The 102026-nt window shown below is 64.2% G+C and carries 86 protein-coding genes (1 of these 86 only partly in view); 24 read left to right on the top strand and 62 right to left on the bottom strand.

Annotated elements, in window-relative coordinates; all coding sequences use genetic code 11:
• The 3 genes from KF759_RS04675 to KF759_RS04665 form a co-directional block, all read left to right on the top strand.
• A partial coding sequence (locus KF759_RS04675; RefSeq protein WP_291223243.1) for a hypothetical protein occupies positions 1–657 on the top strand: 657 nt, incomplete at its 5' end.
• 247 nt (positions 658–904) lie between these two features.
• Entirely contained in the window at positions 905–1288 is a 384-nt protein-coding gene (gene apaG / locus KF759_RS04670; RefSeq protein ID WP_291223242.1) for a Co2+/Mg2+ efflux protein ApaG, read from the top strand.
• Positions 1288–2136 (top strand): symmetrical bis(5'-nucleosyl)-tetraphosphatase, encoded by an 849-nt coding sequence (locus KF759_RS04665; protein ID WP_291223241.1) that lies wholly within the window; start codon positions 1288–1290, stop codon positions 2134–2136. The genes apaG and KF759_RS04665 overlap by 1 nt, the downstream gene beginning before the upstream one ends.
• Before the next feature lie 89 nt (positions 2137–2225).
• On the opposite strand, the gene KF759_RS04660 is transcribed toward KF759_RS04665, so the two are convergent.
• From KF759_RS04660 to KF759_RS04625, 8 genes are all read right to left on the bottom strand, one after another.
• Positions 2226–2717: a dihydrofolate reductase gene (locus KF759_RS04660; protein ID WP_291223248.1), complete on the bottom strand. Its 492-nt coding sequence runs from the start codon at positions 2715–2717 to the stop codon at positions 2226–2228.
• A 14-nt stretch (positions 2718–2731) separates the two neighbouring features.
• Positions 2732–3526 carry a thymidylate synthase gene (locus KF759_RS04655; RefSeq protein ID WP_291223240.1) on the bottom strand — a complete coding sequence of 265 codons (795 nt, stop codon included), beginning with the start codon at positions 3524–3526 and terminating at the stop codon, positions 2732–2734.
• Positions 3526–4407 (bottom strand): prolipoprotein diacylglyceryl transferase, encoded by an 882-nt coding sequence (gene lgt / locus KF759_RS04650; protein ID WP_291223239.1) that lies wholly within the window; start codon positions 4405–4407, stop codon positions 3526–3528. Before lgt ends, KF759_RS04655 begins: the two co-directional genes overlap by 1 nt.
• Before the next feature lie 7 nt (positions 4408–4414).
• Positions 4415–5608 (bottom strand): class I SAM-dependent rRNA methyltransferase, encoded by a 1194-nt coding sequence (locus tag KF759_RS04645; protein WP_345777419.1) that lies wholly within the window; start codon positions 5606–5608, stop codon positions 4415–4417.
• Between the two features lie 91 nt (positions 5609–5699).
• Positions 5700–6188, bottom strand: coding sequence for a TPM domain-containing protein (locus tag KF759_RS04640; protein ID WP_291223237.1), 489 nt, complete (start codon positions 6186–6188; stop codon positions 5700–5702).
• Positions 6188–7096, bottom strand: coding sequence for a TPM domain-containing protein (locus KF759_RS04635; RefSeq protein ID WP_291223236.1), 909 nt, complete (start codon positions 7094–7096; stop codon positions 6188–6190). Before KF759_RS04635 ends, KF759_RS04640 begins: the two co-directional genes overlap by 1 nt.
• Positions 7097–7285: 189 nt before the next feature.
• The gene (locus KF759_RS04630) at positions 7286–7894 is read right to left on the bottom strand and encodes a LemA family protein (RefSeq protein ID WP_291223235.1); all 609 of its coding nucleotides are present in this window, start codon (positions 7892–7894) and stop codon (positions 7286–7288) included.
• A 102-nt stretch (positions 7895–7996) separates the two neighbouring features.
• Positions 7997–8359: a diacylglycerol kinase gene (locus tag KF759_RS04625; protein WP_291223234.1), complete on the bottom strand. Its 363-nt coding sequence runs from the start codon at positions 8357–8359 to the stop codon at positions 7997–7999.
• Between the two features lie 294 nt (positions 8360–8653).
• Between KF759_RS04625 and KF759_RS04620 the strand changes: the two genes are divergently transcribed.
• From KF759_RS04620 to KF759_RS04605, 4 genes are all read left to right on the top strand, one after another.
• Positions 8654–9316, top strand: a complete 663-nt coding sequence (locus KF759_RS04620) for a phosphatase PAP2 family protein (RefSeq protein ID WP_291223233.1) — start codon at positions 8654–8656, stop codon at positions 9314–9316.
• A 48-nt stretch (positions 9317–9364) separates the two neighbouring features.
• Positions 9365–10870, top strand: coding sequence for an oligopeptide:H+ symporter (locus KF759_RS04615; RefSeq protein WP_291223232.1), 1506 nt, complete (start codon positions 9365–9367; stop codon positions 10868–10870).
• Between the two features lie 108 nt (positions 10871–10978).
• Positions 10979–11680 (top strand): response regulator transcription factor, encoded by a 702-nt coding sequence (locus KF759_RS04610; RefSeq protein WP_291223231.1) that lies wholly within the window; start codon positions 10979–10981, stop codon positions 11678–11680.
• A gap of 26 nt (positions 11681–11706) precedes the next feature.
• Positions 11707–13095 (top strand): ATP-binding protein, encoded by a 1389-nt coding sequence (locus KF759_RS04605; protein WP_291223230.1) that lies wholly within the window; start codon positions 11707–11709, stop codon positions 13093–13095.
• 26 nt (positions 13096–13121) lie between these two features.
• On the opposite strand, the gene KF759_RS04600 is transcribed toward KF759_RS04605, so the two are convergent.
• Positions 13122–13784: a phosphotransferase gene (locus tag KF759_RS04600; protein WP_291223229.1), complete on the bottom strand. Its 663-nt coding sequence runs from the start codon at positions 13782–13784 to the stop codon at positions 13122–13124.
• Positions 13785–13870: 86 nt separating this feature from the next.
• On the opposite strand from KF759_RS04600, the gene KF759_RS04595 reads away from it, so the two are divergent.
• Both KF759_RS04595 and KF759_RS04590 read left to right on the top strand, forming a co-directional pair.
• Positions 13871–14527, top strand: coding sequence for an energy transducer TonB (locus KF759_RS04595; protein ID WP_291223228.1), 657 nt, complete (start codon positions 13871–13873; stop codon positions 14525–14527).
• Positions 14528–14605: 78 nt separating this feature from the next.
• Positions 14606–15094 (top strand): DUF456 domain-containing protein, encoded by a 489-nt coding sequence (locus tag KF759_RS04590; RefSeq protein ID WP_291223227.1) that lies wholly within the window; start codon positions 14606–14608, stop codon positions 15092–15094.
• A 10-nt stretch (positions 15095–15104) separates the two neighbouring features.
• On the opposite strand, the gene KF759_RS04585 is transcribed toward KF759_RS04590, so the two are convergent.
• The 3 genes from KF759_RS04585 to KF759_RS04575 form a co-directional block, all read right to left on the bottom strand.
• Positions 15105–15767 (bottom strand): hemolysin III family protein, encoded by a 663-nt coding sequence (locus KF759_RS04585; protein ID WP_291223226.1) that lies wholly within the window; start codon positions 15765–15767, stop codon positions 15105–15107.
• A 101-nt stretch (positions 15768–15868) separates the two neighbouring features.
• Positions 15869–16711, bottom strand: a complete 843-nt coding sequence (locus tag KF759_RS04580; RefSeq protein WP_291223225.1) for a hypothetical protein — start codon at positions 16709–16711, stop codon at positions 15869–15871.
• A 128-nt stretch (positions 16712–16839) separates the two neighbouring features.
• The gene (locus KF759_RS04575; protein WP_291223224.1) at positions 16840–17775 is read right to left on the bottom strand and encodes a hypothetical protein; all 936 of its coding nucleotides are present in this window, start codon (positions 17773–17775) and stop codon (positions 16840–16842) included.
• A 145-nt stretch (positions 17776–17920) separates the two neighbouring features.
• On the opposite strand from KF759_RS04575, the gene KF759_RS04570 reads away from it, so the two are divergent.
• Complete coding sequence (locus tag KF759_RS04570) at positions 17921–18484, top strand: GNAT family N-acetyltransferase (RefSeq protein WP_291223223.1); 564 nt, start codon at positions 17921–17923, stop codon at positions 18482–18484.
• Positions 18485–18532: 48 nt separating this feature from the next.
• Here the strand turns inward: KF759_RS04570 and gap are convergent, their stop codons facing one another.
• From gap to KF759_RS04555, 3 genes are all read right to left on the bottom strand, one after another.
• Positions 18533–19546: a type I glyceraldehyde-3-phosphate dehydrogenase gene (gap, locus tag KF759_RS04565; RefSeq protein ID WP_291223222.1), complete on the bottom strand. Its 1014-nt coding sequence runs from the start codon at positions 19544–19546 to the stop codon at positions 18533–18535.
• Between the two features lie 99 nt (positions 19547–19645).
• A complete protein-coding gene (locus KF759_RS04560) occupies positions 19646–21433 on the bottom strand; it encodes a TonB family protein (protein WP_291223221.1) in 1788 nt (595 codons plus the stop codon).
• On the bottom strand, positions 21423–21791 hold the full coding sequence (locus KF759_RS04555) for a BlaI/MecI/CopY family transcriptional regulator (RefSeq protein ID WP_291223220.1): 369 nt from the start codon (positions 21789–21791) through the stop codon (positions 21423–21425). Before KF759_RS04555 ends, KF759_RS04560 begins: the two co-directional genes overlap by 11 nt.
• A gap of 300 nt (positions 21792–22091) precedes the next feature.
• Between KF759_RS04555 and KF759_RS04550 the strand changes: the two genes are divergently transcribed.
• Positions 22092–22679, top strand: coding sequence for a porin family protein (locus tag KF759_RS04550; RefSeq protein ID WP_291223219.1), 588 nt, complete (start codon positions 22092–22094; stop codon positions 22677–22679).
• Positions 22680–23057: 378 nt separating this feature from the next.
• Positions 23058–23327: a hypothetical protein gene (locus KF759_RS04545; RefSeq protein ID WP_291223218.1), complete on the top strand. Its 270-nt coding sequence runs from the start codon at positions 23058–23060 to the stop codon at positions 23325–23327.
• Between the two features lie 73 nt (positions 23328–23400).
• Here the strand turns inward: KF759_RS04545 and KF759_RS04540 are convergent, their stop codons facing one another.
• From KF759_RS04540 to KF759_RS04490, 11 genes are all read right to left on the bottom strand, one after another.
• Positions 23401–25422: a DUF2961 domain-containing protein gene (locus KF759_RS04540; RefSeq protein WP_291223217.1), complete on the bottom strand. Its 2022-nt coding sequence runs from the start codon at positions 25420–25422 to the stop codon at positions 23401–23403.
• 22 nt (positions 25423–25444) lie between these two features.
• A complete protein-coding gene (locus KF759_RS04535) occupies positions 25445–27169 on the bottom strand; it encodes a BatD family protein (protein WP_291223216.1) in 1725 nt (574 codons plus the stop codon).
• On the bottom strand, positions 27166–29073 hold the full coding sequence (locus tag KF759_RS04530) for a VWA domain-containing protein (RefSeq protein WP_291223215.1): 1908 nt from the start codon (positions 29071–29073) through the stop codon (positions 27166–27168). The genes KF759_RS04535 and KF759_RS04530 overlap by 4 nt, the downstream gene beginning before the upstream one ends.
• Complete coding sequence (locus tag KF759_RS04525) at positions 29070–30074, bottom strand: VWA domain-containing protein (RefSeq protein ID WP_291223214.1); 1005 nt, start codon at positions 30072–30074, stop codon at positions 29070–29072. The genes KF759_RS04530 and KF759_RS04525 overlap by 4 nt, the downstream gene beginning before the upstream one ends.
• A complete protein-coding gene (locus KF759_RS04520) occupies positions 30067–30594 on the bottom strand; it encodes a DUF4381 domain-containing protein (RefSeq protein WP_291223213.1) in 528 nt (175 codons plus the stop codon). The genes KF759_RS04525 and KF759_RS04520 overlap by 8 nt, the downstream gene beginning before the upstream one ends.
• Positions 30591–31535, bottom strand: coding sequence for a DUF58 domain-containing protein (locus tag KF759_RS04515; protein ID WP_291223212.1), 945 nt, complete (start codon positions 31533–31535; stop codon positions 30591–30593). Before KF759_RS04515 ends, KF759_RS04520 begins: the two co-directional genes overlap by 4 nt.
• 91 nt (positions 31536–31626) lie before the next feature.
• Positions 31627–32613 carry a MoxR family ATPase gene (locus KF759_RS04510; protein WP_291223211.1) on the bottom strand — a complete coding sequence of 329 codons (987 nt, stop codon included), beginning with the start codon at positions 32611–32613 and terminating at the stop codon, positions 31627–31629.
• 87 nt (positions 32614–32700) lie between these two features.
• Complete coding sequence (locus KF759_RS04505; RefSeq protein WP_291223210.1) at positions 32701–33858, bottom strand: EAL domain-containing protein; 1158 nt, start codon at positions 33856–33858, stop codon at positions 32701–32703.
• Positions 33859–33982: 124 nt separating this feature from the next.
• Complete coding sequence (locus KF759_RS04500) at positions 33983–34519, bottom strand: hypothetical protein (RefSeq protein WP_291223209.1); 537 nt, start codon at positions 34517–34519, stop codon at positions 33983–33985.
• Between the two features lie 4 nt (positions 34520–34523).
• A complete protein-coding gene (locus KF759_RS04495; RefSeq protein ID WP_291223208.1) occupies positions 34524–35078 on the bottom strand; it encodes a sigma-70 family RNA polymerase sigma factor in 555 nt (184 codons plus the stop codon).
• 480 nt (positions 35079–35558) lie between these two features.
• On the bottom strand, positions 35559–36146 hold the full coding sequence (locus tag KF759_RS04490; protein ID WP_291223207.1) for a LemA family protein: 588 nt from the start codon (positions 36144–36146) through the stop codon (positions 35559–35561).
• A gap of 97 nt (positions 36147–36243) precedes the next feature.
• Here KF759_RS04490 and KF759_RS04485 point away from each other — a divergent pair, with 97 nt between their 5' ends.
• Complete coding sequence (locus tag KF759_RS04485; protein ID WP_345777418.1) at positions 36244–37590, top strand: serine hydrolase; 1347 nt, start codon at positions 36244–36246, stop codon at positions 37588–37590.
• 145 nt (positions 37591–37735) lie between these two features.
• Here KF759_RS04485 and KF759_RS04480 read toward each other — a convergent pair whose 3' ends face one another.
• From KF759_RS04480 to KF759_RS04440, 9 genes are all read right to left on the bottom strand, one after another.
• Entirely contained in the window at positions 37736–38743 is a 1008-nt protein-coding gene (locus KF759_RS04480) for an energy transducer TonB (RefSeq protein ID WP_291223205.1), read from the bottom strand.
• A 1076-nt stretch (positions 38744–39819) separates the two neighbouring features.
• Positions 39820–40236, bottom strand: a complete 417-nt coding sequence (gene metJ, locus KF759_RS14240) for a met regulon transcriptional regulator MetJ (RefSeq protein WP_345777417.1) — start codon at positions 40234–40236, stop codon at positions 39820–39822.
• A gap of 811 nt (positions 40237–41047) precedes the next feature.
• Entirely contained in the window at positions 41048–44716 is a 3669-nt protein-coding gene (locus KF759_RS04470; protein ID WP_291223204.1) for a S8 family serine peptidase, read from the bottom strand.
• A 705-nt stretch (positions 44717–45421) separates the two neighbouring features.
• A complete protein-coding gene (locus tag KF759_RS04465; protein WP_291223203.1) occupies positions 45422–47647 on the bottom strand; it encodes a hypothetical protein in 2226 nt (741 codons plus the stop codon).
• A 70-nt stretch (positions 47648–47717) separates the two neighbouring features.
• Positions 47718–49979 (bottom strand): type IV pilus secretin PilQ, encoded by a 2262-nt coding sequence (gene pilQ / locus KF759_RS04460; protein WP_291223202.1) that lies wholly within the window; start codon positions 49977–49979, stop codon positions 47718–47720.
• A 23-nt stretch (positions 49980–50002) separates the two neighbouring features.
• Positions 50003–50533: a pilus assembly protein PilP gene (locus KF759_RS04455; protein ID WP_291223201.1), complete on the bottom strand. Its 531-nt coding sequence runs from the start codon at positions 50531–50533 to the stop codon at positions 50003–50005.
• A gap of 1 nt (position 50534) precedes the next feature.
• Positions 50535–51230 carry a type 4a pilus biogenesis protein PilO gene (gene pilO, locus KF759_RS04450; protein ID WP_291223200.1) on the bottom strand — a complete coding sequence of 232 codons (696 nt, stop codon included), beginning with the start codon at positions 51228–51230 and terminating at the stop codon, positions 50535–50537.
• Positions 51227–51874 (bottom strand): PilN domain-containing protein, encoded by a 648-nt coding sequence (locus KF759_RS04445; protein WP_291223199.1) that lies wholly within the window; start codon positions 51872–51874, stop codon positions 51227–51229. The genes pilO and KF759_RS04445 overlap by 4 nt, the downstream gene beginning before the upstream one ends.
• Positions 51874–52932, bottom strand: coding sequence for a pilus assembly protein PilM (locus tag KF759_RS04440; protein WP_291223198.1), 1059 nt, complete (start codon positions 52930–52932; stop codon positions 51874–51876). Before KF759_RS04440 ends, KF759_RS04445 begins: the two co-directional genes overlap by 1 nt.
• Positions 52933–53156: 224 nt before the next feature.
• Between KF759_RS04440 and KF759_RS04435 the strand changes: the two genes are divergently transcribed.
• Together KF759_RS04435 and KF759_RS04430 are read left to right on the top strand one after the other, a co-directional pair.
• Complete coding sequence (locus KF759_RS04435; protein ID WP_291223197.1) at positions 53157–55613, top strand: penicillin-binding protein 1A; 2457 nt, start codon at positions 53157–53159, stop codon at positions 55611–55613.
• Positions 55613–56239 carry a hypothetical protein gene (locus tag KF759_RS04430; protein ID WP_291223196.1) on the top strand — a complete coding sequence of 209 codons (627 nt, stop codon included), beginning with the start codon at positions 55613–55615 and terminating at the stop codon, positions 56237–56239. Before KF759_RS04435 ends, KF759_RS04430 begins: the two co-directional genes overlap by 1 nt.
• A 28-nt stretch (positions 56240–56267) precedes the next feature.
• On the opposite strand, the gene KF759_RS04425 is transcribed toward KF759_RS04430, so the two are convergent.
• From KF759_RS04425 to KF759_RS04405, 5 genes are all read right to left on the bottom strand, one after another.
• Positions 56268–57560 (bottom strand): citrate synthase, encoded by a 1293-nt coding sequence (locus KF759_RS04425; RefSeq protein WP_291223195.1) that lies wholly within the window; start codon positions 57558–57560, stop codon positions 56268–56270.
• Between the two features lie 264 nt (positions 57561–57824).
• On the bottom strand, positions 57825–58067 hold the full coding sequence (locus KF759_RS04420; RefSeq protein ID WP_291223194.1) for a type B 50S ribosomal protein L31: 243 nt from the start codon (positions 58065–58067) through the stop codon (positions 57825–57827).
• A gap of 113 nt (positions 58068–58180) precedes the next feature.
• On the bottom strand, positions 58181–59131 hold the full coding sequence (locus KF759_RS04415; protein WP_291223193.1) for a nucleoside hydrolase: 951 nt from the start codon (positions 59129–59131) through the stop codon (positions 58181–58183).
• 272 nt (positions 59132–59403) lie between these two features.
• Positions 59404–59814: a 4'-phosphopantetheinyl transferase superfamily protein gene (locus KF759_RS04410; RefSeq protein WP_291223192.1), complete on the bottom strand. Its 411-nt coding sequence runs from the start codon at positions 59812–59814 to the stop codon at positions 59404–59406.
• A gap of 314 nt (positions 59815–60128) precedes the next feature.
• Entirely contained in the window at positions 60129–62654 is a 2526-nt protein-coding gene (locus tag KF759_RS04405) for an alpha/beta fold hydrolase (RefSeq protein ID WP_291223247.1), read from the bottom strand.
• Positions 62655–62876: 222 nt separating this feature from the next.
• On the opposite strand from KF759_RS04405, the gene KF759_RS04400 reads away from it, so the two are divergent.
• Together KF759_RS04400 and KF759_RS04395 are read left to right on the top strand one after the other, a co-directional pair.
• Positions 62877–63557 (top strand): hypothetical protein, encoded by a 681-nt coding sequence (locus KF759_RS04400; protein ID WP_291223191.1) that lies wholly within the window; start codon positions 62877–62879, stop codon positions 63555–63557.
• A 9-nt stretch (positions 63558–63566) separates the two neighbouring features.
• A complete protein-coding gene (locus tag KF759_RS04395; RefSeq protein WP_291223190.1) occupies positions 63567–63752 on the top strand; it encodes a hypothetical protein in 186 nt (61 codons plus the stop codon).
• Positions 63753–64119: 367 nt separating this feature from the next.
• On the opposite strand, the gene KF759_RS04390 is transcribed toward KF759_RS04395, so the two are convergent.
• The 7 genes from KF759_RS04390 to KF759_RS04360 form a co-directional block, all read right to left on the bottom strand.
• Entirely contained in the window at positions 64120–65232 is a 1113-nt protein-coding gene (locus KF759_RS04390; RefSeq protein ID WP_291223189.1) for a zinc-binding dehydrogenase, read from the bottom strand.
• Complete coding sequence (locus tag KF759_RS04385) at positions 65229–70778, bottom strand: type I polyketide synthase (protein ID WP_291223188.1); 5550 nt, start codon at positions 70776–70778, stop codon at positions 65229–65231. Before KF759_RS04385 ends, KF759_RS04390 begins: the two co-directional genes overlap by 4 nt.
• A gap of 4 nt (positions 70779–70782) precedes the next feature.
• A complete protein-coding gene (locus tag KF759_RS04380) occupies positions 70783–75738 on the bottom strand; it encodes a non-ribosomal peptide synthetase (protein WP_291223246.1) in 4956 nt (1651 codons plus the stop codon).
• Positions 75739–75904: 166 nt separating this feature from the next.
• The gene (locus KF759_RS04375) at positions 75905–78163 is read right to left on the bottom strand and encodes an NHLP bacteriocin export ABC transporter permease/ATPase subunit (protein WP_291223187.1); all 2259 of its coding nucleotides are present in this window, start codon (positions 78161–78163) and stop codon (positions 75905–75907) included.
• A 1-nt stretch (position 78164) separates the two neighbouring features.
• Positions 78165–80297 carry an ATP-binding cassette domain-containing protein gene (locus KF759_RS04370; protein WP_291223245.1) on the bottom strand — a complete coding sequence of 711 codons (2133 nt, stop codon included), beginning with the start codon at positions 80295–80297 and terminating at the stop codon, positions 78165–78167.
• A 47-nt stretch (positions 80298–80344) separates the two neighbouring features.
• Positions 80345–81586, bottom strand: coding sequence for an NHLP bacteriocin system secretion protein (locus KF759_RS04365; protein ID WP_291223186.1), 1242 nt, complete (start codon positions 81584–81586; stop codon positions 80345–80347).
• 72 nt (positions 81587–81658) lie between these two features.
• Complete coding sequence (locus KF759_RS04360; RefSeq protein WP_291223185.1) at positions 81659–82054, bottom strand: hypothetical protein; 396 nt, start codon at positions 82052–82054, stop codon at positions 81659–81661.
• A 284-nt stretch (positions 82055–82338) separates the two neighbouring features.
• Between KF759_RS04360 and KF759_RS04355 the strand changes: the two genes are divergently transcribed.
• On the top strand, positions 82339–82968 hold the full coding sequence (locus KF759_RS04355; protein WP_291223184.1) for a VC0807 family protein: 630 nt from the start codon (positions 82339–82341) through the stop codon (positions 82966–82968).
• A 132-nt stretch (positions 82969–83100) separates the two neighbouring features.
• On the opposite strand, the gene KF759_RS04350 is transcribed toward KF759_RS04355, so the two are convergent.
• From KF759_RS04350 to rpoZ, 5 genes are all read right to left on the bottom strand, one after another.
• Positions 83101–83739: a class I SAM-dependent methyltransferase gene (locus KF759_RS04350; protein ID WP_291223183.1), complete on the bottom strand. Its 639-nt coding sequence runs from the start codon at positions 83737–83739 to the stop codon at positions 83101–83103.
• 109 nt (positions 83740–83848) lie between these two features.
• The gene (gene recG / locus KF759_RS04345) at positions 83849–85969 is read right to left on the bottom strand and encodes an ATP-dependent DNA helicase RecG (protein ID WP_291223182.1); all 2121 of its coding nucleotides are present in this window, start codon (positions 85967–85969) and stop codon (positions 83849–83851) included.
• A gap of 59 nt (positions 85970–86028) precedes the next feature.
• Complete coding sequence (locus KF759_RS04340; RefSeq protein ID WP_291223181.1) at positions 86029–86415, bottom strand: RidA family protein; 387 nt, start codon at positions 86413–86415, stop codon at positions 86029–86031.
• A 50-nt stretch (positions 86416–86465) separates the two neighbouring features.
• Positions 86466–88637, bottom strand: a complete 2172-nt coding sequence (locus KF759_RS04335) for a bifunctional (p)ppGpp synthetase/guanosine-3',5'-bis(diphosphate) 3'-pyrophosphohydrolase (RefSeq protein WP_291223180.1) — start codon at positions 88635–88637, stop codon at positions 86466–86468.
• Positions 88638–88699: 62 nt separating this feature from the next.
• Positions 88700–88993 carry a DNA-directed RNA polymerase subunit omega gene (gene rpoZ / locus KF759_RS04330; RefSeq protein WP_291223179.1) on the bottom strand — a complete coding sequence of 98 codons (294 nt, stop codon included), beginning with the start codon at positions 88991–88993 and terminating at the stop codon, positions 88700–88702.
• 186 nt (positions 88994–89179) lie between these two features.
• Between rpoZ and KF759_RS04325 the strand changes: the two genes are divergently transcribed.
• Positions 89180–90004 (top strand): VacJ family lipoprotein, encoded by an 825-nt coding sequence (locus KF759_RS04325; protein WP_291223178.1) that lies wholly within the window; start codon positions 89180–89182, stop codon positions 90002–90004.
• Positions 90005–90032: 28 nt separating this feature from the next.
• Here the strand turns inward: KF759_RS04325 and KF759_RS04320 are convergent, their stop codons facing one another.
• The 9 genes from KF759_RS04320 to KF759_RS04280 form a co-directional block, all read right to left on the bottom strand.
• Positions 90033–90332 (bottom strand): STAS domain-containing protein, encoded by a 300-nt coding sequence (locus KF759_RS04320; protein ID WP_291223177.1) that lies wholly within the window; start codon positions 90330–90332, stop codon positions 90033–90035.
• Positions 90332–90979, bottom strand: a complete 648-nt coding sequence (locus tag KF759_RS04315; protein WP_291223176.1) for an ABC transporter substrate-binding protein — start codon at positions 90977–90979, stop codon at positions 90332–90334. The genes KF759_RS04320 and KF759_RS04315 overlap by 1 nt, the downstream gene beginning before the upstream one ends.
• Positions 90980–90995: 16 nt before the next feature.
• On the bottom strand, positions 90996–91529 hold the full coding sequence (mlaD, locus tag KF759_RS04310) for an outer membrane lipid asymmetry maintenance protein MlaD (protein ID WP_291223175.1): 534 nt from the start codon (positions 91527–91529) through the stop codon (positions 90996–90998).
• 10 nt (positions 91530–91539) lie between these two features.
• Positions 91540–92310 (bottom strand): lipid asymmetry maintenance ABC transporter permease subunit MlaE, encoded by a 771-nt coding sequence (gene mlaE, locus KF759_RS04305; protein ID WP_291223174.1) that lies wholly within the window; start codon positions 92308–92310, stop codon positions 91540–91542.
• Entirely contained in the window at positions 92307–93146 is an 840-nt protein-coding gene (locus tag KF759_RS04300; RefSeq protein WP_291223173.1) for an ATP-binding cassette domain-containing protein, read from the bottom strand. Before KF759_RS04300 ends, mlaE begins: the two co-directional genes overlap by 4 nt.
• A gap of 88 nt (positions 93147–93234) precedes the next feature.
• The gene (gmk, locus tag KF759_RS04295; protein ID WP_291223172.1) at positions 93235–93852 is read right to left on the bottom strand and encodes a guanylate kinase; all 618 of its coding nucleotides are present in this window, start codon (positions 93850–93852) and stop codon (positions 93235–93237) included.
• 99 nt (positions 93853–93951) lie between these two features.
• Complete coding sequence (locus tag KF759_RS04290; protein ID WP_291223171.1) at positions 93952–94902, bottom strand: hypothetical protein; 951 nt, start codon at positions 94900–94902, stop codon at positions 93952–93954.
• 216 nt (positions 94903–95118) lie between these two features.
• On the bottom strand, positions 95119–95526 hold the full coding sequence (locus tag KF759_RS04285; protein ID WP_291223170.1) for a hypothetical protein: 408 nt from the start codon (positions 95524–95526) through the stop codon (positions 95119–95121).
• Between the two features lie 88 nt (positions 95527–95614).
• The gene (locus KF759_RS04280) at positions 95615–96478 is read right to left on the bottom strand and encodes a YicC/YloC family endoribonuclease (protein ID WP_291223169.1); all 864 of its coding nucleotides are present in this window, start codon (positions 96476–96478) and stop codon (positions 95615–95617) included.
• Between the two features lie 68 nt (positions 96479–96546).
• Between KF759_RS04280 and rph the strand changes: the two genes are divergently transcribed.
• The 4 genes from rph to hemW are packed head-to-tail and all read left to right on the top strand — an operon-like array spanning position 96547 to position 99473.
• Complete coding sequence (gene rph / locus KF759_RS04275) at positions 96547–97287, top strand: ribonuclease PH (protein ID WP_291223168.1); 741 nt, start codon at positions 96547–96549, stop codon at positions 97285–97287.
• Positions 97284–97676 carry a VOC family protein gene (locus KF759_RS04270; protein ID WP_291223167.1) on the top strand — a complete coding sequence of 131 codons (393 nt, stop codon included), beginning with the start codon at positions 97284–97286 and terminating at the stop codon, positions 97674–97676. The genes rph and KF759_RS04270 overlap by 4 nt, the downstream gene beginning before the upstream one ends.
• Positions 97673–98275 carry an RdgB/HAM1 family non-canonical purine NTP pyrophosphatase gene (gene rdgB, locus KF759_RS04265; RefSeq protein ID WP_291223166.1) on the top strand — a complete coding sequence of 201 codons (603 nt, stop codon included), beginning with the start codon at positions 97673–97675 and terminating at the stop codon, positions 98273–98275. The genes KF759_RS04270 and rdgB overlap by 4 nt, the downstream gene beginning before the upstream one ends.
• Before the next feature lie 28 nt (positions 98276–98303).
• On the top strand, positions 98304–99473 hold the full coding sequence (hemW, locus tag KF759_RS04260) for a radical SAM family heme chaperone HemW (protein ID WP_291223165.1): 1170 nt from the start codon (positions 98304–98306) through the stop codon (positions 99471–99473).
• 7 nt (positions 99474–99480) lie between these two features.
• On the opposite strand, the gene KF759_RS04255 is transcribed toward hemW, so the two are convergent.
• On the bottom strand, positions 99481–99924 hold the full coding sequence (locus KF759_RS04255) for a hypothetical protein (RefSeq protein WP_291223164.1): 444 nt from the start codon (positions 99922–99924) through the stop codon (positions 99481–99483).
• Between the two features lie 530 nt (positions 99925–100454).
• Between KF759_RS04255 and KF759_RS04250 the strand changes: the two genes are divergently transcribed.
• On the top strand, positions 100455–102026 hold the 5' portion of the coding sequence (locus KF759_RS04250; RefSeq protein WP_291223163.1) for a DUF1631 family protein. The gene runs 753 nt beyond the window's last position; the window shows 1572 of its 2325 coding nt (coding positions 1–1572); its start codon is at positions 100455–100457; its stop codon lies off the right edge, out of view.

Raw genomic sequence — 102026 nt, 5'->3', positions numbered from 1 at the left:
GAGCCCGACCCGGGCTTGGTCGAAATCTCGGCCGCAGACTATCCGAGTTACCAGCGCGCGCATGCCGATGCCTGCACCAAACCCATGGCTGCCCTGGGCTATGTGCATCTGGGCGATGTCGAGGCGCAGGGCTTGACCCAGTCCTTGGGACAGTCCGCGCTGGTGCGCCTGTTCGTCCATCCCGAGTTCGGCAGCGCCGCTGCCTTTGCGCTCAAGCCAAAGTGGCCGGGCCTGGTCGGCTTCGTGCTGGCGTTCGTGACCGGCAAGTGGAAGACCGCGCGCATGCTCGAATGCATGACGCGCTTCGAAGATGGGGTGTTCATGGGCAGTCGCGCGGCCGGCCCGGATCCGTTCGACAACAATGGCGATCCGCGCATCGCACTCGAAACCCTGCCGGCCAAGGCCACGCCCAAGCAGGTCACCCAACGTCACATCGAGCGCGTCAAGGCGCGCTTGGCCGAAGGCCATGCCGTGTCCGTGGTCGACTCGATTGCCACGGTCGACCAGCATTGGGCCGAAAACACGGCAATCAAACGCGAATATCGCCAAAGCATCGGCTACATTACCGATGCGGAAATGCGCACGATACTCGGTGCTCACCATGACCGCCTGGCCGGCAAGATTCGCGCGCGACTCAAAGCCTTGGCGAGCACCTGACGCCACTGCGTACCACAGCGCGCGATCCAACTCCCGGCGCGACCGCGTTCGCGCACGGTGCGCACGGGAAAGCTCCCCGCCAAGCGTGGCAGGCGCGGCGTTGCGCACTGGCTCGGGTTTCCAGCACCAGCGCTCGCCGCCACACACCCGCGGGATCTGCAGTCCATTCACGTGCCACCGCGTACCCGCCTGCCCGGCTTCACGCATGGCTTGCCGGCGGCGCGCCAGTCGCTGAAAATCCGTGACCATGAGCAGCAAGAAACCCTACGACATTTCGATTTCGGTCGACACGCGCTTTCTCGACGACCAGTCGGCTCCGCACGAGAACCGCTACGCCTTCGCCTACCGCATCACCATCGCCAATCACGGCACGGTCGGTGCGCGCCTGCTGTCGCGCCACTGGGTCATCACCGACGCCAACGGCAAGGTGCATGAAGTGCGCGGCGACGGTGTGGTCGGGGAACAGCCGTGGATGAAACCGGGCGAAGGCTATGAATACACCTCGGGCGCAGTGATCGAGACCGATCTGGGCACGATGCGCGGCAGCTATCAGATGGTTGCCGACGACGGCACCCAGTTCGACGCGATGATTCCAACTTTCGTGCTGACGACGCCGCGGACCTTGCACTGATGGCCACGTGGGCGATCGGCGACGTCCAGGGCTGCCACGACGAACTGCTCCGCCTGATCGACAAGCTCGCCTTCGATCCCGCGCGCGACACACTGTGGTTCTGCGGCGACCTCGTCAATCGCGGCGGCCAGTCTCTCGCTGTATTGCGCACGATCAAGTCGCTGGGCGAGCGAGCGATCGTCGCACTCGGCAACCACGACCTGTCGCTGCTGGCGATCGCGCAGCGCAAACGCGAGGATCAGGCACGCGTCAACCCCGAGCTGCGCGAAGTGCTATTCGCACCCGATCACGAGGAACTGCTCACCTGGCTGCGTACGCGCAAGCTCGTGCATGTCGATCGTGAGCTCGGTTTCCTGCTCGTGCATGCCGGATTGTTTCCGCGCTGGAGCACGCAACAGGCCGAGGCGATCGCGCGCGAGATCGAGGACAAGCTGCATGGCGAGGCGCACCGGCGCCTGCTCAAGCAGATGTTCGGCAACAAGCCCGACCTGTGGACTTCGCGCCTGCATGGCATCGATCGCTGGCGCGCCGGCATCAACGTGTTCACGCGCATGCGCTATGTCGACGTGCGTGGCCGCATCGCCTTCGGCGCCAAGGGCAAACCCGGCACGCAGAAGCCCGGTCTGTATCCCTGGTTTGCCGTGCCCGGCGTGGTTGAACGCGATCTGCGCATAGTCTGCGGCCACTGGTCGATGCTCGGTCGCTTCGCCGGACTTGGCGTGTACGCACTCGACACCGGCTGCGTCTGGGGCGGCGCGCTCACCGCCTTGCGCCTGGACGGCGAAGAAGCGCAGTACGTGACGATCCAGTCCGATCGAAAACCACCGCCGGGCAAGGAACAAGACTGAAGCGCTGATCGTTTCGGCTCAGGGGCCGCCGCTTGCTTGCACGCGCTCACGGGTGGGTCCGTGGCCGGCCATGCCTCGCGGCCGGGTGCTCACGCGCCGCTCTGCCGGCGTTCGTAATCGACGAAGTTCATCGCATGCGCATGGCGCGCATCTACAGCGTGGTGTTCGCGTGCGACTTCGTGCCACTCGCGCGGGTCGATGGCCGGGAACCAGGTGTCGGCTGCATCGACCTGTGCATCGACCCAGGTCAGGTGCAGATGCGTAGCCAGCGGCAGTGCGAGCGCATAGACCTCGCCGCCGCCGATCACCGCAAGTTCCTCGGCGCCAGCGCGATCGAGCGCGGCGGCGACCGAGGCCACGACCTGTTGCTGCGGGTACGGCGCCTGCGCGCCGCGCGTGAGCACGAGGTTGAGGCGCCCGGGCAACGCGCGGCCGATCGCGAGCGCGGTCTTGCGGCCCATGAGCACGGGCTTGCCGAGCGTGAGCGCCTTGAAGCGCTTGAGATCCTCGGGCAGGTGCCAGGGCATCGCGCCGTCGCGCCCGATCGCGCGATTGCGATCGAGCGCGGCAATCAGGCTGATGCGAGCGGGCCGGCTCACACCGCCACCGGTGCCTTGATCGCCAGATGCGGCGTGTAACCTTCGATCGTGATGTCCTCGAAGCGGAACGCGTCGAGCAAGCGCACTGCGGGATTGAGCGACAGTTGCGCCAACGGCCTCGGCTCGCGCGTGAGCTGTTCGCGCGCCTGTTCGAAATGATTGGAATACAGGTGCGCATCGCCGAGCGTGTGCACGAAGTCACCGGGCGCGAGATCGCAGACCTGCGCGACCATGTGGGTGAGCAGCGCGTAGCTGGCGATGTTGAACGGCACGCCGAGAAAGATGTCAGCCGAACGCTGGTAGAGCTGGCACGAGAGCCGACCACCAGCAACGTAGAACTGGAACATCGTGTGGCAGGGTTGCAGCGCCATCGCCGGCAGATCGGCGACGTTCCACGCGCTCACGATGAGGCGGCGCGAATCTGGATTGCGCCGGATCTCCTCGACGATGGTGGCGATCTGGTCGATGCTGCGGCCATCGGGCGCGGCCCATGCACGCCACTGCTTGCCGTAGACGGGCCCGAGCTCACCCTGTTCATCGGCCCACTCGTCCCAGATCGAGACGCCGTGTTCCTTGAGATAGGCGATATTGGTCTGCCCGCGCAGAAACCAGATCAACTCGTGGATGATCGAGCGCAGGTGCAGCCTCTTGGTCGTCACCAGCGGAAAACCCTGCGCGAGATCGAAGCGCATCTGCCAACCGAACACGCTGCGCGTGCCGGTGCCGGTGCGATCAGACTTTTCGGTGCCGTGTTCGAGCACATGGCGCAGCAGGTCGAGATACTGGCGCATCAATTGTCCCCGTCGGCAGCGGCGACCACCTGCGGCTGCAGGGTCGGCGCATGACGCGAGCGCCACAACAGGAACAGGCCGAGCAGGACAAGCGGCAAGGACAGTACCTGCCCCATCGTCAGCCAGCCGAAGGCGAGGTAGCCGAGCTGAACATCGGGTACACGCACGAATTCGACGAGGAAACGAAACACGCCGTAGAGCAGTGCAAACCAGCCCGATACCGCATAGCGCGGGCGCGGCTTGCGCGAGTACAGGACCAGCAGCGTGAACATCACCACGCCCTCGAGTGCGAATTCGTAGAGCTGGGTCGGATGACGCGCAAAGGCTTCAAGTTCACCGGCCTGGTATGCGGCGAGCAGCGCTGCGTGCGAGCGCTCGGCCAGCTCCGGTGCCGCCGGAAAGATCATGCCCCAGGGCCGTTGCGTGAAGTCGCCCCACAATTCCCCATTGATGAAATTGCCCAGACGACCGAGGCCAAGCCCGATCGGCACCAGCGGCGCGACGAAGTCGATGGTGTCGAAAAAATGCAGTTTCTGCGCGCGCGACCACAGCCAGCCGGCGAGCAGCACGCCGAGCAGGCCGCCATGAAACGACATGCCGCCGTCCCAGACCTTGAACACATCGAGCGGATGCGCGAGGTATTGGCCGAAGTTGTAGAACACTACGTAGCCGATGCGGCCACCGAGGATCACGCCGAGCATGACGTAAAAGGCGAGATCGGCAAACGCATCGCGCGTGACCGGCAGGCGGCCCGCGGCGAGTCGCCGCTGGCCCAGCCACCAGGCGCCGGCAAAGCCGCCCAGATACATGAGTCCGTACCAGTGCACCTGCACCGGGCCGAGGGCGATGGCGACGGGATTGAAATCGACGAGGTAATGCATCGGTGGATTATGCCGGCAGCACGCGGCAGATGAAGCCCTTGAGGTATTCGGTTTCGGCGATCGCCGGATGCACCGGATGATCGGGCGCCTGTTGCAACGCGATCAGCATCTGCACCTGGCGATCCAGATGGCGTGCGCCTTGTTGCACGCCGTCGAGCAGGGCCGCGCGCGGCAGGTGGTGCGAGCACGAGCAAGTGACGAGCAGGCCGTCACGCGCGAGCACCTGCATCCCCAATTCGTTGAGACGTCGATAGGCGAGCCGGCCTTCGGCGGCGTCCTTCTTGCGCTTGATGAAGGCGGGCGGATCGAGGATCACCACGTCGAAGCGCTCGCGCGCTTCGCGCAGCGCACGCAGGTGATCGAAGGCATCGGCGCGCAGTGCGCGCACGCGCTCGCCGACACCGTTGCGCTCGGCATTGGCCGCGATTGTTTCCACCGCGGCTGCCGAGGCATCCACGCAGACGACGTCGCTCGCGCCCTCGGCCGCGGCGCGGATGCCCCAGCCGCCGAGATAGGAAAACATGTCGAGTACGCGCTTGCCGGCGACCAGTCGGGCCAGCTGGTCGCGATTCTCGCGCTGGTCGTAGAACCAGCCGGTCTTCTGACCGCCGACCGGGTCGATGCGGAATTCGAGCCTGCCCTCGCGCGCGAACACCTCGCCACCTGGCTCGCCGTGGCCGAGTTCGACCACCTCGGCGAGATGTTCGAGTGCGCGGATCCCGGCATCGTTCTTCCACCACAGCTGGCGCGGCTTGATCACCTTGACCAAGGCATCGCGGATTTCGTCCTTGCGCCGATCCATGCCTGCGGTGGTCGCCTGCGCCACCAGCACATCGCCGAAGCGGTCGACGGTGAGGCCCGGCAGGCCATCGGCCTCGCCAAACACGAGACGATAGTATGGCTGCGCGTAAAGCCGCTCGCGCAGCGACAGCGCGACATTGAGCCGATGCACGATCAGCGAAGTATCGAGTGCGTGTTCGAGGCCACGCGCGACCAGGCGCGCGGCGATCAGCGAATTGGGATTGACGTAGCCGACACCGATCGCCTTGCCGCGATGATCGACGATCGCGCAGGCATCGCCCGGTGCAAAGCCGGTCAGCGGCGAGCGCTCGACATCGACCTCGTTGGAAAACACCCACAGGTGTCCCGCGCGCAGGCGCGCGTCCTCGCCGCGCTTGAGGAACAGCGCCGGATATTCAATCGTTTCGCTCATGGATCAATCCGTGCAGCAGAACGTGCACGCTAGCGCCTTGGCGCGCGCGCAACAAGTCCGTGAGGCGCGACGTCACGGTTCACAGCACCACCGGGCGATCGGGCAACTCGTCGCGATCGGTGCTGCCATCGGCAGGAAACGCCGAGACGAGAATCGCACTGATCGCCTCGATGCCGGCAATGGCGCCGCGCTCAAATTCACCGGCACCGAAATGCTGCTGCATCGTCACGCAGATCTCGTCCCAGCGCGCTTGCGCGACCTTCGCTGCGATGCCGCGGTCGGCGACGATCTCGATCGCGCGCTCGGCGAGCAGCACGTAGACCAGCACGCCGGTATTGTGCTCTGTGTTCCATACACGCAAATGACTGAACACTTCGCGCGCGCGATCGCGCGCACCGCCCCCGCGCCACAGATGGGCAAGGCTCAAGCTGCCTTCAACCGCGAACACGATCTCGCCGTGATGCTGCGTCTCGCTGGCATGGATCGCATGCTGGATCGCGTCGAGCGTCGACGCAGGAAAGCTGCGCCGCGCGGCGCCCAGATCGAACAGATGGCGCAGGTATCGCATCACCAGCCTCCCGAAGCGCCGCCGCCGGAAAAGCCACCGCTGGAGCCGCCGGAAAAGCCGCCACCGCTGGAGCCACCACCACCCCAACTGCCGCCACCGCCGCTCCAGCCGCCGCCACCACTGAATCCACCCCAGCCCCCGCCGCGACTGGCCATCCCGCCGCCTCCTGCACCCAGCAAGCCCACAAACAAACCCACCACGCCGAACAGGATGCCGATCTCGATCGCGCCGCTGATCAACCAACCAGCGCCCATGCTGACTGCAGCAACCAGCAGCACGCGCAGCAATACGGGAAACCCATTGAACACGACACGCGCCCACAACATGGCAAACAAGCCAAACATCATCGTGCTGCCGAACGGATCATCTGCTCCGCGTTCGTCGGCCAGCGGTGCCGGCAGGGGCTCGTCGTTGATGAGTTTCGTCAGCGCGCCCACTGCGTCCTCGATGCCGCCGGCATAGTCGCCGGCGCGGAACCGGGGCGTGATGTACTCGCGGATGATGCGTGCTGCCGCTGCATCGGGGATCGCACCTTCCATGTCCTGGCCCACCTCGATGCGCACGCGGCGATCATCCTTGGCCACGATCAGCAGCACGCCGTCGTGGGTCTTGCCATCGCTGCGCGAAAGCCGCCAGGCATCGGTGACGCGGATGCTGTACTGGGCGATGTCCTCGGGCTGCGTGGTCGACACCAGCAGCACCGCCACGCGTGAGCCCTTGGCCTTCTCCAGCGCTTCCAGCTCGCCCGCGAGCTTGGTCTTCTGCTGCGCGTCGAGCGTGCCGGTGAGGTCGGTCACGCGTTCCCCGAACGAAGGGATCGGCTGCAGGGCGCCGTCGGCAGCGATGGCGACGCCTGCCGCAAGCGCCAGTGCGACGAGAAAAACCAGGGTGCGCAACAGTCGTTTCACGCAAGTTGTCCACGTAATGGATAGGGGCCGGCTTCGCCAGGACGCTTGCTCGCGCATTCCGGCGCTCGTGCAGGAACGGCGTCACGCGGGAGCGCTAAATCACGCGGCCCGAGAATCCATGCGCAAGAGCGGCAACCGCCGCGATGCTTGCCTTTCGGAGCCATCGCCGATGAAGCCTTTCCTACAGGTTCATTGCGACGGTTGCGCGGGCTTGGAGAAATCGACCGTCGGCGCGGTCGAGATCTGCTTTTCGTTCTCGACCGAGAAGTTCGCCTTGGGCTTGTAGCCGAACATCTTCGCGGTGAGGTTGGTCGGGAACGAGCGGATGTAGGTGTTGTAGTCCTGAATCAGCCCGATGTAACGGTTGCGGGCCACGGTGACGCGATTCTCGGTGCCTTCGAGCTGGGCCTGCAGGTTCTGGAACAGGCCGTCAGCCTTGAGCTGCGGATAGTTCTCCGAAACCACCATCAGGCGCGAAAGCGCGCTGGACAGCTCGCCCTGTGCCTGCTGGAACGCCTTCATCTTGCTCTCGTCCGACAGATCATCGGCGGTGAGGTTGATTTGGCCGACCTTGGCGCGCGCCTCGGTCACCTGGGTGAACACGCTCTCCTCGTGCTGCGCATAGCCCTTGACGGTGTTGACGAGGTTGGGCACGAGGTCCGCACGGCGCTGGTACTGATTGAGCACCTCGGACCAGCCGGCCTTGACCGCCTCGTCCTTCGACTGGATCTGGTTGTAGCCGCAGCCGCCCAACATGAGCAGTGCGAGCAGCAGGGTGAGCAATCGGATCGCGCGCATGGTTCCTCCGCCATCAACGGCACGGGCAAGCCCCGGAGCGCGCACTGTGCGACCAGCGTGCACGCCGTGCAAGGGGCAACCGGGCTGGCGGGATCGCCCGGCTCAACGCCAGAGGATCAGACCCCAGCACAGCACGGCATTGATCATCAGCACGAATACCGCAGCCGAACCCATGTCCTTGGCGCGGCCGGCCAGTTCGTTGAACTCGGGACTGGTTCTGTCGACCACCGCCTCGATTGCCGAGTTGAGCAGTTCCGCCGAGAGCACGAACAGCAGACAGCCAACGAGGATCGCACGCTCGATGCCGTTGCGCCCGAGCCACAGCCCGAGCGGGCACAGCACCACGAACAGATAACCTTCGAGGCGAAATGAGGCTTCATGTCGCCATGCTGCGCGTATGCCCTGCATGGACCATATGAACGCCCGCGCCATCTGGCGCGGTCCCCTGGCTTCGGTGCTCGGCATGCCTGCCATTTCCCCTGATCGAAAATGCCGCGCGATGGCCTTGCTCGACCGCGAAGGCTTGAATGCCACCACGTGGATCGTCGAAGATCGACCCGGCCCGCCCGCGGCTGGAACGCGCCGGATGATGCCATAACCCCGACGACACGGTCGAAAGGGACAGCATTTTGGGGATTGGACGATGTTGCAAGTGACGATCATGCAGTGCGGCCCGGACCGCGCGAACAACGACTTGCTGCACGGACGCAGCCGCGGCAGCGCCAAGCGTGCGTGCAGGCGCACGGCCGGGCATGCCGGATGAACCGCCGCTTCCTGGCCTGGATTGCGGCCTGTTTCGCCGTTCTGCTTGCAGTCGGCCTGCTTGGCGCCGATCGCTCGCTCGCGCAATGGGTGCGTGCCGGCGGCTACGAGAACCTGCCTGCGCTGACCGCAACACTCAACACGCTCGACACGCTCAGCGGCTTGCATGTCTGGTATTGGCTGGCAGGCTGCATCACGCTCGCATTCGGGCTGATTGCGACGCAGGTGGCGCGCAACGCACGTTGGCCGCGCGTTCTGGTGATGGCAGCGCTGGTGCAGTTTGCAACGATCGGTTCGATGATCCTCGGCAAGGGTCTGTTCGGCCGCCTGCGCCCGGCTGAAGTGCTTGCCAGTGGTGACTGGTCGCAGATCTGGTTCACCGGCGGTGGCAGCTTTCCCTCGGGCCACTCCTCGTTCTACTTCGGCCTGCTGCTGCCGATTGCAGCCGCCTGCCCGCTTTGGTGGCAACGCCTGCTGCTGCTGACGATTCCGCTGTTCGCGATCATCGCCCGCATCGACATGGCCAAGCATTTCCTTTCGGACGTGTCGCTGTCGGCACTGCTGGCGGCCCTGTACGCGCTGCTGCTGGCGACCTTGCTGCGCCACTGGCTGCCGCACGCACCTGCGCAGCCGCGACCAAGCCAGTCCGCGCGCGCTTGACCGCGCCGCGAGCCCCGTCCATTCCTCGCCTTGCCGCGGAGATATCCGATGACCACAGCAGCCCCCCAGAGCCAGACGCGTTCATTTGCCACCGTGTTCCTGATCGAAATGTGGGAACGCTTTGGCTATTACGGCATGCAGGCGCTGATCGTCTACTACATGGTGCAGCGCCTGGGTTTCGACGATGACCGCGCCAATCTGGTGTGGGGCGCGGCAGCGGCATTGATCTACGTGGCGCCGGCGATCGGCGGCTGGATCGGCGACAAGATCCTCGGTACGCGTCGCACGATGCTGCTGGGCGCGGTGATCCTTTCCGCAGGCTACGCCTTGATGGTGGTGCCGACCGAAAGCACCTGGTTCCTGTTCTGCGCGCTCGGCGTGATCGTGGTCGGCAACGGCCTGTTCAAGCCCAATGCCGGCAATCTCGTGCGCAAGATCTACGAAGGTGACGATTCGCGCATCGACAGCGCCTTCACGATCTACTACATGGCGGTCAACCTCGGCGCGATGATTTCGCAGTTGCTCACGCCTTGGCTCAAGGACTACGTCAACCAGGCTTACGGCAACGAACTGGGCTGGCATGTGGCTTTCGCGGTGTGCTCGGTGGGGCTGATCGTGGGTCTGTTCAACTACCTCATCATGCGCGCATCGATGGGGCAGATCGGCTCGGCGCCGGATGCGCAGCCAGTCGACTGGAGCAAGCTCGGCGCCGTGCTCGCGTTGGGCATGGTTGCGGTATTTGCCTCGGCCTACATCCTCGAACACGAGACGGTCGCACGCGCCTTCGTCTATGTTGCCGGAATCGCGGTACTCGCGATCTTCGCCTACCTGATTTCGAGTGGACGCCGCGACGAGCGACCGGGCCTGATCGCCGCACTCGTGCTCACCGTGCAGACGGTGTTCTATTTCGTTTTCTACCAGCAGATGTCGACCTCGCTCAATCTGTTCGCACTGCGCAACGTCGACATGGCCTTCAACGTGTTCGGCGCGCATCTATGGGACTGGTCGCCGGCACAGATCCAGGCCTTCAACCCGATCTGGATCTTCATCCTCAGCCCGATCCTCGCCTGGCTTTACACCTGGGCCGGCAAGCGCAAGCGCGATCTGTCGATTGCCGCCAAGTTCGCCCTCGGATTCGTCATCATCGCCGGCGGCTTCTTCATCTACGGCGCCGCGCAGCATTTCGCCGGGGCCGATGGCAAGGTGTCGTCGTGGCTGATGGTGTGGGGTTATGGCGCGATCTCGTTGGGCGAACTGCTGGTCAGCGGCCTGGGCCTGGCGATGATCGCCCGCTACGTGCCGGCGCGAATGGGCGGCTTCATGATGGGCGCGTGGTTCGTTGCCTCGGGCATCTCCCAATACCTGGGCGGCGTGGTGGCAACCTATGCCAGCGTTCCCAGCGACATCAGCGAACCCCTGCAGACCCTGCCGATCTATACCGCGTTGTTCAACAAGCTCGGCATCGCCGCCTTGGTCTGTACCTTGATCGCGATTGCGGCGCTGCCCTTGATGAAGCGCCTTTCCGATTCGCACCATCGTCAAGGCAGCACCTGACCGGGTCGCTGAGCCAGACGCGCCGATGCATTCGTGCCGGCGCGTAAAGGCATGCAAAGCGGAGCGTGCCCGGAGGCGGCTCCGACAGGCGCCCAGTATGCTTCGCGCATGGCCAATCCCCGCATCCTGCTCGCCGATGACGACGTCGAACTGGCCCAGTTGCTGCGTGATTTCCTAACCCGCGATGGCTTCGACGTCATGCTCGCCCATGATGCCGATTCGGCGCTGGCGGCGGTGCGCACCGGAACCTTCGACGCGCTGGTGCTCGATGTGATGATGCCAGGCCGATCGGGACTGGATGCCCTGCGCGAGCTGCGTCGCGAATCACCCTTGCCGGTGCTCATGCTCACCGCGCTGGGCGAGGACGTCGATCGCATTCTCGGGCTCGAACTGGGTGCCGACGACTATCTGCCCAAGCCCTGCAACCCGCGCGAGCTGGCAGCGCGCCTGCGCGCGGTGTTGCGCCGGGCGCACGGCGAGGGCAGCGAGGTGCTGACCGATCTGCGCAATGGCCCGATCCTGCTGCGCGCAGCTTCGCGCAGTGTCAGCGTCTCCGGCGAGAGCGTCGCCCTGACCGGAACCGAGTTCGACCTGCTGGTGCTGCTGTTGCGCGAGACCGGCCGCGTGGTGAGCAAGGAACGCATTTCGCAAAGCGTGCTCGGTCGCCCGCTCGGTCCGTTCGACCGTTCGATCGACGTGCATGTCTCCAATTTGCGCCGCAAGCTCGGCGATGCGCCCGATGGCGCTTCGCCAATCACCACGATCCATCGCAGCGGCTATCTGCTGCGCCAACTCGGCAACGGCGAGTAAGCGCGGACTTCGGGGCGGCCAAATCGATGATGCAACGTCTGTTCTGGCGGATCTTCGGCGTGCTGTGGATCGCCACCGTGGTGCTGCTGGTCATGTTCGCCTGGGTTGGCACCAGCAACTTCGAAACCGAGAAGATCCCCGGCACCGAAATCACCCGCCTGCAGGCGGCGCTGGACGACCTGCTCGCGCGCACGACCCGCGAATTGCGCCATGACGGCGAGGAAGCCACGCGGCAATGGCTGCGTACAGCCGACGGTTTCGGGCCGGCCCAGGTGTATGTATTCACCGCCGACGGCAAGGAACTGCTCGGCCGCGAGGTTTCGCCGAATGTGCGCGCCGCGGCGGCGCAGGTGCTGGCGAACCTGCGTGCCGACGATCCGGGCAGCAGCGAGACCTACAGCGCCGAGCGTCTGCGCGCCCGCGCGACGCGCACGCGCGGGCATGACACCTATGCGATGGTGGCCGCACGCGAAGGCAGCTTCTTTGCCCGCCTGATGGCGCGACGCCCGACCTGGTTCTGGCAGAACATCCTGGTGGCGATGGCCGCCAGTGCCGCACTCAGCTTGCTGCTGGCCTGGTATGTGTCCTCGCCACTGCAACGCATCCGCGCCAGTACGCATCGGTTCGCGGAAGGCGATCTGGATGCGCGCGTTGGCCGCATCCGCTTCGGCCGCAGCGCCGAAGTGGTGGCATTGGCGACTGAATTCGACGCCATGGCCGAACGCATCAAGACCCTGGTCGAAAGCCATCGCCGGCTTGTCCGCGATGTCTCACACGAACTGCGCTCGCCGCTCGCGCGACAGCGCGTGGCGTTGGAGCTCGCCCGTGACGGTGATTCCGCCCAGGTGCAAGGCTCGCTCGACCGCATCGAACGCGAAGCCGACCGCCTCGAGGGAATGCTGGCGCAATCGCTCGAGCTTTCGCGGCTGGAAACCACCAGCGATGCGCTGGTCGACGACATTGCGCTCGATGCCCTGCTCGAGGACGTGATCCTCAACGCCGACTACGAAGGCGCGCTGCGCAGCCGCAAGGTCGTGCTGGCCGAACGCGCCCATCTGCAACTGATTGGTTCGCATGCGGCGCTCTACAGCGCGTTCGAGAATGTGATCCGCAATGCCCTGGCCTACACCGCCGACGGCAGCACCGTCGTCGTGCGCCTTCTGCGCGAGGGCGATGTTGCGCACATACTCGTGCGCGACCGTGGCCCAGGCGTCGCCGATCCGGAACTGGCGCGGATCTTCGAACCGTTCTACCGCACCGACAGCGCGCGCACGCGCGGCAGCGGCGGCACCGGCCTTGGCTTGGCGATCGCAGCGCGCGCGATCAAGCGCCATCGCGGTTCGATCCAGGCCCGCAATGCCGAGGGCGGCGGGCTCGAAGTCACGATCAAGCTGCCGCTGAAAACCACGCGCTGATCGCGATCCGGCAATCGCCACCCGATTCAGGGCTTGGGCCCCTGCCCTTCGTTGTCTTCCCAGCGCAGCAGCCGACGGGTGACGAAGCGATAGACCGGCTTGCCGGTCGCAAACCAGGCCGAACGCAGCCACGAGTGCCGCTTGAGAATGCGCCGCTCGGTCGGTGTCAGCGCGGCCGGGCAATAGGTGCGTTTGTGCTTGAGCAGGTGCCGCAGGTCTTCGCGTGCGAGCAGGCGCATCCAGCGCGCACGCGGCCTGCCACAGGTCGCCAACTGGAAATCGATCAGCGCGGGCAAGCCATCTTCGCGCACCAGCCAATTGGCTTCCTTGGCCAGATCGTTGTGGGCGATGCCGCGGCGATGCACCTGCTGCAGCAAGCGCCGCGCGGCGCGGAAATAGGCCACATCACCCAACGGCGGACGCTGGTACATGGCCGCGCCCGCCATGAAGCTGCGATCGAGCCAACGTCCGTCCCAACCGAGCAGGCGCGGGGTCGAGGGCAGGCCATCCAGCCGCGCGAGCGCGCGTGCCTCGCGACACGCGAGGAACCACGCGAAACCGCGCAGCCACCACGGCGTGGCGCCCAGATCCCGCCGCACGAAACGCTGCTCGCCGCTGCCGACCAGCAGGATGCGGCCGAAGCTGTCGGCCTTGAGGACTGCGCTCGATTCATCGGCACCGTGGTTCATCGGCGGCATTGTAGCGGCGCTGCCTCGCGAACCCCGCCGCGCACCTGTCGTCGTTCCCTTGTTCACCACCACGCGGAGGCAAGACCATGCACGCATTCGTGATCGATGAGCTGGACCGCCTCGACGCACGCCGCATCCTTGCCTGGGCCGCGACGATCGCCGCGCATGCCTTGGCCGTGGGCGCCTTTGCCTTGCCGGTGACGCCTCCGGCGCCACGTACGGCAGCGCCGAAGGTCGAAGTCGCATTGCGCATGGAACCCCCTGCGTTGCCTGCACCGCCAGCCGAACCCCTGCCGACGCCGAAGGCAAAACCGGTGCCTGCGCGCACCCCCGAACCGATCGTGCGCGAACCCGCACCGGAAGCCCCGCACGAGCCGATCCAGACCGAGGACCTGACGACGGTGATGCCGACCGCGCGATACGAATCGTCGGATCCACCAGCGGGCGATGACGTGGGCAATGGCGAAACGCGCCCGCTCGCCTATGCCGAGCCGATGCGCCTGCGCTATCCGGCAACCGCGATCCGTGCGCGCACGGAAGGCAAGGTGCTGCTCAAGGTGCGGGTTGATGTCGACGGCAAGGTCGAGCGCATCGAGATCGCACGCAGTTCCGGGCATGCCACGCTCGATGCGGCCGCGCGCGAAGCCGTGCGGCACGCACGCTTCAAACCGGTGCTGCGCGATGGCATTGCGGTGCCCGCCTGGGGTTTGGTGCCGATCGCGTTTCGCCTCGATCAGGCCTGAATGGCTGTTGGCGCAAGGCTGGGGATCCTCGCCGCCTTGCGCTATCGTGCGCGCACTCCTTGCGCACAGACGGATACGATGACCCTGCATTGGTTGTGGTATGTGCTCGCCGCCCTGCTCGTGATCGTCGGCATCGTCGGTTCGGTGTTGCCGGCACTGCCCGGCGTGCCGCTGGTTTTCATCGGTCTGTTGCTCGCAGCCTGGGCCGATGACTTCCAGCATGTCGGCGCCTGGACATTGATCCTGCTCGGCGCACTGGCCGTGCTCGCCATCGCGATCGACTTCATTGCCGGCGTGCTCGGCGCGAAGAAAGTCGGCGCCAGCCGTCAGGCCGTGATCGGCGCCGCGCTCGGTACCCTGGTCGGAATCTTCCTCGGCCTGCCCGGGATCGTGTTCGGCCCCTTCGTCGGCGCCCTGCTCGGCGAACTTCTCGCCGGCGGCACGTGGCGCAAGGCCGGCGGCGTCGGTGTCGGCGCCTGGCTCGGCTTTGTCGTCGGCTCGCTGGCCAAGCTCGGCCTGTGCGGCGTCATGCTCGGCATCTTCGCCTTCGCGTTTGCCTTGGGTTGAGCGCGCGCGATCACGCCTGCGGCAACACGTAGAGCAGCACGGCGAAAAACTGCAGCACGCTGCCGAGCAAGACGAAACCATGCCACACCGCGTGGCTGTAAGGCAGGCGCTTCCACAGATAGAACGGCACGCCGAACGTATAGGCTGCGCCGCCACCAAACAACAGCCACAGCCCCGGCGTCTCCAGATTCGCGCGCAGCGGTCCGATTGCCAGCAGACCGATCCAGCCGAGCGCAACGTAAAGCGTGGCCATCAACACGCGATTGCGCACACGGCGCAATTCCAGACTGATTCCGGCCAGCGCGAGCGCCCACACCACGACGAACAAGGCGACGCCCCACTTGCCCTGCAAGGTCAGCAGGGTGAACGGTGTGTAGGTGCCGGCGATCAAGAGGAAGATCGCGGCGTGATCGAGCAGGCGCAGCACCAGCTTGGCACGCGCAACCGGTATCCCGTGATAGAGCGTGGAGGCGGTGTAGAGCAGGATCAAGGTCGTGCCATACACGGCAACGCTGACGATCTCGCGCGCGCCACCGCTGCGCACCGCGAAACCGACGAGGGTCGCGAGCCCGGCGATGCTGAGCACGATGCCCAGGCCGTGGATCAGGCTGGACGCCAGTTCCTCGCGCAGGCTGTAGGGCAGCGCAGCGGAATGCGCAGTCGTAGCGACCATGTCGGCTCCTTGGCGGCGCGATGCGGCGCCGCAGCACGACGAACGTAGCGCAAATCCGCGCGCGCCGCCACGTCGCCACGACGCGATCAGCCCAAACGCCTTCAACGTCCAGCGCAGCAGTGCTGGTAGAGGCGCTCGCCTTCGGTTTGCGCGCGGGCGAGGCCTTGTGCGTCGAGGCGCTCGGCGCTCTCCGACATCAGCCATTCCATGTTCGCGCGCTCGTGCGGTGTGGCGCCACTGATCCGCGACACCACGAAGGCGTATGCATAAGCCTGCGCCGGGTCTTTCTCGTAGAGCGGGGAATTCGAAAGCCCGATTTGGGTGTCTGCGTAGATTTCCGCAAGCAAGACCAACGCCCGCTTGTCACCACGACGCGCGGCTTCTCCCAGATACACACGCGCCTTGTCCCGGCGCTCGATCACCTCGTCGATATTTGCCGCAATCGAAGTGAGGTCCTGAAAGTCGTCCAACGCGCCTTCCGCATAGGTGAGCATGGCCCCGACGTCGCCCGCCTGCGCCGCGCGATCGGCAGGGTCGAGCCAATGGTCGAGCAGATCCTTGGGCAGTTTCGCGCAAGCCGCGCGAATCTTCGCATTGCGATCGATGCGTGACTGCGCCACATCGCGCTTCGCTGCAAGATGTTCGTCGGCTCCTGGCTGGTTCCGGGCATCGCTTTCCATGCTTGCCCGATCCAGGTTGTCGAGGAATGCAGCGTGCTCCAAAGCATGCGGCGTGCACGCCTTCAGCCGGCCGGTCAGCTGGACTTGCGCATTCGCATCGCCCGCGTCGCTCCATTTTCGAAGCTCCGCCACGGCCTCTTCGAGCGGCGCGTCCCACTCCGGCAATGCGTGCTGGGGCAAATCAGGCACACGAACGTGTTCGGCAATCCGCGGCGGCGACGCCTTGCGCTCCGCTGCCTTGGGCGTCGACGCTTCGCGCGGCAAGGCTTGCGCGTGCGACGGCACGCCAGGCGCCATCCGCGGCGCGTCGCCCTGACGATGAAACGCAACCCACAGCAGTGCAGCTACCGCAAAACACGCGACAATCCATGCGGTTCGCCGTCCGCTCAGTCTCATCGCCTTGCTCCTCCACCAGCACCGCAACACGCAGCCAGCCGGCGCCCTTGCTCACGCGCGCGGTCGATCGCGCCGGCATCGAGTGTCCTGGACGCGTCGGAAAGCATGACAGCCAGCAATTCGGGCGGCAGATCGCCGGATCGTGGCGTCAATGAATATGCATAGAGATGCGCGTACGCAGCTTCCGGGTTCGGCGGGTAGATACCGTTACCCAGGTACGCTTGCGTCTGCAGCAAGGCCAGCGCGTCGCCCCGCGCCAACGATGACGCGACGTACTCTCGCGCCTGCCGCAAGCGATCGCGCAACGTCTCGGCACCCGCAATGGCGCTGCGCACGTCATAGGCATTGAGCACCGCCCCGCCGTACAAGGCTTGCGCATCGGCGTCGCCAAGCGCGGCTGCGCGCTCGACCCAGCGCAAAGCCTGCGCGGACGCATCTGCCTCGTCGAGGCCCTGGGCGTTTGCGCAGCGGGCCTGCACGAACCTCATCATCGCCTTCAGCAGTGAAGATTGGTCGGCAGGCGAAAGCGACACACCGAGTTCGCCGAGAATGTTGCCACCACGCGCACTGACCTCGACGATCGCATCGTCAATTTTGTCATCGGTCAGTATGGGCAGCTTGTTGCAATGAAGGAACGCCTGCCCGAGCCGGCTTGCCGCACGTGCGTCCCCCGCCTGTGCGCGACGTTCAAGCTCGGCACGCACTTCTGCCAACGGACGATCGTCGAGTGACTCCGAGCGCCCTGCGGCGCTCGTCTGCGGCGTCGTGACCATGGCCGCGCCGGCTTGCGGGCCGGAGGAGGACGTCTCATGCGCAGCTGCCTTCGGCACATCGGTTGGCGCGCCGCCGCGATCCCGTTTCCCGGCAAGCCATCCGCCCGCGATCATCAGGCAGGTCACAGCGATGACCAACGTTGTTCCCTTCTTCATCATGCCTCTGGAAATCCATGCCACAGATGGCGCCATGGCCGCAATACGCCACGCATGGCGCTGCCGCTTCCGCACACGACCAGCCTCTCGACATTATAGTGACAGGCCGCCAATCAATGGCCCGCAGGGACACGTTCGACGCGCCGACATGAATGCCGAATTTCCGGAACTTGCGAGTTCGCGCCTGCGTCTGCGCGCGCTGGCGCTGCACGATGTGGATGCGCTGTTCGCGCTGTACTCCGATCCACAGGTGATGCGCCATTGGAGCCATCTACCCTGGCACGAACCGCAGCAGGCGCTCGCCCACATCGAGCGCATGCAACGCGAGCGCGAGCAGATCGAGCTCTATCCGTGGGCGGCGACGCTTGCCGATGACGATCGCCTGATCGGCACCTGTTCGCTGTTCGCACTGTCACGCGCGCACGCGCGCGCTGAACTCGGTTTTGCGCTGCTGCCGCGCTACTGGGGCCGCGGACTCGCGCGTGAGATGGCGGCGCTCGCCATCGAACACGCCTTCACGAATCTCGGTCTGAGCCGCATCGAGGCCGATATCGATCCGCTCAACAGCGCATCATGTCGGCTGGTCGAACGCCTCGGCTTCCGGCGCGAGGGCCTCTTGCGTGAGCGCTGGCGCGTCGGCGACACCGTGCAGGACTCGGCGATCTACGGCCTGCTCGCACGCGACTGGCGGGGTTCCGGCGGACAGACGTGAAAAGGGCCGGATCAACCGGCCCTGTTTCATAGCCCGTGGCGGAAATTCTCACTTCGCGTTGGCGTAGGCCAGCGTCATGTCGAGCATGCGGTTGGAGAAACCCCACTCGTTGTCGTACCACGACAGCACCTTGACCAGGGTGCCCCCCATCACACGCGTCTGCGTCGAATCGTAGATCGACGACAGCGGGTTGTGATTGAAGTCGATCGATACCAGCGGCTGGGTATTCACGCCGAGGATGCCCTTGAGCCTGCCATTGGCGGCTTCGTTGACTGCGGCGTCGATTTCTTCCTTGCTGGTGGCGCGCGCGGCGACGAAGGACAGGTCGACCACCGAGACATTGATCGTCGGCACGCGCATCGCGAAGCCGTCGAGCTTGCCGTTGAGTTCGGGCAGCACCAGACCCACCGCAGCGGCGGCGCCGGTCTTGGTCGGAATCTGGCTCATCGTCGCACTGCGTGCACGACGCAGATCGGAGTGATAAACGTCGGTGAGCACCTGATCGTTGGTGTAGGCGTGAATCGTCGTCATCAGACCATGCACGATGCCGATCTTCTCGTGCAGCACCTTGGCCAGCGGCGCCAGGCAGTTGGTCGTGCACGAGGCATTGGAGATAACGGTGTGGCTGCCCTTGATCTGCTCGTGGTTGACGCCGTAGACGAAGGTGCCATCCACGTCCTTGTCGCCGGGCGCCGAGATGATGACCTTCTTCGCGCCGGCAGCCAGATGCGCGCCGGCCTTGGCCTTGCTGGTGAACAGGCCAGTGGATTCGAGCACGATGTCCACGCCCAGATCCTTCCACGGCAGCTTGGACGGATCGCGCTCGGCGCAGACCTTGATGCGATCGCCGTTGACAACGAGATCGCCGCCGTTGACGCCGACCTCGCCCGGGAACTTGCCGTGCGCGGTGTCGTATTGGGTCAGGTGGGCATTGGTTTCGGCATTGCCCAGATCGTTGATCGCGACGATCTGGATGTCGTGGGTGCGCTTGGCTTCATACAGTGCGCGCAGCATGTTGCGACCGATGCGGCCATAACCATTGATCGCGACCTTGATTGCCATGAAACAGCTCCTTTTCGAAGACGGGCGGGAGGAAGACGCCCAGTTTAGCGGCCCTGTGCGATTGCCGCACAGAGCCGCTTTGAAGGAGCCAATTTCGAATCAGTGCTTGAGGTCGCCCCGGATCGTGATCGCGTCGAGCGCGCCCTTTTCCGGTGCCGGCGATTCGGACTTCTCGTGCATGGCGAAATCGATTGGCACCAACACATCGCTGGCCACGGCCTTGCCGTGACTGCGCGCAGGCTCGAAGGTCCAGGTCTTGACGGCTGCAACTGCCGAATCGCCCAGAACACCGGCTGCGCTTTCCGGGAAGACATGGTCAACCTTGGCAGCGCTGACCTTGCCATCGACACCGACCGAGACGCGCACGTAGACCGTGCCTTCGGTGCGACTCTTGAGCGCAGCTTCGGGATAGGCCGGCGGCCTCATCGTGCGAAATTGCACACTCTGATCGCCTGATTGCGACCGACGATCCGGTGCGGGCGGTGGCGGCGGGGGCGCGGGCGGCGCGGGAGCAGCCAAGGACGGCGCCGTCGGGGTCGGGGGCGCGGGCGGCGCGGGAGCAGCCAAGGCCGGTGCCGCCGGAGGCGCGGGCGGCAAGGGTGCAGCCCGCGGCGGGGGCGGCGGCACGCCGGGTGGGGCCGGCGGCGGCGGGGGCGCCGCGTTCGTCAATGCCAACTGCCCTTCCACGCGGAAGGCGTCGTGACCCGTTCCATCGACAGCGATGGCAAACGGCTCCCCGGATCTGGCGACGATGCCTGGCGTTGAAACCACGCGTCCGTCTCGACGCAGCGTGGCATCCAGCGCGATATCGCCATCGACGGTCGCATTCGCGGTCATTGCCGCTCGCCAATTGCCATCGGCGACTTCGAATTCACTGCCGAGCGCATGCACGATCCGAATGGGCCTGCCCTGCCTGCCGTCGACATCCAGACGCAAGGTCGCATCGACGCTGCGCCCAGCCGCTGGCGCCGTGGGCGGGCGCGACGATTGGCTCGCCCATGCACCCCAGGCAAATCCGAGGGTCATTGTGACGACGAGACAAAGACCGAACCGGCGCGCAGCGCGCGAGGGTCGGGATTGCTTGAGCATGAGGATTCTCTCCTTCAGAAATTGGTCGGATGGCCAACGGCAACCGACCGGCAATTGCAGCTCCTGCCGCAACTGGCCGGCCAGTTGCACCTTCAACATCGCGTCGGCGTAATGCCGCCGCGCTTCCGGAAAGCGCGCAACCACCACTGCGTCGCAGGCCAGCTCCTGATCAATGCGGAACTTGACGCTTGCGTAATGCAGCAGCGGGTTGAACCAGTTGAGAGCACGCAGCGCGACCGCGAACGCGTTGGCCCAGGCGTCACCGCGGGCACGATGGATCTGTTCGTGGGCGAGTATCAACTCGCGTTCTCGCGCGTCATAGCGAAGATCGAAGTCGACCGGCAACACAATGCGTGGGCGCCAGGCACCGATCAAGGCGGGCCCGGCAAATTCCGAATCCGACTGCACGATGTACGTGCTGTCGCGTGCATGCAAGAGACCCAGGCTGCGCAGATATCGCCGCTGTTGCCGGACAAACAACGCAGCCGCAAGCATGACGCCGGCGAGCCACAAGAACAGCAACACCAAGCGGAAATCAATGGCGTGGGTGGAGGCTTGAGCGGGCGCGGCAATCGCTGCCGGTGCAACGCGCACGATCTCGAGCAGCCTCGAGACCGGCTGCTGTGGTGCCGGCAATGCCATCGCGAAGATGCTGGCAGGCACCAGCAGCCAAGCCGCGTAGGCAAGCTGTGCACCGAAGTGGCGGCGCAGGAACCGCCGCGTGAGCAGTACGAGCAGCACCGCAGCGGAACCGATCAAGGTCATGCGCACCAGCACATCGAAGGCTTCAAGGTTCACGATCGATCTCCTCGATCAGCGCACGAAGTTCATCGATCTCCCGCCTCGACAGTTTTTCACCGCGCGAAAAATGCGCCACCAAGGCCGAGACCTGCCCGCCGTAGAGGCGGTCGAGCAGGCTCTTGCTTTCCTCGTGGACATAATCGGCACGCTTGAGCAAGGGACGATAGAGATACCGACGCCCATCGCGCTCCGCGGCAAGCGCCCCCTTGTTGAGCAAGCGGTTGAGCAGGGTTTTGACCGTCGCTTCCTGCCAGCCATTGGCTGAGCCGATCGCGGCAAAGATCTCCTCGGACGTACGCGGCGCCTGGGTCCAAAGACACTGCATGACGATGCTTTCGGCTTCACTGATGCGCATAGATTTACATCCGTAATCCAAGCGGAAGTTTACGCGCGTAATCGGTCATGTCAATACACCTGCCATGCGCCCCACGGCAGCCGCGCAACGCCAGTACGACCGCCCGCCAAGCGCCACTTCGGCGGCACCCGGATCGACATGAACATTTTATAAACTGCGCGGTATTGTATTTGATCCGATGAACCCCATCCAAGTCGTGCCGGCGGCCCCAAGAACCGCTTGGCGCGACTGAGCATCCAAGCTCCGGATCGGCATTGAGACCTATGCGCCGATCCGATTACCCATTCCCTGGAGTGACCCATGAAGAACATGTTGTTGGCAACTGCCCTTGCATCCGCCCTGTTTGCAATCCCCGCCGCCCATGCGGCCAATGACTCGGGCTTCTTCCTCAATGCCCAGGTCGGACAAGCGGCGCTCGACCGAAACGGTTATGACGGCGACGACACCGGCTACGCCCTCAATGGCGGCTATCGCTGGGCGCTTGCCCCGAACTTCCTGCTTGGCGTGGAAGGCGGCTACACCCATCTGGGTTCGTTCGACCCGAAGGGCGCAATTCCCGCGATCGGCAGCGCCGAGCTCAAGGGCTGGACCGTGGGCGCGAACGCGCATTTCAACATGACCGACAATTGGTACCTGAGCGGCCGCGCAGGCTACTTCCGCTCGGATCTCAAGGGCGGCTACGTGACGAGTTTCGATCCCGCGACCAATGTCTACGGCGTCAGCCATATCGACGACACCAGCAGCAAGTGGTATGCCGGCGTCGGTTTTGGTTACGACTTCAACAACAATTTCAGCATCGGCCTCAATTACGACTACTACAAGGCCGACAAGAACGGGCTTGATCTCAACCCGCGCTTGGTGTCGGTAAGCGGCGAGTACCGCTTCTGATCTGCGCAAGTCGACCCGTTTCCACGCGGATCGCCGAGGCCGGCCTGCACTCGCAGACCGGCCTCGTTGCGTCTTTCAGGTCCGCCGGGCGCCGTTGCGGGCGGGGATGCATGATCGTTGGCAAGGTTCATGCAGTACTACCAGTCAGGCAAGACCTGAAACCCGCAATCCCGCTGGCAGGCGCCCCATTCCAAACCCACTGCTGTCGGAAAGCGCTCCTGATTGTCAGCATCGCCCACGCTCTGCATGCGCAGGACCGGGGCAGCCGCAAGCAGGTTCCGGTTCAGGGCTTTGCCAGGAATGCACCCCAAACCACCGGGTCGAATGTACGCACACCGTGGATACCCTCGTTCGCTTGTCTTGCACTGGAACCTTCCGATGCACGCCGCACATCCCGATCAAATGCAGGCTTTCACGCACAGCACCCAAATCATCCCGCTGCGGATCACTGCCGGCCGGATCGATGATGAACGCACTTGGCGACGCATCGGTCTGCTGATGCGTTCCGCCTTGCTGGTGGCGCTCGTCGCCGGCAGCTCGGCCTGGCTGCTCTCGATCAGCCAACCGAGCGCGCCCGGGGCGGTGCTGCAGCGCCCTGCTCCGGCGCCCACCACCTTTGACAGCAGTCTCAGTCCGCGCGCGCCTTGACAGCGCGACCCTGGCGTTCGACCTGTGCGGCACCACGACGGAACATCAAGCACCGGACACGACACAGCCGCGCTCAGAATTCGAACGCGTCGCGAAAAATCACATCGCGCCATCCGCCACGCAATGCCCAGCGTGACTCGCTGAACCAGGGCGTCTGCCCGGAGTAATCCGGCACGACCTCGATCTCGAGCACCGTCGCCAGCTCGGGCACCGTGAGCAGGGCCTCCTGCTCTTGCCAGCGACGCGGCACATTGGCCGCGACCGGCGCAAACGCGCCGGCGAACGCGCCATTGACCAACACCCTTGCGCCAGCCGAACCCGCCGTAACGCCGGGCATGCCGCCGCCCACGTCGAAGCTGCGCCGCAGACGCAGCGGCCGCGGAACCCCGGTTGCGTCAAAGCGAAAATGGATGCTGCCGCTCGTGCTTGTGCAAGCCTGTGCCGCACGGGAGGGCACCGCGTAACCTTCGAAAATGCCCTGCACGCTCACACACTGTGCACCCGGCGCGCCGACATGGTCATGCGCAGTGGCAGCTGCCGTGTCACCGATCTCGAAGGTTTCGTAAGTGATCAACAACGGCTGCCGCTGACGATAGGCATGCACCACGTAGCGCGCGCACATCGGCACCGGCTGGCTTGGCGAATAACCCGCTTCCTGCACCAGGCGCAACCCGTCGGTGTAGGGCAAGGCGTCGCTGAGCAGGAGTCGATGGACCGCGCTTGCGCCATTGCCTTCGCTATCGGTCTCGGTTGCGCCGGTCAGCGCATTGGCGAAGCTGCCATGATCGAAATAGAAGCCGCCATCGAACAGGTCCTCGACGCCGGTCCCATGCCAGACCGGCGTCGACGCGCCATCGACCGTGGCCTGCTCGTCTCCTTCGAGATAGCCGCGACTGACAAGCCCGTCGGCACGATAGCGCGCACCAAGACCGACGATCTTGCCCGCCCCTTGCGCCTGATCCAGCACGAAGGCGCCATCGGCCCGGCACTGGTCGCCAAGGGTTGCCGAGAACTGGCCCGCCGCGGCAGGGACCGGACTTGAATCCAGACGCAGATCCGTATCGATGGAAATCGGCGCGGCAAGGCTCGCAGCACCATAGAGCTCGACCGCCAGCGAACTTCGATAGGGCATGGGCCACCACGCATACAGCCAGCCCGCCGCATCTTCACCCAGCAGCACGCTGCGTGCGGGCCGCTGCGCTTCGGGCCCGGTGGCGTAGAAATCGGACAGCGGCATATCGACCGCGACCATGCCATCGACGCGCACGCGCACACCGACATCGGCATAGGCTGCGCGCGGCAGGTGCAATCGGATTGCGCGCAGCCATCCACTGCCAACGCGGCTGAGCACGGGCAGGTCTGCGCCCGCAGTCAGCATGAGCGTAGCTGTTTCCGGCGCAAGCAGGCCATGCCAGGGATCATCACCCGCATGCGTGAGGAATTCGCGCCAAACCGGCTCGTCGTGGCCCGCCGTGAAACTCGTGACCACGGTGCCTGGCGGGAGCCGGTGATGTTCGATCTGATACCACAGCAAGCGCCTGCCATCGACCGTGCAGGGGTTGCCGCCGCCTTGTGCATTGCCCAGACCGATCCGCAGTGACTGCGCCCAGGCTATTGGTACATGACTGACATAACCGCCGCTGGATGCGTCTCGATCGGCCACCAACGGCGGCGTGAACGGCGGCGTCGAGCCATCGAACAAGGCCGCCAGCGGCAAGTCGATGGTCGGCACGCTCGCACCGTCAAGGTAAAAGCGGATGCGCGTAGCCGGATCGATGCAACTGGAACTCCCAAAACCGGTGGTGAGCCAGAACCGCGTGATCGCACCAGGTCCGGGTTCATCCAGCAGCACCACCTCGTCGCCATCGCTGTAGAGCCAGCGCAAAGGCCAGGGATTGTCGAGCGGACTCTCGCCGCCGGCATTGCTGCGATCAAAGCGGCAACCCGCGGGGCAGCGGCTCGAGGTCATCACCAGCGCATCATCCGCCTTGAGCATGGCGAGCGTCGCGGGTGATTGCCAGATTTCCCACGGCAAGGACTCGCCCTGCGCGGCGCACGCACCTGCGAGCAGCAACAAGCCAAACCATGCAGGCATGGGCCGGCTCATTGCGCGCCGCTCAATCGCGCTCGGGATAGAGCGCGGGCAAGGGCTCCGCGCTCGCACTCCGGCTGGCAGCAGCGGGCCATGCGATCCCTTGGCGGAAGGCAGCCTGCAACTGCTCGCCGAGCCCGTCGCCAGCGGCGCCGGCATAGCGCACGCGCTGCAGCCGTGCGAGCGCGTCGCGCTGGGGCGCATCGGCAAGCTGCCGCGCAAGTTCGCCGAGATTGCGCACCTGACTGCGCTCGCTGCGCGACCATGCGACCAGTGCGCGCTCCGCGGCAGCCAGCTCACCCAGCGAGCAGGCGCGCAGGAAGGCCGCACGATGCGTTCCCGCAGTCCCGTCGACCTGCACATGCCTGTCCGGCACGCGCTGGGCCGCACGCCGCCAATGCAACCACCAGCCGAACGCCGTTGCCAGCCACGCCGCCAGCAGCAGTGCCGCGGCAATGCGCCAAAAGCGCGCCTGTGAATCGGCAAGCAGAGGTGCATATGGATTGGTCGGCGCCATCGATGGCGCGGCGCCCTGCGTGGGCGTCGAAGGCGGCGAAACCGCGCTTGAGGGCGGCACGGGAGCCGCCACCCCACTGCCGGCAAGCGCGGGCAAGACTTCGATGCTGCGTTCCGGCAATTGCGTCGTTTCAAGCCGGGCCGTCTGCGTATTCCACCATGTGACGCGCACACCCGGCACGGTCAGGTTGCCGGCATGCCGCGGCACGATCGCGAACTTGCGCACGCGCTCGCCATAGAGCCAGTCGCCATCATCGCGCGTGCGTGTATCGCTCTTGTCCGGATAGACATCGGCCGCCGCAATCGCCGGCAGTTGCAGCTCGGGCAATTGCGCATAGCTCAGTCCTTGCGCCTGCAGGCGGATCGTGCGCGTGACCGCGTCGCCGACATGCACCTGGGTCGGCAATTCACTTTCGTCCTGCAGGATCAGCGACGCGGCGGGCAGCCAGGGCTGGTCGGTCGGCCAGATCGCTGGCTGTGGCTGCACCTCGAGCGTGATCGGCTGCGACCGCGCCGAAATCTGGCGACCTCGGCTGAAAAAGGAACTCGGATCGCGCAGGTCGAGTGTGGCGCCGCGAAACTGCAAGGCCGGCAATTCGATCGTGCCACTGCGTTCGGGCGTGAGTGCATAGTGCTGTTCGACGACCTGATAACGCTTGCCGCCGACATTGGCGACGTACTGCTTGTCCTGTCCCAGATGCTGCACGCTCAGGCCATCGGCCTTGGGAGGATCGATGTTGCCGCCGGTGAGATCGACTGCGTAGTAGAGCTTGACGGTGTAGCGCACCTGCTGCTGCACCCAGGGATTGCGTGGTTGCGCGTCGACCTCGAAGAACACCTCACCGCCGGCTTGAGCGGGCGGTGCCGCTGCACCCACTTCGAGCGTGAGCACGGCCGTACTCGCCGATCCAACAGCGATCGGCGCTATCGTGATGCGCCCCTCGTGGCGCGGCTGCAGCGCGACCGCCCACAGCATCTTCGCGCTGCGCGCTCCGTTGACGATGCTGACCTGTTGACTCGACTGCGTACCACCGACATCGAAGTCCTTGGTCAATGCGGAGAAATCGGGCGCGACGGCATTGGCATCGGTGGTTTCGACGTTGAGCGTGACGGTTTCACCCAGACGCATGCTGTCGCGATCGAGCCAGGCGCGCGCGGTGTCGGCCGCGAATGCGATCGACATCCAGCCAAACAGCGCCATGCAGACGAGCAGGCGCATCACCCTGGATTTCATGATCCATCTCCTCCGCCCTGCTGGCGGCGCTGGTATTCGAGCATGAACTTGCGCCGCAGCAGACCACCGGGATCGTCGGGTACGCGCTGCAACCATTGTTCGAGCGCCTGCTGCTTCTCGCGCGCGGCAGGATCCTGTTGCCGGGGAGCCTCCGCCGGTTGCGCAGACTGCGGCTGATCCTTGGCGGCGAGCGCCTGATCGACCGCATTTGCGAGCGCCTGGCGCTGTTGTTCGGACGCCTTTGCGTCCTGCTGATCACCCGCTTCGTGCTGTTGTGACTGCTGCTGCGATGGCTTGGCTTGCTGATCCCGCGGGTTCTGTTCGCCCTGTTGATCCTGCTGGCCCTGTTGATCCTGCTGGCCCTGTTGATCCTGCTGGCCCTGTTGATCCTGCTGGCCCTGTTGATCCTGCTGGCCCTGTTGATCCTGCTGGCCTTGCTGACCCTGTTGATCCTGCTGTCCCTGCTGGCTCTTCTTGCCCTGCTGCTGATTCTGATTTTGTTGCTGTTGTTGTTGTTGCTGTTGCTTTTGTTGCTGCTTCTTGAGCGCATCCTCGACGATCTTGCGATTGGCCACCGCATCGGGCATGCCCGGCTCGCGCGCAAGCGCCTGATCATAGGCTGCCAGGGCATCTTCGAGATGGCCGCTCTGCGCGAGTGCATTGCCACGGTTGTAGGCACCATCGGCGCTGTCGACCTTCGCATACTCGTCGGCCGCCCGCGCAAAGTCGCCTTCCCGATATGCAGCACCACCACGCCATGCCGCATCCGGCGCGAGCTGCGCCGCAGCCTTGGCATCGCCACGCGCGAGCGCCGCAGCGGTCTGCTGATCGCGGCGCTGCCACAGATCGGACAGACTCGCCGCCTGCGCGCTGGGCGGTGGCGCAAACAAGGCCAGTACCAGCAGCATCAACCAGCCGCGCCGAAAGCCGATCAAGGCCAGCGGCAGCAACAGCAGCAGCAACCACGGGCCGCGATCGCGCCAGCGCTCACCGATCGCCTTGCCAGCGCTTGTGGCGGTTTTGGCCACATCAACGCGGGCCTGGTCCGGCAACAAGGCATCGAGATCGCCGCGACCGGCGGCGAGGGTTGCGTAATGTCCGCCACCCACCGCCGCGAGTTCGCGCAAGGCCGCCTCGTCGAGTCGGGTGAGCACGACATTCCCGCCCGCATCCTTGAGGAAGTCACCTTGTGCCAGCGGAACCGGCGCGCCCGCTGCGGTGCCCACGCCGAGCACCGACACCGTGAAACCCTTGTCATGCGCGCGTTTTGCAGCGGCACGCGATGCACCATTGGCGGAGTCGGCGATCAGCACGATCTGACCATGATGCGCGCCGGCCTGTTCCATCAGGGAAACGGCCTTGTCGATCGCGCGATCGGTCGCATTGCCTGCCACCGGCATGGTCGAAGGATCGAGCGCGCCCACCAGGTGACGCACGGTCCCGACATCATCGGTCAGCGGTGCGGCAACGAAGGCTTCGCCGGCGTATCCGATCAGGGCGCTTTGGTAATCACGGCTGCGTTCGAGCAGGTCGTCGAGCTTGAAGCGGGCACGTTCGAGGCGACTGGGCTTGAGATCCTGTGCAAGCATGCTCGGCGCCAGTTCCAGCGCAAACACGCGCGCCGCTTCGTTGCGCAACAATGGCATCGGCTCGCGCTCCCAGGCCGGGCCGGCAAGCGCGATGCAAGCCAGCGTCCACGCCAGTGCCGCCAGCAAGCGCGCAGCGCGTGCGCCGTTGCCATCGCTGCGTTCAATCAGATGAGGCAACAGATGCGGGTCGACCGCGTTGCGCCAGCCGCCGGCATCGGCGCCGACGCGCCGCGCAAGCAGCCACAACAGGGGCAGCGCAGCCAATGCGAGCAGGGCCCAGGGTCGCAGGAAATGCAGGTTTGCCAAGGCATTCATCCGGCGCCCGCCCTGCCCTGAACCGGCATGCGCCAAAGCGGCGCCGCAAATGCACCAGCGGCGACCAGCAGGGCCGCCGCCAGCGCCATCCAGTACAACTCATCGACCGGGCGCAGGCTTTCCTTGCTGTCATCGATCGGCTCGAGTTTGTTGATCTGCCGATAGATGTCGGCGAGTTCTTCGCTGTTGCGCGCTCGAAAATACTTTCCGCCGGTGGTCTGTGCCATCTGCGTGAGCATCGCCTCGTCGAGATCGGCCGACGGATTGACCATACGGCTGCCGAACAGCGAGTCCACGCGCATCGCGTCGGCGCCGACACCGATGGTGTAGATGCGAACATGGTTCGCCTCAGCCAGTTCAATCGCCTTTTGCGGCGAGAGCTCGCCCGCGGTATTGACGCCATCGGTGAGCAGAATCAGCACGCGCTGCTGCTCGGGTCGGTCACGCATTCGCTTGACGGCCAGACCAACCGCATCACCGATCGCGGTTTCACGACCAGCCAGACCAATGGTCGATTCCATCAGCTGCTGGCCGACGGTCTTGAGGTCGAAGGTGAGCGGCACCAGCAGATAGGCGCGCGAACCGAACAGCACGAGACCGACGCGGTCACCCTCGCGGCGGTGGATGAAATCACTGGCGATCGCCTGGATTGCCGCGAAGCGCTGCGCTGGTGCGCCGCCCAATTGCATGTCCTCGATGCTCATGCTGCCCGAGGTATCGATTGCAAGCAGCAGGTCGCGTCCCGAACGAGCCACGTCCTCGGGCGGACCGAGCCACTGCGGCCGTGCCGCCGCACACACCAGCAGCACCCATGACAACAAGGCCAGCCAGCGCCGCAGTGGAGTCACCGGCGAAGCATCATGCTGCATCGGCAGGGCCATTCCCGCGTGCGGGAGATGCAGCATCGATCCGGCCCAATCACGTGCACGCGGCAACAACCAGGCCGACAGCAGGGGCAGTGGCAGGGCCGCGAACAGCCAAGGCCATGCAAATTCAAACATGACGCGGCCCCTTGCGCAGTGCGGTGTCGAGCCACTGCCGCGTCAAGGCGAGCAGTGCCTGCGCGCTGCAATCGTCGATCGCCTCGCGCCGATACGGCAGCTCGAGCAAGGCGCGTCCCGCCCCCTCGCGGAACGGTGCCGCGCCGACCGGTTCGGGGTCCAGGCGCGCATCGAGGAAATCGAGCCACGCCTCCCCCTTGAGGGCAGCGGCTGCCGGATCGAGCGACAGGCACGCTCGCCGCAGCAACTGCGAGACCTCGGCTGCGACGCGAACCGGATCGGGACGGCTTGCATGGCTGGCGGCAATGCGATCAAGCGCATCACGCACGCGTGCGTGCCAGCGGTGCAAGCGCCAGCGTCGCCAGAGCCAACGCATGGCCAGGCCGGCGACAACCCCGATGATCGTCGCGAGCAGCCACCAACCCGGAGCCGGCGGCCACCATCCGGGTGCGGCCGGCAGATGGATGTCATGCAGCGGCAAGGCCGCAGCGGGCGCCGCAGCAGCAGGGAGCGCGCTCATGCCACCACCTTCGATGACCGCGAACGCGCCAGCAGCGGCATCAGCGCCTGGCGCAAATCGGCATCGGTGTCGAGCTCGACCACGCGGATGCCGAGTCGGCGGCATTCATCGAGCAGGCGCGTGCGTGATTGTGAAAACCGCGCAACCCAGGCATCACGCACGCGCGGATCGGCGAAGTCGACGATGCGGCGTGTCGCGCCAAGATGCACGGCGTAACGCCCCGGCGGCGGCGCGTGCAGTTCGAGTGCGTCTCGCAGCAGGACCACGGCAATTTCGTGGCGCGCAGCCAATTGCGGCAGGGGCAAGACCGCGGGTGCATCCGCGCTGAATCCATCAGTGAGCAGCACCAGACGCATGCCCGGCCGCAGCACGTGCCGCATGCGCGCAAGCGCCTGCGACAAGTCATCGTTGCTGCCCTTGTCAGGCGCGTGATCCCAGTCGCGGATCGCGCGCAGCACGCGCAGAACGCCACGCCGGCCACCGGCAGGTTTGACCTCGCCGTTCACGCCCCCGCCGAAGCCGATCACGCCAACGCGATCACCGGCACGACTGGCCATCCAGGCAAGCAAGGCTGCCGCACGCGCGGCCTGCACGCTCTTGAAGCGTGCGCGTGTGCCGAACCGCATCGATGGATTGCAATCGAGCGCCAGCAACAGCGCCTGTTCGCGTTCTTCCTCGAACAATTTGGTATGTGGCTTGTTGGTGCGCGCGGTCACGCGCCAATCCATATGCCGGATTTCGTCCCCGGGCTGGTAGATGCGCGACTCACGAAAGTCGACGCCGCGGCCGCGCCAGCGCGACACGCTGGTGCCCGAGCGCAGGGCAGCGGTGCGGCGTTCGCGCGCAAGCGCCGCGCCATGCGCCATTGCCGACAGCGCGATCAGTTCGTCGAGCGCGACGTGCACGCCCCCGCCCGACCCGGGATGCTTGTCGCGAATCATCACCGCGCCTCCATGACACGCACGTCCGTGGCACGCATGACCATCGCCAGCACGCCTCCGCAAGAGCACGCGGATTGTCGCAGGCCCTGTCTCACGGCAGCGGCACGCGCTCGAGCAGTCGCGCGATCACCTGATCGGCATCGATGCCTTCGGCCTCGGCTTCGTAGCTGATCAGGACGCGATGACGCAGCACGTCGGCAGCGATCGCGTGAACATCTTCGGGCGTGACAAAGTCGCGCCCATGCAGCCAGGCATGCGCACGCGCGCAGCGATCGAGCGCGATGGTGCCGCGCGGGCTCGCGCCGAAGGCAACGTAGCGCGCCAGTTCCGGACCAAAACTCGCGGGATCACGCGTGGCAAGCACGAGCTCGACCAGGTACTGTTCGAGTTGCGGCGCAAGGTGCAGATCAAGCACCTGACTGCGCGCAGCGAACACCTGCGCCTGCGTCAGGCGCTGCACCGGTTTGGCCGTGTGGCTGAGCGCATGGCGGGCGCGCTCGCGCGCGAACTTGAGGATCGCCGCTTCGGCTGCTGCCTTGGGATAGTCCACACGCACATGCAGCAGGAAGCGATCGAGCTGCGCCTCGGGCAAGGGATAGGTACCTTCCTGCTCGATCGGATTCTGCGTCGCCATCACCAGAAACAAATCGGGCAAGGCGTAGGTATCGCGGCCGATCGTGACCTGCCGTTCACCCATCGCCTCGAGCAGGGCCGATTGCACCTTGGCGGGTGCGCGATTGACCTCGTCGGCGAGGATCACGTTGTGAAAGATCGGCCCGCGCTGGAATTCGAAGCTGCCGGTCTGCGGTCGATAGATCTCGGTGCCGGTGAGGTCGGCTGGCAGCAGGTCGGGCGTGAACTGCACACGGTGGAAATCCGCCTCGATGCGGGCGGCGAGTTCCTTGATCGCCGTGGTCTTGGCCAGGCCCGGCGCCCCTTCGACCAACAGGTGGCCGTCGGCGAGCAGGGCAATCAACAGGCGATCGATCAGGGCTTCCTGGCCGATGATGCATTGGCCGAGGTCTTCGCGCAGCGCGGCGAAGGCCGCTGCGGCGGTTGTGGTTTGTGGCATGTCCATCAACGGTTTCCGGGAAAGGGCGAATGATCGCACGAGCGTGCGGCGGCCCTTCCGACCACGGGCGAAGGCGAAGGTTTCTTGGCGCCTTCAGCCGTTCAGGATCTGATCGAGCAATTGCGGACGCCCCACCAGCCAGCCCTGCGCATAGCGGCAGCCGAGCCGGTGCAGGGTCTCGCGCTGCTCGCGCGTCTCCACGCCTTCGGCGACGAGGTCGCTGTCGAGCGCTCGTGCCATCGCCACCACGGTGCCGACCACGGCCACGCCACGCGGGCGATCCAACGCCCGCACAAAACTGGCATCGAGTTTGATCTGATCGAAATCGAGCGTCAGCAGTGGCCCGAGGTTGGAGAAGCCGGTACCGAAATCATCCAACGCCACCGGCATGCCGACCGCATGGCAGCGTTCAAGCAGCGGCGCGATGCGCGCCTGATCGAGGACGAGGCTTTCGGTGATTTCGATCTTGAGACGACTCGGGGGAAGGTTGCGCGCCCGCACCTTGCCGATGATGCGGTCCACCAGATCCGGATCGTCGAGTTGTCGTGCCGACACGTTGAGGGCAATGAAGGGCAGTGGCTTGCGCCCGCGATCGCGCAATTTGACCAGCACGTCGCAGACCTGCTCCAGCATGTAGTCGCCAATCGGCACGATCAGCGAGGTCTCTTCGGCAAGGCGGATGAATTCGGCAGGCGAGACATCGCCGCGCTGCGGATGGCGCCAGCGGATCAGCGCCTCATAGCCCGCAATCGTGCCGCTCTCGATTTCCTCGATCGGCTGCAGGCGCACCTCGAGTTCCTTGCGCTCCAAGGCCGCACGCAACTCGCTTTCGAGCCGGATCTTGTCGATCGCGCGCAAATCGCCATCGCCCGGCAAGCCCACTTCGGCGCCTGGATCACAGCCACCGGTGAGCTTGGCCAATGCCGAACGATAGCGGCTGAGCTGGCTCAACAGCAGGGCGCGCACCACCGGATCAGCAGTCGCCAGGCGTTCGGCGAACTGACCGGCGTCGATGCGCGTCAATTGACAATCGGTGAGCGCGCGGGCAGTCGCGGTGCGCGAGGAGTCATCGATCACCGCCATCTCGCCGAGCAGCATGCCAGGCCCGAGCTCACCCAACACGCGCCGCTCGCCAAATTGCACGGTGCTGATTTCGATGTGGCCCGACTCGATCAGGAAAGCGCCGGTCGGCGCATCACCTTCGGCGAAAATCAACTGGCCCGTCGTGAACTGCTCGCTGTAGGACGGCACGGCGCGGCTCCTCCCCCGGAAATCCCTGCGCAACGTGAATCAGGTCACGCCCATCCTACACAAAATCCGACAGCAAGACGTCCGCGGCGGGCGGGCGCTGGCAATTTCTCGACTGATTGCGGACTCAGCTGCCGCCTTCCGAAAAGTTGCTGCGAAACACCCGGTCGGACTGCGGATCGGCCGCACTCGCGGGACCGTCATAGCCCGACCTGAAAATCGAATCGCCCAACGCAACGCCAGGCGATACGTGCGTCGCCACCGGTGCGCTCGAACTCGATGAGCCTGCGGCAAGATCGCGCTCATGGATCGATACCGCGGCAACCGCCAGCACGACGCCCGCGGCGAGCGACGTAGCCCAACGCAAGCGCATCGAATGACCGTGGCGGCGCGGTGTGCCGACGCGCGCATGGACCAGCGCGCCGCGACGCACGACCTGCACCTGCTCGGCGAGCAGCGCGGAATCTCCCTGCAATGCCGTCAGCATGCGCGCGAGATCGGCATGCGCTGCCGATTCGGACAAGGCATCGATCGCCGCAGCGCGCTTCTCCGCTGCGACCGGCTGGCGCGCGAGCGTGGCGGTCAGCGCGGCGGCGTCGACCTCGACTGACTCGTTGCGCGCGGTCAGGCGACGATACAGGCTTGAAAGAGATGGCTTGTTCATGGCATCAATCTTCGAATTCACCCAGTCCCAGATCCCGCAAACGCTGCTTGAGCTCCTCAAGCCCGCGGGAGACCAATTTCCTCGCCGCTTCGGCCGAAGGAATATCGGCCAGATCGGCAATTTCCTGCAGCGAGAAACCCTGCAGGTGCAAGGCGATCGGCAACCTGCGGCGCTCCGGAATTCCATCCAGACAACGCTTGAGGCCCTGCATCCGCTCCAAATCGCCGGCCCGGCGATCAGGGGCGATCTGCGTCGTTTCCAGCCCGACCGCTTCATCGTCCTCGTCCGGAAGCGGCTCTGCCGCCCGAACCTGGGCCCGTCGCAGCGCATCGATCACGGTGCTCGCAACAACCCTCTGCACATAAGACGCATGAAAGGCCCCGGACCGGTCACGCTCGAGGGCATGCCAGAGCCGGATGCGGACCTCCTGCTCGACGTCAGCGGGGTCGATGCCGTGCTTGTCCAGCCCATAGCCCGACAGCAGCACCTTGACGCGCGTGCCAAAGGCGGCGAGCAGCTGTTCCAGACGGAGGTGGATGGGATCGGTGGGCGAAGCCATGCGCAAAGAAGGGCGAGCGGTCGTCTATGCTCGCCGAGCGGATCAGGGTCCGCAAGCCGCAGGCAGGTCGAGGGATCCACACACAGCTTCGCACATCGGCGCTGGCTCTGAACCGGCGGTGGCAGGAGACCCTGCGCGACTACGGGTCAGGGGATCGTCTTTCAGCTGCGGGGCCGGCATCAACGCACTTGCTGTCTCGGCCTGCTCCGCCGCGCGACGTGGAAATTCGATACAGCCAACCCGGGCCAATCGCGGCGGCGATACACAAGACCAGAACGAACAGGCCTCCAGTCTCGACGCCGGGTGAGTGACCAGGCAACAGATCGATCACGCCGTCAGAGCGCCACCACGGCGGCCAATGCGTGCTCAAACAGGAGCCACAGGCGCCGTGTCTGCCGACATGGCTGCTCTTGATGAACGAAGCAGTTCGCTCGCCGGCTCAAAGGGCGACACCGGAAAAAACAACCGCGGCGGCGCCGATCAGCTGAACGAGACTTTGGGTACTTCGCGCTTGACCTCGGATTCGATCGCCAGCTGCTGTGCAGCCTGGAATGCAAACATGTTGGCGATGATCGAGCCGGGAAACTGTTCGCGCTGGTTGTTGTAGGCCATTACCGCGTCGTTGAAAGCCTGGCGCGCGGAAGCGACCTTGTTTTCGGTGGCCGCCAGCTCTCCGCTGAGTTGCAGCATGTTCTGGTTGGCCTTGAGGTCGGGATAGGCTTCGGAAAGGGCGAACAGCCGCCCGAGCGTCTGCGTCAGTGCGTCGTCGGCCTTGGCCAGTTGCTGCATTGCCACCGCGTCGCCCGGAGTCGACTTGGCCGCGGACAAGCCGGTCACTGCCGAGTTGCGTGCCTGCACCACCGCTTCGAGCGTGTTGCGCTCATGCGCCATGTAGGCCTTGGCCGTCTCGACCAGGTTCGGTATGAGGTCGTAGCGTCGCGTGAGCTGAACATCGATCTGTGCAAACGCGTTCCGGTAACCGTTGCGCCCCGTGATGAGCCCGTTGTAAAGACCAATCGCGTACCCCGCGCAGCCAAGTACGACCAGTAGAAAAATGATCATGCCCATGTCTGTCATCCGATTGCCGGCGGAACTAGAATCAGCACGTTTCGGCCTTGTTGGGCCGAGATTAGCACGTGGCTGGTTGGCGGCCCCGGAAATGAGCATGAGACGTACCCGACTTGCCTTGCTGGTCGTCGCTGCAGTGGCCCTTTGCGCTTCCACGACTGATGGAATGACCGCAACTGCGGCGCACAAGCCCGGCGCCGGAAGCAAGGCTCCCCGCGCGGCGGCCAAGCCGTCGAAGGCCCGTCGCCCGGCAGCACGCAAACCCGTGCCGGCCGCGGTCGTGATTCCGCTTGCCGATGCTCATTCGGTCGCGCGTGACCCGGCACCGATTGTTGGCGAATTCAATCGATGGCTCGACGAGGTGGAAGGCAGCAATGCAGTGGCCGGACTCGCGGTCGCGATCGTCAAGGACGATCGCATCCTGCTTGAACGCGGGATCGGCGTCGCCGATGCGGATACGCGCGAGCCGATCACGGTCAAGACCGTATTCCGCCTGGCTTCGTTGTCGAAGTCGTTCGCAACGGCGATGGCCGGACTGCTGGTCGAGAATGGCCGGCTGAAATGGGATACGCGAATCGCCGGGCTGCTGCCCACATTCACCCTGAGCAGTGCGAGTGCGGGCGCAGAGTTGACCGTCGCGGACATCCTCAGCCACCGCGTAGGCCTGCCGCACAATACCTACGATCGCCTGCTCGAGCAGGATGAACCCTACGAACTGCTGGTGGATCGCCTGAAGGAAATTCCGCTCAAGTGTTCGGTGGGCGAATGCTACGGATACCAGAACATCGCCTTCAGCCTGATCGGCGATGTGATCTTCGCCACCACCGGCGATTTCTACTACCACCAGGTCGAGAAGCGCCTGTTCCATCCACTGGGCATGACCACCGCAACCTATGGCCGCGACGCGTTGGAAAGCAGCGCGAGCTGGGCGCGCCCTCATCATCGCGCCGCCGGCGGCTGGACCTCCTTCGAACCCGCCGAGGCCTACTACCGCGTCGCACCCGCAGCCGGCGTGAACGCCAGCATCCGCGACATGGAACAGTGGCTGATCGCGCAGATGGGAGGACGGCCAGACGTCCTATCCGAATCCTTGCTGGAAACCTTGCACAAGCCACTGGTGGAGACCGCGCGTGAAATGCGCATCACGCCTTGGCGGCGCGGGCGGCTTCGGGAAGCGCAATATGCCTTGGGATGGCGCATCTACGACTACGCCGGGGAAACACTGATCTTTCATGCGGGCGCCGTGCAAGGTTATCGCGCCCTGATCGCCTTCCTGCCCAGGCACCGTTTCGGCATCGTGATGCTGTGGAATTGCGAGAGCGCCACGCCGAGCGGGCTCATGCCGATGCTGATGGATCGTTACCTGGGATTGCCCGACGAGAATTGGGCCGGCATTGAAGACGAAAGTGGCGAAGACACGACGGATGTAGTGGGCAGCAACTGAATCGCGGCCTGCATCGAGCATGCAGGTCGGCCACGATCAGGTGACGCCGGCGGCAGCCCGGGATGTTGAAGATCCCCACCTTGAACGTGCCGCCGATCATCTTGTGCGAGGTACAGCGGCGCATGCCGCTGTACCTGCCTTGGACTCATTCGCCGAGGTTGAACTCGATTCGGCGACGCAGCGTCGATGCAACCGGCTGGCCATCGACCAGCTTGGGCTCGAACTTGGCACCTTCCACGGCACGCACGGCCTCGCGGTCGAACACGCGCGCCGGCTGCGATCCGGTCACGTGGGCATTCTGGACTTCACCATTCGCCGCGACGGTGAACTCGACCTCCACCCATCCGCTCTGCCGGTTGCGCGCAGCTGCCGGCGGATATTTCGGCCTTGGCGGCGACACGACACGCACCTCGCGGCTTTCGCCTTTCGGGGCCACCGGTGTAGGTGGCGGCGTGGTGGTGGCCACTTCCGGCGCATTGGTCGTTGCGGGCGCCCTTGTCGCCCCGCCAGCTGCTTGACTCGAACCCGTTGCCGCGGTCGTGCCAGCCCCGGCAGCGGGAGCGGCTTCGGTCACCTTCTTCGCCGCTTCGGCTGCCGCCGCGGCTGCTTCCTGTTGCGTCTTGAGCGCGAGCTCGCGTTCGTTCTGTTTGCGTTTTGCATCCATCTTGCTGCGCAGGATCGTCAGCGTGTAATTGCTCGGGTCGGCTTTGGCCAGCAGATCCATGATCCGCGTCGCCTCATCCATGTTGTTCTGGTTGATCTGGTCTTCCACGCCTGCGGTGGCGAAGGGGAACAATTCGCGCAGCGCATCCTTCGCGCTGCTGTCGTCAGGCCGCTTGTCGAGGATGCGCAGGTAGTACTCCAATGCATTGTTGCCCGGTGGCGAAACCATGCGGTTGTCAGCCATCGCCTTGCGCGCCTCGCCATAAATCTGATCAACCGTGAGATCGACCTGCGCGGCGGGTTCGGCACCTGCCGTGGCGGCTGCCGGCGTGGCGGCACCCGGCGTGGCCGTCGAAGCCTTGTTTGCGACTTGTCCGCCGCGCCCGAGGAACCACCACGCTGCCGCCACCGCAACGAGGACCACCACGATGATGATGGCGAGTTTCGCCGACACGGCGCCACGCATGCCGGCTCGGTCAATGCTTTGCATCGAGTCCTGCATCCGCAGTGCCTCCCGACGGCTGGTTTCACGCTTCCCACTCGGATTTGGCATTGTGCTACCCCCTGAAAATGTGCCCGCCGCAAAGCGGATGCCTAAAGTATCGCCATCCTTGGCCGGAATGCACGCAGGACTTGCAAAAATCGGACCCGGCGAACTCAGGCTGCCACACGGCCTTGTTGATCGCGTGAACGCACTTTCACGCGACAGGTGAACATTGCGCGGACGTTTGTGACAATCAGCGCCCCCTCGTGCTCTCGATCCCGTTCATTCGGCACCGATCAGGGTGCGCAGTCATGATGGTGCCTGGGATTCCGCCAGCCGCGTCTCGAGTCGGCTCGTCCGGCTGGCCAGCGCGGCGCAGCCAAAGCGCTTTTTTTCCGCAGCCGGCCGCAATCGAAATCCCGCTCCGTTGCGCCTGCATTTCAACGCGTGCCCGTCAAGCAGGCTGCATCGAAAGCCCGTCAGCAAGTTCGCCCGCAACTCCGCACCAACTGCGCGAACACAGGCACAGCCTGGAGCATGACTGAGTTGGCGCGTTGTCAGGATTGCCTTGGTCGACGACGGCGGTGGCATGCGAAGTGATTCCGCTGCTCGGATGAGGCGGGATAGTTTGATCAACGGCAAGGACGCTGCGCGCCAAGTTCCGGCAATATGAAGATCGCGCCGCATCGCCGGCCGTTCGCGGGGGACGCTCCGAACCTCGTGCAACTGCACGCCGCGACTCATGCCCCTGAGTGGCTTGGGGCGTCATCCGCCCGTTCGCAGACGGAAGCTCGCCCGCCTGCAGGAATTGGTCGTGTGGACGCACGGCAAACCGTCAGCCGAGTGGCCGCGTGCAGCGCAAGGGAATCGGGATGACGCAGGAGGGGGGAAATCCTCTCCCCGCGCTGGGCTTGTCCGCGGGGAGAGGGTAAACGCACTTTCCGAATGTTGCTTTTTGTGAATTGCCGCTCAGGCGGCTTCGCAACCAGCGGATGTTGCGGCTCAACTCCAGCCGCCGCACCGCCTTCGATCATTCAAACGTGGTCCGGCATGTATCCATGCCGAAAGCAGAAGAAAATGCCTTACTTCTTGGCAGCTTTCTTCGCGGTCTTCTTCACGGCCTTCTTCACGGCCTTCTTGGCAGCGCCCGTCTTGCGTGCGGTTGCCGTCTTTGCCTTCGCTGTCGTCTTCTTGGCGGCCTTTTTGGCGACCTTCTTGACAGCCTTCTTCGCGGGTTTCTTTGCAGCTGCTTTTTTCGTAGCCATATCGCGTCTTAGCTCCTCGTCAGTTGGCAGTGATTGCCCAGTAAAAGCATGAAGGAACGCTTCGCAAAGCAGATCGCTGTTGGTGGCGTGACGCAAGTTCGCGACCTGTCGGCGAGTACGTTCATCGGACAACAATCTCAAGACATGAAACGGAATGGAGACAGTGATCTTCTTCACCGCGCCGGCCTTGGTGCCATGGTCGACATAGGGGTCGATGAAGCGATTCGCAGTCATGATTCCTAGTTCAGTCGGTCACGCCGCTGCGGAAATTATTACTGTCTTGCGCACGTGTCAACAATTTTGTAAAGCGAAACAACAGCTTCCGAAGTCCGCAATCGGGCCCAACCATTCACCAACAGCCACCATCAGCAGCCCATCCAAGACACCCGCATAGCCGTCTGGACGTCCCTACGCAAAAACACCCATGCATTTTTCCATAGCACGAAACAGCTTGAAACAGGCACTTTCGTGCACAACGACACCGTGTATCGCGTGACTAACAGCAAGTCGTGCGCTAGGTGCGAAGTCGCTTCGCGCGAGGCGCAAAAACCACCGCGGCGGTCCGCAACAGGGGCTGAAACGGGAGATCATCTTTTTCCGCAACCTTGACCTGTGGGCGCCAGCTAAGGGGGCGCGATGACTGCATACGCGGGCAGCGCGACCTGCACGGGAGTGCTTGACTCGCAGGCCTGCGGTTGTCGTGCTCGTGTGTTGAAGCGCTGCACGATTGTCTTGCTCATCTCGAGCAATGAGCAGTTCAAGCGCTGCATCTTTCACTCAGCTTGTGCACACGGACGCATCGATTTGCCGCATGTACGCCAATCGTGTTTCGCTGATGCGAGACACGCGCCGCTCCGCACGGATGCTCAGCTTCGTGGATCGCGAGCAGCTGCGCATTCAACTCGACCTTTCTTGCCGGAAGGCGGGAAGGACATGCTTCCGCTGGTGTCGCACCGACTCGGCTGCGTGAAAAAAAAGCCCCGCATTGCGCGGGGCTGTCCTTGAAAACGGAGTGTGCAGCGCACGCCCCGTGATTGATCATGGATCAGTTCGTGGCGCAGCCGGCAACCTTCAGATCGTCAATCGCCCAACCCGGGTTCGCGTGTCCAACCGAAGAGTCGTTGGCCATGCGGAAGCGCAACTTGACGGTCTGCCCTGCCCAAGCTTGCAGGTTGACGACAGAACGCGTGTAGGGCGCCGGATCGCCGCACCAGGCGTTGAGGCCACCGAGAGGATTCGAGTACGACGACGAAATCGGCCCCTCATAGGGATCCGTCAGCATCGCCGCGCCGGGCACTTGGGCCCAAGTCGCGCCGGCATCGTTCGAGACTTCGAGTATCGCGCCGTCAAAGCAACCTCCGCTGCGATCCTCCAACGACTGCTGGTTCCAGAACGTCAGGTTCAATCCGCTCAATGCCGCCGGCAGGCTCACGCTCGGCGAGACCAGACGCTGGTCGGAGACCGTGCCGAAGTTGTTTGCCTGCCATGCCTTGGTACCGCCATGGGCGGTCGCGCCGATCCCCCAGGAATCCTGAGTACCGCTGTGCGCCCACGCGCTGACATCCCCTTCAAGGTCGTCCGTCCACAGTACCTGCTCGGTCGAACCAATCGAACAATCGCCGGGCAACGCCTGGGTGATGAAGGAAAACACCTGGGACAGTGGCGGCAACGGAACGCCATCGAAACCATCACCGAAGATGCGGTCGCCGTCGATGGAACTGCTGTTACCGCAGGCATTGATCGCACGTACACGCCAGTAGAACTGCGCGTTAGAGCTGAGTGCGGGCGTGACGGCCCAACTGGTTCCGCTGACGGTTGCCGAGGCAAGCACCGTGGTGAAGCCCGGGTCGCTGGCCACTTCGACGAAGTAGCTGCTTGCCTGCGGCGAAGCAATCCAGCTCAGCAGCGGGGACTGGGCGAGGTTGGTTGCGCCATCGGCAGGCGAGTCGAGGTTTGGCGCCGTCGGCACGATGGTTGCGTAGGTCAGGTCGAAATCAAGCGACTTGACGATGCTGCCGGAAGTGCCAGTCAGGGTCATCGTGTACGCACCTGCCACGACCGCTTGTGAGCCGGTAACAGCAACGGCTGCATTGCCCGGCGGTGTGACGGTGGCAGGGGTGACGGATCCACTCGTGCTAGCCGGGATTCCACTCAAAGCCAAGGTGACGGGATCAACGAAGCTCTGGATTGAACCAATCGTGATGGCGGAATTGAAATCCGCACCCGCACACATTTCCGCCTGTCGTGGCGCCGCGTTGATCGTGAACGTGGGTGCCTGCGAACAGTTGCTGCAGACCAGGGCAAAGTCCTGATCGGTGGCATCGCCGACACTGGGCACGCCATCACCGGCAATGTTGGTTGCCGTCACCGTGATGGTGAGATCTCCCGTGGTGCCGGCCGGCAGGAATACCGCCTCGTAGTTGTTTTTGCTGTCGGCCGTGCCACCCGTGCTGCTGAACGCCCCGGTGAACGCGTTGCCAAGGTAGGTCTGACCATTGACCACGACCGTGAGATCGAGATTGTTGACCTGCGGGCTGGTGCCAAGAGCACCGAAGGCATCGGTATAGGCCAGCGCGATTCGTACCGGCTTGCCTGCATCGACGATGCCCCAGGTGTAAGTGCGGGTTTCGCCCGTGTTGTCGAAGGTTTCGGTCTGATCAAGCACGACCTTGGGTGTTGCATCGAACATGTCATTCATCACCGGCATGCCGTAACCCTGCGCATTCGAGGGCAAGGTGTCGTTGGCGCTCACACCGGTGAGGTACTTCGGATGCGCCATCATCCAGGCCTTCATGCCGGCCGGGCTCGGCGCACGACTGCCGCCGATCATGTCGACGGTCCCTGACGCAGCTCCTGCGCCTCCTTGCTGGATCCACCAGTATGCAAGTGATGCCAAGCCTGCGATCGCCGGGGTTGAATGACTGGTGCCGGACGAAGCGGCAAATACAGTCTGCCCATTCGGGTAGTACTGATCGCAGACGCCAGAGCCGTCGTAACCGGAGTAGTTGCTGGCACCGGACTGTACATGGGTACCCGGCGCGATGATCTCGGGCTTGACGCGAGCACCGGGTGCGGGGCCTCGGCTCGAGAAGTCAATCACGTCATTGGCATTGTCGGCACCTGTCGCGCCTACGCCGCAACCGTCAGACCAGCCCGGGCGGGTATTTTCCGAAGCACCCACGGTGATGACGTTCTTGCCTGCCCCCGGTGAAGAAACGGTGGCCGCTCCCGGGCCATCGTTGGCCGCCGCGAAGACATAGATCATTTCCTGATTGCCGGCCGTATCGGGATCGGCGTCGCGCACACCGATGTCGTAGGCCTGGTCGGAGTCGTCGTACGTGCTCGGCGGCGTTGTGGCGCCCCAGGAATTGCTGCTGATACGCGCGCCGTTTTGCCAGTTGGACTTGATCACGCCGGCATCGGTACCGCCGCAGGCATCTATGTTGTAGCCAGGAACGAAGATGGCCGTGCTGCCGACGCGGCCAAACGGATTGACGCCCAGACCCAACTGATGATTGTCCGAATCCTGATAGGGGAAACCTGTGGTCTGGTCGTAGCCGATGACGATGCCGGCGTTGAGCGAGCCATGGCCATCGATCGCACCGACCGACGTGCTGGCCGTGGTCGAACAGTTCTGGAAGTAGGAAACACGTACCGCACCCGATGGACTGCCGCCGAGGCGAAGCTTGGGGTCAGCGGTGTTGAGTACCGTAACACCGGAGCCGCCTTCGTTGATCGTGCTGTCGGTCAGATCCACGATCGGATAGGCCATCGGATCCTGGCTGAAACCATGGTCGATGAGATATTGCAGGTAGTCGACCGATGCGGGACCGGGGGTGAAATCGCCGGTCATGATGATGTCCTGCTTTTCATCAAGCATCCGACGCGGCGAGAAGGCGCCGACGAAGGTGACATCGGGAAGGTCGGCAATCTTGACCAGATCGGAGAGATTCACCCGCAAGCGCAGGTTGTCATAGCGGCCAGCGACCGGCGCCCAGTCGAGGCTAGGCTTGCCCGGCCCCAGCGGTCCAAGTTGCACGGGTGGAACGATCGCGAGGCTTTCCACGAGCTTGCGCGTCTGCTGCGCATGTTCATGGCGATAAACCTGGACCACCACGTCGACCTTGTCATTCCCTGAGTCGGGCTTGAGCAACTGCGCAGTCAAGGTCGGATCGACCTTGAGGAAGCCATACAACGGCGCGGAGAACTGCAGCCACGAGCACGTCGAGCGCATCCGCGCGAGCTGCGCCTGTGCCTGCGTATCGGTCCAGACGACATAGCCATTGTTGGCGACATAGTGCACGGGCTTGATCCCGCTCGCAGCGAGTTCATCGAGCCATTTCTGCTTGACAGGTCCCACGAACTGCACGACCTGAAGCTTCGGCCCATCGGCCGCGCGCATGGAGAACGGCGCCGGGGCCTGCAGCGTGCCTAGCTGCGTGTCGAACGGATGCGCGCTGAACAGCAGCATGTCCGCCTCTGCGTCGGCGCGGACGTCGGCGGAAGTCGCCTTCATCTGATCGAGCGTGGCAGCATCCACGCCATAGAGCGCAAAGCGCCCGTAACCTTCGATGTAGGTCGCGCCGGCAGGCGCGGTAGCTGTTGGCGCGAGCACCTTGTAGGTGCGCGGCGAATTCGCTGCCTGCAACGAGAACGACAAACCACAGGTGCTGACAATGGCGGCCACGATGGCCGCCGAAATCGGTGTTTTCATGGAGTCCCCCAGTTGATGTTGATCAAAAAGTGCCGACATCCGTGTACAACAAACCAAGGATCCGGCATGCCCCCTGCTCGCGGGCAGTCCTTCACCCCGACGGGTTGCCTCGCGTCATGAATATATCACCTGAAAAGTTAAGCAACGATCAAATCGCCGACCATTGATCCAGCGCTTGTATCCGGTCCGACTGGTCGGCCGGTTTGGGCGTAAGCGTCCGCCCCCCACTCCTCGGCCTTCTGCAGCTCGGATTGCGCGCATTGCCCTCGCCTCATTGGACAGGCGGGTACCGCAGCGTGCTGTGGCGCCCGACCTTTGGATGCTCGTGGGGCATCGACTGCTATCGGGCAGTCGGTCGGAAGTTTGCTGCTCGCCTATCTCGACCAAGCGCTGTGGAAATTCGGGTACTCGCGAGCCACCCTGCACGTGCCTGCTCGATCTGCAACCGTGTTCATGGGGGAGTCTGGCAAGATGCTCAACCGCCTGTTTGCAGTGGACAGCTCGGAATCAGGCGTGTGTCTTGTTCCTCACGTCGCGCGCCACGCCCAAACTCAGTTCGAACGCCCCGCCACGTGCGGCGTCCCTTGTTCCGCGCCCCCGAGCAGGCAGCTGCCTCGTGGCCTGTGCACACTTTCCATGTGATTCCACCAAAAAAGAAGGGCCGCATCGCTGCGGCCCTTCGTCAGACTGTCTTCCTGCTGAATGTCACTGGCAGGGCGGACTGAACGAATCCGCCGGTGGCAGGCTGATGCTGCGCACCAAGGGAGCGACGCCCTGAGCGCTGAATGTGCACGATGCAGTGGTGTCTGCCGGACCGGTGATCGAGAACTCGGCAGTACCATTCGCATCGGTGGTGGCGCTGGCCGGAGTCACGGTACCGCCCGTGCAGGTTGCAGCGATGGCGACACCCGCAGCGGCGGAGCCATCGGTCGCAAACGCCCGGACCGCCACATCGACCGTTGGCACATTGCCAGCCGCGCAGCGGCGGTATTCACCACCCGCGGACAGGAATGACAACTGCACGACGATGTCGACTTCGGCTGTGGCCCCGCCCACGCTGAAGGTGATTTGACCCGAAGTGCCATCAGCGGCGGTCGCGGGGACACCACTGCTCTGGACCACGGCATCGACGCAGCCGTCGGCACCGGTCGTATTGTCGAGAAACCCTGACATGCCGTTGCCATCGACAGAACCCGTACCGCCGCCGAGTGTCATCAGGAAGCCGATGCTGACGCCCTGGATCGGCGAGTTGTTGGCATCCATGAAGCAAACGGTAACGGGCACGGTCTGGTTGCCGGGAATCGGTGAGGGGAAGGCCACCAGGGTCGCGGGAGCAACACCAGGATAGACAAGCTTGACGGCATCGGTCACGCGACGCGCGCCGCCGGTGACCCGATCAATGCCATCGCCCTGCGCCCACATCGCAACCCGGTGACCCAGGGTCGACACGGTATAGGTCAGAAGCGCGGACGCGACGCCCAGCTCATTCGTCGGTGCAGAAGCCGTGATGTTGCCATGCTGACTGCGACCGATGATGTAGGGCAGTACCGGGCCATAGTCGACCAGCGTTCCGGTCGTGTCGTTGCGATTGAACTTCGACGCAGCAACGAGACTGGTTGCGCCAGTGACACTTTGGACCGTTACCGAGCTCTCGAGGTCTTCATTGCCGTGAGGCGCGCCATGGTGGGTCTTGCCGAACACGATGAGCGCATCGCCCGGACCCGCTCCGCCACCCGCGGTGGTGAAGTGACCATTCGGGGCGGTGAAGCCCGTGCCGCCCTCCTGCGGATTGCCATCGCCCCCGGCGAGCAGGAACTCATTGGCGGTCGCGCCCGAATCGAAGGTGCCAACCGGTTCGTCGATCGAGCCGAAATGAATCAGCGTGCCCGGAAGGACCGGATTGCCCTGGCGGTCGGTGCCGAGCGCGCTCACGATCAGGCTGTAGGTTCCATTGAGCCCGGGATTCTCCTCGTCCGCACCAGCATCGACCCGATTCTCAAGAATCGCATCGACGTTGGGGGAGGTGATGGTGACGCTGTAGAGCTTGCCATCCGAGACAACCAGTCCGATCGTGCTGGTCACTGCATCCTGAATTCCGTTGGAGACATTGTTGTCGGCGCGGTCAACCGTTGCCCGCACCTGGATCGCACCTTGCGGCGTGCTTTCCGCCGCCTGGAACGAGGCTGTCGCGACACCGTGTACGGTATGCGAATTGACCTTCAAGCCGCTCGCTGCACCGCTGGTGGAATTGGTGCTCAGCAACGCCCCGCCGGGCACGCCGATGATTTCGAACTGGATGTTGTCGGCGTTGTTCGGATCGGGCACGAGCTGATCACCACCGTCGCGTACCGTTGCGCCAACCTGAACCGAATTGCGGCCACCCGAACTCGGCAGGTAGACCGCACTGGAATTCGTTGCAAGCGCGACTTGGGTGGGCATTTGGCCCACGCCGCTGGTGATCGTGAACTTCAGGGTATTGCTGATTGTTCGCTGCGTCGTCGGGTCGATCGTGGAAGCAGTCAGGTTAACCGTGCCCGCAACCAGGCGCGAATTGACCCATGCAGTGGTCACGCCATTGGTGCCCTTGATCGTGAACGCGCCCCAGAGATTGTCGAAGTTGTCGTTTCCATCCTGAACCAGAAAAGACAGCGCCGCCGTTTCGACCGGAGAGATGCTCACTTGGACATCACGGCCGACCATCAGAGTGCCGTCGGCATTGCGGATCGTGATGGTGACCTCGGCCTGATTGGGGCCGTGCTGACTGGGGAGATATCCACCGACGTTGGTTGGTAGTGTCGTCGTCGTGGCCACCAGCTCGATCTTGCCGCTGACCGGTGGGGTCGTTGATCCGCCATCGCCACCGCCACCACCGCAGCTGCTCAATGCAAGGGTGGCAACTACCAGCCCCAAAGCCTTGCCGAAAAATTTCATGTTTCGTCTCCGTTCCTGCAAATTCGGGCGCGCATCGCGCGATGTGGATTGATCGCCAACCAGGGCGCGCTCACTTCAAGTTGTCGCTGAGGATGCGGGGGGTGACAAAAATCAGCAGTTCCGCCCGCGTATCGGAACGTGAGGTGTTCTTGAACAGGTTGCCGATGAAGGGCACGTCGCCGAGCATTGGCACCTTGTTGACCTTGTCGGACTTGTTGACTTCATAGACACCGCCAAGCACGACGGTCTGGCCGTTGTCCACCAGCACTTCAGTGCTGATCTCGCGCTTGTCCAGGGTCGGCACGCTGCCACCCCCGGGAATGTCGATGAAGCCGGATACCGCATCCTTCTTGACATTGAGATTCAGCACGACGCGGTCGTCTGCGGTGATCGTCGGCGTGACCTTGAGCTCGAGATCCGCCTCCTTGAAGGCGACCGTCGGCACGGCGACGCCACCCGCCGCGGCGCCACCCGAGTACTGCAGGTAACCGACCTCGACACCCTGCTTGATGCTGGCTTCGCGCTGGTTTGCGGTGATCACCTTGGGTGAGGAGATGACCTCGCCACGGCCTTCGGTCTGTGCCGCCGAAAGTTCAAGATCGAGCAGGTAGTCTGCGCCGAGAATCGCCAGTCCGAAGCTGCCAGCTGGGTTTGCGGCAGGCAAATTCACATTGAGGCGGTTCGCCAAAGCGGGCACGAGGATGCCGGCACCGACCTGTCCCGGCGCCGTGTTGGGCATGCCGCGCCCAGGGCCGTTGAAGCGGTTGTTGAGGACGACGTTGCTCATCTGGTCGGTGCCGTTGAGGCTGCCGGCCGTGCTCATGACATTGCCGTTGTGATCCTGGTAACCGCCACTGATGCCGAATTTGGCGCCGAGCTCGCGCGCAAAGCTGTCGGTCGCGATCACGATGCGTGATTCGATCAGCACCTGCTGCACCGGCCTGTCAAGCACGGCAATGAGCTGACGGATGTCTTGGATCTTCGAAGGGATGTCGCTGACCAGAAGGGTGTTGGTGCGATCGTCATAGGAGACGCTGCCGCGCGAAGACAGGAATCCGCGGGTGTCGCCGGCTGACTGCTGGGTCTGGCCACCCGCTTGGTTGGTCTGGGTTTCCTTGGTCAGCAGGGCCGCTATGTCCTTGGCCTTGCCATAGCTGATCGGAATGTAGTCGGTGACGAGTTCTTCCTTGGTTTCCATCTTCAGCCGTGCATCGGCAATCGCTTCCTCGCGCTCGGCGATTTCCTTCTGCGGTGCGACCCAGATGACGTTGCCGCGCTGACGCTTGTCCAGACCCTTGGCTTGCAGCACGATGTCGAGCGCCTGATCCCAGGGCACATTGATCAAACGCAGGGTGACATTGCCCTGCACGCTGTCGGCGACGACGATGTTGAGGTCGGAGACGTCGGCGATCAGCTGCAGCACCGAGCGGGTCGGAATGTCCTGGAAATTGAAGGTGACGCGGCTGCCGCTGTACTCGGGCTGCGCGTTCTTGCCACGCGCCTTGACTTCATCCTTCTTGGGCGCGACCTCGACCACGTACTCATCACCACTCTGGTAGGCGAGCTCCTGATAGGGAGCCTTGGCGCCGATCTCGATACGTGCTCCGCTGCCGCGCACCTTGGTGTCGATCGACTGCACCGGGGTGGCGAAGTCGAGCACGTCGAGATGCCGCGCCTGACTTGCAGGCACGTGGACGTTCATGAGTTCAAGCGCGATGTTGCCGGCTTCACGCTTGAGGTTGACCGCGGCACCGGGACCATTGAAGCGGACGATCACCCGCCCCTCGCCGTTCTTGCCACGCCGGAAGTCGATGTTGGAAATTTCCAGTGCTGCGGCATGCGACACGACCTTGGTCGGGTCGGCCTTGGCCGCTGCCGCTGCGGCCGTCGAGCTGCCGATCACGCCACTGTTGATCGAGACGACGACATTGTTGCCGCTGATGCGGGTGTCATAGCCGGCCGCACGGAACAGGTCGACCACGACGCGGGTGCGGCCACCTGCCTCAAGCGCCGAAACCGACGAGGCCGCGCCGGTACCGATCTCTACCCGACGCTTGGCAAAGGCATTGCGCGTATCGGCGAAATCCAGTGCGATGCTCGGCGGCGTCTCCGTCGCGAACGCCTGCGGCGCGACGGCAGGGCCGTCGAACTTGAGCGTTACCTCGACCTTGCCTCCAGGCAAGGCTGAGTAGGAAATATCCCGCAGCACGTTCTCGGCATGCGCCTGGCTGGCGATGGCTGGACCGAGCAGGGACATCGCCGCGAGCACGGCAAGGCGTGCCCAGCGGAGGGTGGGGCGGCACCCCGGAAGTGCAACGGATGTCTTGGTCATTTTGTTCGTCCCCGATGATTCGATCATGGCTTGGAGTCGCCGAGTGCGATGGTGGCCTGTCGTTCCATCCAGCCACCGGCACCGTTGGGCACCAGTTCGACCAGATCGATGTGATCTTCCTCGATGGCCTTGACGTGGCCATAGTTCTGGCCGAGGTAATTGCCGACGCGGACACGATGCACGACACCATCGGGGTCGCGCACGAGGCCTTCCATGGTCTTGCCGATGCCGAGCGTTCCCGACATCTTCAGACCGTCGAGCGGGAACGACTCCAGCGGTTCGCGTGGACGGTTCTGATCCGGATGTGGACCCTGCGCATTGGCCTGCTCCTGTTCCTGGAGGCTCGGTCCGAATGGATCACGCAGATCCTGATCCTTGTAGATGTAGGCCTCGAAGGTCTTGATCACCGGCAAAGGTGCCAGCGGCGCGCCCTTCTTGGCCTTCTCGCGCGCAACCCATTGCTGCACGCTCTCACTGGGTGTGCAGCCCTGCAGCAGCAGTACCGCAACCGCAAGAGCCGCAGCCGAGGCGTGATGAACTTTGAGCTGGCTCATCTCACGCACCTCCCTTGGCCGGCTTAGCTGGTGGCGGTTTCTTGCCCTTTTGCGGGTTCTTGGTTGCCTGCACGGCCGCAGCTTCTTCGTCGTCAAGATAACGATAGGTCTTGACGGTGCCCTCGAGCATCAGCAACCCGGCCGCTCCACCCTTCTTGGCATCGGCAGCACTGGCTGGCTTCAGCGAGACATCGTGCATGGTCAGGATCACCACTCGCGGCAGCGATGCGACGTTGCTGATGAACGTGCCGAATTGATGGTAGGTGCCGAGCATTCGCAACTGAATCGGCTTTTCGGCGTAGAAATCCTTCATCAATTCGGCACCGGGCTGGAACAGTTCGGTTTCGATGCCGGCGCTGAGCGCAGCCTGGGTGATGTTGTTGAGCAATTCCGGCATTTCGGTCTTGCTCGGCAACTGGCGCAGCATCGTCTGCAGCATTTCCTGCATGTCTGCGAGCTGCTTGCGATAGGGCTCCAGGTTGACCACCTTGGCCTGATCCGTGGCGAATTCCCTTTTCAGCGTCAGTTCCTGGGAACGTGCCGTTTCGAGTTCTTCCTGTTGCGCCCGGATCTTGAACCACCATCCAAAGAACAGGATAACGACCACGATGAGGATCGCGAAAAAGGCCTTTACACCGGGCGACCAGCCACCGATGTTGTTGCGGTCAAGATTGCGCAGATCGTCGAGGAAGCTCATTTCTTCTCCCCCGTCGGCTTGGTGGCAGGAGTGCTGGTGGCCGGCGCGGCCGTGGCGGGTGCGCCACCCTCCTGCGCCTTTTGCTGCTCTTCCGGCTTGCGCAGTTTCACGTCCATCGAAAACTGGTATGGAAGCTTCTTGTCGCCATCCTTGGCACCGGATGTGTTTTCGGTCTTCTTCAAGTCCGAGTGGCCAAGCCAGGGCGACAGGTCGATGTTGTGCAGATAGCTCGCCACCCGCTGGTTCGACTCGGCATTGCCATCGAGCGTGATGGTGACGCCGACTTGCTTCATCGTGGTCAGGCGCACGCCATCGGGAATGGTCTTCACCAGCTCATCGAACAAGTGCACCATCTGCGAGCGGTTGGACTGCAACTGCTCGATGATGTCCTTGCGCGTAATCAGGTCGGCTCGCGTCTTGTCGAGCTCCTCGATCTCGTGGATCTTTTCCTTGAGCGAGGCGATTTCCTTCTTGAGGTAATCGTTGCGTGCCTGCTGGTCGTTGATGACGTATTGAACCCACATCATCGCCACGAAGAACACCAGCAAGGCGCCGACCGCAGCCGACACCAGCATCATGTAGAACTCGCGTTCGCGCTGTTTGCGCCGCTCGGCTCGCCACGGCAGGAGGTTGATGTTGGCCATCAGTCGAAACTCCTGAGAGCAAGCCCGCAGGCGATCATGAGTGCGGGCGCATCCTGCATCAGCGATTGCGCCTGCACGCGGCCGGACAGCGACATGTCGGCAAGCGGGTTGGCAATCACGCAGGGCACACCCATGTGTTCTTCGACCTTGTCGGCAGCACCCGGGATCGAAGCGCAACCGCCCGCGAGGACGATCTGGTCAACCCGGCTGTATTCGCTGCCCGCGAAGAAAAATTGCAGCAGACGGCTGATCTGCTGGGCCATCGCATCCTTGAACGGCTCCAGAGCCTCGCTTTCATAGGACTCGGGCAGGCCACCCTGGCGCTTGGCCAGCCCGGCCTCTTCGTAGCTGAGCCCGTAGCGCCGCATCACTTCGTCAGTGAGCTGCTTGCCGCCGAATACCTGTTCACGCGAGTAGATGGTTCGCTGGTTCTTGAGCACGATGAGGGTGGTCATCGTTGCACCGACGTCGACCATCGCGACCACCGCGTCCTTGGGCACCGACAACTGGTCGGCCACAAGGCGGAATGCGTTTTCCATCGCGAAGGCCTCGACGTCCATGACCTTGGCAGTCAGACCACCGAGGTCCAGCGCGGCCACGCGCAGATCGACGTTCTCGGTGCGCGAGGCAGCGAGCAGGACGTTGACCATTTCCGGATTGTCCTTGATCGGACCCAGCACTTCGAAATCGAGGCTGACTTCCTCGATCGGGTACGGAATGTACTGGTTGGCCTCGATCTGGATTTGCGCCTCCATGTCCTCGTCGGACAGGTCGCCAGGCATCGGGATCACCTTGGTGATCACCGCCGAGCCCGCCACCGCGGCGGCCGCGGTCTTGGTCTTGGCGCCGGAGCGGTTGTAGGCGCGACGGATCGCTTCACCCACGGCTTCGACTTCGACGATGTTCTTCTCGACCACCGCGTTCGGCGGCAGCGCTTCGACCGCGTAATGTTCGACGCGATAGCGCCCTCCGACCTGTACGAGCTGGAGGAGCTTGACGGCCGTGGAACTTATGTCGACGCCGATCAAAGGCGGCTTCTTTGGTGTGAACAGATCCACACTTTCTCCCCTTCCCACGCGCCCTTACGAGCGAAAGATGCGCGACTACATTAAATGCAAGGATTAACGAAAATTCAATGGCTGTCCAGTCTCCCCCCCAAAATTTCTCCCAACCGGGGTCCCAGACGGGGGGCGGGCGGCCCCGAACCGGCCGAAATCCCGCATAAGCTCTATACTCGGGGACTTACGACACATACCTTGACTGCCATCACAAGTTTCGTCGAATGAGACTCCTTCTGAGCTTGCTGCGCTATGCGGCATACCTTGCCGTGGCCGGCCTTCTGATCGGCGCGGCGGCCTTGGGCACCGCCTACTGGCTCATTTCTCCCCGCCTGCCGTCGGTGGAAGTCCTCAAGGACGTCCGCCTGCAGGTGCCGATGCGGGTCGAATCCGCCGACGGCAAACTGTTGGCGATGTTTGGCGAGACCAAGCGCACGCCGGTGCGCATCGAGGAAGTGCCGAATCAGCTGAAGAACGCCTTCCTGGCCGCCGAGGACGCGGACTTCTACAGCCATAGCGGCATTGATCTTGGCGGCATCCTGCGCGCGGTGTGGTTGACCGTGTCCACCGGCAGCAAACATGTCGCCGGCGGCAGCACGATCACTCAGCAGGTCGCGCGCATGTTCTTCCTCAGCCCGGAGGTCAGCTACACACGCAAGCTCGCCGAGATATTCCTCGCTTTCCGCATCGAAAATGCATTGAGCAAGGATGAAATTCTCGCCCTCTACCTCAACAAGAGCTTCTTCGGCCATCGTTCCTACGGCGTCGCCGCGGCCGCCGAGTTCTACTACGGCAAGACGCTCGATCAGCTGACGCTGGCGCAATGCGCGATGCTGGCCTCGATTCCGAAATTTCCGTCAACCGGAAATCCACTCAGCCGCCCCGAGCGTGCACTCGAACGCCGCGGTTACGTCCTCGGCCGCATGCTCGACAACAAGTTCATCGACAAGGCGGCCTACGAACAGTCGATGGCGGAAGCCGACACCGCGCAGCCGCATGAACCGCCGGTCGAGGTCGACGCTCCCTACTTCGCCGAGCTCGTCCGCCTCGAAGTCATGGACAGGTTGGGCAACAACGCCCTCACCGATGGCTACCGCGTGCGCACCACGCTCGATGCGGGCTTTCAGGAAACGGCCAACAGCGCGCTGCGGAACGGCCTCATGGTTTACGACCAGCGCCACGGTTTCCGCGGCGCCGAGGGGCATGTGGAAATCCCCGCAAATGCCGGCACGGCGCAATGGAACGACTTGCTCGCGCCCTGGCGGACCATTGCCGGCCTCGTGCCTGCCCTGGTGCTGTCCAGTGACGCGCAATCGGCCACCCTCTACCTCGCCGACGGCCAGAACGTTGCGCTCGACATCAAGGCCGTGGAATGGGCGCGCCGCTATCAGGACGAAGACCACCGTGGCCCCGCCCCGAAGGCGGTTGCGGACGTGCTCAAGCCTGGCGACGTCGTGCGCGTGGCCCGCGATGCCGAGGGCGCATGGAAGCTTTCGCAACTGCCAACCGTGGAAGCAGCACTGGTTGCCCTGCGCCCTGATGACGGCGCCGTGGTCAGCCTGGTCGGTGGTTTCAGTTTTTCCCGCAGCAAGTTCAATCGTGCCACCCAATCGGCACGGCAGCCGGGCTCGGGTTTCAAGCCGTTCATCTATTCAGCGGCCTTTGATCGCGGATTCACGCCGGCCTCGGTTGTCAACGACGCTCCGGTGTCGTTTCCCGATCCATCACGCCCTGATGGCGTATGGACGCCAAAGAACGATGACGACACCTTCCAGGGCCCGATCCGTTTGCGCGAAGCCCTCGCCAAATCCGTCAACCTCGTCTCGGTGCGCCTGCTCGACGCAATTGGCGTGCGCTATGCACACGAGTACGTGACACGCTTCGGCTTCACGCCCGAACAGATTCCGCAGAGCCTGTCGATGGCGCTGGGATCGGCAGCGGTGGCGCCGATGGCGATGGCGCGTGGCTACGCGGTGTTTGCCAATGGCGGTTATCTGGTCGATCCCTACCTCGTCACCGAGATCATCGATCGCGATGGCAAGACGGTCTATCGCGCCGAACCTGCGGTCGTCTGTCGCACCTGCCCGGATCATTCCGTTGCCCCGACCGCCACTGCTACGGCGTCGGCATCATCTGGCGCGGCCAGTCCGCTGGGCACCAACGCTGCACCGAGCGATGGCGCTGCGCATACCGCCGCGCGTGCCATCGATTCGCGCAATGCATATCTGGTGACCTCGCTGATGCGCGACGTGATCCGCCGCGGCACCGGCTCGGCTGCGATGGTGCTCAAGCGCAATGACCTTGCCGGCAAGACCGGCACCACCAACGATCACCGCGACGCCTGGTTCAGCGGCTTCAATTCCACACTGGCGGTGAGCTGCTGGGTCGGTTTCGATGACTTCAGCTCGCTCGGACGCGGCGAATTCGGCGCCAAGGCCGCGCTGCCGATCTGGATCGATTACATGCGCACCGCACTCAAGGACGTGCCTGAACAGCCGTTCGACATGCCCCCAGGCATCACCAAGGTGCGCATTGATCCCGCGACCGGACTCCTCGCCGGCGCCGACGATCCTGGAGCAATCCTCGAAGTCATGAAAAACGAAGACGCGCAGCGTCTGGCGACCCAACCGCCCCCCACCGACGAGGCCGCCAAGCAGCACGAAGCCTACGACGTGTTCTGATGCCGCCAGGATCGCGCACGTCGCATCAAGCCGCCACCGAAACGCGCTGGCGCGTGGCGGTCGAAGCGGCGCGTCTGATCAGCGAAAACGGCCTGCGCGATTACCGAATGGCCAAGGAGAAGGCCGCTGCCCTGTTGGGGCTGATCGATTCCAGAGGCTTGCCGAGCAACAGCGAAGTCGAACAGGCCTTGCGCGAACACCAGCGTCTGTTCGGTGGCGAAGGTCATGCGCGTCATTTGAATGAGCTGCGCAAGCAGGCATGTCAGGCGATGACCTTCCTTGCTGCATTCGAGCCACGCCTGGTCGGCGCCGTCCTCGACGGCACCGCCGACCGGCATTCGGCCATCTGTCTGCACCTGTACACCGACCAGCCGCAGGCCGTGATGGTCATGCTCGGTGAGCGCGGCATCGATCATGAAGACGGTACGCGGCGCCTGCGCCTGGATCACGTCACCAGTCGTGAATTTCCGGTGCTGCGCTTCGTCGCCGGCGGCACCGGCATCGATCTTACCGTGCTGCCCTATGATCTGCTGCGTCAGGCGCCGCTCGACCGGGTCACGGAGAAACCGATGCAGCGCGCCACGCTGACCGCGCTGAAGGTCTTGATGGAGCCCGCGTCCGACTGAATCCGTGAGCGCGAGGGCGACGCAGCGATCAGCGCTTGCCGATCGCCACGTAGTCGCGCGGAGTCGCGCCGGTGTAGATCTGGCGCGGGCGGCCGATCTTGGTTTCCGGATCGTTGTGCTGCTCGAGCCAATGCGCAACCCAGCCTGCGGTGCGCGCGATCGCGAACATCACCGTGAACAGCTCGGTCGGGATCTTGAGCGCTTTGTAGATGATGCCCGAGTAGAAATCGACGTTCGGGTAGAGCTTGCGTTCGACGAAGTACGAATCCTTGAGTGCTGCCTGCTCCAGTTCCATCGCCACGTCGAGCAGTGGATCGCTGACGTTGAGATCGGCGAGCACCTTGTGGCACATCTCGCGGATGATCGTCGCGCGCGGATCGAAGTTCTTGTAGACGCGGTGACCAAAGCCCATCAGGCGGAAGCCGGAGTTCTTGTCCTTGGCCTTCTCGACCGCCTTGCCGACGTTTTTCGCATCACCGATTTCGGCGAGCATCTTCAGCACGGCCTCGTTGGCGCCGCCATGCGCGGGGCCCCACAGCGCGGCGATGCCGGCGGCAACACAGGCATACGGGTTGGCGCCGGTCGAGCCAACCAGACGCACGGTCGATGTCGATGCGTTCTGCTCGTGATCGGCATGCAGGATGAAGAGCAGATCGAGTGCCTTGGCAGCCACCGGGCTCAAATTGAGCGGCTCGCTGGGCACCTCGAACATCATGTGCAGGAAGCGCGTGACGTATTCGAGATTGTTGCGCGGATAGCGGATCGGCCAGCCGATCGAATACCGGTAGGTTGCGGCGGCAATCGTCGGCATCTTCGCGATCAGGCGGATCGCGGCAAGGCGGCGTTGCTCGGGATCGTTCATGTCGAGCGTGTCGTGATAGAACGCCGACAGCGAGGCGATCGATGCACACAGCATCGCCATCGGATGCGCGTCGTAGTGAAAACCGTGCAGGAAGTTCTTGAGCGCCTCGTGCATCATCGTGTGATGCGTGATCTCGTGCTCGAAGGCGGAGAACTGCGTCGCATCGGGGAGCTCGCCGTTCATCAGCAGATAGGCCACCTCGAGGAAGCTCGACTGCTTGGCGAGCTGCTCGATCGGATAGCCGCGATAAAGCAGCACGCCCTTTTCGCCATCGATGAAGGTGACCGAACTGCGCGTTGCCGCCGTGGCCATGAACCCCGGATCGAAGGTGAAGTAGCCGGTTTCCTTGTTGAGCTTGCCGATATCGATGGCGGGGTCGCCCAGGCTGCCGGCGACCACCGGGAGGGCGGCGCTGAGCTGGGTGGCGGGATCGGTCAGGGTGACGGTTTTGTCGGACACGGTCGGATTCCTTCGATTGCTGCGGCGAATCGCCAGCGCAAGGCGCGGATCGGGATCGCCGGTGGATCAGGCAGAGCCGGCCAAGGCGCAGGCGCGCGGCCGAACGGGCATTATCGCACGGCGCAGGCGCACCGCACGCAGGCGCATGGTGATCTCACACCAGCCGCGACCGGACGGAAAACGCAAAACGCCGGCAGAGGCCGGCGTTCTGGAGGCGCCAAACGAAGGACTGCGGCGGCCGAGGCCGGACCGCAATCCACAGGATTACTTGGCGTAGCGGCGGCGGAACTTGTCGACGCGACCGGCGGTGTCGACGATCTTCTGCTTGCCGGTGAAGAATGGGTGCGAATGACTGGAGATTTCCACCTTGATCAGCGGATATTCCTTGCCGTCTTCCCACTTGATCGATTCCTTGCTCGTCATCGTCGAACGGGTGAGGAAGGAGAAATCGGTCGAAATGTCCTGAAACACGACCGGCTGATACTTCGGATGGATATCGGCTTTCATGGCTCGGCTCCGCGGAACGCCCGCGACAAAAGAGCGGCATTCTAGCCGTGTATGGGTCTGCCACGCAAGAATCCGGATGCTTCGGGTCGGGGGCACGGGCGAATCCAACGTCCTCAGCGGGCCGCCACGGCCCCGAGCGCCCCCGCCACCAGCGCCTCGAAGCGGGCCTGGTCGACATCGAGCACGATGTTCGCATTGGTCGGTCGACCGTGGCGCCGATCCCAGTCGACCACGGTCGCGCCACGCGTGAGGGCGCCGCCGAGTTCGACCGCGACATGGCGCTGCTCAGCGCGAGTCACGATCTGCGGTTGCAGCGCCACCGCCATCGCGAGGGCATCGGCCACGATCATCCCCGGCCGGCCATTGGCCTGATTGAACCTGCGCGCGGTGCCTGCAATCGATGCGTAGAACCGCGCCCGCGCGTCACCCGCCGCGAGCATCGCATCGAAGCGCTCGAAGGCCAGCGCATGGCGCACACAGGCCTCCCAGTCGACGAGATCGAACTGCGGCCAGGCCTCGAACACCACATGCGCGGCCTCGGGGTCGAAACCGATGTTGAACTCGGTCGGCACGCGCTCGAAGTTGCCGCGGCCGCTGACCGCGCCGCCCATCACCACCAGTCGCGCGATCCTGTCCGGCAATTCCGGATCGAGACGCAAGGCGAGCGCGAGATTGGTCAACGGCGCGAGCGCGACCAAGGTCAGCTCGCCGGGCCGCTCGCGCGCGAGCCGCACGATCGCATTGGCCGCGTGCTCGCCGCTGGCAGCTGCCTTGGCCGGCGGATAGCCGATATCGCCGAAGCCGTCGGCCCCATGCACGAAGGCAGCGCCAGCAGCCGGCAGCACCAACGGCGAGGCGCAGCCTGCATGAACCGGGATGGGCACAGCGAGCACTTCGACCAGCTTGAGCGCATTGCCCACCGTGTGAACGAGGCCGACGTTGCCGGCCGCAATCGTCAGGCCGACCACCTCGGCGTGGGCACTGGCCATGAGGATCGCCAACGCATCATCGACGCCCGGATCGGTGTCGATCAACAGCAGCAAAGGCTTGCCAGCAGCAGACATGTGGATTCCTTGTCATCTTGATCACTACGCGGAGCCAAGCAATGCATGCAATCCGCGGCACTTGGAACTCGACGCAATCCAGGCCCCGGCCGCGCACGCAGAGGACGATGCCGGAGGCCTGATCGCCAGACCCTAGGATACCGATGCCAAGGCAGTCCTGCGGCGGCAGGGCGAACTCGCAACGAAAGGACGTGGGTTGCACGGCGCGACCGCTCGATGAGCAAGCCCCTCGGCGCGAGGACACAACAAAGGCCTCAAACCGCTTGCACGGATCAGCGCGGGTACGGCCCCGAGATCCGCACATCGATTGCTGCACGAGGATCGCCGCGCACGACCAACCCGAGGCGATAACCCGGCATTGGCTCGACAAGCCAGCAGCGACAAGGCGCGATGCGATCTGCGCCGTCGACATGCTCGATGATCGATGGCGGCTGCGGGTCCAGCATGACACTGAACGCGCCAAGTTCGTGCGTCAGGCCGACACCGAGGGCCTTCACATAGGCTTCCTTCAAGGTCCACACCTCGAAAAAACGGGTGGCGCGATTTTCGTCTGCGCAGGCTTCCAGGGTGGCGCGTTCGCTGATGGAAAAATTGCGTGCAGCAAGGCGTAACGGATCGAGGTTTCGATCAATTGCCTCGACATCGACCCCGACTTCGGCTTCGCGGCACACCGCCAGCACCACCAGACCGCGGGTATGACTCAGGTTGAAGTGCGTCGGCGCGGAACCAGGCTCGCCGATGAGCGCCGGCTTGCCGTGTGGCCCGACTTCGAAGGCCAACGAAGACGGTGTCTGACCGGTGCATCGAGCGAGCACGGAGCGCACCAATCCGCGTGCAAGCAGAAACCGTCGCCGATCCTCCTCCCGAATGAAGCGCTTCCAGCGCGCCGCCTCATCGTCGCTGAGCCACGCCACACTCGCATCCACCAATGGCGCCGACACGCTGCCCTCCGGGCAGATCCACAGATCCACGCCGAACGAATTGCCAGATGCGGCGCTCAAGGCAGCGCTGCCAGCCAACACTCGATCTCCGATGCAAGCGACGCCGCGTTTGACGCCTGCAGCATCGTCATGTGGTTGCCCCGTGCCTGCGCAACATCCAGTGCAGTACAGAAGCTGCTCCAGCCGAAGTCCGTCTCCACCGGCGCCGTGCCCTGCAACGCCACTTGTTCCCGCGCGCGCAACAACAAGGCCGGCGAATGCAGGACACGCGGCGTGAACGCAGCAATGATTTCGTTATGGTGCACGAGCAACTCCAGGAAAGCCTTGAAGTGCGCCAGCTGCGTGTCCGGAGGAACCAGATCCAGACGCTGAAACTCCGGCAACAGCCAAGCCGCATCGCTGCGACGAACCGACGCGGGTGGTTGCCGCAGGGCCTGTCCCGCAAAGATTTCCACTTTGCGCAGGTACTGTTCGACCCGGGTGTCGAAGTCCAGCTTGGCCGCGTCGATATCCGGCACCGGTTGATCGAGCATGATCAACGCCGTGGGCTTGCCTTCTGCGGCTGCCTGAGCAGCCATTTCGTGGGCAATCAGGGCTCCCATCGACCAACCGGCGAGCACGACCTTCCGCGTGCCGCGATGGACTGCAAGCCGCTCGTGGTAGTCGCGCGCCAGTTCGGCAATCTGCATGCCGTTGCCTTGCGGCATACCCATGAAGGCAATCGAGGCGCGTCGCGGCGCAAGCTGACGGGCAATGGGCAGGTAGCACAGCGCGTTGCCACCCGCCGGATGAATCCAGACCATGAGTTCATCCTGCCCCGCGTCTTCAAGCACGACCAAGGGCGAATCCGACCGGCCGGCAGCGCCACCTCGCCGCACTGCCTCGGCCAGCGAACGCACCGAGCCTGACTGAAACAGCACCGCAACCGGCAATTCAAGCGCATACACCTCGTTGACGCGCGCGATCAGCGCGATGGCCTGCAACGAGGTTCCGCCAAGGTCGAAAAACGTCGGCTCGCAGGCGACCGCGGCCACGCCAAGTGCCTGCTGGAACAAGCGCTGCAGCTCAAGCTCCACGGCATCGCGCGGCAAGTCGATGCCGCCGCGCACACCACCGCCCTCGCACATCCGGCGCAGCGCCCGCGAATCCAGCTTGCCATTGGCATTGAGCGGCATCGATGGCAGCACGACCAGCGCCGGGCACTGCGCCGGACGGAAGTGCTGCAGCAGGTATGCACGCAGATGACGCAGCTCGACATCCTCACGCACCACCACGGCTCCCTGCAGCCGCAGGTTCCCGTCATCGCCCGCCTCGGCCCAGACCTGCGCCGCGACCACCGCGGGGTGTCGCATCAGGCAGCCGGCAATGGCCTCGGGTTGCACCATGACGCCACCGACCTTGGCCCGGTTGTCGCCTCGACCAAGGAAAACGAAACCCGCCCCGTCGATCAGGCTGGCACGATCACCGCTGAGGTATTGCCTGGTCCCGTCCCTTGCGCTGACGAAACGCGGCGCATCCGCTGCAACCTGCCCAAGATAGCCACGTGCGACACCAGCACCGCTGATCGCCAATTCACCCTGGCTGCCGCGCGGCGCCGCGCGACCGTGCCGATCGAGCACGCAAACGCGTGTATTGGCGATCGGCGTCCCCAGCGGCGGGGCCGTTTGCGCATCAATCGCCAGCTCGTGCATGAGCACCCCGATCGTGGTCTCGGCCGGACCGTAGTGGTTGAAGATGCGCAGATCCGGAGCGCAGGCACGAATGGCTGCGATCAGACTTTCATCGAGTGCCTCGCCGCCACTGATCAACACGCGCCGTGGCAGGATTTCGCGCAGCCGAGATCGCAGTACGCGCAAATGCGATGGCACCATCTTGGCCACGTCGACGCGGTGCTGCAGGTAGAACGCGCCAAGGCGCTGCGCGTCGAGCAGTGTCTGTGCATCCGGAAGCAGCAGCGCCGCACCGCTGGCGAGCGCCGGGAAAATCGCAGTGTTGCCAAGATCCGCATCCAGTGCGGAAAGGTGCGCGTAACTCGCCAGCTCCGGATCAGCAAGCCGTTCAAGCAAGGACAGGGTGTAGTTGACGAGCCCCGCGTGAGTCACAACTACGCCCTTCGGCGCTCCAGTCGATCCGGAAGTGAACACCACGTAGGCTGCGTCGTCATCGGCCACCTCCACCGGCGGCACACGCGTCAACGGCTTGCACGCCAGTGCGCTTTCGTACGAAAGCTGTGCCAGGGCTCCGATTCCCGGCGTCCCCAACACCAGACGCGCTCCCGCCTCGTGCTCAAGCATGCGTTCGATGGCATGCGGCGCATCCTGCGCTACCGGCACATAGGCTGCGCCCGTACGCAGACAAGCAAGCAGGCCAATCAAGAAGTGGCGATTGCGTGGTGCACGCAGCAGCACACGATCGCCGGGCTGAACACCCTGACCGCGCAGCGCTGCCGCAACGCGTTCGACCATCTCGTCAAGCGTGGCGTAATCGAGCGCTCCGGCTTCGTCGATACAGGCAGGACGATCCGCGTGGCGCTCGACTTGCCGCTCGAAGAGGCCAAACCAGTTTCCGCCGGGGCGCTGCATGCTCGGACCATCGAGCTGCGCCAAACTCGCGGCAGGCAGGAACTCGTTGGCGAGCAAGCTGCCTGGTTCGGGTTGCAGTCCATATTCGAGGACATGCATGAAATCCGCAGCAATGCGCTCGACATCGACTCGGGCGAAAGCGCGATGCCGGTAGGCCAATGAAAGCCGGTTCCCGGCCCCCGAGATTTCAACGTACCCGCCAAGATCGAACTTGCCCACACCATGATCGACCGACAGCAAACGAAAGTCCGCCGATGCCTTCTGATGGGGGAAATACTGAAAAGCGAATTGCACGTTGAACAGCGGATTTTCATCCAGGGTTCGCTGTACCTGGATGTGTTTCACAAGCTCGGCATATGGAAGCTCCTGGCGCGCAAGACACGCCTCGATCATGGCCGCGCCCTCAGCGAGAATCTGCCCAAAGGAGCGCGCTGGATCGATCCGGAAGCGCAATGCAAGCGTATTGATGAAAAGGCCGCAGGTTTGAAGAAATTCCGGTCTGCTCCGATTGGCGACCGGAGACCCGATCACGATGTCATCAACCATTGCATAGCGGCTGAGCAGCAACGCAAAGCAAGTGGCGTAGTACTGGAACTGGGTTCGGCCCAGCGCGCTGCAGCAAGAGGCGATCCGCGAGCACAGCGCCTGTGGGAGGTCGATGGTGAACAGACCGCCGGCATTCGCGGCCATGTCTGCAGCCGCAGCCGCGCGAAACACCGGAGGCGACGGCGCATCGCGCAATACATCCAGCCAGAAGTCGAGTTGGCGCCGGCACTCTTCACCCGCCAGCCAGGTGCGCTCATGTGCGACGAAGTCACGATACTGCCGCTGCGGTCGCGGGATCGACGCCCCTGGCGCCACAGTGAGACTTCGCGAGAGCAGCGAGTTGCTCCAGCCATCTGAAATCAAATGGTGAATGTTCAGCAGCAGGAGATGGCGGGAAGTCGAGAGGCGGACCAGCGCAACCGCCAGCAGGGGCAGCTGGTCCGTGGCGAAGCGGCGTTGCCCGTGCGCCTTCGCCAAACGCTCGATCAGACCCTCGCCTTCGGCAGCGTAGTCGACGCTGTGGTCTTCCAGCTCCACCTCGAGCTCAAGTGACGGATGCACGCGCTGCATGACGCCAGCCGATTGCTGATGAAATGTCGTGCGGAAGATCTCGTGGGCAGCGACAACGGCGTTCAAGTTGTGCTGCAAGACGCCAGCGTCGACGCCGTCACCATCGACAAGCACTGCCAATGGAATGTTGTAGTCGGGCGTATCCGGATAGAGCTTGCTGAGGAACCAGAAGCGCTCCTGTCCAAGCGAGGCTGGAAATTCCTGTCCGTACTCGGCCGGGCGCTCGGCTTGCATCGCCCCGCCATCGCGGCGCTTGGCCATCAAGCGCCTGATCTGCTCGGGCCCCAACGCCTTCAGCTTTGCCTGCAGTTCGTCTGCGCTCATCGTCGACGCCCAACGTCCTGCGCGTTCAATACTCGATCACCAACTTGCCGATATGCGTGCCGCGCGACAAGTCGGTGATTGCGCGCTTCACTTCCGCGGCTCGATAGCAACGGTGTTCGATCGGACGAATGCAGCCCCTCTCGAACAGATCGACCAGCGCGGTCATCGCGCCATCGAGTTGGCGCGGGTTGCGCAGCAGCAGCGAGATATCCAGGAAGTGGAACGCCAATCCCTGAACCAGACGCCCCATCGGCAGCGGCGTGTCCGCGGCAATATCCTTCTTGTCGATATGCACGAATCGTCCGAACGGACCGAGCAGGGCGAGCCCCTCGAACATGAGGTCACCCGCCAGCGTGTTGAGGATCACTTCCGGAATGCGGCCGGCTGCCCGCAGTTGCGCCGCAAACGTGGCACTGCGGGAATCACCGATGTCGGAGATGCCCAGCGATTTCAGGTAGTCGCGCTTGTCGGCGGTACCGGCGGTGGCAAGCACTTCGGCGCCCAGATGTCTCGCCAGTTCAATCGCGGCCAGCCCCACGCCACCGGTGGCAGTGTGAATCAGCACCCGCTCACCGCGTTCCAGGCGTGCGCAGTGCACCAGGGCGAGCCATGCAGTCAAGTACACCGTTGGAATCAATGAGGCCTCGACGAAGCCCAGCCCTCGCGGCTTGCGAAATACGCACATCTCGTAGATGTTCAGACAGCGGGCGAAATGCGAGTTGGAGCGGATCCGGCCTTGCTCGACATGCCCGATGTTCATGGCGATGACCTCATCGCCGGGCCGGAACCGGGTCACCCGGCTGCCGACCTTGGTGACCACACCCGCATAGTCCGAGCCCATGTTGCTCGGAACTTCCGGGGAGGCGGGATAGAGGCGCAGCGCTATCATCACGTCGCGGAAGTTGAGCGAAGCGGCGCGTGCCTGGATCTGCACGCAGTCCGGATCGGGATCGGCCACCGTGAGTGGTTCGGCCACCAGGTCGAACGGCGCGTCGGATCGAAATCGATACTCATGATTGGCATCGAAGTCGACGGTCGTCGTCCGCGCTGCAGGGGATCGCCCCATCTTCAATCGGGCAATCAGTTCCGCCTTCTTTTCCGGCGAAAGGTTGGCGATGGCAGAGGTCAAATCGCTCATGAGGTTTCCTGCTCCGCCAGCAATTCCTGCAGCAGTTCGGTTTCGTCCTGCCCTTCGACGATCTTGGCAAGGATGAGGTGCGCAAGGGAGCGCACCGTCACCGAGCCAATGAATTCACTCGCCTTGATCTCGACATTGAACTCCTCGCCGATTCCGGCAATCGCCTGAATTGCGAGCAGCGAATTTCCACCCAACTCGTTGAAGGCATCGTTGGCACCGATCCGGCGCACGCCGAGAATGGCCGACCAGATCGCGGCTATCCCCCGTTCGATGTCGTTTTCCGGTTCGACAAAGTCCGTGGCGATTTCCGGCCGATCGTCGACAGCGGAATCACTCGGACTTGCCGCCAGACCCTCGCGCAGCTTGCGGCGCACGTGGGAAAGTCGGGTCAGGTCGAATTCCAGCTGGAAATCCTGTGGATGGACGATGGCTTGCGCAAGGTCCTGCCCCAGGAGCTGCGCGAATGCGTGCTTTCCGTCTTCCGGGCTGATGGCGTCAATCTTGATGGCCGCGGGCGGTTTGCGGCCACGGGCCTGAGCGGGAGCCGCCGAACCGACACGAGCCAGCACGTAGTCATGCACCAGCATGACCGGTCGTGATTGGGCGTCAAACAGCACGAAGTCGAAGGCAACGCGGGAAGCATCCTCGGCTTGTCGGGTGCTCGGCCTGCCCCAAACATGCATTTGCGGCGTCAACGGTGCCAGCACGATGATTTCGCCATACGATGATGGCAAGTAGGTGTCACGATACCGCGGCAACGCAGCGAAGTGGCAGGAGGTTGCAACGTCGAGCATCGCCGGGTGCAGGTCAAAGTGGTCGAAATCCGCTGCGAACTGCCGCGGCAGCTCCAGGCGTGCCACCCACTCGTCTTCGCCGACGTGCAAGGCTTCCAGACAGTCCCAGCGCTGGCTGTAGTGAAGCAGCGTGTTGCCGTTCGGATCGGACATCGATGTGAAATGGCGTTGCATGAGCGTCTGCCCTGAGCAACGCGCCAGGCATTCGGCCAGCGATGGTGGATCGGCGACGACGTCGAACGAAACCTCGCCCTGCATGTGCTCCTTGCGTGCGTCGTCGGTGGTGATGCTGGCGAAAGAGAACGCCCAGCTGTCGCCACGTCCCTTGCTGCAAGTCAGTCGCAGCTCCGGCGCCACACCGCCCATGGCGATCAGCGGCGAGGAGAAGCTCGCCTCCCGTATCCGCATGCACGCCTGTCCGCGCCCGGCGCCCCAGCGCCGGAGGATATCGAGATACGAGGTTCCGACCATGGTGGGTTGGCCCGAGAGCAGGTGCTCGGCAAGGATCCAGTGTTTCGCGGCGTCGATGTCGACGCGGATTTCGCACGCGTCATCGCTGTCCGCGAGACGGTCGAGTGACGGCGCGAAGCCCGGCACCACACCCGTCAAGGCATCCATGCGCCGGGCGCGCACGCTGCTGCTCTTGCGGCGGAGCTTTTCCGCTTCCCAGGACGCCCCCATGCCGACCTCGGCCCACTCGCACCAGTTGACCGAGAGCGCACGGCGCGCCTTGCGCCAGAGGCCGGCACGGCAGATCGCGTCGAGAAACGCGTTCGCGCTGGTGTAATCGACACGCCCGGCTTCGCCGAACAGCGCCGTCACCGACGAACAGAACTGAATGAAATCGAGCGCATGGTCGCCGAACAACTCATGCAGAACCAGCGCGCCATGAACCTTCGGCCGCAATACGGCATCGAAATCGGCCTCTTCACGCAAGGCAATGACGCCGCCGCCTGCCACGCCTGCGGCGTGGACGATGCCATTGACGACGCCCAGTCGGGATTCGACATCATCGCGCAGCCGCCGCATGCCTTCGAGGTTGCTGCACTCGACCGCATGCACTTCGACACTCGAACCAAGCGCCTCGATCGAACGAATCGCCTGGAGGCGTTCGATCAATTCGTCATCTTCGCCGGCGGCGATCAGCTCATCCCATTGCTGCGCCGGCGGCATCGCCCTGCGCCCAGTCCAGATGAAATGCGCGCGCACGCGCTCGGCGATCAATCTCGAACAGGTACGCCCGATGCCACCCGCGCCTCCCGTGAGCAGATAAACACCGCCCTCGCGCAATGCCAGCGCAGCCGGATCAACACCGATCGCAGGCTCCAGCGGCCTCAGTTCCAGCGGTTCGAAGCATTCGGCCCAACGGGTCGTTCCGCAATAGCTGACGACGGCGTCATCGACGTCCATCGCCGATTCCATCAACAGCGCCTCGACCAGATTTGCTGCGCCACTTTCGCTGGCATGTCCGGACTGTATGTTGATGAATCGACTGCAGAACGCCGGGTGCTCCTTGAACAGCGTCCGCGCAGGGCCCAGGGCCAAGGCACGCTCGACGCGGATGGCAGTTCCACCATTGACGTCGAACGCATCATCGGCGAGAACCAGCAGCCGCACCTGCGCGCCGCTCGCATGTTCAATCAGGCTGCGCTCGAGCCTGACGATCGCATGGAAAGATGCTTCCAGCATCGCATCGGCTTGCCGTGGGCCCACCGCGCCTTTAGTTCCCGGCGTGTGCGTCCAGCCGTACAGGATGCGCAAGCAAGCGCCTGCGAGCGGCAAGCCACGCAACAGCCTGTCGAAATCGCCGCGCTGCCGCGGGTCAAGCACGACGTCGTCACCGACCTGTTGATATTCCGATCCCTGCCGAACCACGATGCAGCGCTGCTGTCGTTGGCGCAGCGTGCTTGCACATGCCTGCGCCAGCGGATCCGCGGCGAAGACCAGCCAGATCGGCGCAGACTCCGGCGCATCGGTTTCCAGCCGCGGCGCATGCATGGCTGATGGCGTGCGCCGCCAGCCGGGAACCGCATACCACGTTGCCGGATCCTCCTTGCGCGGATTGCGCTCGGCGCCATCAAGCGAGGCGTTCGCGGCAAAGTCGATGCAGTACCGGGTTCGTGCGAAGGGCAACAGCGGAAACGGCACCTTGCGGCAAGCCGCCGTGCCGAAATATGCCGCAAGATCAACCTTGTGGTCTTCCACCCACAGGCGCGCAAGCGCGCCATCGACCGCGGCGACCGCATCGACGCCTTCCTTCAGCGTACTGATGACCGCATGCGTGGATTGCGGCGCAAGTTGCCGGCGCACCGCCGATTCCAACGAATGGCCAGGCCCGCATTCAAGAAAGACCAGCGACTCCTTTCGCATGGTCTCGGCAGCCGCCGCACCGAACCGTACCGGATCAACCACATGCTGCACCCAGTACTCGTGATCCGTGGCCTGCGCCGCCGACAGTTGCTTGCCGGTTACCGTGCTCATGATCGGAATCTGCGGCGGTGCCAGCGTGATGCCGCGGAAGTGCTGGCGATACGCATCCAGGCTCGCGCGCATCATGCGTGAGTGAAACGCATGCGAAGTGGGCAGCTTCTTGCAGAATACTTTCTGCCCCGCCATTTGCTCCGCAAAGGCCGCGATCGCCTCGTCGGTTCCGGAAACGACCACCAGCTCCGGGCTGTTGATCACCGCGATGTCGAGATCATCCGGAAGGATCGACTGCAACTCGGATTCACTCTTGAGGACCGCAAGCATCGACCCACCGGGCAAGGAGTGGATCAAATGGCCGCGAAACGCGACCGCAAGCAAAGCCTGTTCCAGCGTCATCACGCCGGCGACGACCGCAGCGACATACTCTCCGACACTGTGCCCGATCAGGATGTCGGGTCGCAGGCCCGCTTGCTCGAACACGCGCGCGGTCGCGTAGCTGACCATGAAGATCGCCGGCTGCGTGATATGGGTTTGAGCGAGCAGTTCAGCGGCTTGATCGCGCCGGGACGGGTCGGGATACAGGACTTCGCGGATGTCCCGGCCCAGTTGCCCTGTGAGCAATCGCGCGCAATCGTCGATCGTTTCACGAAAGACCGGATTGGATTGATACAGCGAACGGCCCATGTCGGGAAACTGATTGCCTTGTCCGGGAAACATCCACACCATCGGCGCATCGGCTGCCGCCGTCCGCACAAGCGGTGCACGCGCTTCGTCCAGCTGCGCGCACAGGTCCGTGGCGTCGGCAAACGGAAAGATGGCCTTGAAGCGATGGACTCGTCGCTTGCAGCGCGAAGTGTGGGCGAATGCGCGCAGATCGAGCGAGGGATTGCCCCGCACATGGGCAGCGACATCTGCCCGCAGCCGTTCAAGCGCGGCCTTGTCATGTGCTGACAGCAGCAGCAAGTCCCGTTCGCGCGGCATCAATTCCCCGGCCGGCAAGGTCGGCGGCTGTTCAAGTACAAGGCAGGCGTTGGTGCCACCGACGCCGAAGGAATTGATGAGCGCCCGCCGCGGCGCACCTGCGGTTCCGGCATAGGCGCAAGTCCGTGTATTGACTTCGAACGGACTGGCTTCAAAGTCGATCTCCGGATTGGGCTGATTGAAGTTCAGTGATGCAGGCGCGATCCCATGCTGAAGACTGAGACAGACCTTGATCAGACTGGCGCCACCGGAAGCGACGTCCGTGTGTCCGATGTTGGTCTTGACCGATCCGATCCGGCAGAAATTCCTGGCTTGCGTGTATTGGCGAAAGGCCTGTGTCAGCGAAGCCACCTCGATCGGATCACCGCTGGGCGTGGAGGTGCCATGCGCCTCGACCAGGTTGATCGATTCGACAGGGACGCCTGCCAGTTCGATGGCCTCGGTGATGACCTCGGCCTGGCCCGACACGCTGGGCGCGGTGTAGCTGACCTTGCGGTTGCCGTCATTGTTGACGGCTCCGCCGAGGATGACCGCATACACATGATCTCCATCGGCCACCGCATCGGCGAAGCGCTTGAGCGCAACCACGGCGCATCCGCGGCTGAATACGGTACCGGCAGCGTCCTTGTCGAAAGTGCGGCAACGACCGTCTGGCGACTGCAGGCCACCCGTCTGATAGAGGTATCCCCGGTGCGGCGGAAGCTCCAGCGAAACGCCTCCGGCAAGCACGAGATCGCTCTGGTGATTGAGCAGGCAGTCAATGCCCAGCACCACCGACACCAGGGCGGTCGAGCAGGCAGTCTGCACATTCATGCTCGGCCCCTTGAGGTCGAGCTTGAAGGACACGCGCGTGGTCAGATAGTCGCGATCGTTGCTGGTCACGATCGATGTTCCGCTGGCGTATTTCCTCACCGCACGGTTGCCGAGCGCGTCAACGAGGTAGTACGGCGTCCCGGCTCCGCCGAACACGGCAATGCGAAGCGCCGTATCGGCCGGATCCACACCGGCGTCCTCCAGTGCGTGCCAAGCGCATTCGAGGAAAACCCGCTGCTGGGGATCCAGCAGCTCGGCATCACGCGGCGTCACATTGAAGAATGCCGCATCGAAACAATCCATGTCGTCGATGACGCCTCGCGTGCGGACATAGTGCGGGTTCTCGAACTCGCGGCGCTTCACCCCGGAAGCGAGCAGTTGCTCATCCGTGAAGGTGGTGAGGGTCTCCTTGGCTGCGACCAGGTTTTGCCAGAACTCGGCCACCGAATTCGCGCCGGGCAGGCGACAGTCCATGCCGACCACGGCAATACGTGTGTCGTTGCCGGTCGAAAGTTGATTCGATGCATTCATCGGTTCAGTCCCTGTCGATTCTCAAATGTGAAAGGCGCCGCGCCACGCGCTGACGAATCTGCGCAACGAGCGGAGCCACTTCCGCTGCGCCGGACTTCTCCCGGAGGGTGCGCGCTAGCTCCCTGATGTTTGGCGCCCCGTACAGCTCGGCGATGGTGAATTCAACTCCCAATCGCTCGCGCAACAGTTCACGCACGCGCAGAAACAGAATCGAATGGCCACCCGCCTCGAAGAAACTGGCGCGCTGGTCGAATCCAGCGTGTCCTAGAACCTCGCGCCAGATTTCGACCAGGGTCCGCTCGATTCCGTCGCTGATGGCGCCTGCGGTGCTCACGCGTGCCGGCGGTGTCTCGACCTCGGTCAGGGCACGCAAGCGATGATAGTCGGTCTTGCCATTGGCAAGTCGCGGAACGACTTCGACGCGGAGCATGGTGCTGGGCACCATCCAGGTGGGCAGCCGTTGCCGGAGCCATGCAGCCAACTCGCCGCTGTCGGGCGCGTTGTTCCCGCGCCCGATGAACACCGCATGCAACCGCAAGTCGTCCTGAGCCCATTGCCGCGTGAAAGCCACCGCTTCGCGCACCTGCGGGTGCGTCTGGAGATGATGCTCCACTTCCTGAAGTTCCACGCGATAACCCCGGATCTTCACCTGCTGATCGTTTCGCCCCAGATACTCGAAACTTCCGTCGGCGAGCAATCGGCCCTTGTCGCCGGTCCGATACAGTCGTCCTTCCGTCAGTTCCGGTGGCGCATCGAGGAAAGCTTCGCTGGTACGCCGCTCGTCGCCGTGATAGCCGTCGGCCAGTACATCGCCACCGATGTACAGATCGCCTGCGACGTTGGCCGGCAACAGGCGCATGCGCCCATCGAGCACGAACATCGTGCTGTTGGGAATCGGTCGTCCGATCGGAACGAAGGCGTAAGGTGAATCGCGCACGCAGTCATGCCATGACATGAAGATGCTCGCCTCGGTCGGGCCGTACAGATTGTGCAGCGTGCCACCGTAGCCACTGTCGAACACATCCTCGACCAAGGCGCGCGGTAGGGCCTCGCCGCCACAAAAAATCCGACGCACGCAAGGCACCCTGGCGAGCATGCCGGCCTCGACGAACATGCGCAGTGCCGAAGGCACAAACTGGAGGATGGTGCTGCCGCTGTCGGCAATCACGCGACCGAGCTGTTCGGGCGACTCGGTCGCCACCCGGTCGGCCAGCACGACGCAGCCGCCAGCGAGCAGGGGCAACAGAAGCTCCCATGTTGAGATGTCGAAACTGATCGAGGTGCGCGCGAGTACCCGCGAGTCGGTTCCAATGCCGAATTGCCGATGCATCCACTGCAGGTAGTTGGCGACCCCGCGTTGCGGCACCATCACGCCTTTCGGATTGCCCGTGGATCCGGAAGTGAAGATGACGTACAGCAGATCGGCAGGACTGAGACTCGCTGCCACCGGAAGTCGCGGCAGGTCATTGTCTTGCCGATTCAGCGCAACGGCACGCTCGACATCAAGTTGCGGTACGTTTCGCGGCAGGCTGTCCAACGGCGTACCGCTTGCCGCAAGGATCAGCCCGACGCCCGCCTGCTCGATGATTGCCGCAATTCGTCGCGCCGGAAACGCCGGGTCGAGCGGCACGTAAGGGATGCCTCGGCATGCGCACGCGAGAATTGCGACCAGCAGTGCCGGTTGGTGCGGCATGCAGATGGCGACCGGCGCCCGGATGGATTGCGCGCATTCGGCCAGGCCGCGAACCAGTGCCTGTGTGCGCACGGCGAGTTCCGCGTAGCTCAGTTCCCCACCTTCGAACCACATCGCAGCGCGGTGGGCATGCAACGCAAAGGCTGATTCGAGCAACGCGGGGATCGACTTCATCGACATCGATGGCTCACGCGGTCCGCTTGCCTGATGCAGGATGCGGGCGAGCGCAGCGCCGCTTGGCGGCGGCCATTCGCCCGACCGCCGCTCAAGCCAGGAACCCAGGTCGCCGATGACCTCGCAATAGGTGTCGAACCACTCTTTGGCAGCGAGCGGATCGATCGCTGCATTGCGACTGGTCAGCACCAGCTCGAACGCATTGCCATCATCGAAGCATTCAAGATGAAGGTCGCATTTGGAATCGCCACCAAAGCATTCGTGCGCAGCCATAGCCTTGCCGGAGCGCCATGCCGATACGTCGTGATAGCCGAACATGAGGCGAAACACCCCCGGTGGCAGCACGCCCAGGCGTTCGCGCAGCAAGGCCGCCAACTGCGGAAAAGGCAGGCGCTGGTGGTCGAGCAGTGCGATGGTGTCCTCGCGTATGCGCACCGCCAGTTGTCGCAGCGACATTTCGGGCGCCCAGCGCAGCCGGTAAAAGAGAACCGCGGTGAAATAGCCGACCACGGCTTGCTCATCGATCCGGCGTCGATTGGCAAACGGTGACGCAATCAGGAACTCGGCTCCGGCCTCATGGCGGTCGAGCACGGCCACGAATGCAGTCAACATCAGCACATGCAGGGAACAGTCTTCGCGGCGCGCAATCGAGATCAAACTGTCGCGCACCCCGGGATCGAGCACGACGCTGCGCCTGCTTCCGGCGAAAAAATGGTCGCCGGGCGCTTGATACTTCACCGGAAAAGCAGGCTGCGCGACAAGCCCTTCGAAGCGCCCACTCCAGAAGGAGCGGTCATCGTGCCAGCGCGTGGAACCAACATAGTCTGCTTCGCGGGCAACGAAATCGGCGTAACGACCAATGGGCTCGGGACGCTGCGCGCCAGCAATCAGATCGAAGAGGTCGCGCAGCAGCAACGAGGCCGACACGCCATCGAACACCAGATGATGAACGCAAATCGCCAGAACACTGGACTGCGGCGACAAGCGCAAGAGCAGCCAGGCGTGGAGCGGCTCACCATCGCGCGCCAAGTGCCGCCGGGCGAATGCTCGCAGCGAAGTCTTGACGAGGTCGGCTTGGCTTGCGCTGGGCTCATTCTGCAGGTCGATTTCCTCGAAGTTGACGGTCGCTTCGGGCACCGCCTGCAGGAACGGCTCTCCATTGCGCACGACGACGCAGCATCCCAGCAGCGGGTGTCGCCGGCGAAGCTTCGCCAAACCCTCATTCAACGCCGCGCTGTCGACGTGGATGCCAAGATCAAGTCGATAGCAGAGGTTGTAGGCCGTGCTCTCCGGATGCGCCTGCTGCATCAACCACAGGCCGCGCTGCGCCTGCGACATGCGCCCTTCGTGGGGAGATGCGGCCTGCCCTGCCTGCCGCGCACGCTCCCGCAGTGGCAGCAGGCGGGCGATCCCGGCCACGGTTGGATCGGCGTAGATCGCGCCGAATGTCAGCTCGACGCCCCAACGCTCTTCGATCCGGGCCAGCAGCGCGTGTGCCTTCAATGAATCTCCGCCCAAGGCGAAGAAGTCATCGCCACTGCCCGCCCCACGCGTGCCAAGCACGTGGTCGAAGATCGTCGCCAGCGCCAGTTCGGCCGCGCTGCTCTCCCCGCCCCTCGCTGGTTCCGCAGGTTTGACTGAATCGTCGAGTCGGGCCCGCAACGCCGCACGATCGATCTTGCCGTTGGCCAGGCGCGGCAATGGACCCGTCAGCCAGCGCTCCGGCAACATGCTCTCCGGCAATCGAATCTGCATGTGCCGGCGCAAATCCGCGATGTCGACGTTGCATCCTTGCCTGGCCTCGACGAATGCCACCAGACAAGGCCCGGGGGCATTGCCGAGCATCACGGCTGCCTGACCAACCTCTTCGTGCTGCAGCAGATTGCTCTCGACATCACCGGTTTCGATGCGCACGCCGCGCAGCTTGATCTGGCCATCCCTTCGGCCGCGGAGCTGGATTGCGCCGCCTTGTCTGCAAGCAAGGTCACCGGTGTCGTAGACGGCAAGCCGTTGGCCTGCCGCCGTCTCGAATTCAAAGAACGCACGGTGCCCGCGCATGTTTTCGCCAAGGTATCCAGGGCACACCCCGGGCCCCGAGATCAGTAGTCGGCCCTCGCCGCCATCGGCCACTTCGCGGCCAGACTCATCGACCACGAACAGATGCGACCCCGGCAGGGGCTCGCCGATGTCTATCGCCTGGCCAGGCCGCAGGCGCCCGGCACTGATGTTGGCGACGCACTCGGTGGGGCCGTACAGATTCCACACCACCAGGCTCGGCGCGAACGCGAAAGTGCGCTCCAGCAGTTCAGGCGGCAATGCCTCGCCGGAGAGGAACAGCACGGCGGGACAGGTCCCGCTTCCCTGTTCGAGATGATCAAGCAGCGTCCGCCACACGGTCGGCACGCAATGCAGGGCGAATCCCGGATGCGCCTCGTAGAAATCGAGCAGCCGCGTGGCACTTGCAAGAGCGCCCACGAGAATGTGCAGGGTCGCACCCGCGCACAGGCACGCAAAGATCTGCGACGTGGCGGCCGCATAGTGGGGTGCTGCCGTCAGCGGCACGCGGCTGCCGGCCGCCTCGGCAAAGAACCGCTGGCTCCAATCGGCATAGTAGGCAAGGTTGCCATGCAGGGTCCGCACGCCTTTGGGCTCGCCGGTGGAGCCGGAGGTGAAAAGTATGCATGCCGTCTGTGCGGATGTCGGAGCCGTGTGCGGGATCGGCCGGTCGGGCTTCGACCTGGACAAGCTCGCCAAATCCAGCATCGTCGATGGCGACGACAACGACATGCATGGTTCACGCCCGGAGTCATCCACGACTACGTGCGTGCAGCCGGAGAGATGAAGAATCCGGGAAATGCGCCGGGCCGGAATTGCGGGCGCCAGCGGGATGTAGGCGTGACCGGCGCGCAGGATTGCCAAGATGACAACGATGTAATCGATGCCCGTGTCCATGACGACGGCGATCGATGAACATGGCTCGATCCCGAGATCGGCCAGGCCCGCGGCAACGCGGTCTACAACGGCACCCAATTCACCATAGGTCATCGTCCGACCCGCGTGCTGCAAGGCCACGCCGGAAGGATCGCGCGCCATTGCCCGATCAAGCAGGACGAGTACCGAGTCGAAACCCGTGCCGGGCGGGGCACCATCAAAATCAGCGGTCATCATTGCCCCTCTGGCGCAAACCAGGACCCGTCATCCACGCGAGCGCCACAGGCCACGCGAACATCTATTGCAAGACGAAGATGAATTCGCCCATTCAAGCCACTTGCTTCTTCACCAGATCGTAGAACGACCCCTTCCGCTCCATCAGTTCATCATAGCCGCCCTGCTCGACCACGCTGCCGCCATCCAGCACGACGACGAGGTCGGCCGCCCGGATCGTGCTCAGGCGATGCGCTATGACCAGGCGCGTGATGTTCATGCGTGCGATGTTCTCGCTCACGACACCCTGGGTTTCATTGTCGAGCGCGCTGGTCGCCTCATCGAAGAGCAGCAATTTCGGCTTGCGCGCCAGCGCCCGGGCAATCAGCAGGCGCTGCTTCTGCCCGCCTGAAAGCATGCTTGCATTCGCGCTCAGCTGCGTATGCATGCCGTTTTCCAGCGCCCGGATATCCTCTTCGCAACCAGCCATTCGCGCGGCATCCCATGCGTCGTCTTCGCTGCGGGTCGAGTCACCGACGATGTTGAACAGGACCGTGCCATCGAGGATCCGTCCATCCTGCATCACCACGCCGATCTGGTCGCGCAGGGTGCGCAGATCCAGCGTCTGCATGTCGATGTCATCGAACAGGATGACACCGGACTCATACGCACCGAGGCCAAGCAACAGCCGCAGCATCGTGCTCTTTCCCGAGCCCGAGCTGCCGACCAGCGCAACGAACTGCCCCTGTCGCACCTTGAAGCTGACCTTGCGCAGGGTCAAATCGGCGGCTCCTTCATAACGAAAGTCCACTGCATTGATTTCGACATTGCCCTTCAGGACACCGACGTCCCGCTTGCCTTCGAAGTCTTCAGTCTCCGCGCGCAGGATCGGCTGCATCAACTCGAACGCCGGCTTGATGCTCATGACCGGCACCGTCACCATGAATGCGCTGATCAGCGCACCCTGGAAACTGAGATAGGCGGTGTTGAAGGCGACGAAATCCCCGAACTGGAAATCGGCACTCGCGTCGGTCATCAGCGTATGCACACGCAGATAGATGCAGAGCGAGGCGAAGATCGGAAACGCGTAGGTAAACACCTTCGCCACGATGAGCAGATTCTGCTTGTTGGCGTAGTGATGTTTCTGCTGCGCGAATTTGTCGGCCCAGATGTCCAGAACCTTGTCGCCTGAAGCCGTCATTCGAAGCTTCTGCACGCCACCGAGCATCTGCATCATGAAGCCGGAGATGATGGCCTCCATGCGCATGTACCCCGCGACATGCTTGTAGGCAAGCATGCTGATGGTCAGGGTGAATGCCGCGACGACAACGCCGAGGGCAAGCGCCAGCAGCGCCAGCTTGACGTCGTAGTACAGCATGAGCGCGAAATTGAACAGCGAGAACATCAGCGCGACGATCGCACTGGTCACATCCGCCGAGAGTATGGTGCGTATCTTTTCGACACTGAGCACGCGCTCGGCAAGGTTTCCGGCATCGTAATGGGCAAAAAACGGTGCCTTCAGAGTCAGCAAGCGGTCCATCACCGCCGCCTGCAGCTTGTAGCTGGCCTTGCCTTCGAAGCGAAGCACGGCCAGCGAGCGCGTGAACTCGATGAAGCCCAGCGCGAGAACCAGGATCAGCAGCACGAAGCCGATCTGGTACAGGTCATGCAGGCTGTTGCCGGGAATCAGCACATTGAAGATCCAGCCGGATGCGACCGGGACCACCAATGCCAGCAGAGCGCCCAGCAAGCCGAGCACGAAGAAAAATGCCAGGTCGCGCCGCGTGAAGGCGAGCACGAACTTCAGCAGTCCCAGCGCTCCGATGTCGCCTTTCGGAAACGGCGTGAAAAACACGCTGGCTTCGGATTGAAGTTCCGCCGCACTCCCCGCATTGACCACTCGCCTGCGTCCCAGTCGCAAGTCGAACTCGTGATATGCACCGCGCTCGAACAGCAGGGCCACCGGCGACCCGTCTGCCTTTCGCCGGGCAAGGAATGCACCATTGTCGCTTCGCCACCAGTCCGCGGGCAGCGCCACAGCCTGCGCACGCACCCCGGATGCACGCAGGATCCTGTCGAGCGGCGCAGCAGCTGTGCCGGCGTCGGCAAAGGGTGCCTTGAAGGCAATGCCTTCACGCGCGCCGATCAGGCGACAGGTTTCGAACAGGACGTCGTCTGCGGGCTTGCCCTCGAGCTTTGGCACCGCCGCAGCTGCGGGCCGACCCAGCCGGATTTCGGTCGCGAGCCGCGAGGATGCGCCGCTTCGCGCCAGACGGCGGAAGAAATATGACTTCTTGACGCGCACCAAAGCGGGCACGTCGGGTGTTCGCCCATCCATGTGCGCAGCGGCCGGGGACATCGGGTCGGTGGTCACGTCAGGCACTCACTGCAAGTTGATGGTAGTGCCCACCCACGTCCCGCATCAGCTCGTCATGGGTGCCGCGTTGCACGACCCGCCCGGCCTCGAGAACCAGGATCTGATCGTGGTCCCTGATCGTGCTCAGCCGATGCGCAACCGTCAGCATCGTGCAGCCATAGCTGCGCAGGTTTTCCATCACCTGCTGCTCGGTATGCGAATCAAGCGCCGAGGTCGCCTCATCCAGGAAGATCACCGCCGGCCGGGTCAGCAAGCCCCTTGCAATTTCGATGCGCTGGCACTGGCCACCGCTGAAATTCGCGCCGCCCTGCACGACCCGGGCCTGATAGCCACCCGGTTTTTCGCAGATCACGTCGTGGATCAAGGCGTCGCGTGCCGCGCGCACGATGTCCTCCTGATCAATCGAGCGATTCCACATCGTGATGTTGTCGGCCACGGTGCCGGTGAAGAGGAACAGGTTCTGGTCGATCATCGCCACGCTGGTGCGCAAGACGTCGCCATTGATGCTGCCGAGCGGCTTGCCGTCGTAGAGGATCTCGCCGCTGTCTGCCGGCAGCAGACCCGCGAGTACCTTCAGCAGGGTCGACTTGCCGCTGCCGGAGCGACCGACAAAGGCGATGCGCTGCCCCGGGGCGATGCTGAGCGAGAAGTCCTCGATCAGCGGGGCGACGAACTTGTTGTAACTGAAGCTCAGTCCACGCACCTCGATGGCGCCGCCGAGACGGGCGTTGAACGGCGTGATCGCATCGATTGGCTGCCGACCCTGGTCCGAACAGAGCGGATCGATCGGCAACTCGCGCACTTCGATCAGGTTGCCGACGTTGCCGGCGGTCTCCTGGAACGCCTTGACGCCATCCACGCAATTCCTGACCGGTTCCGAGAAGTTGGCGATGAAACTCTGCAGGGCAACGAATACGCCCACGGAAATGTCGCCCTTGATGATCAGGACGCCACCAAGCAACACGATCAACACGTTGTTGAGCTGTGTCAGCACATCAGGCAGAACCGTCAGCAATCGCGACGAGTAGTCGAGCCGCTGCCCCTCATTGATGGCACCGACAAGGTGAGTGGCCCAGGATGAAAACCCCGCGTTTTCCCAACCCTGGGTCTTTACGGTTTCGATGTTCCGGATCAGCTCGCCCGATGCACTGAAGGTGCGCTGCTGCTTGCGGAACAACGCCTGATTGCGGGAAATGCGTTGCGCGGAAAACCAGCGCAAGACCACGAAATTGATGAGGATCACGGACACTCCGACAACCGTCAGCGTGACGCTGTACCTGATCATCGTGAGCGCGTAGAAAATGATGCTCAGGGCAGCCAGCACGAAGGTGGTGAAACTGCGCGTGAGCAAGCTGGCCAGAGTGTCGTTGAGCGTGATGCGCTTGATCGTGTCACCTGGCGGGTTCACCCACAGGAAGGTGTAGGGAACCTTCAGCAGATGGCTGACAAACGTCGCTGAACGAGTGATTGCCATGCGCAGCTCGGACTGCAGCAGCGCGCGTTGCTGGACGATGATGAGGATCGAGCCAAGCAGCAGCACAACCGCCATGAACGAGAGCATCGGGTAGAGCCAGGTCTCCTGGTGGCGCACGATGATGTCGTCGAAAAACAGCTTGCCCAGGGTTGGGATGACGATCGCCGGAAGCAGCAGCACGATGCCCGCAATGATGACGTAGGCGAGTCCGCCACGTTCGCCGGCCATCCAATCGCGCAGCTCGTCGAAAAGTGTGGCACGGCGACGCACCGGAGCGAATCCGGCGGCGGGCCGCAGGCGCAACGCGACCCCGCCGAAATCAGCCCCGAGCTGCTGCCAGGTCCGGGTTACACGCCCGTTTTCAGGGTCGTGCAGAAGGCAACCGGAGGCGGTTGCCTTCACGAGCACCTGCCAGCGCCCCGATTGGCTGCGCAGCAGCAGGGGCAATTCTTCACGCAGGAGCTGGCCGACCGCGACAGTCTTCACCTGCGCATCCAGGCCGAAGCGTTGCGCAACGACGATGAGGTTGTCGGTCTCGAGCTCGTCGTTCTGGAACCCGCAGGCAAGCTTGACGTCGACCAGTCGTGGATACGAACCGAATCTTGCCAATAGCATCGCGATGCAGGTCGCAGCGGATTCTCCCGAACGAGCCTGCATGATCATCGGAATGGATCTGGATGGCTGCATGCAGATCGACGCCCCGCCTAGTCGAAATACTTCTTGAAGATCGGAATCAGATAATCGATCGGCGCCTTGTCCTGGACATGCACATAGGCATTGCCGAGGCTGCCTACGTGAATCGCGAACGGCGGCCCCTTGCCATCGGTCCAGGCAAAGCCGCTCTTGGTGGCATCATCCTTGCGCAGGCTGACCACGATGCGGAAAACCGGCCCATTGGTCGAAACCTTGCTGACCAGCGCATCGTTTTGCAGGTTGTCGTGCAACTCGGCCTGGGTCGCGACATAGTCGTTGATTTCCTTCACTTCGCCGATCAGCCAGCCATAGAGGTCGTGATCGACTGCCAGCAGTTCCACGTCGACGCGCATGCCCACCGCGATCGGGTCGTCGGCCGAATAGGGCACGTACAAGTCGAACTGGTAGCTGCGTGCAGCACCCTCGTCCTCCAGCACCAGGAGTGCTTCGCCACGCTGAACCAGCGCGCCACGCGCCGCATTGACTTCAACGACGCGGCCATCGCGATCGGCATGCACTTCGCTGTTTCGCTTCAACTGCAGGTGCAGGTTGTCCAGTTGCTTTTGCAGATTGATCAGCTGATTGGCCTTCACCTGCTCGTTCATGTCCTTCTGGATCAGCCATTGCTGGTTGTCGAGATTGAGCGACTTGATGCCTTCGCGCGTCTGGTCGCGCGTGACGCGCTGACGAGCGAGGGAATCCTGGGTTTCCGCCAGGGTGGCGCGAATGATCACGCCTTCCGCAAACAGCTTTTGCTGCTTGGAAAGCTGATCTTCGAGAAAACTGATCTGCGTCTGTGCCTCATCCAACTGCGCCTGCAGTCGCTTCAGTTCGAGGCCTTGCAGCTGCTTGCGCAGCTCCGCGCTGCTGCTGTCGCCCGAGCGCAGGATGTCGAGCTCGGCCTTCACGGTCTCCACTTGTATGGTGGTGGCCGCAACCTGATCCAGGAGATCCGGCTGCTCCAGACGCATCAGCAACTTGCCCTTGGTCACATGCTCGCCGTAGCGAACGTGCATGCTCCCGACCTGGCCTGTCGCGGGCGCGCTCAGGCTGTAGAGGCCTTCCTGCGTGACGACCTCGCCGAAACCTTCGATGCGGTTGGGTACCGATCCGAACAGACCCCAGACCAGCGCGATCAGCGCAAGCAGAACGAAGGTCCCCAGCGTGAGTCGATAGAACGGCCGGGCAACCATCAGGGTTTCGGCAACGCGTTCACCTCCGGCGTTGTCGGATGCAGGTTCTTTGTCAGCCATCGATCCACGACTCTGTCGGGTTGTACCCACGGCGGGCCTCGCAAGGCCCGCCCCTCAAGTTCCGGCAGCGTTTCAGTCGTCGAACGTCGCCATCAGTTGCCGGCGTCGCTCCTCGGAGATCGGGCAGCGAAAATTGCCATCGGCATCACGGTACTGGTCGATCGGAAATTCCCTCAGCATTCGGGAAATTTGCGCAACCGAGCCCGCGTCGGTCTGGATACGACCCGAAATCGCGGCCATGATTCCCTGCATCACCTTGTCCGGAAACAAGTGCGCACCGCCGGGGACTTCGCCTTCGCCATCTGGCCGTTTCATCGTCACGGTCGCCGATGTGCCGGATTCCGCCGGCGTACCGGGTGGACCCATCGATGGTGCCGAGGGTGCCGAGGGCGCATTCGGGGTGTCCGGTGGGACGGCAAAGCTTGGCCAGCGAGGAAACTCCGGGATGGCCCCAAGTGCCTTTTTCATCATTGTTCCCCTGATTGACCCACAGGAAGGCTTGCGCAGAGAACGCGAACCGCCACAGCGCGAATTCTTTTTTACTCCGAACACGCGCTCGGGTCCAGAGCATGCCGGGCTTGGGGCGATACGCTTGGTGACCGCGAGCGACCACCCTGCCGACACTCCGGATGTGCCGCGAAGTTCCTGCAGGGCCATGCGACGAGCCGTGTCGCCCTTCGCGGGATGACCCTGATCTGCACCGCTGCGATTATGATTGCGACCTGATCGCCCTCGGCCGAAGACATTTCGACATGAAAAAACGGATCGTGCTGGATCTGTTCTTCTATTTGGCGATGCCCCTCATCGCCTGGAACGTGCTGCGCGGTCACTTCAGCGATTACCTGCTGATCCTGATCGGCCTGGTGCCGGGCCTGATCTACACCTTGGGCAGTTTCATGAAGGAGCGGGAATGGAGCGTTTCCGGCCTGTTCTTTCTCGTCATCATCAGCGCCAATCTGACCCTGAACCTGTTGTCCTCGACGGCTGAGCAGGAACTGTGGAATCCGGTCTGGCTCAGCTACGCATCCATCGTGTTCTACGCCATGACGATGCTGGCGGGGCGACCACTTGGCATCTTCTTTTTCATCGACTACGCACACAGCCGCGGCATTCCAAGGGAGCGTTCGCGCGCGCTCTACCGGCGCAAATCGAACATCCACTATTTCTACAAGTTCACGGCGTTCCTCATGCTGCGCGAAGTCGCATCCATCGCCGTCAAGACCTACCTGATCGAACGCCTGGGCGTGGCCGGCTTCAACGAGATCCAACTCGCCAGCTCCGCCATCAACTACGCATTCACCGGTCTGATGGTGATGGTGATCATCTATATCCTGCGGCACATTGATCATTCCGCGCCTACCGAACAGGAACAACCGGCCTGAAATCCCCTCGGCCCGGCCCTCTGCACATCGGCGAGTGGCCGGGCGAAGACGTCGCCAAGGCCGGCGCAAGCGTTGCCAGTGCATCGTCGACGGCCGGGACGGCGGTGAGTGGCAGCGGCCCGCTCGCAGCCTTCATGTACTTGCCTTGCAGGCGATGATCACCTCGCGCAAAGCCAGCCAGGCAGGCGCGATCTGCGGCGCGCAGAACTCGACATGTTCGAAGCCCGCGGCACGCACGCGCTCGAGGATGTCGCGCCCGTAGTCGCGGAAGGCGAGAATCCCGGCGCCGTCACGCAAGGGATCCCCGTGAAAGACCGGCGTCAGCAAGTGCTCGATCCTGCCGTCGCGCAGGCAGGCACGCTCGATCGTGACATCGCCACCATGCATGGGCACGCTGAACATCAGGATGCCGCCCGCGCGCAGCACGCGATGCAATTCGGCCAGTGCGCGGCGATCATCCGGCACGTGCTCAAGTACTTCGGTGTGGGTAATCAGATCGAACGAGGCGTCGGCAAAACTAAGCTGCTGCATGTCTTCGCAGCGGATGCCGCCCAGCTCGCTGCCGAGCGCGACGTCGGGCAGGAATTCGGATACCTGCAGGCTGTGCGTCGCGCGGCGCAGGAAAGCGACCAAGGGCCCGCGTGCGGACAATTCGTAGGCATCGAGTCGGGCCAGATCGGGAACGCGGGCGCGCAGGCTTGCCCCCATTGCAAGGTGGATCGAACTGCCCGCGCAGCGCAGGCAGCGCACGCCATGATCGGAACGATTCAAGCGTAGCGCGAGGCTGGGCCCGCACAAGGGACACGCAAGAGTCCCCAGGGCGAGGGCGCCCACTTCGACCTGCCCCCAAGCCTTGCGCAGGCGCCTGAGCACACTCACCTCATGCGCCCGCGTAGTGGACCGCGCCACCCACCCAGCGCGCGACGATGTGGCGCGCGGCCTCGGCATCCTGAGTGCTCAAGTGCTCACCGATGCGATGCACGAGTGGCAACAGCGCGGCATCGCGAACCAGATCGGCGACACGGAACTCGACCGCCCCCGTCTGGCGCGTGCCCAGCACCTCGCCCGGTCCGCGCAGTTCGAGATCCTTCTCGGCGATGCGGAATCCATCATTGGTCTCGCGCATGACGGCCAAGCGCGCGCGCGCCTGCGCCGACAACGGCGGCTGGTAGAGCAAGACACAGGTCGATGCCTCGCTGCCACGACCGACGCGACCGCGCAACTGGTGCAGCTGGGCAAGGCCGAGCCGCTCGACATTCTCGATCACCATGAGGCTCGCCTGCGGCACGTCGACGCCGACTTCGATCACCGTCGTCGCCACCAGCAGGCGTGTTTCGCCTGCCTTGAACGCCTCCATCGCAGCCTGCTTCTCCTTCACCTTCAGCCGTCCGTGCACGAGGCCGATGTGCAGCTCGGGCAGCGCGGTGCTCAGCTCGGCGAAAGCCACTTCCGCGGCCTGTGCCTCGAGTTGCTCCGACTCCTCGATCAGGGTGCAGACCCAGTACGCCTGACGTCCCTGCGCGCAGGCAGCACGAATGCGCTCGATGATCTCGGCGCGGCGCGAATTTGCGATCGCGACCGTCTGCACCGGCGTGCGCCCGGGAGGCAACTCGTCGATCACCGAGACGTCGAGATCGGCGTACGCCGCCATCGCCAGCGTGCGCGGAATCGGCGTCGCGGTGAGCACCAGTTGGTGTGGCACCACGCCTTCGCGCCCCTTCTCGCTCAAGGTCAGGCGCTGATGCACGCCGAAGCGATGCTGCTCGTCGATGATCGCCAGGCCCAATCGCTGAAACTCGATGCCCTGCTGGATCAATGCATGCGTGCCGATGACGATCGGCGCACCGGCCGCGACTGCGCCGCGAGCCCGCTCACGCGCGCGACCCTGCACCTTGCCGGACAGCCACACCGGTTCGATGCCGAGCGGCCGCATCCAGGCTCCGAGCGTGCGCCAATGTTGCTCGGCGAGCAGTTCGGTGGGCGCGACCAAGGCGGTCTGCCAGCCACTCTCGGCCGCGGCGAGCGCCGCGAGCGCGGCAACCACGGTCTTGCCCGAACCGACGTCACCCTGCACCAGTCGCAACATCGGCGTGGATTGCGCAAGATCGCGCTCGACCTCTGTGGCGACCCGCGACTGCGCCGCGGTCAAAGCGAATGGCAGGCTCGTGCGCAGTCGTGTGCGCAGTTCGCCACTGCCGGACAAGGCCGGGGCGCGTCTGCTGCGCACCTGCGCGCGCAACCGCTTGAGCCCGAGGTGATGCGCCAACAGTTCCTCGAAGGCCAGCCGCCGCTGCGCCGGATGGGTGCCGGCCAGCAGGGCCGCGACATCGGCATCGGGTGGCGGCCGATGCAGGGTCAGCAGTGACTCCCGCAGCGAAGCCATGCCGAGCTCCCCAAGCAAGGCAGGCGGCAGCAGTTCGAGCGTTGCTGCGTCGGGCAGCCGCGCGAGCGCCCGCTCGACGATGCCGGCCATGCGCATCGGCGTGATGCCCTCGGTGCTCGGATAGATGGGCGTCAGTCGATCACCCAGCGCGTGCGGCGCATCGCCCGCGAGGATGCGGTATTGCGGATGGACAATTTCGGGGCCGTACTGTCCCATGCGCACGTCGCCAAAGCACAGCACGCGCGCGCCCGGAACGAACTGCTCGGCCTGGCTGCGCTGGAAATGAAAAAACCGCAGGGTCAGCGTGGCGCGCGAATCGTCGACCAGCGCGACCCGCAGCTGCGGGCGGAAGCGGAAGCCACGCTCGACGCCGTCCACGCGCGCCAACACCTGGGCGCTGGCGCCAATCGAAAGCTCGGCGATCGGTGTCAGCCGAGTACGGTCCTCGTAGCGCAATGGCAGGTGGAACCACAGGTCTTGCACTTGGGCGATCCCGATGCGCGCGAGTCGCTCCACCAGCGCCGGACCCACTCCCGGCAGGCTACCGACCGCAGCCAGCCCGGCATCGACAGACGCCGGCGTCGCCTCGACGCGGAATGCCTCAGCGGCAGGATTCAAGCGCGGCTGCTTCATCGCATCTCACCGCGACGCGGTGCCCGGGCGCCGTCGTGATCCGCCTAGCCGGGCAGATGCATGATCGCGTCGACTTCGACCTGCGCGCTCACCGGCAACTCGCGCACGCCGATCGTCGAGCGCGCCGGATAGGGCTCGGCAAAGCGCTGCTTCATCACCTCATTGACGGCGGCGAAGTTGCCCAGATCGGTGAGATAGACGCCGACCCGCACGATGTCGGCCAGCGAGCCGCCCGCAGCTGCGCACACTGCGGCGAGGTTGTCGAACACACGTTGAGCCTGTGCGCTGATGTCGCCTTCGACAAGTTTGCCGGTGGCCGGATCAAGCGGGGTCTGGCCGGACAAATAAACGGTCTGGCCCACGCGGACGGCCTGGGAATAGGGACCGATCGCCTTGGGAGCCTTGTCGCTGTGGATGATGCTGCGTGCCATGTCGTTTCACCGCGCGGGATGGGAACGCGCAGGATAGCAAGCGCGACGCCTCACAGTGGATAGCGACGCACGGTATTGACCACCTGCAGGCGCCGCACATGGCGGATCACGTCGGCCAGGTGCTTGCGATTGCGCACTTCGATGGTGAACAGCAAGGTTGCCGTCTCGGTATCGCGTTCCTTGTACTCGACGTTCTCGATGTTGGAGCGGGCCTCGGCAATCGCCGCGGCGACCTGGGCCAGCACGCCAGGCTTGTTGGCAACGTCGATGCGCAGCTCGACGCGGTAATCGCCCTGCACCGCCGAATCCCAGGCCATCTCGATGCAGCGCTCGGGCAGCTTGCGCAGTTCGGGCACGTTCGGGCACTCGAGGCGATGGACGACGATGCCCTTGCCCGCGGACAGGTATCCCATGATCTCGTCGCCCGGCGTGGGATGGCAGCAATTGGCAAAACTGAGCACGCCGCGTTCGCTGCCGGTGATGAGGATCTTCTCGCCGCTGCGCACGTTGATCGTGTGCGGGTGCTCACCGTGCAGCACGAGCAGCGCCTGCGCCTCGGTTTCGGCCACGCGATTGCCGAGCGCGATGTCGGCAAGCAGCTCTTCGAAGCGCTTGTACTTCTGCTCGTCGAGATAGCGCTCCAGCACGTCCGGCGGGATCGTTTCCAGCGAGGATTCGAGCGAGGAGAACGCGCGATCGAGCATGCGATGGCCGAATTCGACGGCGTCTTCGTGCTGCAGTCGCTTGAGGTGATGGCGAATTGCGGTGCGCGCGCGGCTGGACACCACCCAATCGAGCCACTGCGGGCTGGGCGTGGCGGACGCCGCGGTGACGATCTCCACGGTCTGTCCGCTGCTCAGCGGCGCGCGCAACGGAACCAATTGGTGATCGGCACGCGCGGCTACTGCCCGGTTGCCGACATCGGTATGCACGGCATAGGCGAAATCCAGTGCCGTTGCATTGCGCGGCAACGACAGGATCTCGCCCTTGGGTGTGAACACGTAGATTTCGTCGGGAAACAGGTCGACCTTGACGTTCTCGACGAATTCAAGCGAGGAACGCGTCGCGCTTTCCTGATCGACCAGGCCCGACAGCCATTCGCGCGCCCGCGACTGCGCGCTGTTGGCCGGCATCGTCTTCGCCTTGTAGGCCCAATGTGCGGCAATGCCGCGATCGGCGATCGTGTCCATGTCCTCGGTGCGGATCTGGATCTCGATCGGCGCGCCGAAAGGCCCGAACAGCACGGTATGCAGCGACTGGTAGCCGTTGGCCTTGGGAATGGCGATGAAATCGCGGAAGCGTCCGTCGAGCGGTTTGTACAGGCCATGCACCGAGCCCAGCGCCTGGTAGCAATGCGGCACGCTGTCGACGACGACGCGAAACCCGAACACATCCATGACCTCGGCCAGCGACTTCTGCTGACCACGCATCTTGGTGTAAATGCTCCACGGCGACTTGATGCGGCTGACCACACGACTGGTCAGCTTGTCCGAGGCCAGGCGCTTCTTGAGCGCTTCGGCGATTCGCGTCATTGCCTCGCGGCGGTTGCCCAGCGTGGCCTTGATGCGCTCGGCGATGATGCGGTGACGATCGGGATAGAGCGCGCGGAAACCCAGATCCTGCAGTTCGGCCTTGAAATCGTTCATGCCCAGGCGCTGCGCGATCGGCGCGTAGATCTCGAGGGTCTCGCGTGCGATCCGCCGCCGCGACTGCGGCTCCATCGCGCCCAGTGTGCGCATGTTGTGCAAGCGATCGGCGAGCTTGATGAGAATCACGCGCAAATCGCGCGCCATTGCCAGCAACATCTTGCGGAAACTCTCCGCAACCGCCTCTTGGCGACTGCGAAACTGCAGCTTGTCCAGCTTGGTGACACCGTCGACGAGTTCGACCACGACCGTGCCGAATTCGGCGCCGATCCGCTCCGAGGTCAGTGCGGTATCTTCGAGCGTGTCGTGCAGGATCGCCGCGATGATCGTCTCGGCATCGAGCCGCAATCCGGCGAGAATCCCGGCGACCGCGACCGGATGGGTGATGTACGGCTCGCCGCTCTTGCGCGTCTGTCCTTCATGCGCCTGCGCGCCGATTTCGTACGCGCGCCGCACGCGCGCAATCTGCTGGCGCGGCAGATAGGCGCTCAACTGTCGTTCGAGCGCCCGCAGGTACTCGGGTCGCGCCGATGACTTGTCGCGCGTCGCGCCGCGCCGGGGCATGAAGATGTGCATGCCGGCGCCGCGCCAGGATCAGGCCGACCGTTTGGATCGGCAATGGCTGTTGCGCAGTGACATCACAGATCGTCGCCGCCCTTGCCCAGATCGTCGTCGACTTCGGCCGCGGCCCACTCCAGCGCCTCGCGTTCCTTGCGTTCGCGTTCCTGCCGATCGATCTCGTCGATCATCGTCTGATCGACCTTGCGATCGGCGATTTCGCGCAACGCGAGCACGGTCGGCTTGTCGTTCTCCGCCTCGATCGCCGCAGCCACACCCTTGGACAGCTGGCGCGCACGCCTGGTCGCCATCAGAACCAGCTCAAAACGGTTGTCGACCACCTCGAGGCAGTCTTCCACGGTAATCCGTGCCATCGAAACTCTCCGGTAAAATTGAAGCCAATTCATGGCTTTACGGGCAGGCATTGTAGCGTCCCGGTTTTGTGCAGTGCAATCAGCAGGCCGTCCCGGGTGCACCTCCAGCGTGTTTTCGCGTAGCCTTGCGCCACGGCTGAGACACCCCGACGTGCGTCGCCCATGACGCACATTTGAGACCTTTCAATGGCTTTGAAGGCACTGACCCACCTGCAACGCGCGGGCCTGCTGGCGCTGTGCGCCACCGTTCTGACGGGCTGCGGCACGATCGCCCCGCCGCGGACCGATGACCCGCTGGAGTCGTTCAACCGCAAGGTTTACACCTTCAACGATGCCGCCGACAAGGCGGTGATCCGGCCGGTCGCGGTGACCTATCGCAAGATCACCAACGACACCGCCAGGCGCCTGATCTCGAACTTCTTCGCCAACATCAAGATGCCGATCACGATCATCAACGACCTGCTGCAGGCCGATGCCGAGTCGGCGCTGCGAAATTCAGGCCGCTTTGCCGTCAACACCACGATCGGTGTCATCGGCCTGTTCGACCCGGCCAGCAAGATGAAACTGCCCTACGACGAGACCGATTTCGGCGTGACCCTGGCCAAATGGGGCATTCCCGAAGGTCCGTATCTGGTCTTGCCGCTGGTCGGGCCAACCACCGGCCGCGACGTGCTGCGCATGCCGGTCGATCAGTTCTTCGATCCGCTGTACTGGTACGGCCTGCGCAATGACAGCTGGTTCCTCAGCCAGTATTCGCCGAACCTGTTCTATCTGGTCACCTTGCGCTCACGCGGGATCGAGGCCGAGAGCCTGCTCGAAGGCGTATTCGACCCCTATATCTTCCAGCGCGACGCCTATCGCCAGCGCCGGCTGTACGCAATCTACGCCGGGCACCCACCCGACGAGATCATCGAGCAACTGCAGGGCACCAACGATGTCGACGTCGACGCCCTGCTCGAAGAACAGCTCGAGTACGAAAAGAGCAAGAACGCCGAACCAGCCAAGCACTGATCGGCGCCAATCGAACGACTGCACACACTCAAGCGAGCAGCAGTTGCTCGGTGCCGCACAGACGCGCGAGCGCAAGCAGGCCCGGCGGCGGTTCCCGATAGAGCAGGCGGATCCCGGCGTGCTGCGCGCGCGCCGACCATGCGAGCAGCACCGCGAGCGTCGCGCTGTCGGGACGCTCCAGCCCGGAGAGATCGACTTCGACCTGCTGCTGGCCCGCGCCGACCAGTTCGCGCCAGCGCGACGCCGCCGTGGCTGCCTCGGCGAAACCCATGCGCCCCCGCAACCGGGGTCCGGCCTCGTCGTGGTCGATCACGAACCTTGCGTCCATCAGCCGCCCTTCTGCGCCTTGTCCATCGCATCGAGCGCCTGTTCGCCCTGGGTTTCCAGGCGGGAAATCAGCGCTTCCAGACCGGTCTTGCGCACTTCCTCGCCGACCTGGTTGCGATAGTTGGTGACGTAGGAAATGCCCTCGATGATCACGTCGTAGGCCTTCCACTGCCCGTCGCGGGTCTTGCGGAAGGCGTAGTCGACACTCACCGTCTTGCCATCGTCGAGCACGACCTGGGTGCGCACGATGCTGCGCTTGTCGCTGAGGTCGCCCTTGCTCGGCAGTACCTGCACGCGGCCACGCGTGTAGTTGAGCAGGCCTTCGGCATAACGGTGCGCGATCGAGTTGTAAAACGCCTTGGCAAAGCGCGCGCGCTGCTCCGGGGTGGCGCTGCGTGCGTACTGGCCGAGCACGAGGATCGATGCGTAGTCGATGTCGAAATGCGGCAACAGCAGGCCATCGATGAGTTTGATCAATCTCACGTGATCCTGCTTCAATTCCTCACGATGACCTTCAATGGCCTTGCCCAGGTCGTCGGCAATGCCCTGCACGACCTGATCCGGCGTTTGCTGATCGGCATGTGCAGGCAGCGCGAAGGCGCCGGCAACGAGCAGGCCGAAGACAAGGGCAAGGGTGCGCAGGAACATGTCGACTCCGTATTGTTCAGGACTTGGGCGAACCCGGGCTCGCGGGATGACCATTGGTATCGTCTCCCTTGTCTTTCGCATCGGCGTTGGATGCCGGCGAACCGTTGACGAGGAACTTGCCAATCAGGTCTTCCAGCTGCATCGAGGATTGCGTGAGCACGAACTCGTCGCCGTCCTTGAACATCTCCGGCGAACCGCCAGGCTGGATGCCAACGTACTGATCACCCAGTAAACCGCTGGTGAATATCGCCGCCGAGGAATCATCGGGAATCTCGCTGTAGCGCTTGTCGATCGACAGCTTCACGCGCGCATCGAGCTTGACCGGATCCACATCGATCGATTCGACCGAACCGATGCGAACACCGGCGATCTTGACCGGCGCCCTCAGCTTGAGCTGACCGATGTTGCCAAAGCTCGCCTTGAGCGTGTAGCTCGGCCCCTGGCTGAAGTTGGCGATCGAGGTCGTCTGCGTCGCCAGATAGGCGAGCGCTGCGAAACCGAGCAGGATGAACAGGCCCGAGCCGATCTGGTAGGAACGTCGTTGCGTCACGGCACTCGCCTCACATCAAGAATGCAGTCATCACGAAATCGACCGCCAGCACGACGATCGAGGAAAACACCACCGTGCGCGTGGTCGCATGCGCCACGCCTTCGCTGGTCGGTGCGGTGGTATAGCCCTGAAACACCGCGATCAGCGCCACCACGCCGCCGAACACCGCGCTCTTCCACACGCCGTTGACGACGTCCTTCCAGACATCGACGCTCGAAGTCATGTTCGACCAGAACGTGCCGTTGTCGAGCCCGAGCCAGTTCACACCGACCAGATGCGCGCCGAAAATGCCCAGGGCATTGAACACGCAGGCGAGCAGCGGCATGGCGAGGATCCCCGCGATGAAGCGCGGCGTGGCCACGTAGGCGACTGGGTCGACGGCCATCATTTCCATCGCATCCAGCTGATCGGTGGCGCGCATCAGGCCGATTTCGGCAGTGATCGAGGTGCCGGCGCGACCGGCAAACAGCAAGGCGGTCACCACCGGACCGAGTTCGCGATAGAGCGAAAGCGAGACCACCGTACCCAACGCCGCGGTACCGCCGAAGATCGACAGCACGTAGTAGAGCTGCAGGCCCAGCACCATGCCCACGAACAGGCCGCAGGTCATGATGATGACCAGACTCATCGCCCCGGTGAACCAGATCTGGCGCACGGTTTCGCGCCAGTGGCGCAGGCTTGCCGGCAACGCTGCGAGGACCTGCAGCCCGAACAGGCCGCAGGCGCCGATCTGCGCCAGCGCATCGGCGATGCCGGCGAAGGGGCCGCTGCGAGTGTTCATCGGGCCGCCTCGGCAAAGCCCAGGTCGGCCGCATAGTCGCCCGCCGGATACTGGAACGGCACCGGGCCATCGGCCTCGCCGCCGAAGAACTGCCGCGTCCACGGCGAGGGATCCTTGCGCAATTCCTCGGGCGTTCCGTGCGCAACGATCTTGCCACCGGCGAGCAGATAAACCAGATCGGCCACGCGCGCCACCGCCGAGAACTCATGCGCCACCAGCACGCTGGTGACGCCGAGCGTGTCATTGAGCGTGCGGATCATGCGCAGCACCTGATTGAGCGCAATCGGATCAAGGCCGACAAAGGGTTCGTCGTACAGAATCAACATCGGGTCGCGGATGATCGCCCGCGCCAGCGCCACGCGCCGCGCCATGCCGCCGGAAAGCTCCGCCGGCATCAGCGCTGCCGCACCGCGCAGGCCAACCGCCTCGAGCTTGGTCAGCACGATATTGCGCAGCACGTCTTCGGGCAAACGCAGATGCTGACGCAGCGGAAACGCGACATTTTCGAACACGTCATAGTCGGTCAGCAGTGCCGAATTCTGAAACAGGTAGCCGATCTTCTCGCGCAAGCCGAACAGTGCCGGGCGCGGCAATGTCGGCACGTTCGCGCCGTCGATCTCGATGCGCCCCGCATCAGGCATGCGCTGGCCGGAGATGTGGCGCAGCAGCGTGGTCTTGCCGCAGCCGCTTGGCCCCATGATTGCAGTGATCTTGCCGCGCGGAATATCGACATCGACGTCGTCGAAGATCGTCTTGCGGCCGAGCACGGTGCGCAGCCCTCGCACTCGCACCAGGGCATCGCCGTTTCGACTGGATGGGGCGCCGGACTCGCTCAAGGCAACTCTCGAGTGAACTGGATGGAAAATCGGACGGAATACCTTAGCTGATGCGACGCAAGCCTGACCACGGGCGCGGACCGATCGGTCATTCGCCCTTCAACAAGTCGTCGAGCAGGGCGGCATTGCGGACGAGCTGGACTTCGCGGCGCAGGCGTTGGCAGGTCACGATCGCGCGCAACTGCTCGAGCGCAATGGCGAAATCGTCATTGATGAGCACGTAATCGAAGTCGTCCACGTGGGCAACCTCACCACGCGAATCTGCCAGACGCCGCGCGATCGTCGCTGCGCTGTCGGAAGCGCGCGCACGCAGGCGCCGCTCGAGTTCGGCGCGCGACGGCGGCAGGATGAAAACGCTGACGCACTTCGGCCGCGCAGCGCGTACCTGACGCGCGCCCTGCCAGTCGATTTCGAGCAGCACGTCGCGCCCTTGCGCGAGCAGCGGCTCGACTGCCGTGCACGACGTGCCGTACAGATTGCCGAACACTTCGGCATATTCGAGGAACGCGCCTTGCGCCACCATGTGCTCGAACACGCCGCGGTTGACGAAATGGTAGTGCTCGCCATCGCGGTCATTGGGCCGCGGCGGGCGTGTGGTGTGCGAGATCGACAGCGCAATGCCCGGCTCACGCTCGAGCAGCGCATTGACGAGGCTCGATTTGCCGGCACCCGACGGCGCCGCGACGATGTAGAGGGTTCCGCTCACGCCTGATCGACCCGGCAAGGGGGCGAGGATGAAAGCAGCCTCTGGCGGCGGCGTCAACCAAGATGCCGACCGCCAGAAGCATGCCGCGCCGCGTCCCGATCAATGCGTGCGCGAATTCTCGACCGGGTAATCGCCACTCTGTCCCATCGGAACTTCCAGGGGCGTGGCCGGGCTGCTGCTGCGTCGAACAATGAACTTTGATGCGCCAGCCGTCGCCGATGGCCGCCAGACCGCGTAGTCGTCCAGGCCGTCGCCATCGAAATCGCCGGATAGAGGGAAATCGCTTGCAGATGCCCCCATTGCGACCGCAGGCTGCCCAATACCCGTCTGGCCGTCGCGTGTGGTCCATTGGATGTCGCCGCTCACGCCACGAATCGTGGTGATGTCGCCCAGGGAAGTACCGAAATGGTTGCCCGTGACCATGACATCGCTCGGCGCGCCAAAATTGAAGGTCGAGGCCAGGGCGCCATCCGTACCATCGAAGATGCGGATGTTCGCCACGCCTCCGCCGGCGTTGCTCTGGATCGCCATGTCGGCCCGGCCATCGCCGGTGTAGTCGATGCCGCCGTTGGGGAAGGCGCCATTCTCCCCGGTGACCAGATCGCGCACCTTGCCGGAACTGCTCAGCCGGATCAGCGTGTGCGAGGGCGCACCTGCGCCGATTCCTGCGCGGTACACCGCAAGGTCATCGATGCCATCGCCGTCGTAGTCGCCGATGTGCTTGGGATCGTCCCCGGTCGTACCGAAGGAGACCAGTAGCGGTGTCAGGCCCGGGCGGCTGGAGCGACGCACCTTGAATTGGCCCGTCGCGCCGGCGGACCAGACGATCGCATCGGCAATGCCATCGCCGTCGATGTCGCCATCAGCGAAGAAATCCGATGCGTTGCCGAGTTCGAAGTTGGATTCAGCTCCCGCAGCGCTGCCATCGTTGTTCTTCACGTACCAGGTGATCGCGCCATTGGCACCTCCGCCAGTGTTGCGCACGAGCACATAGCTGCTGCGCCCGCTGGCCGTGTAGTCAGAGCGCACGCGCTGACAGCTACCCGTCACGGGCGCATCGAAGCCATCGCTGAACAGGTCATCGGCTGCCTCGCCGATGCTGAGCAGGGCGCTGCTGATGCTGCCGGTATCACCGCCGACGCGGTCGGCGATCGTGAGCGTCCAAGTGCCATTGACCTGCGCACCGGTCAGACCCGCGAAGGCGCCCGCCAGCCAGGTCGTGCACCCACCGCGCCGTGTGCCGGCGACACCTGCGCCGCTGGTGCGTTAGGCACCTGGAGGAACTGTCTCGCTGCTCGTGAGCGTCGCTGCCGTCGCCCAAAGATCAGCAGTGGCGCGGTCGGAGAACTCGTAAACGCCGCCCAGATTGGCGTTGAAGCCAAAAAGGGAAGCAGGCGTGATACCGACCCGCCCGAACACCACCAGTTGCGCGGTGCCGCCCGGCGAACGCAGGGTGGCCTCCAAGTCACCGACCCAGGTGTGGGCGAGATCCAGCTTCAACGCGAGCCGGCCAACGCCGCTGCTGATCCCGGAGACGTTGAAGCTGACCGTGAGGCCCGTCGCATTGCCGTCCGGAATCGGTCCCGTGCCACCACCGGCAAAGTCCGCAGCCATCGATGTGCCCGCCATCGTTGCCAGCATCAAACCCATCAGCTTTCGTCTTGCCTTGATCATGACCCCCTCCAGAACATGGCACCCAATCCGGATGGATCGGGCGTAACGCACCACGACATCGACGCACCCACCTGCAGGCGGCCTTGTTTCATTCCAGGTTCTGCACCTGCTCGCGCATCTGCTCGATCAGGACCTTCAGTTCCACCGCGGCCTTGGTCGTGAGCGGGTCGGCCGACTTGGAGCCCAGCGTGTTGGCCTCGCGGTTGAACTCCTGCATGAGGAAATCCAGTCGCCGACCGACCGCTTCCTTGAGGCTGAGCACACGCCGTGCTTCGAGGATGTGCGCGCCGAGCCGGTCGAGCTCCTCGTCGACGTCGATGCGTTGGAGTTGGAGCACCACTTCCTGCTCGATGCGCCCGGGATCGAGCGGCTGCTTGAGTTCGGCCAGCCGCGCATCGAACTTCGCGCGCAGGGCGACGCGCACTTCGGGCAAATGCGTCCGTACATCGGCCACGATGCGCTCGATCGCATCGAGCCGCTCGCGCAGGAACCCGCCGAGACGGCTGCCTTCGCGCTCGCGCGTGGCGACCATCTCGTCGAGCGCGCGATCGAGCAGGGCCAGCGCCGCGCTGCGCAGCGCATCCTGATCGGTATCGCGGTCGAGCAGCACGCCAGGCCAGTTGAGCAAGGATGCGAAATCGACATTGAGCTGCGGAAAGCGCGCCGCGAGTGCCTGAGCGGTATCGGCCAGCCGCGCCACGAAGTCTTCGTCGATCGCGATGGCCGCGGCACTCGCCGCAGCCGGCTTCCAGCGCATGCCCAGATCGACCTTGCCGCGTGCAAGCCGATTGCCCACGCGCTCGCGCACCTGCGCCTCGAGCGTGCGCAATTCGTCGGGCAGGCGCAGGCCCAGCTCCAGATAACGGTGGTTGACCGAACGCAGCTCGATCGACAGCGCGCCGTGGCCGGTGTCGCTCTCGGCGCTGGCAAAGGCAGTCATGCTCCGCAACATGGCACGTCCATCAGGCTGGAAGAGCGGCAATGGTAAACTCTGCGGCTCGATTCCCAAACCACGCGCACATGAGCACTCCCCAGGATTTCGTCCGCCCTTCCGGCCGCGGCGCCGACCAATTGCGCAGCGTGAGCATCGAACGCGGCCACACGCGCCATGCCGAAGGCTCGGTGCTGATCAGCTTTGGCGACACCCGCGTGCTGTGCACGGCCAGCGTCGAGGACAAGGTGCCACCATTCCTGCGCGGCAAGGGTGAAGGCTGGGTCACGGCCGAATACGGCATGCTGCCGCGTGCCACCGGCCAGCGCACGCAGCGCGAGGCCGCGCGCGGGGGCCAGGGCGGGCGCACGATGGAAATCCAGCGCCTGATCGGTCGCGCGCTGCGCGCCTGCGTCGATCGCAACGCGCTGGGCGAGCGCACCATCACGCTCGACTGCGACGTGATCCAGGCCGACGGCGGCACGCGTACCGCGGCCATCACCGGGGCCTATGTCGCCCTGGTCGATGCGGTCAATTGGCTCAAGGCGCGCAACGCGATCAAGCGAGAGCCGATCTTCGGCGCGGTCGCCGCGGTTTCGGTCGGCATCTACAAGGGCGTGCCGGTGCTCGATCTGGATTACGCCGAGGATTCGGCCTGCGACACCGACATGAACATCGTCATGAACGATGGCGGCGGTTTCATCGAACTGCAGGGCACCGCCGAAGGCCACGCCTTCCGCCGCGACGAACTCGATGCCCTGATCGGCTTGGCCGGCAAGGGCATCAACGAACTGTGCGAAGCACAGCGCGCGGCGCTGGCACGTCGATGACGCGGCGCATCGCGTCGATCGCGCTGCTGGTACGGGACTACGACGAAGCCAGCGCATGGTTCTCCCGCGCACTCGGCTTCGTGGTGCTCGAAGACAGCGACCTCGGTGGTGGCAAGCGCTGGCTGCGCATTGCACCGAGCGCCGACGCTGCGTTCTCGCTCCTGCTGGCGAAGGCGACCACGCCCGAACAACTCGCCGCGATCGGCAAGCAGCATGGCGGCCGCGTCGGTTTCTTCCTGCACACCGACGACTTCGCGCGCGACCATGCGCGCCTGCTCGCCGCGGGCGTGCAGCCGGAAACACCGCCGCGTCACGAAGAGCACGGCACCGTCGTGGTGTTCGCCGATCTCTACGGCAATCGCTGGGATCTGATCGAGCGCCGCGGATGAAGCTCGTGCTCGCCAGCGGCAATGCCGGCAAGCTCGTCGAACTGCGCGAGCTGCTCGCCGACCGCGCGATCGAACTCGTGCCGCAGCAAGCGCTCGGGATCGGCGACGCAGAGGAATCGGCGAGCACCTTCGTCGAGAACGCATTGATCAAGGCGCGCCATGCCGCACGGATTTCCAGCTTGCCCGCGCTCGCCGATGATTCCGGGCTGTGCGTGGATGCCCTCGATGGCGCGCCCGGATTGCGCTCGGCCCGCTACGCCGGCAGCCACGGCGACGCTGCGGCCAACATCGCCAAGTTGCTCGATGCCTTGCGCGAGGTGCCCGACGCACGCCGCAGCGCGCATTTCCATTGCACGATCGTGCTCCTGCGCAGCGCCGATGATCCCGCGCCCTTGATCGCCGAAGGGCGCTGGCACGGCCGGATCCTGCCCGCACCACGCGGCGCGCACGGCTTCGGTTACGACCCCGTGTTCTTCGATCCCGCGCATGGCTTGAGTGCGGCCGAACTCGATCCCGCAGTCAAGAACCGCATCAGCCATCGCGGTCAGGCGCTCGCGCAATTGCTCGCCATGCTGCAGCCATCGGCCGCCACGGCGTGACAGCCGCCGCCGCATCGAGTCCACGCGCATGTCGCTGACCGCCCCGCCGCTCTCGCTCTACCTCCACATCCCGTGGTGCGTGAAGAAGTGCCCGTATTGCGATTTCAATTCGCATGCGCAGCGCGGCGCGCTGCCGATCGAGGACTACGTCGATGCGCTGCTCGCCGATCTCGAACGCGATCTGGCGCAGGCCGGTGAGGCGATCGCCGGGCGCACGCTGCACAGCGTGTTCTTCGGCGGCGGCACGCCGAGCCTGTTTGCGCCGGACGCGATCGCGCGCATCCTCGATGGCGTCGCCGCGCGCATCGCGCTCGAACCGGCTGCCGAGGTCACGCTCGAGACCAATCCGGGCACGCTCGAACATGGCCGCTTCGATGGCTACCTGCGCGCGGGCGTCAACCGCATCAGCATCGGCGTGCAGAGTTTCGACGACGACAAGCTGCAGCGGCTCGGGCGCATCCACAACGCCGGCGAGGCTGATCGCGCAGTGAAATCGGCGCAGGACGCGGGCCTGGCGAACATCAACATCGACCTGATGTACGCGCTGCCGCAGCAGACGCTTGCGGGCGCGCTCGCCGACATCACCGCGGCGATCGCGCTGCGGCCCGCGCATATCTCCCATTACCAGCTCACGCTCGAACCCAACACGCTGTTTGCGGCGCGACCGCCCAAACTCCCCGACTCCGACGCCGCATGGGACATGCAGGAAGCCTGTCAGGCGCAACTGGCCAGCGCCGGCTTCACGCAATACGAAGTCTCGGCCCATGCGGCTGCCGGTCGCCGCTGCGCACACAACCTCAACTACTGGCGCTTCGGCGATTATCTGGGCATCGGTGCCGGTGCCCACGGCAAGCTAAGTGATTCAGCCAGTGGCCGCATCGTGCGCACGACCAAACTCAAGACGCCGACCAGCTATCTCGATCGCGCCGCGCGGCGCGAGCCCTTCGGCAGCCAGTCCGAGGTTGCTGCCCGGGACTTGCCGTTCGAATTCATGATGAACGTGCTGCGCCTGAATGAGGGCGTTGCCGCCGCCAGTTTCGCGCGGCATACCGGCCTGGAACCAGGCGCGATCGATGCGCTGCTGGCCAGCGCGCGCGGGCGCGGCTGGATGGTCGATGATCCGACACGCATTGCCGCGACGGCGCTCGGCCAGCGCTATCTCAACGACGTGATCGAACTGTTCCTGCCTGAAGCCTGATCAGGCCTCAGGCGAGCAGGAACATCGCCTTGGCCAGAAACACGATGCCGACCATCAAGGCCAGCACGATCCGATGCGTGTAGCGGAAGCGGCACGGATCCATGCGCCCGCGCAGCGAAGCCCACATCGTGCTCATGAAGACGCCGAGCACGCCAAGGGCAAGCAGCACCTTGAGTCCGAGCAGCATGCCAAAGCGCGACCCCAGGCAGGCAAAGCCGTCGCAGCGCACTTCAAACAGCATTCCGCCGCTGATGAACAGCAGGGCCACCACGATCGGCATGATGCGGCGGGCGCGTCGCACCACGAGCTGCTCGAGGCGCGCCATGCCCTGCGCGCCCAGTTCGGCATGAAACGATTCGATGATCAGCACCTCGAAAGTGACCGCGCCGACAAACACGATCGCGCACGCCAGGTGCACGAGCTGGATCCAGCCATACCATTGCGCCAACATGAAACCTCCTGCGCCGAAGCGGCCGCCGGCAACCGCCATTCGGCAATAGCTCGCGTCGAGAATGATCCGCAGTTGCGCCAGGATCCTTGACCCCGGTCAAGTCGGCGGTCAGCACCAATCCGCTTCGACGCACCGGCTGCTGCGTCTGCCGGAAAGTGCTCAAGCGACCGCGCGTCGCCGACATTGGTACCCGGTTTCTGCACGCGCGCGTGCACGTCGGCAGCGCTGAACCTTTCGGTCGCGGCGCATGCGATCTGCACTTGTCCGAAGTGCCAAACGATGCCGAGTCGATCCCCATGCGCATCGACAGCATCGACAGCATCGACGGCCACGACGGCAGAATTCCTGCGCGGCTGCGTCGTGGCCGTGCCTCGGATATGCGTGCAGACGATCGGGAAACCCTTGCCACGAGGCCGTTCCGCGCCCCTGTTCGCACCGCGGCGCGCGTGCCAGAATGGCCGCCGGGAGGGTGGTGCCGGGCCCGACCTGCGATCAGGCAGGCGGTGTGGCGCCTTGCCGCGAGGGACGGAATGAACGCTTCTGCCAAATCCGGTGAGGGCGGGCAGCAAACGCTGGCCCGCCGCAATGATCTGCCGCCACGCGTGCGCTCGCTTTGCGACGGCCTGCTCGAGCAGACGCGCAAGGCATTGGCGCCGGCGCTCGATCGCGCGCTCGGCGAGATCGAGCAAGCCTTGTTCAAGATGGCCGAACAGGCCGCCAGCAGCAACCTGCAGCAGCAGCATTTCGAGGCCTTGCGCAGCTTCCAGCATGGCCGCACGCTGATCCAGCCACGTTTCCTGCGTGCCATCGAAACCGGCATCGCATCGATCCGCAGTGGCACCGGCGCCACCGCCTCCGCACTGGCCAGCAAGCGCACGCCGCTTGAGCTGGTCGATGCGGCCTCGCTCGAGGAAGACCTCGCCCTGCGCGAAGTCAGCACGCGCGTGGAAATGCGCTGCAGCCAGCAACTGCATGTATTCGCCTATCGATTCGGCGTGATCGCCGCCGCCCCGCCCGACCACGAGACCCTGCCGCTGGGCCCGCACGCCCTGGCCGAGGCCCTGCGCGTCGCCGTCAATGGCCTAGGCCTGGGCACCGAATACCGCATCCTCGCCTATCGTCAGGTCGAGCGCGTTGCATTCGCCGATCTCGCGCAGTTGTTCGAACGTCTCAACCAGTGGCTCGCCAGCCAGCGCATCCTGCCGCACTTCAAGCTCTCGTACCGATCACCCGGCGCAGCTGCAACCGGCGAAGCCGGCAGCGAAACCACCGACAAGAACGAGCCATCCGCCGAGCCCGACAAGGCCGCGACTGCCGAGGCCGCGGCAAAACCTGCGGCCGTCGCACCCGCGCGCATGAGCGCAGCAAGCGCGGCGCATGCGCCGATGTCGGGGCAGCCCGGCATGCAACGGACCGAATCGGTCGCCGAAACACCGCAATTTGCAACGCTGCGCAACCTGCTTGCGGCCCGGCGCCGCGTCGATGGTGACGGCGAGGCTCCTGTCGCCAGCGCGGCACATGCGCCCAGCATTCCCCGCGCCGACCTTCAAAACCTGCTCGGCGCAATGCAGCGGGCAGCGGTGCAGGATGCCGCCAACGGCAAGCGCTACGACAGTGAGCGATTCCGCAACACGCTCGCGGTCAAGCTGCGGCGCTCCGGCGCGCAAGGCAGCGCGGTCGGGCTTGGCGGCGAAGACCGTGACACCGTCGAACTCATCGGCATGCTGTTCGACTACGTCACGCGCAACATCAGCGAGAGCAGTCAGGCGCGCTCCCTCGTCGGGCAGTTGCATGTCCCGGTGCTGCGCGTCGCGCTGAGCGACAAGACCTTCTTCACCCGCCGTGACCATCCCGCACGCGAGCTGATCAACACCATCGCCGAAACGAGCGAACGCTGGCTTGATGACGCCGATGCCGACCCCGAATTGTCGGGCAAGCTGCGCATGGTGGTCGACCAGCTGTGCAACTCGTATGACGGCGACGTCAACATGTTCACGGGCATGGCGAACGACCTCGATCAGCACCTCAAGTTGCTGACCAAGCGCGCCGATGCCGCCGAACGCCGCCACATCGAGGCCGCCAAGGGGCGCGATCGCCTGATT

This window comes from Dokdonella sp., assembly GCF_019634815.1.
Lineage (GTDB): Bacteria > Pseudomonadota > Gammaproteobacteria > Xanthomonadales > Rhodanobacteraceae > Dokdonella_A.
The sequence above is the reverse complement of the archived record's forward strand: the minus strand, read 5'-3'. Positions and strand labels throughout refer to the sequence as shown.

Coding starts and splice junctions, on each gene's coding strand:
- apaG (WP_291223242.1), top strand. CDS start 905: ATGAGCAGCAAGAAACCCTACGACATTTCGATTTCGGTCGACACGCGC.
- KF759_RS04665 (WP_291223241.1), top strand. CDS start 1,288: ATGGCCACGTGGGCGATCGGCGACGTCCAGGGCTGCCACGACGAACTG.
- KF759_RS04655 (WP_291223240.1), bottom strand. CDS start 3,526: ATGCGCCAGTATCTCGACCTGCTGCGCCATGTGCTCGAACACGGCACC.
- lgt (WP_291223239.1), bottom strand. CDS start 4,407: ATGCATTACCTCGTCGATTTCAATCCCGTCGCCATCGCCCTCGGCCCG.
- KF759_RS04640 (WP_291223237.1), bottom strand. CDS start 6,188: ATGCGATACCTGCGCCATCTGTTCGATCTGGGCGCCGCGCGGCGCAGC.
- KF759_RS04630 (WP_291223235.1), bottom strand. CDS start 7,894: ATGCGCGCGATCCGATTGCTCACCCTGCTGCTCGCACTGCTCATGTTG.
- KF759_RS04625 (WP_291223234.1), bottom strand. CDS start 8,359: ATGCCGAGCACCGAAGCCAGGGGACCGCGCCAGATGGCGCGGGCGTTC.
- KF759_RS04620 (WP_291223233.1), top strand. CDS start 8,654: ATGAACCGCCGCTTCCTGGCCTGGATTGCGGCCTGTTTCGCCGTTCTG.
- KF759_RS04615 (WP_291223232.1), top strand. CDS start 9,365: ATGACCACAGCAGCCCCCCAGAGCCAGACGCGTTCATTTGCCACCGTG.
- KF759_RS04610 (WP_291223231.1), top strand. CDS start 10,979: ATGGCCAATCCCCGCATCCTGCTCGCCGATGACGACGTCGAACTGGCC.
- KF759_RS04605 (WP_291223230.1), top strand. CDS start 11,707: ATGATGCAACGTCTGTTCTGGCGGATCTTCGGCGTGCTGTGGATCGCC.
- KF759_RS04600 (WP_291223229.1), bottom strand. CDS start 13,784: ATGAACCACGGTGCCGATGAATCGAGCGCAGTCCTCAAGGCCGACAGC.
- KF759_RS04595 (WP_291223228.1), top strand. CDS start 13,871: ATGCACGCATTCGTGATCGATGAGCTGGACCGCCTCGACGCACGCCGC.
- KF759_RS04590 (WP_291223227.1), top strand. CDS start 14,606: ATGACCCTGCATTGGTTGTGGTATGTGCTCGCCGCCCTGCTCGTGATC.
- KF759_RS04585 (WP_291223226.1), bottom strand. CDS start 15,767: ATGGTCGCTACGACTGCGCATTCCGCTGCGCTGCCCTACAGCCTGCGC.
- KF759_RS04575 (WP_291223224.1), bottom strand. CDS start 17,775: ATGATGAAGAAGGGAACAACGTTGGTCATCGCTGTGACCTGCCTGATG.
- KF759_RS04570 (WP_291223223.1), top strand. CDS start 17,921: ATGAATGCCGAATTTCCGGAACTTGCGAGTTCGCGCCTGCGTCTGCGC.
- gap (WP_291223222.1), bottom strand. CDS start 19,546: ATGGCAATCAAGGTCGCGATCAATGGTTATGGCCGCATCGGTCGCAAC.
- KF759_RS04555 (WP_291223220.1), bottom strand. CDS start 21,791: ATGCGCATCAGTGAAGCCGAAAGCATCGTCATGCAGTGTCTTTGGACC.
- KF759_RS04550 (WP_291223219.1), top strand. CDS start 22,092: ATGAAGAACATGTTGTTGGCAACTGCCCTTGCATCCGCCCTGTTTGCA.
- KF759_RS04545 (WP_291223218.1), top strand. CDS start 23,058: ATGCACGCCGCACATCCCGATCAAATGCAGGCTTTCACGCACAGCACC.
- KF759_RS04540 (WP_291223217.1), bottom strand. CDS start 25,422: ATGCCTGCATGGTTTGGCTTGTTGCTGCTCGCAGGTGCGTGCGCCGCG.
- KF759_RS04535 (WP_291223216.1), bottom strand. CDS start 27,169: ATGAAATCCAGGGTGATGCGCCTGCTCGTCTGCATGGCGCTGTTTGGC.
- KF759_RS04530 (WP_291223215.1), bottom strand. CDS start 29,073: ATGAATGCCTTGGCAAACCTGCATTTCCTGCGACCCTGGGCCCTGCTC.
- KF759_RS04525 (WP_291223214.1), bottom strand. CDS start 30,074: ATGTTTGAATTTGCATGGCCTTGGCTGTTCGCGGCCCTGCCACTGCCC.
- KF759_RS04520 (WP_291223213.1), bottom strand. CDS start 30,594: ATGAGCGCGCTCCCTGCTGCTGCGGCGCCCGCTGCGGCCTTGCCGCTG.
- KF759_RS04515 (WP_291223212.1), bottom strand. CDS start 31,535: ATGATTCGCGACAAGCATCCCGGGTCGGGCGGGGGCGTGCACGTCGCG.
- KF759_RS04510 (WP_291223211.1), bottom strand. CDS start 32,613: ATGGACATGCCACAAACCACAACCGCCGCAGCGGCCTTCGCCGCGCTG.
- KF759_RS04500 (WP_291223209.1), bottom strand. CDS start 34,519: ATGAACAAGCCATCTCTTTCAAGCCTGTATCGTCGCCTGACCGCGCGC.
- KF759_RS04495 (WP_291223208.1), bottom strand. CDS start 35,078: ATGGCTTCGCCCACCGATCCCATCCACCTCCGTCTGGAACAGCTGCTC.
- KF759_RS04490 (WP_291223207.1), bottom strand. CDS start 36,146: ATGGGCATGATCATTTTTCTACTGGTCGTACTTGGCTGCGCGGGGTAC.
- KF759_RS04485 (WP_345777418.1), top strand. CDS start 36,244: ATGAGACGTACCCGACTTGCCTTGCTGGTCGTCGCTGCAGTGGCCCTT.
- KF759_RS04480 (WP_291223205.1), bottom strand. CDS start 38,743: ATGCAAAGCATTGACCGAGCCGGCATGCGTGGCGCCGTGTCGGCGAAA.
- metJ (WP_345777417.1), bottom strand. CDS start 40,236: ATGACTGCGAATCGCTTCATCGACCCCTATGTCGACCATGGCACCAAG.
- KF759_RS04470 (WP_291223204.1), bottom strand. CDS start 44,716: ATGAAAACACCGATTTCGGCGGCCATCGTGGCCGCCATTGTCAGCACC.
- KF759_RS04465 (WP_291223203.1), bottom strand. CDS start 47,647: ATGAAATTTTTCGGCAAGGCTTTGGGGCTGGTAGTTGCCACCCTTGCA.
- pilQ (WP_291223202.1), bottom strand. CDS start 49,979: ATGACCAAGACATCCGTTGCACTTCCGGGGTGCCGCCCCACCCTCCGC.
- KF759_RS04455 (WP_291223201.1), bottom strand. CDS start 50,533: ATGAGCCAGCTCAAAGTTCATCACGCCTCGGCTGCGGCTCTTGCGGTT.
- pilO (WP_291223200.1), bottom strand. CDS start 51,230: ATGAGCTTCCTCGACGATCTGCGCAATCTTGACCGCAACAACATCGGT.
- KF759_RS04445 (WP_291223199.1), bottom strand. CDS start 51,874: ATGGCCAACATCAACCTCCTGCCGTGGCGAGCCGAGCGGCGCAAACAG.
- KF759_RS04435 (WP_291223197.1), top strand. CDS start 53,157: ATGAGACTCCTTCTGAGCTTGCTGCGCTATGCGGCATACCTTGCCGTG.
- KF759_RS04430 (WP_291223196.1), top strand. CDS start 55,613: ATGCCGCCAGGATCGCGCACGTCGCATCAAGCCGCCACCGAAACGCGC.
- KF759_RS04420 (WP_291223194.1), bottom strand. CDS start 58,067: ATGAAAGCCGATATCCATCCGAAGTATCAGCCGGTCGTGTTTCAGGAC.
- KF759_RS04415 (WP_291223193.1), bottom strand. CDS start 59,131: ATGTCTGCTGCTGGCAAGCCTTTGCTGCTGTTGATCGACACCGATCCG.
- KF759_RS04405 (WP_291223247.1), bottom strand. CDS start 62,654: ATGCAGCGCCCCGGCGGAAACTGGTTTGGCCTCTTCGAGCGGCAAGTC.
- KF759_RS04400 (WP_291223191.1), top strand. CDS start 62,877: ATGATCGACCGACAGCAAACGAAAGTCCGCCGATGCCTTCTGATGGGG.
- KF759_RS04390 (WP_291223189.1), bottom strand. CDS start 65,232: ATGAGCGATTTGACCTCTGCCATCGCCAACCTTTCGCCGGAAAAGAAG.
- KF759_RS04385 (WP_291223188.1), bottom strand. CDS start 70,778: ATGAATGCATCGAATCAACTTTCGACCGGCAACGACACACGTATTGCC.
- KF759_RS04380 (WP_291223246.1), bottom strand. CDS start 75,738: ATGGCGCGCGATCCTTCCGGCGTGGCCTTGCAGCACGCGGGTCGGACG.
- KF759_RS04370 (WP_291223245.1), bottom strand. CDS start 80,297: ATGCAGGCTCGTTCGGGAGAATCCGCTGCGACCTGCATCGCGATGCTA.
- KF759_RS04365 (WP_291223186.1), bottom strand. CDS start 81,586: ATGGCTGACAAAGAACCTGCATCCGACAACGCCGGAGGTGAACGCGTT.
- KF759_RS04360 (WP_291223185.1), bottom strand. CDS start 82,054: ATGAAAAAGGCACTTGGGGCCATCCCGGAGTTTCCTCGCTGGCCAAGC.
- KF759_RS04355 (WP_291223184.1), top strand. CDS start 82,339: ATGAAAAAACGGATCGTGCTGGATCTGTTCTTCTATTTGGCGATGCCC.
- KF759_RS04340 (WP_291223181.1), bottom strand. CDS start 86,415: ATGGCACGCAGCATCATCCACAGCGACAAGGCTCCCAAGGCGATCGGT.
- KF759_RS04335 (WP_291223180.1), bottom strand. CDS start 88,637: ATGCACATCTTCATGCCCCGGCGCGGCGCGACGCGCGACAAGTCATCG.
- rpoZ (WP_291223179.1), bottom strand. CDS start 88,993: ATGGCACGGATTACCGTGGAAGACTGCCTCGAGGTGGTCGACAACCGT.
- KF759_RS04325 (WP_291223178.1), top strand. CDS start 89,180: ATGGCTTTGAAGGCACTGACCCACCTGCAACGCGCGGGCCTGCTGGCG.
- KF759_RS04320 (WP_291223177.1), bottom strand. CDS start 90,332: ATGGACGCAAGGTTCGTGATCGACCACGACGAGGCCGGACCCCGGTTG.
- KF759_RS04315 (WP_291223176.1), bottom strand. CDS start 90,979: ATGTTCCTGCGCACCCTTGCCCTTGTCTTCGGCCTGCTCGTTGCCGGC.
- mlaE (WP_291223174.1), bottom strand. CDS start 92,310: ATGAACACTCGCAGCGGCCCCTTCGCCGGCATCGCCGATGCGCTGGCG.
- KF759_RS04285 (WP_291223170.1), bottom strand. CDS start 95,526: ATGATCAAGGCAAGACGAAAGCTGATGGGTTTGATGCTGGCAACGATG.
- KF759_RS04280 (WP_291223169.1), bottom strand. CDS start 96,478: ATGTTGCGGAGCATGACTGCCTTTGCCAGCGCCGAGAGCGACACCGGC.
- rph (WP_291223168.1), top strand. CDS start 96,547: ATGAGCACTCCCCAGGATTTCGTCCGCCCTTCCGGCCGCGGCGCCGAC.
- KF759_RS04270 (WP_291223167.1), top strand. CDS start 97,284: ATGACGCGGCGCATCGCGTCGATCGCGCTGCTGGTACGGGACTACGAC.
- rdgB (WP_291223166.1), top strand. CDS start 97,673: ATGAAGCTCGTGCTCGCCAGCGGCAATGCCGGCAAGCTCGTCGAACTG.
- hemW (WP_291223165.1), top strand. CDS start 98,304: ATGTCGCTGACCGCCCCGCCGCTCTCGCTCTACCTCCACATCCCGTGG.
- KF759_RS04255 (WP_291223164.1), bottom strand. CDS start 99,924: ATGTTGGCGCAATGGTATGGCTGGATCCAGCTCGTGCACCTGGCGTGC.